The sequence below is a fragment of the Pseudomonas sp. LSJ-87 genome, from assembly GCF_032971465.1.
GTDB lineage: Bacteria > Pseudomonadota > Gammaproteobacteria > Pseudomonadales > Pseudomonadaceae > Aquipseudomonas > Aquipseudomonas putida_Z.
On sequence record NZ_JAWJYQ010000015.1, the window covers coordinates 1 to 115,343 of the forward strand.

The window sequence follows — 115,343 nt, forward strand, 5'->3', positions numbered from 1 at the left end:
GGCGCCTGAACTATCGCGCGCTTAGAAGCAAAAACCGAAGCAAGAGCAAGAGCAAGAGCAAGAGCAAAGCGGTTCGCTGTGCTAGCGCGGCTTCAAGTCCAACCGGCGCAGATGGCAGGTCACTTCCTCGCGGTCGTGATACAGCTGCTTGCAAGCAATCGACACCTTGATCTTGCGCGCCTTGAAGGTCGCCTCCATGCGGTCGAGCAGCCGGCGTACTTCGGCATAGCGCTGTTTCATCGGCAGCTTCAGGTTGACCACAGCTTCACGGCACAACCCCTCGCCCAGCCAGGTCTCGATCAGCGAGGTAGTACGCGCCGGTTTCTCGACGATGTCGCACACCATCCAGTCCACCGGCTGCTTCGGTTGCCAGGTGAAACCATCAGCCATCAGGTGCTGGACCAACCCGGTGTCCATCAGGCTTTCGGCCATCGGCCCGTTGTCGATGGCGGTCACCAGCATGCCCCGGCGCACCAGCTGGTAGGTCCAGCCACCCGGCGAGGCCCCCAGGTCGACCCCGGTCATGTCATCGCCCAGGCGCTGCTCCCACTGCTCGCGCGGGATGAACTGGTGCCAGGCCTCTTCCAGCTTGAGCGTCGAGCGGCTGGGTGCCTCGCGGGGGAATTTCAGGCGCGGGATGCCCATGGGCCAAAGCGCACTGTTGTTGGCCGGGGCAACACCGGCAAATACCCGGCGGCCGCTGATGAAGGTGAGCAGCAGGCGTGGGCGGCTGGGGTCGTCGACCAGGCGCCCGGCCTTTTCCAAAGCCTTGCGCAGCGGCACCTCGAACTTGCGGCAGAAGGTAGACAGTTCCTTGCCTTCGTTGCTGTCCAGCACCTCCAGCCACAGGCTGCCAAACACCGGGAACCCGGCCAGGTGCGCCAGCAGCACACTGATGCGGTCGCTTTCCGGCAGTTCGACATAACCGCCACGGGCCCACTGCCGCGGGAAGATCAGCTGGTTGAAGCGCAGTTCCCCCATCAAGCGCTCGGCACCGCCCTCCTCGCTACAGACAAACTCGGCACTGGCGCTTTGCGGCTTGCCTTTGGCATAGCCGGCAACACCCAGGCGGGCAGCATGTTCGCTGATTTCGGCGCACACCTCACCCTCGAAACCGGGCCGGCAATGCATGAACAGGGTATTCATCTCTCACTCCACTACGGCTGGCGCGCCACAGGCGCCGGCAGGGCGGCGATGATAAAGGAAGATCGGAACCTGCGACACGCCCCGCCGGTCCAGAAAAGGGTCAGGTGGCGCAAAGCGGTCTAACCTGACCTTTCAGCCAGGTCCGTGCCGTGCGGATCGATACAGAGCGGTGCCACCGGCAGATCTTGCCAGGCACCGGCGCAGAAGGAGTTGGCAATGCCCTCGCTCGATAGCCTGAATACCCTCAAACCCCTAAAGGTCGGTGACCAGACCTACCACTACTTCAGCCTCACCGAAGCCGCCCGCCAACTGGGCGACCTGCAGCGCCTGCCCATGTCGCTGAAGGTGCTGCTGGAAAACCTGCTGCGCTGGGAAGACGGCAAGACCGTCACCGGCGACGACCTGCGCGCCCTCGCCCAATGGCTGGGCGAGCGACGCTCCGACCGCGAGATCCAGTACCGCCCGGCGCGGGTGCTGATGCAGGACTTCACCGGTGTGCCGGCCGTGGTCGACCTGGCCGCCATGCGCGCAGCCATGGCCAAGGCCGGCGGCGACCCGCAGCGGATCAACCCGCTGTCACCCGTGGACCTGGTGATCGACCATTCGGTGATGGTAGACCGCTACGGCACGCCGCAGGCCTTCAGCGAGAACGTCGACATCGAAATGCAGCGCAACGGCGAGCGCTATGCCTTCCTGCGCTGGGGCCAGAGCGCCTTCGACAACTTCCGCGTGGTACCGCCGGGCACCGGCATCTGCCACCAGGTCAACCTCGAATACCTCGGCCGCACCGTCTGGACCCGTGAAGCCGATGGACGCACCTACGCCTTCCCCGACACCCTGGTCGGTACCGATTCGCATACCACCATGATCAATGGCCTGGGCGTGCTCGGCTGGGGCGTGGGCGGCATCGAAGCGGAGGCAGCCATGCTCGGCCAACCAGTGTCGATGCTGATCCCCGAAGTGATCGGCTTCAAGCTGACCGGCAAGCTGGGCGAAGGCATCACCGCCACCGACCTGGTGCTGACGGTGACCCAGATGCTGCGCAAGAAGGGCGTGGTGGGCAAGTTCGTCGAGTTCTATGGTGATGGCCTCGCCGAGCTGCCCTTGGCCGACCGTGCGACCATCGCCAACATGGCCCCGGAATACGGCGCCACCTGCGGCTTCTTCCCGGTTGACCAGGTGACCCTGGACTACCTGCGCCTGTCCGGCCGCCCCGAGGCGACCGTGCAACTGGTCGAGCAGTACTGCAAAGCCCAGGGCCTGTGGCGGAAGCCCGGCCAGGAGCCACTGTTCAGCGACAGCCTGGCGCTGGACATGCATGAGGTCGAGGCCAGCCTGGCAGGGCCCAAGCGGCCGCAGGACCGGGTAGCCCTGGGCCAGGTCAGCCAGGCCTTCGACCACTTCATCGAACTGCAACCCAAGCCGCTGGCCAAAGAGGTCAGCCGCCTGGAAAGCGAAGGTGGCGGCGGCGTGGCGGTGGGCAACGCCGACCAGGCCGGGGAGATCGACTACAGCCATCAAGGCCAGACCCACACCCTGCGCGATGGCGCCGTGGTGATTGCCGCGATCACCTCGTGTACCAACACCTCCAACCCCAGCGTGATGATGGCCGCCGGGCTGGTGGCGAAAAAGGCCCTGGAAAAAGGCCTGCAACGCAAACCCTGGGTCAAGAGCTCGCTGGCGCCGGGCTCCAAGGTGGTCACCGACTACTTCAAGGCCGCCGGGCTCAGCCCTTACCTGGACCAATTGGGGTTCGACCTGGTCGGCTATGGCTGCACCACCTGCATCGGCAACTCCGGCCCGCTGGATGAAGCGATCGAAAAAGCCATCGGCAGCGCCGACCTCACGGTGGCTTCGGTGTTGTCGGGCAACCGCAACTTCGAAGGCCGCGTGCACCCGCTGGTCAAGACCAACTGGCTGGCCTCGCCGCCGCTGGTGGTGGCCTATGCCCTGGCCGGCAGCGTGCGCCTGGACCTGACCTGCGACCCGTTGGGCACCGGCAAGGATGGCCAGCCGGTGTACCTGCGCGATATCTGGCCCAGCCAGCAGGAAATCGCCGCTGCCGTGGCCAAGGTCGACACGGCGATGTTCCACAAGGAATATGCCGAGGTGTTCGCCGGCGATGCACAGTGGCAGGCCATCGAGGTACCGCAGGCGGCCACCTACGTGTGGCAGGCCGACTCCACCTATATCCAGCATCCGCCGTTCTTCGACGACATCGGCGGGCCACCCCCGCAGATCACCGACATCCAGGGTGCGCGAATTCTGGCGCTGCTGGGTGACTCGGTGACCACCGACCACATTTCCCCGGCCGGCAACATCAAGGCCGACAGCCCGGCCGGGCGCTACCTGCGTGAGCAGGGCGTGGAGCCCCACGACTTCAACTCCTACGGCTCGCGGCGTGGCAACCATGAAGTGATGATGCGCGGCACCTTCGCCAACATCCGCATCCGCAACGAAATGCTGGCGGGCGAAGAAGGTGGCAACACCCTGCACGTGCCCAGTGGCGAGAAGCTGTCGATCTACGACGCGGCCATGCGCTACCAGCAGGAAGGCACTCCGCTGGTGGTGATCGCCGGCCAGGAATACGGCACCGGCTCGAGCCGCGACTGGGCCGCCAAGGGCACCAACCTGCTGGGGGTCAAGGCGGTACTGGCGGAAAGCTTCGAGCGCATTCACCGCTCCAACCTGGTAGGCATGGGCGTACTGCCGCTGCAGTTCAAGGCCGGGCACAACCGCAAGCAACTGGGGCTGACCGGCAGGGAGAAGATCGATGTGCTGGGTTTGAACGGCGCACAGATCCGCCCAGGCATGAGCCTGCCCTTGCGCATCACCCGCGAGGATGGGCAGCAGGAGCAGATCGAGGTGCTGTGCCGGATCGATACCGTGAATGAGGTGGAGTACTTCAAGGCAGGGGGGATATTGCATTATGTGTTGCGTCAGCTGATAGCTGGTTGAGGCGCGTATGCTTGGGGCTGCCGTGCAGCCCATCGCCGGCAAGCCAGCTCCCACAGGTAAGTACAGCCCTCAGCCTTGATGCTATCCCTGTGGGAGCTGGCTTGCCGGCGATGGGCCGCGCAGCGGCCCCAATATTGTTCAACGAGAAGGACTACTCGTGCCTCGCTTCCACCTGATCGCACTTTCACTCCTGGCACTCGGCTACACCCTCGCCCTGAGCCAGGGCAACCTCGGCATCACCACCCTGCCCACCTTTCTCGCCCTGCTTGCCAGCGCCTTGCTCGCTCGCCGCCCCCAGCGCTGGCAACAAGCCCTCGGCCACACGTTGTTCATCCTCCTGGCCATCGCCCTGGCATTGCACTGGCTGCCCGGCTTCAACGCTGCCAAGGTCATCGACGGCGTTGTCCTCAGCCCCGGCGCCCTGCCCTTCACGATGTACCTGAACCTGGACAAACCGCTGATCGGCGCCTGGCTGCTGCTGGCCTGCCCTTGGCTGTTCCTGTGGCGCAGCCAGGGCCTGGCGACCAGCCTGCTGTACGCCCTGCCCCTCACCCTGCTCGCCTGCCTGGGCGGCGCCTGGGCACTGGGCATGCTGGCCTGGGCCCCGAAATGGCCCGACCAGGCCTGGCTCTGGCTGCTGAACAACCTGCTGCTGGTAAGCCTGACCGAAGAACTGTTGTTCCGCGGTTACATCCAGGCCGGCCTGCAACGGCTGCTGCGCCACCAAGGGTTGGCGTTATTCGCCGCCGCCTTGCTGTTCGGCCTGGCCCACCTGGGGGCCGGCTGGCAATGGGTGTACCTGGCCACCCTTGCCGGTATCGGCTACGGCCTGGCGTACCGCTGGGGCGGCGTAGCGGCGGCGGTGCTCTGCCATTTCGGCCTGAACCTGGTGCACTTCACCCTGTTCAGCTATCCGATGCTGGCTCTTGGCTAGCTAATCGGTCATCATTCGACTTATACGTCATGAAACAGCAGTAAAAACGCAATAATGACGCCAACTTGCTTGAACGTGCTCGCTGGCTAACCCAGATCAAGCGATGGCTTATTGCCACAGATCAAGCACATTAATTATTCATTCAATAAAACCAGCGGCTTGCCGATACCTGTCGAAAGCCCTGCGGACTATCAACCCATGCGTAACAACCAGCCGATTACCCAGAGAGAACGGACTTTCCCTGCCCAGCAGCGGTTGATCTCCACCACCAATGCCAAAGGTGTGATCACTTACTGCAACGATGCCTTCATCGAGATCAGTGGTTTCACCCGCGAAGAGCTGACCGGTGCGCCGCACAACCTGGTGCGCCACCCCGATGTGCCGCCAGCGGTGTTTGCCCACATGTGGCAAACCCTCAAGCAGGGCCAGCCGTGGATGGGTATCGTCAAGAACCGCTGCAAGTCCGGTGACCACTACTGGGTCAACGCCTATGTCACGCCGATCTTCGACAACAACCAGGTGGTCGGCTTCGAGTCGGTGCGGGTCAAGCCTACCGCCGAGCAGGTCCGCCGCGCCGAGGCGCTGTACCAGCGCATCAACCAGGGCAAGCCGCCGGTACCACGCCGGGACAAGTGGCTGCCGGTGCTGCAGGACTGGTTGCCGTTCATCCTGATCAGCCAGGTGGGCTTCCTGATCGGCAACTGGCTGGGCCATTCCTGGGGCTTCGCCCTGGCTGCCGGGCTTTCCGTACCGCTGGGCCTGCTGGGCCTGAGCTGGCAGCAGCGCGGCCTCAAGCGCCTGCTGCGCCTGGCCGAACAGACCACTTCCGACCCGCTGATCGCGCAAATGTACACCGACAGCCGTGGCGTGCAGGCGCGCCTGGAAATGGCCATGCTCAGCCAGGACGCGCGCATGAAAACCTGCCTGACCCGCCTGCAGGACAGCGCCGAACACCTCAGCGAACAGGCGCGCCAGTCCGACGAGTTGGCGCACAAGAGCTCTTCCGGCCTGGAACGCCAGCGGGTGGAGACCGAGCAGGTTGCCGCTGCGGTCAACCAGATGGCCGCCACCACCCAGGAAGTGGCCAACCACGTGCAGCGCACCGCCGATGCCACCCAGGAAGCCAACCGCCTGACCAGCCAGGGCCGGCAGATTGCCGGTGAAACCCGCGAGGCCATCGAGCGCCTGTCGGCGGCGGTGGGCGAGACCGGCCAGACAGTGACGCAACTGGCCAAGGACAGCGACGAGATTGGTGGCGTGGTCGATGTGATCAAGGGCATCGCCGACCAGACCAACCTGCTGGCGCTGAACGCGGCCATCGAAGCGGCACGTGCCGGTGAAATGGGCCGAGGCTTTGCCGTGGTGGCCGACGAAGTACGCCAGCTGGCCCAGCGCACTGCCGAATCCACCGGGCAGATCCACGGTCTGATCGCCAAGCTGCAACAAACCGCCAGCAATGCCGTGCTGACCATGGAAACCGGCCATCGCCAGGCGCAGGAAGGCGTCGACCGTGTGATGCAGGCCGACGAGGCGCTGGTGGGCATCAGTGAAGCGGTGGCCAACATCACCGACATGGCCACCCAGATTGCTGCAGCGACCGAGGAGCAGACTGCAGTGGCTGACGAGATCAGCCGCAACATCAGCACCATCGCCGACCTGGCCGACCAGACTGCCGAACAGGCCCAGCACTCGGCGCTGCTCAGCGAAGAGCTGACCAGCACGGCGGGTACCCAGTACTCGCTGGTGGAGCGGTTCAACCGCTAAGGCGGCTTCCGAAGGTACGGCATGCACTTTATACCTGCGCCGTACCTGTGGGAGTAACTGTCTTGCTCAAAATCCAAAAGATTGCGCGAACACTGTGGGAGCGGGTTCACCCGCGAACACCGGCGAAGCCGGTGGCATCCAGCGCGCTGGCTTCTTCGCGGGTGAACCCGCTCCCACAGGGGGCCGCGCAAGCCTTCAGAGTGCATTCACGGCAGTTGCTCATGCAACGAGCGTGTGAGCATTACCAATCCAACTGCAAGCAGCTCTCGAAGTAGCGCTCTTCCCCGCTCAGCGGGTCTGCAAAGCGCAGGCTCTGCGCCAGCAACTTCAGCGGCCGCTGGTAGTCGTCCTCTTCGTTGACCAACTGCGGATAGAAGGGGTCATTGCAGATCCCCGCCCCCAATGCCGCCATGTGCACACGCAACTGATGGGTCTTGCCAGTCACCGGCGACAGCCCGTAACGCCACAACTCGCCATTCTTCTCCAGCACTTCGGCCAGGGTTTCGCTGTTGGCCTCCCCCTCTACCTCATGCATGCGGAAAAAAGGCTCGCCATGTACCAGGCGGCTTTTGTGCACCAGCGGGAAATCGTGCTGCGGCATGGCCGCGGCAATGGCCTGGTAGCGCTTGTCGATACGTCGTTCGGGGAACAATCGCTGGTAGGCACTGCGGCTCTGCGGGTTGGCGGAAAATAGTACAAGCCCGGCGGTATGCCGGTCGATACGGTGCAACGGCACCAGATGCGGGTTGCCCAGGCGGCGGATCAGGCGGCGCAGCAAGGTCTGCTCGACGTATTCACCAGTCGGCGTCACGGGCAGGAAATGCGGCTTGTCGGCTACCACCAGGTGCTCATCCACATGCAATACGGTCTCCTGCACCGGGATCGGCCGCTCGTTCGGCACCTCACGGAAGTAGTGCAAACGCATACCGCGCTTGTAAGGCAGTGCGGCAGAAACCGCCCGCCCCTCGGCATCCAGCACCCGGCCCCGGGCAAAGCGGTCGAGCCACTGGGCGCGGTCGATGGCCTTGAAATGGTCACACAGGCAGTCGAGCACCGTCGCCCAGTTACCGGGGGGCAGGCACACCGTGCTGGCTTGCTGGCGGGCGGGGTCGAAAGGCGTGGTCATGGCAGGGCTCGAAACGTTCACGGCCGCGCATTATCCCCCAAGCCCGCGCCCTCAACCAGCCTGGGCAATGGCCTCGCAGCGCTCCTTCAGCCAGCGCAACACCTGCACCGGCTCCCAGCGCCCAGGGTCGTAGAGGGCATACAGCAACCCCTGGTACCCAACCACGTCCAGCCCACGGTGGTAGCCGGCACGCTGGAACAGGGCCTCGATCTCGGCGAAGCAGGTATTGAAGTGGACCTTGCCGAACGGCGTACGGTCTTCGGTCACCAGGCCTTCGAGGCGCAGTTCCAGAACAGCGTCGGCCACCCGCTCGACGGGCATGCGGTTGACGCTGTACTTGAGTTGCTCGACATTGAGCATGGCTTCACCTCGATACTGTATTTATATACAGCATACGAATATCCCCTTGGCGCCGTCAATGCGCTTCATTGCAGCCCCGGCAGATAGCCGGTGCCTTTGCGGATGGTCAACACCTGGCGCCGGGGGGCGCTACGCGACACGGCCAGGTGCACCCAGTCATCGAATTCGAGGATCAACTGGTCGAAGGGGATGGCGCTTTCGCTGATCCGGCGCACCACCTCGCGCGGGCTCACTTCAATCACCGTGAAGTCAGCCGCCAGCCCCAGCAGATGCTTGCTCGTCAGCGCCCCGCCAATGCGCTGGTTCACTGCGGGGCTGCGATAGCCGCTGCTGACGATGACTGGTGCACCGAACAGCGCACGCACCTGCTCCAGTGCATTGCACAGCAACTGCAGGTTGGCACGCGCTTCGGCTGGAGGATTGTTGTCGAGCCCTTCCCTGGCGGCGAGCTGCGAAATGGTCATTTCATCGAGGGTGAAATGGGGGGAAATACGCATGGCTGGGTTCCTGATGACCGGTGAAGGATGCCGGCCTCAACGTGCCGGCAGCGGATCATCACAACGCAGCACACCGCATGGAGCAGGGACAGACCTCCCCTGGCGCGATTACTGCGCGAGAAACGCCACCACCTGTTCGGCATCGAACGGCCAGTGCAGCTCGGCGCCATTGTCACAGCGGCGCAGCACCGGAATGATCAGGCCATAGCGTTCGAACAGGGCTTCGTTCTCGGCAATGTCGACCAGTTCCACCAGCAGGCCATGGTCGACGAAGGGCATCAGCACGGCCTCGGCCACTTCACACAGGTGGCAGCCGAGGGTGCCGAACAGTTGGCATTCAGGCAGCATGGGGGCAAGTCCGCTTTGGCAGGGAGAAACCTATTCTAGGTCCGTCCTGCCGTCCGTGCACCTGACCTGGCTCAATCCTGGCTGGTGGCGCCGATACGGTGCAGCGACAGGTCCGCGCCCTGGAACTCCTGCTCATGGCTCAAGCGCAGCCCATGCAGCGCGCGGATTGCACCATACACGGCAAAACCGCCGGCCAATGCCACCACCACGCCCATCAGGCTGCCCAGCAACTGGCTGACCAGGCTGACACCGCCCATGCCACCCAGCACCTCCTGGCCGAAGATGCCGCAGGCCATGCCACCCCAGACACCGCACAGGCCATGCAACGGCCACACACCCAGCACATCGTCGATCTTCCAGCGGTTCTGCGCCGCAGTGAAGGTCCAGACGAACAGCGCGCCCGCCACCAGGCCGGTGGCCAGCGCACCAATGGGGTGCATCAGGTCGGAACCGGCACAAACCGCTACCAGCCCGGCCAGCGGCCCGTTATGCAGAAAGCCCGGGTCGTTACGCCCGGCCAGCAAGGCCGACAGGGTGCCACCGACCATGGCCATCAGCGAGTTGATCGCCACCAGGCCGCTGACACCCTGCAAGGTCTGGGCACTCATGACGTTGAAGCCGAACCAGCCGATGATCAGGATCCACGACCCCAATGCCAGGAAAGGAATGCTCGACGGCGCAAACGCCACCAGCCGGCCATCGCGGTAGCGCCCGCGGCGCGCGCCCAGCAGCAGCACCGCCGCCAGCGCCAGCCAGCCACCCATGGCATGCACCACCACCGAGCCGGCAAAGTCATGGAACGGCGCGCCGAAGCGTGCCTGCAACCAGGCCTGAACGCCCAGGTTGCCGTTCCACACCACGCCCTCGAAGAACGGGTAGATGAACGCCACGATCAACGCCGTGGCACACAGTTGCGGCACGAAGCGCGCCCGCTCGGCGATGCCCCCGGAGATGATCGCAGGGATCGCCGCTGCAAAGGTCAGCAGGAAGAAGCACTTGACCAGCGCATAGCCATGGTCGGCCGCCAGCGCCGCCGCTGGCTGGAAGAAGTTGACCCCGTAGGCGATCCAGTAGCCGATGAAGAAGTACACCAATGCCGAGATAGCGAAGTCGCTGAGAATTTTCGACAAGGCGTTGACCTGGTTCTTGTGGCGCACCGTGCCCACTTCGAGAAACGCGAAGCCGGCGTGCATGGCCAGCACCAGAATGGCGCCCATGAGAATGAACAGGGTGTTGGAACCGTGGACCAGGGAGTCCATCGCGCTGTGCATGTTTTCCATGAAATAGGCAGACCTGCTGAAAAAGGCACCAGGACAGTTCAAGAACCTGCATCCCTGCACCGAATCGGTGCCAGCCCCCTGCCCGGTTTCGGTGATCCGGGCGGAGCCTGCGTGGTTTTTTCTTGGGTTTGTCGTGGATTGGGTTAAGGTTTATCGGTATCCGCTGCGCTGGCGCCCCTAATCGGCGCAATACCTGCCTGGGGCGCCCCGCAACGTGGCAAAGCCTTAGCAAGGCCCATACCAGCGCCCGCACTTGAACCTTCCGCGCGTGCTATCACTCGAACTACCAACACTCATCGACAGGGAGACACCCATGGCCAGCAAATCGGCAAAGACTGCACAAGAGATATTGATGGCTGACTTCCAGGCACTGGTCCGCGACACCGAGAAGCTGCTGGCCGACACCGCCAACCTGGCCGGCGACCAGGCTGACGAGTTGCGTGAACAGATCCACGAACGCCTGGCCCAGGCCCGCGAAAGCCTGCAGCTGACCCAGGACTCGGTGCGCGAGCGCGGCCAGGCAGCACTGGGCAGTGCCGAACAGTACGTGCAGGAAAAACCATGGCAGGCGATCGGCATTGCCGCTGGCGTCGGCTTGTTGATCGGCCTGCTGGCCAACCGGCGCTAAGGGGTTCCCATGGAGAACGACGCCAACGGCGCCAGCGCCTCGGGCAGGCGCCTGGGCGCGGCTGCCCTGGGGCTGCTGCACAGCCATATCGAACTGTTCGGCATCGAGTTGCAGGAGCAGAAGGGCCGCACCTTGAGCCTGCTGCTGTTCGCCGGCCTGGCCCTGGTATTCGCCCTGCTGCTGCTGACGGCGCTGTCCGGGCTGTTGCTGGTATTGCTGTGGGACAGCTATCGCCTGGCCGGCATCATCGGCCTGTGCGTGTTCTACGGCATCGCCGCGCTGTATTGCGGCCTGCGCCTGAAGGCAGCGGTGTTCGACGAGTCGTCGCCCTTCGGCGCCACCCTCGAGGAACTTGCCAAGGACCGGGAGCGCCTGTTGCCATGAGCCTGCCAGAACTGCCAAACACCCGAAACCCGCGCGAACTGCGCAAGGCGCTGCTGCGCCTGCGCATGGAAATGCACCGCCAGGAAATCCGCCACGAGTCCGCGCAGTTGCTTGAGCCACTGCGCCGCGTGCGCGGCATGGGCAGCTCGTTGCACGACGGGCTGGGCATCAAGCATGCGCCGCTGTGGGGGATTGGCGCCGTGGTGGCGCTGGGTTTCCTCACGGGCAAGGGTGTGCGCAGCGGCAACCTGGCGCGGCTGTTGCGCCTGGGCACCAGCCTGCTGCCGCTGCTGCGCCTGTACCTGCAAGGCAGCCGCCGCCCCTGAGCGTTTTCCGTCGACTGCACCGGCCCTATCGCCGGCAAGCCGGCTCCCACCTCGACCGCATCGGCCTCCAGCCATGTGCAATCTCTGTGGGAGCCGGCTTGCCGGCGATAGGGCCATTACAGGCTTACCCCTTGCGCTGCCCTTCCAGACACCGGAAGCTATACCCCTCGATCCACAGGAGACCGCGCCTTGGACTGGCACACCCTGCTCACCCGCGAACGCCTGGGCAAAGCCCTGTACAGCGCCGATGAACTCGGGCGCAGCCCCTTCCACAAGGACCACGACCGCATCATCTTCTCCGGTGCCTTCCGCCGCCTCGGGCGCAAGACCCAGGTGCACCCGGTTTCCAGCAACGACCATATCCACACACGCTTGACCCACTCGCTGGAAGTCAGCTGCGTCGGCCGCTCGCTGGGCATGCGCGTCGGCGAAACCCTGCGCGACAGCCTGCCGGACTGGTGCGCCCCCAGCGACCTGGGGATGATCGTGCAGTCGGCCTGCCTGGCCCATGACATCGGCAACCCACCGTTCGGCCACTCTGGCGAAGACGCCATCCGCCACTGGTTCCAGCAGGCCGCCGGGCGTGGCTGGCTGGACGACATGAGCGACGACGAGCGCGCCGACTTCCTCAACTTCGAAGGCAACGCCCAAGGCTTTCGCGTACTCACCCAGCTGGAGTACCACCAGTTCGACGGCGGTACCCGGCTGACCTATGCCACCCTCGGCACTTACCTGAAGTACCCGTGGAGCGCACGCCACGCCGACGCCCTGGGCTACAAGAAGCACAAGTTCGGCAGTTACCAGAGCGAACTGCCGCTGCTAGAGCAGATCGCCCGCAAGCTCGGCTTGCCGCAACTGGAACACCAGCGCTGGGCGCGCCACCCGCTGGTCTACCTGATGGAGGCTGCAGATGACATCTGCTACGCGCTGATCGACCTGGAAGACGGCCTGGAAATGGAGTTGCTGCAGTACGCCGAAGTCGAAGCGCTGCTGCTCGACCTGGTCGGCGATGACCTGCCGGAAACCTACCGTCAGCTCGGCCCAGGCGACTCCCGGCGGCGCAAGCTGGCGATCCTGCGCGGCAAGGCCATCGAGCACCTGACCAACGCTGCCGCCCGCGCCTTCGTCGAGCAGCAGCAAGCCTTGCTGGCCGGCCAGCTGGCGGGCGACCTGGTCGAACACATGCACGGCCCGGCCAAGCGCTGCGTGCTGCAGGCCAAGGACATGGCACGCAACAAGATCTTCCAGGACAAGCGCAAGACCCTGCACGAGATCGGCGCCTACACCACGCTGGAGATTCTGCTGAACACCTTCTGCGGTGCCGCCCTGGAACAGCACGGTGGACGCACGCCATCGTTCAAGAGCCGCCGGGTACTGGACCTTATCGGCAACAATGCCCCCGACCCACACGGCTCGCTACACAGCGCCTTCCTGCGCATGATCGACTTCATCGCCGGGATGACCGACAGCTATGCCAGCGAAATGGCCCGGGAAATGACCGGGCGCTCCAGCCCGACCTGAGCCCTGCCGGTGCAGCCCGGGCATCGCCCGGAGCTGTACCGTGTATTGTGGGAAACTTCCTACATATATTGGCGGCAAGTTAAACAGCACGAATAAGAATAAATGAAAAGTTACCAATCACGCTTTGACATCGAGTTAAACGCGCCTGCCTCGTAGCCCGTTTTGTTTTATCTTGTAAGCCATTTCCCATATAGGGCTAATAGCCCTTCCTCGCATGCCCGATGACTTCCAACTGCGATATGGTGCCGCCTGTCACCCTCAATAGCCCGCAGGGAAGTTGAACATGCATTCCATATTTATCGTCGACGATCATCCCGTCATCCGCCTGGCCGTCCGTATGTTGCTGGAAAACCAGAATTACAAGGTTGTCGGCGAGTCGGACAACGGCGTGGACGCCATGCAGATGATTCGCGAAACCGCGCCCGACCTGGTCATCCTCGACATCAGCATCCCCAAGCTGGATGGGCTGGAGGTGCTTGCCCGGTTCCAGGCCATGGCCCTGCCCATGAAGGTGCTGGTGCTGACCGCGCAGTCTCCCGCATTGTTTGCCGTACGCTGCATGCACTCGGGTGCTGCAGGCTACGTGTGCAAGCAGGAAGACCTGAGCGAACTGCTCAGTGCAATCAAGGCCGTGCTGGCCGGTTACAACTACTTCCCCAGCCAGGCAATCAAGCATGACCAGGCGGTAGATGCCGACTTGCAACTTTTCCGCCAGGTAAATGACCGCGAACTGATGGTACTGCAACTATTCGCCCAAGGCCGCAGCAACAAGGAAATTGCCAAAGGCATGTTCCTCAGCAGCAAGACTGTCAGTACCTACAAGAAGCGCCTCATGCACAAACTTCAGGTCAATACGCTGGTCGACCTGATTGAAATGGCCAAACGCAACGCGCTGGTCTGAGGGTAGTCATGGCGCACCTTATCGTTCGCCTGCTGCTCACCCTGCTCCTGTTCAGCGGCGCGGCACAGGCTACCCATCACGAAGCTTCGTCCTATACCTTGCTGGCACGCTCATCGGCCAGGCCGGCACTGCCTGCCCTCACCAGCGAACAACGGCAATGGCTCGAAGGCCGTCAGGAACTGGTGCTGGGTACCTCGGCACCAGACTACCCGCCGTTCGACATCACCAGTGGGGGCCGCGACTACCAAGGCCTTACCGCCGAGTATGCGAGCCTGATCGGCAAGGCCCTGCAGTTGCCCGTGCGAGTGCTGCGTTTTTCCAGCCGGCAAGCGGCGGTGGAGGCGCTCCGGCAGGGTGACATCGACCTGCTTGGCAGCTCCAATGGCTACGAAGCGGCCAGCGATGGCCTGGCCCTGTCGCACCCCTATGCCATCGACCAACCGGTGCTGGTAACGCGCGAGGACGAAAGCCGGGCGCTGGACATGGGCCTGGCTGGCATGCGCCTGGGCATGCTCTACCACTACCTGCCCCGGCAGGAGGTGAAAAGCGCCTACCCCAAGGCCGAGCTGCTGGCCTTCGGCTCGTCCAGCCAGGCCCTGAGTGCCGTGGCGTTCGGCCAGGCCGACGTGTTCATCGGCGATACCATTTCCACCCACTACCAGCTCAATCGCGGCCACCTGCCGCGCCTGCGCATGGCCAGTTTCGGCAAGCACGAAGCCATCGGCTTCGGTTTTGCCCTGCGCCACGAGGACAGGGTGCTGATGGAGATGGTGAACGCCACCCTGGACAGACAGACCTCGGCCATACGCGCCAGTATCTTCAAGCGCTGGAGCGCCGGTAGCGACCTGCTGCTGACCGACCGCAAGCTGCAACTGACCGACACCGAAGAACAATGGCTGAAAGACCACCCGGTGATGCGCGTGGCAATCGATGACACCGCTGCACCGGTCTCCTACTTCGATGGTTCGGGGCATTTTCGCGGCATCACCGCCGACCTGCTCGAGCTCCTTCGCCTGCGCACCGGCTTGCGTTTCGAAGTGCAGCGCGCCAGCGGCCTTGCCGACATGATTGCCCGCCTCAAGGATGGCCGCGCCGATGTCATCGCCGCACTGGCCACCGGCGGGGTGAACGAAGACGACCTGCAAATCAGCCAGCCCTACCTGGAAAGCGCCTATGTGCTGGTCAGCCGCAAGGACAAACAACCCTTCACCTCGCTGGAACAGCTGCAAGGGCATCGCATCGCCATTACCCGCTACAGCGCCATGGACGCCATGCTGTCGCGGCACTATCCGCAAATCGGCTGGGTCGAGACCGAAAGCTCGTTCTATTCCATGGCGTTGCTCAACAGCGGTGCCGTCGATGCGGTGATCACCACCTTGATCGACGCCAACCACGCGCTGGCCGGCAACCCCGAACTGGTCATCCGGGCTACCGTCGGCAGCGAACCCGCCAACTTCGCCATGGCCACCAGTGCCCCGTCACAGGCGCTGGTGTCGATCCTCGACAAGGCGCTGCTGAGCATCTCGCCGGAAGAACTGGGGGTCATCAACAACCGCTGGCGCGGCTTCAGCCTGCACGAGGATGGCAACGACCAGGGCTACCGTCGGCTGGCGATTCAGGTGGTACTGGGCACCGCCGTGCTGTTGCTGCTGGCCTTGCTGTGGAACGCCCGCCTGCGCCTGCAGATTCGCCAGCGGCAACGCGCCGAACGGGCGCTGAACGACCAGTTGGCGTTCATGCGCGCCCTGCTCAACGGCACGCCCCACCCCATGTACGTGCGTGACCGCGAGGGCCGCCTGCAAAGCTGCAACTACAGCTACCTGGAAGCCGTGCAGGCCCGCTCCGAAGAGGTCATCGGCAAGAACCTGGAGGGGAGCCTGTTCGCCGATTTCGAGCAGACCCGGCAGATCCACGCCGACTACCTGAAGGTGATGGCCGAAGGCTCGCCACTGATCATGGACCGGCCACTACGGATCCAGGGCCGGGAGATGACCATCTACCACTGGATCCTGCCGTACCGCGACTCACTGGGTGAGGTGCAAGGCATCATCGGTGGCTGGATCGACATCAGCGAGCGCCGCCATCTGGTCATGGAGCTGCGCCAGGCCAAGCAGCAGGCCGACGATGCGAACCGCGCCAAAAGCACCTTCCTGGCCACCATCAGCCACGAAATCCGCACCCCGATGAATGCGGTCATCGGCATGCTCGAACTGGCAGTCAAGCGTGCCGACCAAGGCCGGGTAGACCGTTGCGCGCTGGAGCTGGCCCACCACTCGGCCAAGGACCTGCTGGGCCTGATCGGCGATATCCTCGACATCGTGCGCATCGAGTCGGGGCACTTGTCCCTCGCCCCGGAGGCCGTCGACCTGGCGGCCCTGGTCGAATCGGTGGGGCGCATTTTCGAAGGCCAGGCGCGGCAGAAAGGCCTGGCCCTGGAGGTGATGATCGCACCGGCCGCACGCTGCCATGCCCTGCTCGACCCCTTGCGTTTCAAGCAGGTCCTGTCCAACCTGGTGAGCAACGCCATCAAGTTCACCGAGCATGGCCAGGTGCGCATCTGCGTCGGCCTGGTGGACGACGGCAGCACTACCCCCGCCGTGCTGGAGCTGGAAGTGCGCGACAGTGGCATCGGTATCCACGCCGACGACCTGCAACGCCTGTTCAACCCGTTCATCCAGGCCAACCCGCATAGCCAGAGCGCCCGCGCGGGTACCGGGCTGGGCCTGGCCATCTGTCGCAACCTGTGCGAAATGATGGGCGGCAGCCTGACCATCAAGAGCCTGGAGGATGTCGGCACCCAGGTACGCCTGAAAATGCCGCTGCAGCGGGTTGACGCTGCGGCGCAGCCGGCCCCGCTGATAGAGAACCTCGATGTGCCCGACCCACGGCTGAACGTGCTGGTGATCGACGACCACCCGGCCAACCTGCAACTGATGGCACAGCAGCTTGGCTACCTGGGGCTGGAGCACACCAGCGCCCGCGACGGTCGCGAAGGCCTGGCCACCTGGCGGGCGGGCGACTTCGATGTGCTGGTGCTCGACTGCAACATGCCGCACATGAACGGCTACCAGCTGGCTACCGCCGTACGTACCGAGGAACGCCATGGCAAGCGGCCGCGCTGCACCATTCTCGGCTACACCGCCAACGCACAGCCGGAGGTACGCCGAAAGTGCCTGAGCGCGGGCATGGACGACTGCCTGCTCAAGCCCATCAGCCTGGGCACGCTCAGCCAGCGCCTGGCCGGCATCCGCCCGCGCCGCCAGCACAAACCGCGGCGCAAGCTGTACCACCTGGACGGCCTGGCCACAGTGGTCGGGCATGACCCGAACGACCGCCAGCGCTTCCTGCAGGCATTGCAGCAGAGCCTGCAGGCCGACCTGGCCACCTTGATGGCATTGCATCCGCAGCGCGACAGCGATGCCATTGCCGAACAGGCGCACAAGGTGCTCAGCGCCGCGCGGATGCTGGAAGCCCCCGCGCTGATGAAGGCCTGCGAAGCCCTGGAGGCAAGCGGCTTGCCTCCCGACCAGTTACGCCTGCGGCGCCAGGCACTGGCGCGGCATATGTGCCGGGTAGAACGTGCCCTGGCCAAGGAACTGGCCACAGGCACCTGCACACAGGCAGGCAGCCAAGCGTGTTAACTGGTAGACTGCGCGGCGTTATTACCTAAGAGGATTGTTTCATGGCCACAAACCGCTCCCGTCGTCTGCGCAAGAAGCTGTGTGTCGACGAGTTTCAGGAATTGGGCTTCGAGCTGAACCTGGAATTCAAGGAAGATCTGGATGACCAGGCAATCGATGCTTTCCTCGACGCGTTCCTGGCAGAAGCCATGGACGCCAACGGCCTGGACTATGTAGGCGGTGACGATTTCGGCCTGGTGTGCTCGGTCAAACGTGGCTCGGTCAGCGAAGAACAGCGTGCAGCCGTTGAAGCCTGGCTCAAAGGCCGTAGCGAACTGACCAAGATCGAAGTCAGCCCGCTGCTGGACGCCTGGTACCCGGAAAAGCCGATCAACAAGGCCGAGTAATACCGGCCCGGCTCGATCGCTGAAAAGGCCACCCCAAGGGTAATGCCTGTCAGATAGCGTTAATGGGGCTGCTATGCAGCCCATCGCCGGCAAGCCAGCTCCCACAGGTATGCGCAGAACTCAGGAATTGCGCAATCCCTGTGGGAGCTGGCTTGCCGGCGATGGGCCGCAAAGCGGCCCCAATTACTTGACTGACAGGCATTACCCTCAGGGGTGGCCTTTTTTATTGGGGGTGCTTTTCCGTCGAACGTGGCGCATCGTCGCTGCGCTTGGGGCATAATGCGTATTCTTTCACCCTGGGGCCATCATCCCTTACAGCCCCAATGCCCTTTTCCCTCGCCGTAGGGTATTTATCGATCATGATCAAAACGCTTCGTCCCCTCGTTCTTGCCGGCCTGCTGTTGCCACTCGCCCTGCCCAGCCAGGCCGCCGCCGTCAACACCACGCTGCCTGCCAAGGTGCAGCAGGCCCTCAAGGCCAACAAGCTGCAGGATTCTGCCCTGTCGCTGGTGATGCTGCCGCTGGACGGCCCCGGCACACCGACCGTGTTCAATGCCGATGTCTCGGTCAACCCGGCCTCGACCATGAAACTGGTCACCACCTACGCCGCCCTCGAACTGCTCGGCCCGACCTTCCAGTGGAAAACCGAGTTCTACACCGATGGCACCCTGAGCAACGGTGTACTCAACGGCAACCTGTACCTCAAGGGTGGCGGCGACCCCAAACTGAACATGGAGAAGCTGTGGCTGCTGATGCGTGACCTGCGCGCCAATGGCGTGCGCACCATCACCGGCGACCTGGTGCTGGACCGCAGCCACTTCGTGCAGCCCAACCTGCCGCAGTTCAACGACGACGGCGGCGATGAGAACAAGCCGTTCCTGGTCAAGCCCGACTCGCTGCTGGTCAACCTCAAGGCCCTGCGCTTCGTGGCCCGCAACGATGGCGGCAAGGTCACCATCGCGGTCGAACCGCCGATTGCCAGCATCCGTATCGACAACCAGGTCAAGGCGGTGGCCTCCAAACAGTGCTCGGGTGATGTGCGTTACAACCCGGTGCAGCAGGCCGATGGCATCAGCGTAACGGTCAGCGGCCAGCTGGGTGACGGCTGCAACTCGCAGACCTACCTGTCGCTGCTCGACCACCAAACCTACGCCGCCGGTGCCGTGCGCGCGATCTGGAACGAACTGGGTGGCAGCATCCAGGGTGGCGACCGCTTCGAGAACGTGCCCAAGGGCGCTCGCCTGCTGGCCCGTGCCTTCTCGCCAGACCTGGTGGAAGTGATCCGCGACATCAACAAGTACAGCAACAACACCATGGCCCAGCAGCTGTTCCTGAGCCTTGGCGCGCAGTTCCGCACCGATGCCGACGGTGACGACGCCCGCGCCGCCCAGCGCGTGGTGCGCCAGTGGCTGGCGAAGAAGGGCATTACCGCGCCGCACCTGGTGATGGAAAACGGTTCCGGCCTGTCGCGCGCCGAACGGGTCAGCACCCGGGAGATGGCCGCGATGCTGCAGGCCGCCTGGAAGAGCCCCTATGCTGCCGAGTTCATGAGCTCGATGCCGCTGGTGGGTATGGACGGCACCATGCGCAAGCGCCTGAAGCGTACCGCCATGACCGGCGAAGGGCACATCAAGACCGGCACGCTGAACACCGTGCGGGCAATTGCCGGCTTCAGCCGTGACAGCAACGGCCATACCTGGGCGGTGGCGGCGATCCTCAACGATCCGAAACCGTGGGGCGCCTCGCAGGTGCTCGACCAGGTGCTGCTGGACCTTTATCGCCAGCCGAAACTGGCCGGCAGCACAGCGGCCAACTGATCGTTAGCCGGTACCGGCCTCTTCGCGGCTAAAGCCGCTCCTACATGTACAGTGCAGGGTTCAAGACCTGTGATGTCCCTGTGGGAGCGGCTTTAGCCGCGAAAGGGCCGGCATTGGCAACTGAAAGCTGTCAGGCCAACTCCCCCTCCACCCGGTCCCGCCCGGCCTGCTTGGCCGCATAAACGCCTGCATCAGCCCGCAACAGCAAGGCATCGGCCCCTTCCCCCGGTCGCCAGCCCGCCACACCAAAACTCGCGGTCACCCTGCCCACGCCTTCCACCGGCACATTGCGCACCCCTTGCCACAGCTCCAGCGCCAGCAGCCGCGCCTGCTCGGCATCGCTGCCCGGGCACAGCACCATGAATTCCTCGCCGCCCAGCCGGCAGAACACATCGGTACGTCGCAAACGCTGGCCGATACGCAGGCACAGGCTGCGCAGCACGCGGTCGCCGACGGCATGCCCGAAATGGTCGTTGATGCGCTTGAAGTGATCGATATCGAGCATGATCACCGCCAGTGCCTGGCCATCGCGCTGGGCCCGTTCCAGTTCGAGCTTGAGCCGCTCCTGGAAGTAACGGCGGTTATGGATGCCGGTCAACGAGTCGGTCACCGACAGCGCACGCAACTCTTCCTCCACGCCCTTGAGGTCGGAAATGTCGGTCAGGTAGCCATGCCACAAGGTGCAGCCCTGCTCGCCCACCTCCGGTGTCGCCTCGCCACGCACCCAGCGCAGCCCGGCACGCGGCAGGCAGACCCGGTATTCCTCGCGCCAGGGCGACAGGTGTTCGGCCGAGTAACGCACCGAGCGGCGCACGCGCTCAAGGTCATCCGGGTGGATGCGCTCGAACACCGCCGTGGCATCCTCGCGCAACTGCTGCAGGTCGACTTCGTAGATGTCGTACAGGCCCATGCTGGCGTACGGAAAACAGGAATGGCCGTTGCCATCCAGGCGGTACTGGTAGATGCCGCCCGGCACCTCGGCACTGAGCTTTTCCAGAAGGCGGTCACGCGCCGCCAGCGCCTCATGCACCCGCCGCCGTTCAGTGACATCGATGCAGATCGCCAGGTAACCGACCCACAACCCCTGTTCATCGAGCATGGCGGTGACCAGCATGTTGGCCACCAGTTGGCTGCCATCGGCGCGCAACAAGGTCCATTCCCCCGGCTCGGCGCCATGCTCCTGCACCGTTTCGGCGAACATGGCCTGGCCACCTTCAATCGGCCGGCCGTAACGCAGGCTCAAGGCATGGGCACGCAGGCTCAACTCCTCGGGCAGCACCAGGTCTTCCAGGCGCAGCTGGCCGATCGCCTCACTGGCGGGGTAACCGAGCATGCGCTCGGCGCCGGCGTTGAAGGTGCTGACCACACCCTTGAGGTTGGTGGCGATGATCGCCACCTGGGTTGCGGCATCCAGCACGCTGCGCAGCTGGTTGTGGGTGCCACGCAGGGATTGCTCGCTGACCCGCAGCTCGGCGGTGCGCTGCTCGACCAGGGCCAAGGCGCGCTGGCGCTGGCTGAACAAGCTGTAGAGCAAGACACTGAGCAGCAGGCTCAACAAGCCGCCCAGCAGGCTCACCGCCAGCACTGCGGAGGAACGGTTGGCGCGCACGAAGGCCAGGCTCGGCCGGATACTCAGCTGGAAGTGGTGATCAGCCAGGTGCAACAGCTGGTTGGTAGCCAGCGGCAGGGGTGCGACCGGGTTCTGCGAATCGAACATCACCTCGGGGCCATGTAGCCCGGTGGGGTCGACGATACGCACCACCAGGTTATCGTCTGTCGAAACCGGGCGCCCGTCACTGACCAGTTCACGCATGCTCAGCAAGGCCATCACATAGCCCACTGCCGCGCCGCGGGGGTTGGCATCGGAAAACACCGGCGCCACCATCAGCAGGCCACGCGCATCCGAGCTGGTATCGAACATGGGCAGTGGCTCGGACACCGCCATGCTGCCCGGCCCCAGCGCCCGCGCCAGTGCCGCCAGGGGCACTTCCTGGCCGGCGAGGTCCAGCCCATAGGGCAGCCCGGGCAATTCACCCGACTGGGTATAGAGCACCGGGAAGTAATGGTCGCGCTGGGGGGATGGCCGCCACTGGCCTTGCTCATCCTGGTCGCGGATCACATAGCCCGGGCCGGAATGCGCACTGGCCTGGCGCTCGAACTCGGCGCGTTGCGCGGCTTCGATACGCGGCGCCCAGGCGTAGGCCAGGGTCCGCTGCAGCAATGGCCTGGCGTAGCCGTCGAACTCGTGTGGGGTGATTTCGTTGGAAAAGCTGAAAAACCGCCGCAGCCCGTCAAGGCGCTGCTGCTGTTCGTCAAACCGCTCGGCGATACGGCTGAAACGCTCGCTGGCCAGCAGCTCGAAGCGCTGGCGCAGCTGCTGCTTGTAGAAGGTTTGCGTGGCTAACGCCAGGACGGCCGTCAACAGGCCGCCCACGACCAGGGCGACCAGGGCCACCGCCCAGGCGGACACCGCCTCTGTGCACAGGCCAAGCAACCGCGCACGCACGCCACCCTTTGACATACACCCATCTCGTCACGTCAGCGTCCTGCGGATTATCTTGCCCTGCCCTCAGTTATAGCTATTGGCCATTAGCCGCGCAATGTACCTCGTCGCCTCAACGAAGCTGCAGACGCCAGGCGCGATGGATACGGTTATTGCGGGCGAAGTCCGGGTCCAGGGTCTGGGCCGTGATTTCCTCCACCGCGTAACGCGCCATCAGGTGCTCGTCCAGCTGGAACTTGCGGAAGTTGTTGGAGAAATACAGCACGCCACCCGGCGCCAGGCGGGCCATGGCCAGGTCCAGCAGCTGCACGTGGTCACGCTGCACGTCGAACACGCCTTCCATGCGCTTGGAGTTGGAGAAAGTCGGCGGGTCGATGAAGATCAGGTCGTAGCTGTCGCGGTTGCCCTCCAGCCAGGCCATCACATCGCCCTGCTCCAGGCGGTTGCGCTCGGAGAAGCCATTGAGCGCCAGGTTGCGCCGCGCCCAGTCCAGGTAGGTTTTCGACAGGTCGACGCTGGTGGTGCTGCGCGCGCCGCCCTTGGCCGCATGCGCGGTGGCCGTGGCGGTGTAGCAGAACAGGTTGAGGAAGCGCTTGCCGGCTGCTTCGCGCTGGATGCGCATGCGCATCGGGCGATGGTCGAGGAACAGGCCGGTGTCGAGGTAGTCGGTGAGGTTGACCAGCAGCTTGACGCCGCCCTCGTTCACTTCCTGGAAGCGGCCTTCGGTTGCCTGGCGCTCGTACTGGCGCGTGCCGCTCTGCCGCTCGCGACGCTTGAGCACCACACGCTGCGGCGAAATGCCCAGGGCCTGCGGGATGGCTGCCAGCGCGTCGAGCAGGCGTGCCTGGGCCTTGTCCGGGTCGACCGAACGTGGCGCGGCGTATTCCTGCACGTGCACCCAATCCTGGTACAGGTCGACCGCCAAGGCGTACTCGGGCATGTCGGCATCGTACAAGCGGTAGCAATCGACCTGCTCGCGGCGGGCCCACTTGCCCAGTTGCTTGAGGTTTTTCTGCAGGCGGTTGGCGAACATCTGCGCCCCTTCCGACAGGCGCGCCGGCTCGCTGGCCGGTGCTGCCTGCTGGCGGCTTTCCGCGCCTTCAGGCTGCGCCTCGCGGCGCTCGCCGGTAACGAACTGGTCGGGCTGCACCTTGAACAGCAGCAGCTTGCACGGCAAGGCGCCGTTCCAGAACGCGTACTGCTTGTGGCTGCGAATGCCCATGCGCTTGCCCAGCTGCGGCGCGCCAGTGAATACCGCCGCCTCCCAGCCCATGCAGGCCTGGCGCAGGCGCTCGCCGAGGTTCTGGTAGAGGTACAGCAGGCTGGCTTCGTCACCCAGGCGCTCGCCATAGGGCGGGTTGCTGATGACCAGGCCTTTCTGGTTCTGGTCCGGGCGCGGCTCGAAGGTGCTGACTTCGCCCTGGTAGATCTTCACCCAGTCGCCCAGGCCGGCACGCTCGACGTTGTTGCGGCCTGGCTGGATCAGCCGCGGGTCGGCCTCGTAGCCACGGATCCACAGTGGTGGCCTGGCCAGGCCGGCCTGTGCCCGCGCCTGCGCCTCGTCATGCACCTTGCGCCACAACGCCGGTACATGGCCGAGCCAGGCACTGAAGCCCCAGCGTTCACGCTTGAGGTTGGGCGCGATATCGGCGGCGATCATCGCCGCTTCGACCAGGAAGGTACCCACACCGCACATTGGGTCAGCCAGCGCGCCACCTTCGGCGGCAATGCGCGGCCAGCCGGCGCGGATCAGCACCGCCGCCGCCAGGTTTTCCTTCAGCGGCGCGGCACCTTGCTGCAGGCGGTAGCCACGCTGGTGCAGGCTGTGCCCGGAAAGGTCGAGGGAGAGAATGGCTTCGCCACGGTCCAGGCGCAGGTGCACGCGCACATCAGGGTCGATCTTTTCCACCGACGGGCGCAGGCCTTCGCGGTTGCGCAGCTTGTCGACGATCGCGTCCTTGACCTTCAGCGCACCGAAGTGAGTGTTGTCGATGCCCGAGCCATGGCCGCTGAACTCCACCGCCAGGGTGCCGTCGGCTGCCAGGTGATCGGCCCAGTCGACCGCGTGCACGCCGTCGTAGAGGTCGTCGGCGTTCTTCATGGAGAAGCGCTTGAGTACCAGCAGCACCCGGTTGGCCAGGCGTGACCACAGGCACAGGCGGTAGGCGGTTTCCATGTCGGCGGCGCCGCGAATGGCCGAGGTGTGCTCGCGCACGTCATCCAGGCCGAGGCCCCGTGCCTCTTCGGCAAGCAGGCCTTCCAGGCCTTTGGGGCAGGTGAGGTAAAGTTCGAAACGGTCCGACATGAGTAATCCAGCGCCTTGGGCTATTTGACTGACGGGGCGACGCATCGCCCCGCGATGTTTGCCCGCACACCTTTCCAGCAGGCGTGCGGGTGGCCTTTCCCGGCACGCGCGCGTGCGGTGAAAGGCCGGGCCGCCTGACCGATCTGTGCTTGGCCCAGTGGCAAAGACAGCTTAGATCATCAGGCAGTACGAAAAATTCTGGCGATACCGGGGCCGATGTGACCCTTCGTCGCATTTCAAATTATTTCTGTCATCCGCGAGCAACGCTGGCGAAATGGCGTCAATCATCGGCAAACCCTGAACATAGCGGGCTCAACGCTAAACAAGGTTGAGTCGCATTTATTTACTTATCCCCTCACCCTTGGAAAGGTTACGTGCTTATGACAAATCGATCATTCACACGGTGACTCGCATTCGATAGAACTGGTCTCAGGCCACTTCGCAACGAGGTGGCACTTTCAGCTCGCCACGCCGGCAGCGAGCGCACACCGGCAGAAAGACTCTGCCCGGCCTCGGAGAGGCCGACGGGACATTACAGTCAACAAGTGAGGGCAACACCCTATGAGAAGACTTAAGCGTGATCCGTTGGAAAGAGCATATTCACGTGGCTACCAATACGGGGTCACCGGCAAATCCCGCGAACTTTGCCCCTTCAATCTTCCTTCTGTTCGCCAAGCCTGGATCAACGGCTGGCGTGAAGGTCGCGGTGATAACTGGGACGGAATGACTGGCACCGCTGGCATCCATAGACTCAACGAAAATCACGCCGTTGGCTGAACGAGGACACTGAATTCGATTTACCATGCACGCCCTATCCGGGCGGCGGGCGAAGGCCCAGGGGCCCCTTGATGGGGCCCTTTTTTATGACTTCGAATCCATATCCGCGCTGGCTTCTTCGCGGGCATGCCCGCGAATGGGCCGGCCAGGTCACCGCGGCATCGCAGCGATAGCGTCCACCGCCTCGCGAATCAACGCTGGCCCTCTGTAAATGAAGCCCGAATAAATCTGCACCAGGCTCGCCCCGGCAGCGATCTTCTCGGCGGCATGGCGGCCTTCGGTAATGCCGCCAGCGGCAATGATCGGCAGCTTGCCGCCCAGCTCGCCCGCCAGCACCTTGACGATATGGGTGCTCTTCTCCAGCACCGGCGCGCCCGACAGGCCACCCGCCTCGCCACCGTACGGCAACCCTTCTACACCTTCACGGCCCAGTGTGGTGTTGGTGGCGATCACCGCATCCATGCCCGACTCCATCAGCGCGGCGGCCACCAGGGCGGTTTCTTCGTCGCTCATGTCCGGGGCAATCTTGATTGCCAAAGGTACGCGCTTGCCATGCGTGCCGGCCAATTGCTCGCGGCGCTCGGCCAGGGCATCAAGCAGCTGCTTGAGCGAATCGCCGAACTGCAGGCTGCGCAGGCCCGGGGTGTTTGGCGAACTGACGTTGACCGTGATGTAACTGGCGTCGGTGTACACCTTGTCCAGGCAGATCAGGTAGTCATCGACGGCACGCTCCACCGGGGTGTCGAAATTCTTGCCGATGTTGATGCCCAGCACGCCGTTGTAACGCGCAGCCCGCACCCGGCCGAGCAGGTGATCAACGCCCAGGTTGTTGAAACCCATGCGGTTGATGATGGCAGTTGCCTCCGGCAGGCGGAACAGCCGCGGCTTGGGGTTGCCCGGCTGCGGGCGCGGGGTGACGGTACCGATTTCGACGAAGCCGAAGCCCAGCTGGGCGAAACCGTCGATGGCCGCGCCGTTCTTGTCCAGGCCGGCCGCCAGGCCCACCGGGTTGGCGAAGTTCAAGCCCATGACCGTAACCGGCAAAGCCGCCGGCTGCTTGCACAGCATGCCGTTGAGGCCAAGACGGCCACCGGCGCCGATCAGGTCCAGGGACAGGTCGTGGGAGGTTTCCGGGGAAAGCTTGAACAGCAGCTGGCGGGCCAGGGTATACATGGGCGGGCAAGGCTCGGGGTGAATGAGGGGGCGATTATAGCCAGCGCGAGGCCGGCATGACAGCAAATCGTGGGGCTGCTGCGCAGCCCATCGCCGGCAAGCCAGCTCCCACAGGTACAACACAAGGGCTGAAACCTGTGCTGTACCTGTGGGAGCTGGCTTGCCGGCGATGAGGCCAATGCAGGCGGCACAAGGCAGTTGCTCCACAGGGATGCTCCCACAGGTACAACACAAGGGCTGAAACCTGTGCTGTATCTGTGGGAGCTGGCTTGCCGGCGATGAGGCCAATGCAGGCGGCACAAGGCAGTTGCTCCACAGGGATGCTCCCACAGGTACAACACAAGGGCTGAAACCTGTGCTGTATCTGTGGGAGCTGGCTTGCCGGCGATGAGGCCAATGCAGGCGGCACAAGGCAGTTGCTCCACAGGGATGCTCCCACAGGTACAACACAAGGGCTGAAACCTGTGCTGTATCTGTGGGAGCTGGCTTGCCGGCGATGAGGCCAATGCAGGCGGCACAAGGCAGTTGCTCCACAGGGATGCTCCCACAGGTACAACACAAGGGCTGAAACCTGTGCTGTATCTGTGGGAGCTGGCTTGCCGGCGATGAGGCCAATGCAGGCGGCACAAGGCAGTTGCTCCACAGAGATGCTCCCACAGGGGCAACACAAGGGCTGAAAACTGTGCTGTATCTGTGGGGGCTGGCTTGCCGGCGATGAGGCCAATGCAGGCGGCACAAGGCAGTTGCTCCACAGGGATGCTGCCAGATGGCACATCGGTTGCACCGGAAAAGCCCACAGCCTTATCAGTACGGGCGAGGAACCTTGTGAACACTGTACCCCGAGCAACGCCCCTGGCCTGGGTCAACGGCAGCGACGCGCCGGAAAAGCCCAGCCTGAACATCGGCTACATGGCCCTGACCGACTGCGCCCCGGTGGTAGTCGCCGCCACCCAGGGCTTTGCCCAGCAGCACGGCCTTACCCTCAACCTCAAGCGCCAGGGCTCCTGGGCCGGGCTGCGCGACAAACTGGTCAGCGGCGAGCTGGATGCCGCGCATTGCCTGTATGGCCTGGTGTACGCCGTGCACCTGGGCATCGGCGGTGTACCGGCCAGCGCCATGGCCGTGCTCATGGGGCTGAACCAGAACGCCCAGGCCATAAACCTGTCTCCGGCCCTGCAGCGCAAAGGCGTGACCAACCCTGAAGCATTGGCGCGCCTGGTGCACCTGCATGGCGCACGCCTCACCTTCGCCCAGACCTTCCCCACCGGCACCCACGCCATGTGGCTGTATTACTGGCTGGCCAGCCAGGGCATCCACCCATTGCGCGACGTCGACAGCGTGGTTGTGCCACCAGCGCAGATGGCCGCGCATATCCAGGCCGGGCGCATCGACGGCTTCTGCGTGGGCGAACCCTGGGCTGCCGATGCCGTAGCCACGGGCCAGGGCTTCACCCTGGCCACCAGCCAGTCGATCTGGCCGGACCACCCGGAAAAGGTCCTGGCCTGCGCCCGCGCCTTTGCCGAGCAATACCCCAACAGCGCCCGCGCGCTGATCAAGGCGGTCCTCGCCGCCAGCCGCTTCATCGAGCAAAGCCCGGAGAACCGCCGCAGCACTGCGCAACTGCTCAGCGGCAGCGCCTACCTGGCCACCCCGCTGGCAAGTATCGAACCACGCCTGCTCGGCAGCTACCACGATGGCCTGGGCAACCACTGGCAAGACCCGCACGCCCTGCGCCTGCACGATCATGGCCGGGCCAACCTGCCGTACCTGTCCGACGGCATGTGGTTCATGACCCAGTTCCGCCGCTGGGGCCTGCTGCGCGACGACCCCGACTACCTCGGCGTGGCCCGCCAGGTCCAGCAGCTGGCACTGTATGGCGAGGCGGCACAAAGCCTCGGCGTGGCCTGCCCCGAGCAGCCGATGCGCAGCAGCCTGCTGATCGATGGCAGCCGCTGGGACGGTAGTGACCCCTACGGTTATGCCCGCAGTTTCAGCCTGCATGCACTGGGCGACCTGCCCGATGCCCGTGTCGGCGCGTGAGGGGGACCATTCATGTTGCGCATCCTGCTGATCGACGACACCCAGAGCAAACTCGGCCGCCTCAAGGCAGCCTTGAGCGAGGCCGGCTTCGAGGTCATCGAAGCCCCAGACCTGACCATCGACCTGCCCGCCTGCGTCGAAACGGTGCGCCCGGACGTGGTGCTGATCGACACCGACTCACCGGACCGCGATGTGATGGAACAGGTGGTCCTGGTCAGCCGTGACCAGCCGCGGCCGATCGTGCTGTTCACCGACGAGCACGACCCCGGGGTGATGCGCCAGGCGATCCAGGCAGGGGTCAGCGCCTACATCGTCGAAGGCATCCATGCCGCGCGGCTGCAACCGATCCTGGACGTGGCCATGGCCCGCTTCGAAAGCGACCAGGCGCTGAAGGCGCAGCTGCTTGCGCGCGACCAGCAACTGGCCGAGCGCAAGCGCATCGAGCAGGCCAAGGGTTTGCTGATGAAGATGAAGGACTGCAACGAAGAACAGGCCTACACCCTGATGCGCCGCCAGGCCATGAGCCGGCAGCAGAAGCTGATTCAGGTGGCCGAGCAGATCATTGCCATGCACGAGATGCTGGGCTGACGCTTCGTTCAAAACCTCACGCGATCCATGTGGGAGCGGCCTTGTGTCGCGAAAGGGGCGCGTAGCGGCCCCCGAATTTCCAGCTTCGCCGCAGATATTGCCGGGGCTGCTGCGCAGCCCTTTCGCGACACAAGGCCGCTCCCACATAACCCGAGTCAACCCACGGTCCGAGTTGGCCCATCTCTTGCTGAACAAATATCACCGGTAGCCAACGGCGGTTGCCCACTTGATCCCGACAAAGACGTCGCTCTCCCCTCCACCCACGTGGAGCGGGTAGCGGCGTCTTTTTCGTTCCGTTGCATTGCCGAGTGAGGTGTTCGATGAGTACCAGCTTCTGGAAATCCGGGCATGTGCCCACGCTGTTCGCCGCGTTCCTGTACTTCGACCTCAGCTTCATGGTCTGGTACCTGCTTGGCCCACTGGCGGTGCAGATTGCCGCCGATCTGCAGCTGAGTGCACAACAACGGGGCCTGATGGTGGCCACGCCGATCCTGGCCGGGGCGATCCTGCGCTTTGCCATGGGCGTGCTGGTAGACCGCCTGTCGCCAAAGACCGCAGGGCTGATCGGCCAGGTGGTGGTCATCGTCGCCCTCGCCGCTGCCTGGCACCTGGGCGTGCACAGCTATGAACAAGCACTGCTGCTGGGCGTGTTCCTCGGCTTTGCCGGTGCCTCGTTCGCCGTGTCACTGCCGCTGGCCTCGCAATGGTACCCGCCACAGCACCAAGGCAAAGCCATGGGCATTGCCGGTGCCGGCAACTCCGGCACAGTGTTCGCCGCCCTGCTGGCCCCGGCGCTGGCTGCGGGCTTTGGCTGGAACAATGTGTTCGGCTTCGCGCTGGTCCCGCTGTCGCTGGCGCTGTTGGTGTTCGCCCTGCTGGCACGCAATGCTCCGCAGCGGCCCAAGCCAAAAGCCATGGCCGACTACCTCAAGGCCCTGGGCGACCGTGACAGCTGGTGGTTCATGTTCTTCTACAGCGTCACCTTCGGCGGCTTCATTGGCCTGGCCAGCGCCCTGCCCGGCTACTTCAGCGACCAGTATGGCCTGAGCCCGGTCACCGCCGGCTACTACACCGCTGCCTGCGTGTTCGCCGGCAGCCTGATGCGCCCGCTCGGCGGCGCCCTGGCCGACCGCTTCGGCGGCATCCGCACCCTGCTGGGCATGTACAGCGTGGCGGCCATCTGCATCGCTGCAGTCGGCTTCAACCTGCCTAGCGCCGCCGCCGCACTGGCCCTGTTCGTCAGCGCCATGCTCGGCCTGGGGGCCGGCAATGGCGCGGTGTTCCAGCTGGTACCGCAACGCTTCCGTCAGGAGATCGGCGTGATGACCGGGCTGATCGGCATGGCCGGCGGCATCGGAGGCTTCCTGCTGGCCGCAGGGCTTGGCACCATCAAGCAGCACACCGGTGACTACCAGCTGGGGCTGTGGCTGTTCGCCAGCCTGGGCTTGCTGGCCTGGTTCGGCCTGCACGGCGTGAAACAGCGCTGGCGCACCACCTGGGGCTCGGCTGCGGTTACCGCGGCGCGGGTCTGAGGCACAGCCATGAGCCTGCAACTGAACTTTGCCCAGGCCAGCGCCACCGGGCCGCGCGAGGAAAACCAGGACGCCCTGCGCCTGGTTACCCCGGCGCCGGAGCTGGCCGCCAGCAAAGGCTACCTGTTCGCCCTCGCCGACGGCGTCAGCCAATGTGCCGATGGCGGCCTGGCAGCCCGTGCCAGCCTGCAGGCGCTGGCCCTGGACTACTACGCCACCCCCGCGACCTGGAGCGTGGCCCAGGCCCTCGACCGCCTGCTGCTGGCACAGAACCGCTGGCTGCGTGCCCAAGGCAGTGGCCAGCCACTGCTGACCACCCTCAGCGCGCTGGTGCTGCGTGGCCGGCGCTTTACCCTGGCCCACGTGGGTGACTGCCGCGTGTACCGCTGGCACGCTGGGCGCCTGCAATGCCTGAGCGAAGACCATGTATGGGACCAGCCAGGCATGCAGCATGTGCTGAAACGCGCGCTGGGCCTGGACCAGCACCTGCTGGTGGATTATCTGGAAGGTGAGCTGCAGCCGGGCGAGAGCTTCCTGCTGTTGAGCGATGGCGTATGGGCCAGCCTGGGCGACCAGCACATCCAGGCGGTGCTGCGCGAGCAACCCGACCTGCAACTGGCCGTCGACACCCTGGTCGCCAGCGCGCACCTGAACGGCAGCCAGGACAACGCCAGTGCCTTGCTGGTGCAGGTCGAGCAACTGGGCACGGCCAACCTGGGCGACACCTTGGCGCAACTGCAGCAATGGCCAGTGCCCGGCCCGCTGCGTGAAGGCCAGGTAATCGATGGCTGGCAAGCCGAAAAGCTGCTTTCGCAAAGCCGCCAGTCGCTGCTGTACCGGGTGCGCGATGCCCAGGGCCAAGCCTGGCTGCTGAAGACCCTGCCCGCCGCACGCGAGCAGGAGCCCGGCGCGGCGCAAGGGCTGTTGCTGGAAGAATGGTTCCTGCGCCGGGTCGCTGGCCGGCACTTCCCCGAACTGCACACCGCCAGCCAGCGCCAGCACCTGTACTACGTGATGCGCGAATACCCCGGCCAGAGCCTGGCAGCGCTGCTGGCCGAGCACGGCCCGCTACCCATGCCGCAGTGGCTGGAGCTGGCCCGGCAGCTGCTGCAAGCGGTCGGCGTACTGCACCGGCGCAACCTGCTGCACCGCGACATCAAGCCAGAGAACCTGCACCTGGGCAGCGATGGCCAGCTGCGCCTGCTGGACTTCGGCCTGGCCTACTGCCCGGGGCTGTCCGAAGACCCGCTGCACGAGTTGCCGGGCACGCCGTCATACATTGCCCCGGAAGCGTTCGACGGCCAGCCGCCCAGCCCACGCCAGGACCTGTATGCCGTGGGCGTGACGCTGTATCACCTGCTGACCGGGCATTACCCCTACGGCGAAGTGGAGGCTTTCCAGCGCCCGCGCTTCGGCCAACCGGTCAACGCCGCGCGCTACCGCCCCGACCTGCCGGAATGGCTGCAGCACAACCTGCAGCAGGCACTGGCAGCGGACCCGGCGCAGCGCTTCGAAACCGCCGAACACTGGTTGCTGCTGCTCGAACGTGGCGACCGCCAGGAACTGCCCAGCCGGCCACGGCCGTTGCTGGAGCGCGAACCGTTGAAGGTCTGGCGCACCCTGGCCCTGCTGTCCTTGCTGTTCAACCTGATATTGCTGCTCACCCTGCTCAAGGGCTGAACGCACCTTGCCGATGAGGAAACCCTGATGAATGCGAAAGTCTGGCTGGTTGGTGCTGGCCCTGGTGACCCCGAACTGCTCACCCTCAAGGCTGTACGCGCATTGCAGCAAGCCGCTGTGGTGATGATCGACGACCTGGTCAACCCGGCGGTGCTGGAGCATTGCCCACAGGCCCGGGTGATTGCCGTGGGCAAGCGCGGCGGCTGCCGCTCCACGCCGCAGGCATTCATCCAGCGCCTGATGCTGCGCCATGCGCGCCAAGGGCGCTGCGTGGTCCGGCTCAAGGGCGGCGACCCGTGCATCTTCGGCCGTGGTGGTGAAGAGGCGCTGTGGCTGCAGGGGCATGGCATCGAGGTGGAAGTGGTCAACGGCATCACCGCCGGCCTGGCTGGCGCCACGCAATGCGGGATTTCCCTGACCTCACGGGGTGTGAGCCGGGGCGTGACGCTGGTCACGGCACATACCCAGGACGACAGCGAACTGAACTGGGCGGCCTTGGCCCAGGGCGGGACGACGCTGGTGGTGTACATGGGCGTGGCCAGGCTGGAGCAGGTGCGCCAAGGGTTGCTGGACGGGGGCATGGCACCGGCGACGCCGGTGGCGATGATCGAGAATGCCTCGTTGCCGCAGCAGCGGGAGTGCAGGAGCGATGTGCGGGGGATGGCCGAGGATGCGCGGGGGTTTGGCTTGCGTAGCCCGGCGATTTTGGTGATTGGGGAGGTGGTTGGGAAACAGGTGGTTCAGGAATTGGTGGCAATTGCTGGATGATGCGCTGCCTGCGCCGGCCCTTTCGCGGGTAAACCCGCTCCCACAGGGATTGTGCATGACCTGAAGGGTGCGGCGAACCTGTGGGAGCGGGTTTACCCGCGAAAGGGCCAGCACACACCACACAAATCCCAGGCAAAGAAAAACCCGGCCGAGGCCGGGTTTTTCATGAAGCTTCAAACCAATTACTTGGCCTGGGCTTCTACCTGAGCTTCAACGCGACGGTTGACAGCACGGCCTTCTTCGGTGGCGTTGTCGGCAACCGGACGGGTTTCGCCGTAGCCAACCGAGTCAACACGGCTGGATTCCACGCCGTACTGCTGGGTCAGGACCTGCTTGACAGCGTTGGCACGACGCTCGGACAGCTTCTGGTTGTAAGCGTCTGGGCCGACGGAGTCAGTGTGACCTTCCACGGTGGTGGTGGTCTGTGGGTACTGCTTCATGAAGTCAGCCAGGTTCTTGATGTCGCCGTAGCTGTTTGGCTTGACGACCGACTTGTCGAAGTCGAACTTGACGTCCAGCTCAACGCGAACGACTTCGGCAACAGCCGGGCAGCCATCAGCGTCAACGGTAACGTTGGCTGGGGTGTCTGGGCACTTGTCGACGTTGTCGCAAACGCCGTCGTTGTCGGAGTCGGAGCACACTTCGGCAACTGGAGCCGGAGCGACTTCAGCTTGCTTCGGGCTACCGCCGAAGTTCAGACCAACACCAACGGTCGGGCCCCACTCGGTGTTGCCGTTGTCGATGTTGTACATGGCTTCTACGCCAGCACGGGCGAAGAACATGTCGGTGATGTACCACTTGGCGCCAGCGCCAACGTTGGCGAAGGTGGAGTGGTCGCGGCCGCTACGAGTGGCCTGGCCCAGGCTCTCGTGAGCGAAACCGGCGGAAACGTACGGACGCAGAGCGTCGCCCACGGTACCGAAGTGGTAGGTAGCGTCGAGCTTGGCCTTGGAACCTTTGATGTCTTTATTGAAGACTTCACCACGAGCGTTGTGGGTCTCGTTGTAGCCGAGGTCCAGGGAAACGTCGTCGGTCAGGAAGTAGCCCAGGCGAACACCAGGATTGGTGCCGTCGTTCTTGAAGTTACGTTCGCTGTCGTAGTACTGCTTGGTAACGTTGCCTTCGATTTCCACAGCGCCTTGGCCTTGAGCCAGAACGCCGAACGAAGTAGCAGCGACGAGCGAGCCAATGGCCAAGCCCAAGGTGTTTTTCAATTTCATCCGTTAAATCCCCATCTGGTGATAGTTAAGCAGTCCCACCACAAACAAGGGGGACAACTCGACGGCAAGTCTAGCAGAACTCGCCGGTTCGTTAGAGATATTTGCACGCCACTAAGTTTCATCGAGGCCGGCAAATTTCTCCCGAAGCTTGTCTAGCGCGCGCTTGTAGCGCATTTTTGTCGCGCTCAGGCCCATGTGCATGATGTCGGCAATTTCCTGAAATTCCAGCTCTGCGACAAAACGCAGCACCAGGATTTCCCGGTCAATCGGGTTCACATGCACCAGCCACTTGTCCAGCCCGCCTTTTTCTTCCGGCTTCGGAGCCTTGTCTTCGGACGCCTCTTCAACAGGGTCCAGACTCAAGGCATCCATCAACCGACGTTTACGGCGCTCCTTGCGGTACTGGGTAATGCATTCGTTGTAGGTGATGCTGTAGAGCCAGGTCTTGAACTTGGACTTACCCTCGAAGTTCTTCAGCCCGTACAGCACTTTCAACATGACTTCCTGACAGACATCGTCCGCGTCACGGTCGTTCCCCAGATAACGCGCACAGACGTTGAACAGGGTCCGTTGGTAGCGCCGCATGAGCTCTTCATAGGCGCGGGTAACGTGGTACAGCTCCTCATGCGAACGCGCCACCAACTCTTCGTCGGTGAGCTCGCGGGGGTCATAACGCATGGGCGGCGAATGAACTTTATTCAAAACGGATCTGGCCGACAGTCAGGTCAATGTCGCCGCGCGACCCCGTGGGTCGATTTTCGCGGCGGCATACATTAACAGCTTTGTGCGGTTAGCGGCTATTGACTCGCTGTTCAAGCAGCTCACGATTGGACAGCGACACCAGTTCGCCATCATCGGTCAGCAGCGTCGTCTTGACCGTACCGATTTCCTCGATGTGCCCTTCGACCTCTCCAATTCGCACCTGCTGGCCCACCTGGTACAGCTCGCGCACGTAGATGCCGGCAAGGATTTGCCCGGCGATTTCGCGGCTACCGAGGCCCATTGCCAATGCAACGGCCAGACCAACGGTAATCAGCCCGATCACGATCACATGGTTCAGCAGGTCGGTTTTCACCTCCAGCTGGCTGATGGCCACCGAGATGCTGATGATGATCACCAGGCCTTGGGTGATACGGCCCAGGCCTGCCGAGTATTCCAGGCCGATGCCTTCGGCAGCGCCGCGTACCAGGCCGTTGGCCACCTGGGCCAGCAGCACGCCAGCCAGCAGCACCAGGGCTGCGCCGAACACCTTCGGCAGGTACAGGGCAAGCATGTCGAGGGTTGCCGACACCCGCTCCAGGCCCAGCGACTCGGCGGCCGAGACCAGGAAGATGAGCAGCACGAACCAGTAGACGATCTTGCCGATCAGGGTGGAGATGGGTACCTGGATGCCGACCCGGCCGAGCATCTTGGTCAGGCCGGTGCCGGCCATCAGGCGGTCCAGGCCGAACTTGGCCAGCAGTTTGGACAGCAGCGTGTCGAGCAGCTTGGCCACCACGAAACCGAGCAGCACCACGACCAGCGCGCCGAACAGGTTGGGGATGAAGTTCGCTACCTTGGTCCAAAGGGCAGTCATGGCGGTGACCAGGCTCTGGGTCCAGAGATCGAGTTCCATATTCAATCGGCCTTATCTGCTTTGCTGCCGTTGGCAGCGTTGCGGGAAGAGTGTCGACGCACCGGCGCAACATGCGCCGCGCCATTGTTCACGGCGATCAGCAGCGCCTGGCTCCAGCGGCCAAGCAGGCTGAACAGATCGCCCGCGCCAACCTGGCGGTTGGCGGTTTTCAGCACGCGACCCAGGCAAGCGGCGTCGTCCCGGTCGTCCCGGTCATTGCCGGAGGGTGACGCCTTGAGCAGGTCGCGCAGGGATTCTTCAAACGGATCGTGCATGGGCACCTCGCGCAGTGTCAGTCAGAGACGAGATGGCCGGTCGATGGGTCACACATCGCATTAGGACGAGTGTTTCAAAATGAATGGCGCTTGCCTGCACTGGCCCTATCGCCGGCAAGCCAGCTCCCACAGGGGTACCACAAGCCTTGAAACCTGTGGTGCACCTGTGGGAGCTGGCTTGCCGGCGATAGGGCCGGTGCAGGTCAATGAGCATCTATACCCACCGCAACCGCCGGAACAGCCACCACTGCCCCACCGCCAGCCCCAGCACGACGATGCAGGCAAACAGGAAGCCATAGGGGTTTTCCGCCCCCGGGATGCCGCCGACATTGATGCCCAGCAGCCCGGTGATGAAGCTCATGGGCAGGAAGATGCAGGTGATGATGCCGAAGCGGTACATGGTGCGGTTCATGCGCTCGCTGCGCCGACGATCCTGGCTTTCCAGCACCAGGGCGGCCCGCTCGCGGGTCAGTTCCAGCTCTTCGAGGTAGCGGATCAGGCTGTTGTTCAACTCGTTCCAGTAATCGGCGTCGGCATCAGCGAACCAGCTCCATTTGCTGCGCGACAGCTGGGCGTAGATCTCCCGCTGCGGCGCCAGGAAACGCCGCAGACCGGCGGCACGCCGGCGGATCTGCTGCAGGCAGCCATTCTCTGGGGTGTACCGCTCGTCGGATTCGACCTTTTCTTCTTCCAGGTCGACCAGTTCGGACAGGTCGCTGACCAGGCCCTGGACCTTTTCGGTCAGCAGTTCGCCCATCAGCAGCAACAGCTCGGAAGCCGATTTCGGGCCCCTGCCCTCTTCGAGCTGCTGAAGAATCTCGTCACTGGCGCGCAACGGCCGCAGGCGCAGCGAGATGACCCGCTGCGCCTCGGCGAAGATGCGCACCGAGACCATGTCTTCAGGCTCTGCACCCGGGTTGAGGTTGACCCCACGCAGGAACAGCAACAACTGTTCATCGGCCAGGGGCAGCAGGCGCGGCCGGGTGTTTTCTTCCAGCAGCAGCTCGCAGGCGAACGCGCTCAGGCCGCTGTCGTGCAGCAGCCAGGTGCGGGTTTGCGGATGGCTGCGGTCCCAGTGCAGCCAAAGGCTCTGCTCGGGTTGCAGCTGCAGGTCGTCCAGCTCGGTACGGGCAATCGAGCGCGCGCCGCCTTTGCCATCGAGCACCAGGGCGTGTACCAGCCCCCACTGCGCGTTGTCTTCCTCGAACATCAAAGCTCCATCAGCGCGGGCGGCGCATCACTCCGGCATTTTCAGCGGGCTTGGCGAGACCAGCACGCCATTGTTGTCGGCATACACGTACTCGCCCGGGCGGAAGGTCACCCCGGCGAAGGTCACTGCCACGTTGAGGTCGCCGATGCCGCGCTTGTCGGTCTTCATCGGGTGGCTGGCCAGGGCCTGCACGCCGACGTCGGTCTGGATCAGCACGTCGACGTCACGCACGCAGCCGTAGATCACCAGGCCTTCCCAGCCGTTCTTGGCAGCCTTCTCGGCGAGCATGTCGCCGAGCAGTGCACGGCGCAGCGAGCCACCACCATCGACGACCAGGACCTTGCCCTTGCCATCGAGCTCGACCTGCTCCTTGACCAGCGAGTTGTCTTCGAAGCACTTGATGGTGACGATCTGGCCGCCGAACGAATCGCGGCCGCCGAAATTGCTGAACATCGGTTCCAGCACCTGCACCAGGTCCGGGTAGGCATCACACAGGTCGGGCGTAACGTAATGCTGCATGGGAAGCTCCTGTCAGTCACAACGAAAGCGGGTATCGGCCAAGGCTACACCGTAGAGCCCATTGCAGTCATCCGGGACCAAGCAGTCAGTTGTGTTTTGCCTGTACCGGCCCTATCGCCGACAAGCCAGCTCCCACAGGACCCCGCTGGCTTCAGGCTAGTGATACTCCTGTGGGAGCTGGCTTGCCGGCGATAGGGACAGTCCAGACACAGCAGAATCAACTGGCGGGCACAGGCTCCGCCACCACCGTGGACTCATGCACCGGCACCAGCGGATCCCGCAGCCAACGCTCCACCAGCGGCCACACCTGCACCTGCGCGGCCTTGCTCACCAGCATGTCGACATGCCCGAAAGCCTCGAAGCCTTCCTCGAGCCCCAGCCGCAAAAACTGCTTGCGCTCACCGCCCAATTGCTCGAACAGCTTGCGGCAGGCCCACACCGGGTCCTGGAAGTCCCCCGCACCAGCCACCGCCAGCAGCGGCACATCCACCTCGGCCAGCCCCGCCCACCAGTCGCTCTGCCTGTCGCCAAAGCGCCCGAACAGGCCATGCCAGCGCATGCTCTCCAGGGCCAGGCCGATCGGCTCATCCTCCGGCCCACGCTTGAAACGCGGCCCGGAAATCTGCCCCCAGCGCTTGAGCAGCAGCTTCGCCCCCCAGGCCAGCGGCGGCACCTTCAACGGCCAGTACACGCGGCTGATCTGGGTACCGAACAGCGCCACGCTGGCCACCTGCTCGGCTGGCAGAAAGCCACCGCCCAGCGCTGCCGCCAGGGTCGTACCACCCAGGGAATGGCCGACCCAGTGCGGCGCCTGGCCCGATTGCTCGCGCACGAACGCGGCAATCAGCGGCAGGTCATCGCGGGCATAGGCGGCAACGCTGTTGTGCTTCCAGTCATGGTTACGCGGCGACAGGCCGTGGCCGCGCATTTCCGGGATCCACACATCGAAGCCGGCGCGGGCGAGATAGGCCCCCAGGCCAACCCCTTTGGGCGAGTACCAGAAGCGGCGGTTGGAGAAGCTGCCGTGCAGGAGAATGACCGGCACGCCCTGGGCCTGGCCCTGATCGGCCAGCCCCAGGCGGGTGACAGCCAGCTCGACGCTGGGGTCAGGGCCGTTGCCGGCCTTGATCCGGTACACGTCTTCGCTGAGGTCGCCGCGGCGTTCGGCACTGAGCAGGGCCACGGGGAATAGAGTGCTGCTGCTTTGCATAAGGTTGCTTGGTGCACAAAAAAGGGCGGGATCCATTGCTGGAGCTCGCCCTGGAAAAAACCAGGCGGGGGTACGCCAGACGTACCCCCGCGTTTTACTGCATCAGACCGCGCCCTGCCCTTCGGCCAGGTAGAACCAGGTTTCGAGTACCGAGTCCGGGTTCAGCGACACGCTGTCGATGCCCTGTTCCATCAGCCACTTGGCCAGGTCCGGGTGGTCCGACGGGCCCTGGCCGCAGATGCCGATGTACTTGCCAGCCTTGTTGCACGCGGCAATGGCGTTGGCCAGCAGCTTCTTCACCGCAGGGTTACGCTCGTCGAACAGGTGGGCGATGATGCCGGAGTCACGGTCCAGGCCCAGGGTCAGCTGGGTCAGGTCGTTGGAGCCGATCGAGAAGCCGTCGAAGTATTCCAGGAACTCTTCGGCGAGGATGGCGTTGGACGGCAGTTCGCACATCATGATCACGCGCAGGCCGTTTTCGCCGCGGGCCAGGCCGTTTTCGGCAAGCAGGTCGACGACCTGGCTGGCTTCACCCAGGGTGCGTACGAACGGCACCATGATCTCGACGTTGGTCAGGCCCATCTCGTTGCGCACGCGCTTGAGCGCACGGCACTCGAGCTCGAAGCAGTCACGGAACGATTCGCTGATGTAGCGCGAAGCGCCACGGAAGCCCAGCATCGGGTTTTCTTCTTCCGGCTCGTACAGCTTGCCGCCGATCAGGTTGGCGTACTCGTTGGACTTGAAGTCCGACAGGCGCACGATGACCTTTTTCGGGTAGAAGGCCGCAGCCAGGGTGCTGATGCCCTCGACCAGCTTCTCGACGTAGAAGCCGACCGGGTCGTTGTAGCCGGCGATGCGCTTGTCGACGCTGTCCTTCAGGTCGGCTGGCAGGCCTGCGTAGTTCAGCAGTGCCTTGGGGTGCACGCCGATCATGCGGTTGATGATGAACTCCAGGCGCGCCAGGCCGACACCGGCGTTGGGCAACTGGGCGAAATCGAACGCACGGTCCGGGTTGCCGACGTTCATCATGATCTTGAACGGCAGGTCAGGCATGGCGTCGACCGAGTTCTGCTTGACGTCGAACCCCAGCTCGCCCTCGAAGATGAAGCCGGTATCGCCTTCGGCGCAGGATACGGTCACGCCCTGGCCATCTTTCAGCACCTGGGTGGCGTTGCCGCAGCCGACCACGGCAGGAATGCCCAGCTCACGGGCGATGATCGCCGCGTGGCAGGTACGCCCGCCACGGTTGGTGACGATGGCGCTGGCGCGCTTCATCACCGGTTCCCAGTCCGGGTCGGTCATGTCGGAGACCAGCACGTCGCCCGGCTGGACCTTGTCCATTTCCGATACGTCGTTGATCACGCGGACCTTGCCGGCGCCGATGCGCTGGCCAATGGCGCGGCCTTCGACCAGTACGGTGCCCTTCTCTTTGAGCAGGTAGCGTTCCATGACGTTGGCGCTGGAGCGGCTCTTCACCGTTTCGGGGCGCGCCTGGACGATGTACAGCTTGCCGTCGTCACCGTCCTTGGCCCATTCGATGTCCATCGGGCGCTGGTAGTGCTGCTCGATGATCATGGCCTGCTTGGCCAGCTCGCTGACCTCGGCATCGGTCAGGCAGAAGCGCGCGCGCTCGGCGCGGTCCACTTCGACGGTCTTGACCGAGCGGCCGGCCTTGGCTTCTTCGCCATAGACCATCTTGATTGCCTTGCTGCCCAGGTTGCGGCGCAGGATGGCCGGGCGGCCTGCCTGCAGGGTGTTCTTGTGCACGTAGAATTCGTCAGGGTTGACCGCACCCTGCACCACGGTTTCGCCCAGGCCGTAGGCGCCGGTGATGAACACCACGTCGCGGAAGCCCGACTCGGTGTCGAGGGTGAACATGACGCCGGCGGTGCCGGTTTCGGAGCGGACCATGCGCTGCACGCCGGCGGACAGGGCTACCAGCTTGTGGTCGAAGCCCTGGTGCACGCGGTAGGCGATGGCACGGTCGTTGAACAGCGAGGCGAACACTTCCTTGGCCGCGCGGATCACGTTGTCGACGCCGCGGATGTTGAGGAAGGTTTCCTGCTGGCCGGCGAACGAGGCGTCCGGCAGGTCTTCGGCGGTGGCCGAGGAACGCACGGCAACTGCCATGTTGTCGTTGCCGGCAGCCATTTCGGCGAAGGCCGTACGGATTTCCGAATCCAGGCGGGCCGGGAAGTCGGCTTCCATGACCCACTGGCGAATCTGCGCGCCGGTCTTGGTCAGGGCGTTGATGTCATCCACGTCGAGTGCGTCGAGCGCGGCGTGGATACGGTCGTTGAGACCACTCTGTTCGAGAAAATCGCGGTACGCCTGCGCCGTAGTGGCAAAGCCGCCCGGCACCGATACACCAGCACCTGCGAGGTTGCTGATCATCTCGCCCAGGGATGCGTTCTTGCCCCCCACATGCTCCACATCATGGACGCCGAGCTTATCGAGGGAAACTACGTACTCTACCAAGGTGATCTCTCCACTAACTGTATTGGAAAAGCTCAAGGGCGCCCGCCTGCCTTCGTTGACTTGGCCGGACGCTTGTGGCCTGTACCTGGAAAATAAGTGAGAATGCCGACAGCCGCATTCGGCAAACCGAACTTATCATATCCAAGAAACGTCATCAGCTTAAGGCCCAGATCGCAAATGAAACGAACCGCGTTCTTCATCTCCGACGGCACCGGCATTACCGCCGAAACCCTGGGCCAGAGTCTGCTCGCTCAATTCGAGAGCATTCCGTTCAATAAATTCACCCGTCCCTACATCGATTCGCCGGAAAAGGCGCGGACCATGGTCCAGCAGATCAACGCCGCGGCCGAGCGTGATGGTGTACGCCCGATCATCTTCGACACCATCGTCAATCAGGACATCCGTGAGATCCTGGCTACCTCGAATGGCTTCATGATCGACATCTTTTCTTCGTTTTTGTCCCCGCTTGAACAAGAATTGACTGCCCATTCGTCGTATTCCGTCGGCAAGTCGCACTCGATCGGCGGCAATTCCAACTACATGGAACGCATCGAGGCGGTGAATTTCGCCCTGGACAACGACGATGGCGCACGCACCCACTACTACGACAAGGCCGACCTGATCCTGGTAGGCGTATCGCGCTGCGGCAAGACCCCCACCTGCCTGTACATGGCCATGCAATTCGGCATCCGCGCCGCCAACTACCCGCTGACCGAGGACGACATGGAGCGCCTGCAGCTGCCGGCGGTGCTGAAAAAGCACCACAACAAGCTGTTCGGCCTGACCATCGACCCCGACCGCCTCACCGCCATCCGCCACGAGCGCAAGCCCAACAGCCGCTATTCCAGCTTTGCCCAGTGCGAGTTCGAAGTGCGCGAGGTGGAAAACCTGTTCCGCCGGGAGAACATTCCCAACATCAATTCCACGCATTTTTCGGTGGAGGAGATTTCGGCGAAGATTCTCGTGGAGAAAGGGGTGGAGCGCAGGTACAAGTAAGCCTGTACCGGCCTCTTCGCGGGTAAACCCGCTCCCACAGGGACCTCACTACACTCAAGTCTTGTGACATCCCTGTGGGAGGAGATTTCGGCGAAGATTCTGGTGGAGAAAGGGGTGGAGCGCAGGTTCAAGTAAGCTTGTACCGGCCTCTTCGCGGGCACGCCCGCTCCCACAGGGACCTCACTGCACTCAAGTCTTGTGATATCCCTGTGGGAGCGGGTTCACCCGCGAAAGGGCCAGCACAGGAATAAAAAAGCCCCGGCATCACTGCCGGGGCTTTTCATTTCAGCTCATGGCTCAGGACGGCACCACCGCCGCCTGCCCGCTCATGGCCAGGTCGACCAGCTCGCGGTTGGCCACCGCGTACATCGCATAGTCGGTACCGGTGGCATTGCGCAGGTCATCCAGCATGGCGCGCCAGCGCTCCACCATCACCCGGTGCTGCTCGGCCCACAGCGCCACGCGGGCGTCCATGTCTTCCGGTGCATCGGCCATCTGCAGTACCGAGATGGTGATCGCCCGCTGCTGCAGGTCGATGTCGTCGCGGAACGCCTCACGGGCCAGCGCCTGCCAGTTGTTCTCCACCGGCAGGTTGCTGATTTCCTGCAGGTACCAGGTCAGGTCCAGTGCGCTGCCCACGGCGAAGAACGCCTTGGCCACCTGCGCCGGGTCATGGCCGGTAACATCCGAGGCCTCGATGATCGGCAACAGGGTGTACAGGTGGGTAGTGCCAGCCACCATGCGCGCCAGCAACTCCGGCACACCAGCCTCGACGAAGCCCTGGTAGCGCACCATCCAGCGCTCGCGGGTCGGGCCTTCGAGCAACTCGTCGAGCTTGAGCCCCAGTTGCGCGATCTTCGGCCCGAAGTGCGCGGTGTCGCGCCCGGCGTCCTGCTCGTTGCGGCGGCTGCGCAGGAACCAGCGGGTGGCACGGCGGCCCAGGCGCATCAGCTCGTCCATCAGGGTCAGCTGAATCTCCGCCGGCACCTGGTAGTCCAGTGCCTCGATCTGGCGGAACCAGTGCGGCAGATGGAAGATGTCGCGCACGATCACATAGGCCCCGGCCACGTTGGCCGGGCTCATGCCGGTCGACTCCTTCAGGCGCTGGACGAAGGTGATGCCCATGTTGTTGACCAGGTCGTTGGCGATCTGGGTGCTGACGATTTCGCGCTTCAGGCGGTGGCGGCGCATGGATTCGGCGAATTTGCTGACCAGCGACGGCGGGAAGGCGGTTTCCATGTCGCGGGTCAGGTAGTCGTCGTCCGGCACCAGCGACTTGAGCAGCTGTTCCTTGAGGTCGATCTTGCTGTACGAGATCAGCACCGAAAGCTCGGCGCGGGTCAGGCCCTGGCCGGCGGCCAGGCGCTCGGCCAACTGCTCTTCGGACGGCAGGAACTCGATGGCGCGATCCAGCTTGCCTCGGGCCTCCAGGTCGGCCATCAGGCGTTTGTACTCGGCAATCCGCTCGCGGGCGCGGCGGGCCGCCAGCGACAACGCCTGGGTCTGCTTGTAGTTGTTGCCCAGCACCAGGCCGGCCACTTCGTCGGTCATGCTGCCCAGCAACTGGTTGCGCTGCTTCTCGGTCATGTCGCCACCCTGCACCACTTCGTTGAGCAGGATCTTGATGTTGACCTCGTGGTCGGAGCAGTCCACGCCGCCGGCGTTGTCGATGAAGTCGGTGTTGGTGGCGCCGCCATGCAGGCCGAACTCGACCCGGCCAAGCTGGGTCATGCCCAGGTTGCCGCCCTCGCCCACCACCTTGCAGCGCAGTTCGTTGCCATTGACCCGCAGCGCGTCGTTGGCCTTGTCACCGACGTCGGCGTGGCTCTCGGTGCTGGCCTTGACGTAGGTACCGATGCCACCGTTCCACAGCAGGTCTACCGGTGCCTTGAGCAGCGCATTGAGCAGCTCGGTCGGGGTCAGGCGGTCGGCTTCGATGGCGAAGCGCTCTTTCATCTGCGGGCTGATGGCGATGCTCTTGGCACTGCGCGGGAAGATCCCGCCGCCTTCGGACATGATGCTGGTGTCGTAGTCGCTCCAGGCCGAGCGCGGCAGGTCGAACAGGCGCTTGCGTTCGGCAAAGCTTGCGGCTGGCTCCGGGTTCGGGTCGATGAAGATGTGCAGGTGGTTGAACGCCGCCACCAGTTGCAGCTTGTCGGACATCAGCAGGCCGTTGCCGAACACGTCGCCGGCCATGTCGCCGACGCCAATGACGGTGATCGGGTCTTCCTGCACATTGATGCCGCGCTCGCGGAAGTGGCGCTGCACGCCCACCCAGGCGCCGCGCGCGGTAATACCCATCTTCTTGTGGTCGTAACCGGCCGAGCCGCCCGAGGCGAAGGCGTCGCCCAGCCAGAAGCCGTAGTCGATGGCGATGCCGTTGGCGATGTCCGAGAAGGTCGCGGTGCCCTTGTCGGCCGCCACCACCAGGTACGGGTCGTCATCGTCATGGCGCACCACGTTGGCCGGCGGTACCACGCCACCGTCCTTGAGGTTGTCGGTGATGTCGAGCAGGCCGGAAATGAAGATGCGGTAGCACGCCACGCCTTCGGCGGCGATCTCGTCACGGCTGCCGCCCAGCGGCAGGCGGCGCGGCAGGAAGCCGCCCTTGGCACCGACCGGCACGATGACCGAGTTCTTCACCTGCTGGGCTTTCACCAGGCCCAGCACCTCGGTGCGGAAGTCTTCCTCGCGGTCGGACCAGCGCAGGCCGCCGCGGGCGACGTTGCCAAAGCGCAGGTGCACGCCTTCGACCCGTGGCGAGTAGACGAAGATCTCGAACTTGGGCACTGGTTTAGGCAGTTCGGGGATCAGCTTGGGGTTGAACTTGAAGCTGAAGTACGACTTGTTGTGGCCGTTGGCGTCCGGCTGGTAGAAGTTGGTGCGCAGGGTGGCCTTGATCAGGTCCAGGTAGCGACGCAGGATGCGGTCTTCGTTGAGCACCTGCACGTCGTCCAGCGCGGTCAGGATGGCTTGCTCCAGGCGCAGTTGCTTGTCATCCAGGTCTTCCTGGGTGAGCTTGCGCGCCAGGTAGAAGCGGGTCTTGAACAACCGGGTCAGCTCGCGGGCGATGTCGGTGTGGTTGTTCAGGGTGCTGGCGATGTAGCCCAGGTCGAAGCCCAGGCGAATCTGCTTCAGGTAACGGGCGTAGGCGCGCAGCAGCGCCACGTCGCGCCATGGCAGGCCGGCGGTCAGCACCAGGCGGTTGAAGGCGTCGTTCTCGGCATCGCCGCGGACGATGTGGATGAAGGCATCCTGCAGGGTGTCGTTGAGCTGTTGGATGTCCAGGCTCAGGCCTTCGCTGTAGGTGAAGGCGAAGTCGTGGATCCAGTAGCCGCGGCCACTGGCATGGCGCAGGCGGTACGGGAACTCGCCGAGCACGCGCAGGCCAAGGTTCTCCAGGATCGGCAGCACGTCGGACAGCGCCAGTGGCGTGTCGGCGTGGTACAGCTTGCAGTGCAGGGTGCGCTCGCCGACCTGGGTCAGCGGCTGGTAGAAGCTCATCGCCAGCGGCTTGCTTTCCGACAGGTTCAGCACATGCTGCAGGTCGACCACCGCCGAGTGCGCGGCGAAGCGCTCGCGGTAGCCAGCCGGGAAACCTTTGGGGAAGTCAGCGAGGATGTTGGTGCCCTGGGCTTCGCCGAAGTTCTCGATCACCAGCGCTGAGTAGTCGTCATGCCACGAGCGGCAGGCCTGGATCACTTCGCGTTCCAGCTGCTGCGGGTCGATGTCGATGCGGTTTTTCGGGTCTACCCGCAAAATCAGCTGCACACGGGCCAGCACCGATTCGGAGAAGAAGGTCCAGAACTCGCAGTCGCTGGCCTTCAGGCGCTCCATCAGCACCTGCTGGATCTTCTGCCGCACTTCGGTGGAGTAGATTTCCCGCGGTACATAGGCCAGGCAGTAGCAGAAGCGGCCGTACGGGTCCTTGCGCAGGAACACGCGGATCTTGTTGCGTTCCTGGATCTGCACGATCGACATGACGGTGCTGAACAGCTCGTCGACCGGGGTCTGGAACAGGTCGTCGCGCGGCAGCACTTCCAGCACCTGGGCCAGTTCCTTGCCCAGGTGGGCCTTGGGATCGAAGCCCGAGCGGCGCTCGACTTCGGTGACCTTCTGGCGGATATAAGGGATGGCATGCACGCTTTCGCCGTATACCGACGAGGTGTACAGGCCCATGAAGCGGTGTTCCTTGATCACCTTGCCATCGGCGTCCAGCTGGCGGATCGACACGTAGTCCGGGTAGGCCGGGCGGTGTACGCGGCTTGGCAGCGCGGCCTTGGCGAACGACAGCAGCAACGGTTCGTTGAGGTAGGCCACGGCATAGTCTTCGATGCGCAGCTCGTCGCTCGTCAGGCCCACGCGCAGGCGGCGCGGCAGGCCGAGGAACGACTGCTCGTCGTAGACCATCTGGCCGCCATCGGCGTCGCCCTTGACGGTGAATTCTTCATAGCCCAGGAAGGTGAAGTGGTTGTCCAGCAGCCACTCGAGAAAAGCCTTCACCTCGCCCTTTTCGTGCTGCGCCGGGCCAAAGGCGGTCTGCTCCACCTCCGCCACCACTTCACGCAGCTTGGCCTTCATCGGTTCGAAGTCGGCCACCACCACCCGCACCTCGGCCAGCACCTGCTCGATCTCGCGGGCCAGCACCGTCAACTCGGCGGCGTTGGCGCAACGGTCGATCTCCAGGTACATCAGCGACTCATGGCGTACGCCCTCGCCCTGGGTGCCCTTGGGCAGCAGTTCAAGCAGCTCGCCCTTGGCGCCGCGGCGCACGCTGAGCACGGTGGTCTGCAAGGTGTGGATGCTGTAGCCGCGGCGGTTGAGCTCGGTGCGTACCGAGTCGACCAGGAACGGCAGGTCGTGGTGCAGCACTTCGACCACGCTGTGGGTCGATTGCCAGCCATTGCGTTCGTAGTCGGGGTTGTACACCCGTACTTGCGGGTATTCGGGGTCGAAACGCTCGATGATGCGCCAGGCTGACAGGGTGCAGCCGGCCAGGTCGGAAAGCCTGCGTTGGGTGAGTTCGTCCAGAGAGATGATGCCGAAGAACTGCTCGGCGAACAGCGCGACTTGTGGCAGGGACTGTTCGCTGATGTGCTGCGCCAGGGCCGCTTGCAGTTGATGCTGGAAGTCGGCTTTGCTGGCTGCGGTGAAGAACGCCATCTGTGGTACTCCGCTTGGGCTTTGTAATAATTGAAGCGTCGCTGCGTGCGCCGTGTACGGATCAACGATAGCCAACCCGTGGCAAGGCGGACGGTAAAACCAGGCGTTGAACGTGCGCAGGCACGCCCAGGGCTCGCCGAAGCTTAACGACTGATCGGTCATCAAGGCTTGCAGCGCTGCGACAATTTCGGTCAAGGGGGGGTAACTTTACGTTTATGCCTGTCGGCAAGACTGTCAGAATTCCCTTCCGTTTCCTTTGATCCGAGCCTTGTCCATGCAAATCAATACTGCCCTGCTGTTCGCCACCCCTTGCGATGACGAGGAAGACAACATGGCGACCCTGTGCTGCCACAGCGACAAGGGTCAGATGTTCCTGCTGACCCGCTACCCGGACGAAGACACCGTCGACCTGACCCTGGATGACGAGCCGTCGACGCTGGATGGCCTGAAAGTGACCCTGAGCGCCAAGCGCCTGCTGATCGAAGTGGCGGCCGGCGACCGGGATGCGCTGAAGGGGGATGAAGTGCTGGAGATCAACCTGACCAGCGAGTTGAGTGACATGGATGAAGTGAAGGAAACCCTGGAGAACATCCTGGCCGGGACCGGCACCTTCGTCTGCGAACTCTGAGCCGCAGCCTTCACAGACGCCCTGTCTTCTGCTGGTTGTACCGGCCTCATCGCCGGCAAGCCAGCTCCCACCCCGACCGCACCGGCCTCGAGCCATGTACCGTACCTGTGGGAGCTGGCTTGCCGGCGATGAGGCCGGTACAACCAGCACAAGGGTGCGAATTTTGAGCGTCCCCTTGGAGCGCGCCAGGCTTCAGATCAGTGCCGCTTGCATCTCTTGGGCCTGTTGCCGCAACGCCTGGCAAAACGGCTCCACCGCCGCCGACGCTGGCCGGTGGTCCGGCCTGATCAGCATCACCTGGTACGGCACCGACACCCGCAACCGCCGGATCGGCAACCCGCCCTGCGCCGCCTCCAGCCCGCTCAGCGGGTTGATGATCGCCACCCCCAGGCCCTGCCTGACCATGGCGCACACCGAGGCAGCACTGGTGGTCTCGATAACCGTGCGGCGGTTCACCCCTGCCGCGCGAAAGTGCTGGTCCAGGCGCTGCCGGTAGGTGTCCAGGCTGGCCAGGTTGATGAAGTCGACCTCGTGGAAGTCGCTCAGCTCCAGCTCGGCCCTGGCCTGCAACGGGTGCCCGTCGGGCAGCACGCACACCATGTTGGCGCTGAACAGTAATTCGCCGTAGGCGCCACGCGGTATCTGTTCTACCTCGGTCAGGCCCAGGTCATGCTGCTGGGCAACCAGCGACTCCTCCAGCAACGGCGACTCCTGCGCCAGGATACTCACGCTCACGCCCCGGTGCTGCTGGTGAAAACGCTGGCAAGCCTTGGGCAGCAAGGTCTGGGAAAACAGCGGCAGGCAGGTAATGGCCAGCCGGCCCTGCTCGAAATTGCGGATGGCCTGGGCAAAGCGGTCGATGCGCTCCAGCCCTACGTAGGCCCGTTCAACCTCCTCGATCAACAGCAGCGCCTGGGCCGTCGCCACCAGGCGGCCACCTTCGCGCTCGAACAGGTTCAGCCCGGTTACCTGCTCCAGCCGCGCCAGCTCACGGCTGACGGTGGGCTGCGAGGTAAGCAGCAGGCGCGCCGCACCGGTGACGCTGCCCGCGGCCATGATGGCGCGGAACACTTCGATATGGCGGACGGACAGTTTCACGGGCAACACCTGGCAAGTCGGCAATGGTCATATCAGATATGAATGGCTGACAGAAAAATAGCTATTTTTCTGAATTCCTGCTTTGGCTCATCCTCGTGGCCTTCCTTATATGAGTAGCGCCGCCATGACTGCACCCTTCACTCTTCTGGCCGAGGCTGTCCGCCAGCACGGCTCGCCGCTGTGGGCCTATGACGCCGGCACCATAGCCGAGCGTGTCGAACAGCTGAAGGTGTTCGACACCGTGCGCTTCGCCCAGAAGGCCAACCCCAACCTGCATGTGCTGCGCCTGATGCGCGCCCACGGCCTGGTGCTGGACGCAGTGTCGCTGGGCGAAATGGAACGGGCCTTTGCCGCGGGCGCCAGCGTGGATGGCGACCCTGCCGGCGTGGTGCTGACCTGCGACGCGCTGGACCGGCCGACCCTGGAGCGGGTGGTGGCCTCCAAGATCGAAGTCAACGCCGGTTCCATCGACATGCTGCGCCAACTGGGTGAACGCTCGCCCGGCCACCGCGTGTGGATCCGCATCAACCCCGGCTTCGGCCATGGCCACAGCCGCAAGACCAACACCGGCGGCGAGAACAGCAAGCACGGTATCTGGCACGAAGAGCTGGGTGAAGCGCTGGCCTGCGTGAAAACCCATGGCCTGCACCTGGTAGGGGTGCACATGCACATCGGCTCGGGGGTGGACTACCAGCATCTGGAGCAAGTGGCGCGCTCGATGATCGAGCTGATCGGCCGCCTGGGCGTGGACATCGAGGCATTCTCGATTGGCGGCGGCCTTTCCACCCCGTACCGCAGCAGCGACACACCGGTCGACCTGCAACGCTACGCCCGGACCTGGGCCGTGGCCCGCAAGGAGATCGAAGCGATGTTGGGCCACCCCGTGCGCATGGAGATCGAGCCGGGGCGCTTCCTGGTGGCGGAATCGGGCTACCTGGTGGCCGAGGTACGCGCCGTGAAGCAGGTGGGCCGCAACACCTTCGTCATGATCGACGCCGGTTTCAACGACCTGATGCGCCCGGCGATGTACGGGGCCTACCACCGCATGACCCTGCTCGACGCCGACGGCCAGCCGGTTGACCGCCCACGGCAGCCGACCGTGGTGGCCGGGCCGCTGTGCGAGTCGGGTGATGTGTTTACCCAGGATGACCAGGAACTGACCCCGCACGACCTGCCCCAGGCGCAGGTGGGTGACCTGCTGGTGATCCACGACGCCGGGGCCTATGGCGCGTCGATGTCGTCGAACTACAACAGCCGGCCGTTGCTGCCGGAGTTCCTGATCGAGGATGGAGCGCTACGGATGATTCGCCGCAGGCAGACGGTGCAGGACCTGCTGGGCCTGGAGGCGGGTTTCTAAATACCGTTTTTCAGGCAGCACGTTGGGCTGCGCTGCCGCGTAGAGAACTGAATTCGCAAGCGGTACGCGTACCCTGTGGGAGCGGCTTTAGCCGCGAAGAATCCAACGCGGTGCATGGCACCGGCTGCGCCGGTGTTCGCGGCTAAAGCCGCTCCCACAGGTACGGCGCCGGGCTCGAGGGCAGTGCCGTACTTGTGGGAGCGGGTTTACCCGCGAAAGGGCCGGCCCGGGCAACACATCAGCTGATGCCCTGCCCCACCGTCCATTGCCCCGCCCCACACAATCCGGGTACCCTTTTTTCCTCCCGGTCTCCCCAGGCATGACTCCATGATCATTCGCCAAAGCATCGCTGCAGACCACCCGCAACTGCTCGATATCTGGCTGCGCGCCGTGCGCGCCACGCACCACTTTCTGCAAGCGTCCGACATCGACGCGCTGCTGCCGCAATTGCGTGACGTCTACCTCCTGGCCGTCGAGCTCTGGGTCGGGGTTGACACCGAAGACCGCCCGCTGGGCTTCATCGGTTTCAATGGCAACCACGTGGAAATGCTCTTCGTCGCCCCCGAGCGCCATGGCCAGGGCATAGGCCGCGCGCTGCTGGACTTCGGCCGCCAGAAGCACAGCGTGATGAGCGTCGATGTCAACGAGCAGAACCCGCAGGCGGTGGGGTTCTACCGGCACTACGGTTTTATCCAGACCGGCCGTTCACCGCTGGATGGCGAAGGCCGGCCATTCCCCTTGCTGCATATGAGCCTGCCCGCACAGGCTTGATTTCCGGGGCCGCATTGCGCCCCGCCGCTGTTACAAATTCGCGAGACAGACCAAAGGTATGAACCCGACGCGCTATAGCACCGTGGCAAAGGACTTGATGGAAGGCATCGCCAGCGGCCGCTACCCGGTGGGCAGCCTGCTGCCGACCGAGTTCGAGCTGTGCGACCTGTACGATGTGAGCCGACACACTGTGCGCGCGGCGATCAACCAGTTGCTCAACCAAGGGCTGGTATCGCGGCGCAAGCGCGTGGGTACCCGGGTGGAGGCCAGCAGCCCGCGCGGTGGCTACTCGCAGTCACTGGCCAGCGTGGCGGACCTGGCGCACCTGGCGGAAACCCAGCAACGGGAAATCCAGGACGTGCGCCACTTCGTCGCCGACCTGAGCGAGGCGGCGCGGCTGGGGCTGGTACCGGGCGAGCACTACTTCTGCGTGTCGAGCATCCGTGTCGACCGCGTGCACAACGCGGCGCCGCTGTGCTGGACCGATGTGTATGCGCAGCGCGACTATGCCGAGGTCATCGAGTTGGCCCGCGAGCACCCCGACCAACTGATTGCGGGGCTGATCGAGCAGCACTATGGCCGGGCGATCGCGGTGGTCGACCAGCAGGTGCGGGCAGTGTTGCTGACCGCGGAAATGGCCCGGGTGCTGAAGGCCGAGGCAGGCGCGCCGGGGCTGAAGATCATTCGCCATTACCGCGAGGAAAACGGCGACCTGATGGCGGTGTCCGAGACGGTGCACCCGGATGATCGCTTTACCCTGGTTACCCAGATGCGCCGGGATCGGTCGCCGTCCTGATCGGGCCATCGGGGCCGCTATGCGGCCCATCGCCGGCAAGCCAGCTCCCACAGAGATAGCGCATGGCTTGAGGACAATGCGATCGAGGTGGGAGCTGGCTTGCCGGCGATGGGCTGCGCAGCAGCCCCGATGGCCCTGTTTCCCCCTCACACGCCCAACACCCGCTCAGCCTCCGCCAACTGCTGCCCCCGCACCGTGGTCACCCGATGATCGCGCGCCAGCAAGGCATAGATCGTCGGCAGCACAAACAGGGTAAACAAGGTCCCCACCAGCATCCCGCACACGATCACCACCCCCAGGCCAAAGCGGCTGTTGGCCCCTGCGCCGCTGGCGAACAGCAGCGGCAGCACGCCGAAGGTCATCGCAGCCGTGGTCATCAGCACCGGCCGCAGGCGTATCTGCGCGGCGCGGACGATGGCGGCGGCACGGTCGAGGTTGTCACGCACCTGGATCTCGTTGGCGAACTCCACCATCAAGATGCCGTGCTTGCTGATCAGGCCGATCAGGGTCACCAGGCCGATCTGCGTGTAGATGTTCAGCGTGGCCCAGCCCAGCGCCAGCGGCAGCAGCGCACCGCAGATCGACAGCGGCACGGTCACCAGGATAATCAGCGGGTCCACCAGGCTTTCGTACTGCGCGGCCAGCACCAGGTAGATCACCACCAGGGCGGCGAGAAACGCCCACATCAGGGCAAAGCCCTCCTGCACGTACTGGCGCGATTCCGATTGCCAGTCATGGCTGAAGCCAGGTGGCAGTTCGGCGGCAAGCTGTTCGAGAAATGCCACGGCATTACCCATCGACACACCGGGCGCCGGGATCGCCTGCAGGGTACTGGCGTTCTGCTGGTCGAACTGCAGCAAGCGGTTGGGCGCCACTTCGATGTCCAGGTGCACCACCGTGGCCAGCGGCACCAGGCTGCCGTTTTCGGCGCGCACGTACTGGCGGTTCAGCGCCGCCGGCGTCAGCCGCTGGTCCTGGATGCTTTGCGGGATCACGTCGTAGGAGCGCCCGAACAGGGCGAAGCGGTTGAGGTACTGTTCGCCCACCAGCACGCCCAGCGACTCGCCGATGGCCTGCATGCTGATGCCCAGGCTGGCCGCCTTGGCGCGGTCGATGCGCACCTTGACCACCGGGTTGTTGTAGTCGAGGTCGCTGTCCACGACACTGAACAGGCCGCTGTCGCGGGCACGCTGCTTGATCACCTCCATGGTCTGGTACAGCTCGGGGTAGTCCTGTGCGCTGCGCAACACCATCTGCACCGGCAAACCACCGCTGGAGCCCGGCAGCGAGGCCACCTGAAAGGCGAAGATGCTGCTGCCTTCAATGTCCGCCACGGCCTGCTGCAACTGCGCCTGCACCTGCGCGGCGGAACGCTCGCGGGCCTGCCAGGCGCTGAGGTTGATGCCGCCGAAACTGGCGGCCGGGCCGTCGGTGCCGTTGATGATCCAGGTGTCGGTGGTTTCGGCGAGGGACTTCATCACCTGGTCCAGCTTCAGGGCAAAGCGCTCCACATAATCCAGGCTGGCATGCTGCGGCGACTTGATGGCCGTCAGCACCGCCGCCTGGTCCTCTGGCGGGGCCAGTTCGCGCTGCGGCAGCAGGTACAGCCAAGGCAGGCTCAGGCACACCAGAAGCGCCACATCACCACTGATCCAGCGATGCGACAGGGTGTAGGCAAGTACTCGCCCATAGGCCCCGGTCAGCATGCCGAACAGGCGGTCGGCCATGTTGGCCATGGCGCCATGCTGCTGGCCGGGTTGCAACAACAGCGAGCTCATCACCGGCGACAGGGTGAGCGCGACGATGCCGGAAACGATCACCGCCCCCGCCAGGGTCAGGGCAAACTCACGGAACAGCGTGCCGGTCAGCCCGCCCATCAAGCCGATCGGCGCGTATACGGCGGCCAGGGTCAGGGTCATGGCAATCACCGGCCCGGCGATTTCCCGCGCCCCGGCCAGTGCCGCGGCAACCGGCGACTTGCCCTCTTCGATATGGCGGTGCACGTTCTCCACCACCACGATGGCATCGTCCACCACCAGGCCGATGGCCAGCACCATCGCCAGCAAGGTCAGCAGGTTCAGGCTGAAGCCGAACAGCAGCATCAGGCCTGCCGCACCGAGCATCGACAGCGGGATGGCCACCACCGCGATCACCACGCTGCGTAGCGAACCCAGGCACAGCCAGATGACCAGTACCACGATCAGCATGGCTTCCACCAGGGTACGCAGCACCTCGTCGATCGAGGCATCGATGAAGCGTGCGGTCTCATAGGCCAGCGCCACCTCCACCCCGGGTGGCAGGGTCTGACGGATCTGCGGCAGCAGCTGGCGAATACCCTCGACGATCACCAGCGGGTTGCCGGTCGGGGTGGGGAACAGCCCCAGGTGCACGGCGGGCTTGCCGTTCATGGTGGCGCTGGTCTGGGTGGCCGCCGCGCTCAGCTCGACGGTGCCGACATCACGCAGGCGCACCAGGTCGGTGCCATCGTTGCGGATGATCAGCTCGCGGAAGTCCTCGACCCGGGTCAGGTCGGTGTCCACCTGGATATCGGCCAGCACGTACTGCCCACGCACCTGCCCCGGCGTCGCCTGGTAGTTGTTGGCACGTACCGCCTGTGCCACGTCGGCGGCCGTCACCCCGCGCCCGGCCATCTGCTCGCTGTCCAGCCACAGGCGCATGGCCAGGCGCTGCCCGCCGAACGACTGCACCTTGGCCACACCGTCGATGCCGGAGAACTGCGGTTCCACCACCCGCGACAGGTAATCGCTCAGTTCGGGTATCGACAAGGTTTCGCTGGCAAAGCCCACGTAGGCCACCGCCGTGGAGTCACCTGCCGACAGCTCCACCACCGGGTCGTAGGCCTTTTCCGGCAGGCGATAGCGCACCTGGTTGACCTTGGCCATGGTTTCGGCAAGCGCCTGGGTCGAATCGCGGTTGAGCACCATGCGCAAGGTGATCAGGCTGCGCCCCTGCTGCGACGACGAGGACAGGTAGTCGATGCCCTCGACCGACGACACCGCCTGGGTGATCGGCTGGGTCACGAAGCCTTGCATCAGCTCGGCAGAGGCGCCCGGGTACTCGGTGCTGATGGTGATGGTGGAGGTTTCCAGCAGCGGGTACTGGCGGATCGGCAGCTTGCCCATGGCAAACAGCCCCAGCAGGATGATCAGGCTGCTGACCACCAGCGCCAGCACCGGGCGGCGGACAAAGAGGTCGGTGAACTTCACGATTGCCGCCCTCCCTGGCTGGCTTGCAGGCTGTCCTGCGCCACAGGCTCGACCGGCATGCCGTCGCTCAGTTTCAACTGGCCGGAAACCACCACCTGGTCACCGGGCGCCAGGCCTGAGGTGATCTCCACCCGCCCCTGCCAGCGCTCACCGGTAGTCACCTGCACCCGGCTGACCCGGGTGCCCTGTTCCGGGTCCCGGGTAGCGACGAACACCGTCTGCCCGTAGGCGGTGTAGGTGATCGCGGTTTCCGGCACGGCCAGCACGCTTGACGGCTGCGCGGCATCCAGGCGCACGCCGGCGTACATGCCCGGCTGCAACTGCCCGCCCGGGTTCGGCAAGGCCGCCTGCACCTGCACCAGGCGCGCCTTGCTCACCACCGGGTCCACCGCGACCACCCGGGCCTGGAAGTCCTGCCCGCGCACCGCATCCACCGTCAGCGCCAGCAGTTGCCCCACGTGCACTTCGGGGGCGGCTTGTTCGCCCAGGGAAAAATTGACGTGCAGCTGGCTGATGTCGGCCAGGCTGGCGATTGTCTCACCGGCGCTCAGGTACTGGCCCTGATGCACCCGGCGAATGCCGAGCTTGCCGGCAAACGGCGCGCGTATCGCCTTCTGCGCGATCAGCGCCTCGACATGCTGCAGCTCACCGCTGGCCACGTCCACGGCGGTGGCCGCATTGTCGAGCAGCTCCTGTGACACGGCGTTCACCGCGCGCAGCTTGCGGCTGCGCTGCAGCACCACTTCGGCATTGCGCAGCCTGGCGCGCAACTGCACGCGCTGGGCCTGCTCCGGGGCATCGTTCAGCTGTACCAGCAATTGCCCTGCACTCACCCATTGCCCCGACTCGAAGGCGATGCGGGTGATGCGCCCCGCCGTCTCGGCCGCCACCTGTACCTGGTTGACCGCCTCCAGCTCCCCCGAGGCAAAGTTCTGTCGTGCCAGCTGCACCTGCTCGGCCGTGGCCAGCGCCACCTTGGTCGCCGGCCATGCCGCCGCAGCCGGCGGCGCCGAGCCACTGCCGACCAATGCATAGGCAGCGGCCAGCACACCTGCAACAGCGCCAGCCCAGGCCAGTAACGTCCTTTTGTTCATGCAGTGCTCCGATCATCAGGGAAAGCGGTTGCGGGGAAGATCGGGCAGGACTATAAGAGCTCGACTTAACTTGAGGTCAACAGGCATGGCAGCGGACAACACACGGATGCTAACGGTAGGGGAAGTGGCCAAACGCAGCGGCGTGGCGGTTTCTGCGCTGCACTTCTACGAGACCAAGGGGCTGATCGCCAGCGTCCGTACGGCGGGTAACCAGCGCCGCTATCCTTCACTGGTGTTGCGTACGCTGGCCATCATCAAGGTGGCGCAGCGCACCGGTATTCCGCTTGAGGAGATCAAGCAGGCCTTCAGCCGCTATGCGCCCAACAGCAAGCTCACGGCAGCGCAATGGGGCGAGATGTCGACCGCCTGGCGCGAGGACCTGAACGCCCGCATCCGCACCCTGGAAGCGTTGCGCGACAGCCTGGACAACTGCATTGGCTGCGGCTGCCTGTCGCTGGAGGATTGCCCGCTGCGCAACCCCGAGGATGTGCTGGGCAAGGAAGGTACCGGGGCGCGGATTCTGGAGAAAAAGACCCGATAAGGCTGCGCTGGCGGGTAGAGGACTGAACTCGCAAGCGGTCCGCGTACCCTGTGGGAGCGGGTTTACCCGCGAAGAATCCAACGCGGTGCATGGCACCGGCTGCGCCGGTGTTCGCGGCTAAAGCCGCTCCCACAGGGTCCCTGCTAACTCAATGAGCCTTGTGCAGTTCCATGAGTTCGCGCCCCCATGGTTCAGTCGCCTTTGCCCAGCACATACCGGTCAAAATGCTCGATGTGCTCGTCCAGGTTGTCCTCGAGCATCATCCGGTACTGCTCGCAGAAATACTTCAACAGCTCCTCCCGCGCGGCAGCCAGTTCGGCACTGGTCTTGAAACTGCGGGCACTCATCCAGGCATTGAAGCGCGAGGCGCCGAAGGTCAGTGAGGCACTGACCTTGCCCAGGTCTTCGATTTTCTCGATCTGCTGGTTCGCCAGTTCGATATGCGCATCCGCGCGGTCGTAAAAAGCCTGATCGGTAGCTTGTGTCATTGCGGTTTACCTTGTTGCAGCATTCAAGTTGAGTAACCGCGAAAAATTGTACCCCGTACACGTGAACCTGTATTGAGGCGCACAGTCTTAGGCGAGCCCTCAAATCGGCCTTGCCGCCGTCATTCACCTGAGCCATTCACCCCATGCGCCAAGCAGTCCGTCGCTCCCCCTTTGTCTCGCTCTGCTTCATTCCTTTTCTTCCCCTGTTCGCCAACCCCGCCCATGCCAGCGGGGAAAGGCAACTGGTGGCAGCCATCAACGACTATCGCACCCAGCCACAACGCTGCGAGCGGCGCATTGTCCGGGGCTCGACGCCACTTGTGCTGAAACCGAAACTGGCATTGCCGGTCGGCTACGGCGGGGGTTTGCGGGAAGGATTGAAGGCCGCGGGTTATCAGGCGGTGAAGGTGCGGGCCATCCGCCTGGTCGGCGCGCGAGATGCCGAGGAGGCCTTTGACATGCTCCGCAGCGACTACTGCACGGCCCTGCTCGATAGCCAATATGCCGATATCGGCGTCAGTCGCTCACGCAACGAGTGGCGGGTGCTGCTGGCTCGGCCCCTGCTCGATGCCCAGCTTGGCGATAGGCGATCGGCAAGCAACGCGTTGCTGGCACAGGTAAACGCTGCACGGGCGAAGCCGCGCCTGTGTGGTCGCAAGCGCTTTGCCGCTGCACGCCCGTTGACCTGGAGCACCGCCCTGGGAACGGCGGCGCAGCGCCACAGCCGGGCGATGGCCAACGACAATTTCTTCGCGCACCGCGACCTCGACGGTGATCTGCCCGCGGATCGGGCATGGGATGCCGGCTACCGTGGGCGGCAGATCGGCGAGAACATTGCCGCAGGCCAGGGGTCACCGAGCAAGGCGATGGCCGGCTGGCTGGCCAGCCCCGGGCATTGCGCCAACCTGATGAACCCGATGTTTACCCAGGTGGGTGCGGCCTTTGCCGAAAACTCGCGTAGCGATAACGGCGTTTACTGGACGATGCTGTTCGGCGCGCCTTGAAGGGCACGTGCCAGCCCTGTGACCAGGGCTGGCCTGCCGATCGTTGCCTGCACCACCTCTGACAACCCCGCCATACCTCCCTCCTCGCAGTCTCAGATGACTGGCGCTGGCGATGACACATCGCTTGCATATGACACTTTGTGTCATTAATATCGCGATTGTGTCCTGACGGCGTCCTCGCCGATCAGCAATTCATCGCCCTTCCCGATGCAGGTACCGCCCATGACGACCACCATGCAGACCCCCAAGGACCAACTCGTCAAACTCGCCCAGCAGCAGATGCTGACGGCGCTGGCCGACAACACCTATACCTCTCGACAAAAACTCGCCCTCACCTGCCGCATCCTGTTCGACGGCGGCCACGATTCCGGCCTGGCCGGGCAGATCACCGCCCGCGCCGAGCAGCCTGGCACCTACTACACGCAACAACTCGGCCTGGGCTTCGACGAGATCGCCGCTTCCAACCTGCTGGTGGTCGACGAAGATCTCACCGTGCTGCAAGGCCGCGGCATGGCCAACCCGGCCAACCGCTTCCATAGCTGGCTGTACCGCGCACGCCCCGACGTCAACTGCATCATCCACACTCACCCGCTGCACAGCGCCGCCCTGTCGATGCTGGAAGTGCCACTGGCCATCTCGCACATGGACCTGTGCCCGCTGTTCGACGACTGCGCGTTCCTCAAGGAATGGCCCGGCGTACCGGTGGGCAACGAAGAAGGTGAAATCATTTCCAGGGCGATCGGTGACAAGCGCGCGATCCTGCTTTCCCACCATGGCCTGCTGATTGCCGGCCGCTCGATCGAGGAAGCCTGCGTGCTCGCCCTGCTGTTCGAGCGCGCGGCAAAGATGCAGCTGCTGGCAATGGGTGCCGGTGACATCCGCCCCATCCCGGATGCCCTGGGCAAGGAAGCCCACGACTGGATCTCCACCCCCAAACGTCATGGCGCCGCCTTCAGCTATTACGCGCGCCGTGCCTTGCGTGCCCATGGCGACTGCCTGGGCTGACTGAAGTTGTACTCTTTCCCCAACAACGGCAGAGGTGCCTGGCTATGTCTACACCTGTAATTCGCGGCGTTATCGGTTACACCATCACTCCCTTCACGGCAGACGGCACGCTCGACCTGGATGCCCTGGGCCTGTCCATCGACCGCCTGATAGAAGACGGCGTGCACGCCATCGCACCGCTGGGCAGCACCGGCGAAGGCGCCTACCTGTCCGACAGCGAATGGGAAACAGTGGTGCGCTTCAGCCTGGCACGCATTGCCGGCCGCGTGCCCAGCGTGGTCAGCGTCTCCGACCTGACCACCGCACGCACCGTGCAGCGCGCCCGCCTGGCACAGGCCTGCGGCGCCACGGCGGTGATGGTGCTGCCCATCTCCTACTGGAAGCTCAACGAAGCCGAAGTGGTCGCCCACTACAAGGCGGTGGGCGCGGCCATCGACATTCCGATCATGCTCTACAACAACCCGGGCACCAGCGGCACCGACCTGTCTGTGGAGCTGATCCTGCGCATCCTCGGCGAAGTGCCCAATGTGACGATGGTCAAGGAAAGCACCGGAGACATCCAGCGCATGCACCGCCTGTTCAAGGCCACCGATGGCCAGGTGGCCTTCTACAACGGTTGCAACCCGCTCACCCTGGAAGCCCTGGTGGCCGGCGCCACCGGCTGGTGCACTGCCGCGCCCAACCTGATCCCGGCGCTGAACCTGGCGCTGTGGGACGCGGTGCAGCAAGGCGACCTGGCTGAAGCTCGCGCGTTGTTCTACCGCCAGTACGAACTGCTGGAATACATCACCCGCCGTGGCCTGCCCACCACCATCAAGGCCGGCTTGAAGATGCTCGGCCAGGATGTCGGCGCTCCACGCCTGCCCCTGCAGCCGCTGGATGCGCAAGGCAGCGCCTACCTGAAGGGCCTGCTGGACGCCCTGGGCGCGGCTGACTGACCCATCGCAGCCGCAAGACCGCTCCCGCAGGTATCGCGCCGCTCTCAGGTTGACGCAGGACCTGTGGGAGCGGGTTCACCCGCGAACACCGGCGCAGCCGGTGCCATGCAAACCCACGCCCACAGACGACTCAAGCGACCGGGTTGGCATGCATCACCCGCCCTGCTGCCCCTGGCCGATCGACGAACAGCACATCCAGCACACTGTTACGCAACCCCTTCAATGCATTCCAGTTCGCCGACGCATGCACATACCTGTCGCGCAACAAACGCAGCTCATCCTCGGTCAACCCAGGCTGCTCACTCTCACCCAAGGCAAACCCGTGCAACTTGCGGCTGATGCCCAGCAACTCCTCCGGCAACCGATGCTCAGCCTGCCCGCCCAACGGCGCAAACGGCACACCCGCCCGCACCGCCAACTCACGCATGATGCTCAGGTACACCCGGGAAAGCTGCCCCGCCACTTCCCGCTCGCGGTACACCGCCGCATACACCTGCTTTTGCGCCTCGCTAGGCAGGCCACCGGCAATCGGCTCCTCCCAGGCCAGCACACGCGGCCTGGGCGCGCCCATTTCACCAAACGACGACGCCAGCAACGCACTGACTGTTGCATGCACACGCGTGTGCTCGACGCGCATTCTCAGCGGCACCCGCTGAGAATGCGGTTTGCACAGCAGCACCTGCTCTTGCGTGGTATCCGGGTAACCACCGCCAATGTTCGAGTGCACGCCCGGCAACACGATGTCATGGCCGCTGCGCACCAGCGGGAAGTTGTGCCGCTGCTCGTCCCCCGCCACCAGTTGCACCATTTGCCGGGCAATGCCCGCACCCAGGCCCAGGCGCAAGCCACCATGGCGGTCGTCGGCGGGGTCGAAGTCGCCCTGCAGCGGCGCGATGATCGCCGCCACCGTGTCGAACAGGCCGATGAAATTGATGACGATGCCGCAGGGCACAGCCAACAGGCTGCCGCCGCCATCATGCAGCAGGTTGGCCAGATGCCTCACAGCCGCCGCGCCCCGGCTGAAACCGAACAGGTCGAACTCGACCCGCTCAAGGCTTGCCTGTGGGTGCGCCTGGCCCCAGTCCCGCAACTGCCCGGCAATCCCCGCCAAGGCCTCGGCGACCCGCGCCTCGGCCCCCCAGCGCCCACACCCGGTGGCCGAGGCATAGGCATGATCCGCCTCCCCGGCCAGGGTGCCCACGCCCTCGACATAGCGCTTCAGAAACGCCATGGTCCCGTCAGCATTGGCCCCCTGCACCGGATACAGCGCATGCAACAGGGCCACGTTGCTCAAGGCATTGGCATAACTGCCCCCTTTACCCACCGGTGCATCCACCGGCATCACATTGTTCAGGTTGTTACCGGTGCCATCGAAGAACACGCCAAAACGCAGAGTGACCGGCGTGATGCGTGCAGTGCTACAGCTGTTCAGGCCCATTGTCCTGCCTCCTGCTTGTACAAAAAGCACAAGCAGGCGCCAGCACACCGCCGCGGAACATCAGCCAATGGCCAGCCATATGCAGGACATTTCCGCACCTGCATGACCCCCGGCGAGGATAAATTTCCCTGCCGCCATTGGTCGCCACCCCCCCGGATGGATTAAAGTATCACCCCTTGCCAGGGCAGCTGCTTCCAGCCGCCTGCGGCCCCATACCAGGAACCGTCACCGATGGAACACCGTGAAGCGCTGATCGCGCTGCGCACCTTTCTTTCTTCCCAGATCCTAGGCCAGGAGAAACTGGTCGAGCGGCTGTTGATCGTGCTCCTGGCCGACGGCCACATGCTGGTCGAAGGCGCGCCGGGCCTGGCCAAGACCAAGGCCATCAAAGAGCTCGCCGAAGGCATCGAGGCGCAGTTCCATCGCATTCAGTTCACCCCCGACCTGCTCCCGGCCGACATCACCGGCACCGAAATCTACCGCCCGGAAACCGGCAGCTTCGTGTTCCAGCAGGGGCCGATCTTCCACAACCTGGTGCTGGCCGACGAAATCAACCGCGCCCCGGCCAAGGTGCAGTCCGCACTGCTCGAAGCCATGGCCGAACGCCAGGTCAGCGTGGGCCGCAGCACCTACGACCTGTCGCCGCTGTTCCTGGTGATGGCAACGCAGAACCCCATCGAGCAGGAAGGCACCTACCCGCTGCCCGAAGCCCAGCTCGACCGCTTCCTGATGCACGTGAAAATCGGCTTCCCCGACGCTGCGGTAGAGCGGCGCATCCTGTTGCAGGCCCGTGGTGAAGCCCTGGGCGGCGAGACCAAGCCAGAGCGCCGGGTCAGCCAGCAGGCGATCTTCGCCGCCCGCAAGGAAATCCTCGGCCTGTACATGGCCGACGCGGTGGAGGAATACCTGGTGCAACTGGTGATGGCCACCCGCACCCCAGCCAAGTTCGACGCCGAACTGGCCGACTGGATCGCCTACGGCGCCAGCCCGCGTGGTTCCATTTCGCTGGACCGCTGCGCGCGCGCCCACGCCTGGCTGGCCGGGCGCGATTTCGTCAGCCCCGAAGACATCCAGGCGGTGCTGTTCGACGTGCTGCGCCACCGCATCATCCTCTCGTTCGAGGCCGAGGCGGCAGGGATCGACCAGGACCGCGTGGTCCAGCGCATCCTCGACGTCGTCGCCGTTGCCTGAGCCCATGCCCACCGCGTCGCTGGCCGAACCCGGCATCCGCATCGGCCTTGCCGAGCTGATCGACATGCGCCACCGCGTGCGCGAAATCCAGCTGTTTTCCCGGCCCGGCCAGCGCAGCCCGCTGGTGGGCCTGCACCACTCCAAGCTGCGCGGGCGCGGCGTGGACTTCGACCAGGTGCGCGTTTACCAAGCCGGCGACGATGTGCGCAACATCGACTGGCGGGTCACCGCGCGTACCCAGGAACCGCACACCAAGCTGTTCCACGAAGAGCGCGAACGGCCCATCTTCATCCTCGTCGAGCAGAGCCAACGGCTGTTCTTCGGCTCGGGGCTGATGTTCAAGTCGGTGCTGGCCGCCCAGGCCGCCGCGCTGTTCGGCTGGGCCGCGCTGGGCCACAACGACCGCATCGGCGGGTTGGTGTTCGGCGACAACGAACACCACGAAATCAAGCCCCGGCGCAGCAAGCAGAGCCTGCTGCAACTGCTCAACCGCCTGGCCAAGGTCAACCAGGCGCTGCACACCGAGGCCACGCCCGGGGCCGACAGCCTGGGCCTGGCCCTGCGCCGCGCCCGCGAAGTGCTGCGCCCCGGCAGCCTGGCCATCGTGATCTGCGATGAGCGCTCGCTCACTGCCCAGGTGGAGCAGCACCTGGCCATGCTCTCGCGCCATTGCGACCTGCTGCTGATGCCGGTGTCCGACCCGCTCGACCACGCCCTGCCCGCCGCCGGCCTGCTGCGCTTCGCCCAGCGCAGCGCGCAGCTGGAGCTCGACACCCTGGACGCCAACCTGCGCCAGGCCTACCGCCAGCAGGCCGAAGCGCGCATCGAGCGCTGGGAGCTGATGGCGCAAAAGCTGCGCGTGCTGCTGATGCCACTGAGCACCCAAAGCGAGATGATCGAGCAACTGCGCGAGTACCTGAACGCCCAGCGGCCACGGAGCGCGTCATGAAGAGCAGCGGCCAATGAACCCGCTTGACCAACTGCAGCCGCTGATCGCCCCCGCGCCGATCGGCCTGTGGCCACCGGCACCCGGCTGGTGGCTGCTGCTGGCCGTGCTGCCGCTACTGGCCTGGGGCCTGTGGCGGGTGCGCCACTGGCGCCCGGGCAAACGCCGCATCGTGCGTGCCGAACAACCCTTGGACCCGGTGCGCGTGGAAGCGCTGGCCGAACTGGCGCGCCTGCCGCGCCCCTACGACGGCGCCCCGGCCGGGGCCTGGCTGCAACAGATCAACGCCCTGCTCAAGCGCCTGTGCCGCAGCCACTACCCGGGCGCCAACAGCCACACCCTCAACGGCCGCCAGTGGCTGGCGTTTCTCGACAACCGCTGCCCGGCCGCCGGCCTGACCCGCTGGATGGTACTGGTCGAAGGCGCCTACAAACCCGAGTGCAAGCTCGACGACAAGGCCATCGCCGGGCTCAGCCAAGCCGTCGAAACCTGGATTCGCAAGCATGTTTGAACTGGCCTGGCCGTGGGTCTTCGCCCTGTTGCCGCTGCCGTGGCTGGCGCGCCTGGTGCTGCCGGCCGCCGACAGCGGCGAACCGGTGCTCAAGGTGGGCTTCCTCGACGAACTGGAAGGCCTGGCCGGGCGCCGCGCGCGGCTCAACCTGCCGACCTGGCGCCAGCAGGCGCCCTTTGTCGTCATCTGGCTGTTGCTGCTGTGCGCCGCCGCCCGCCCGCAATGGTTGGGCGAGCCGGTGCCAGTGGCTGCCAGCGGCCGCGACCTGCTGGTGGCGGTGGATGTGTCCGGGTCGATGGACTTCCCCGACATGCAGTGGCAGAACGAAGAAATCAGCCGCCTCGACCTGGTCAAGGCGCTGCTCGGCGACTTCCTGCAGGACCGCGAGGGCGACCGCGTGGGCCTGATCCTGTTCGGCAGCCAGGCCTACCTGCAGGCGCCGCTCACTTTCGACCGGCGCACCGTGCGCACCTTCCTCGACGAGGCGCAGATCGGCATCGCTGGCAAGAACACCGCCATTGGCGACGCCATTGGCCTGGCGGTCAAGCGTCTGCGTCAACGCCCGGCACAAAGCCGGGTGCTGGTGCTGATCACCGACGGCGCCAACAACGGCGGGCAGATCCACCCGCTGACCGCCGCCCGCCTGGCCGCCCAGGAAGGCGTGCGTATCTACACCATCGGCATCGGCGCCAACCCCGAGGCCAGTGGCACCCCCGGCCTGCTCGGCCTGAACCCGAGCCTGGACCTGGACGAAGCCTCGCTCAAGGAAATTGCCGACATCACCCACGGTACCTACTTCCGCGCCCATGACGGCGCCGAACTGGACGCCATCGGCGACACCCTCGACCAGCTCGAACCGGTGGCCCAGCAACCGACCCAGGCGCGCACGGCCAAGGCCCTGTATGCCTGGCCCCTGGCCCTGGCCTTGTTGCTGAGCGTGCTGCTGGTGCTGGCCGTGCAATGGCCCGACAACTTGCTGCACCGCCTGCTGCGCAAGCCGCGCTTCCTGCAACCGCACCCGGAATGGCGCCAGCGCCTGAAGCGCCTGCGCCTGAGGAGGCGGCGATGATCGAACTGTGGCCCGAATGGTTGCGCCCGCTCTGGCTGCTGGCCGTGCCCCTGCTCGCCTGGCTGCTGTACAAACTGTGGCACCGGCGCAAGCGCGCCGGGCGCTGGCAGATGATTCTGCCGCCGGCGTTCCATGGCGTCCTGCTCGGCGGTGGCAGCGGCAGCACCAGCAAGCTGCCGTGGGTGGCGCTGGGCCTGGCCTGGGTGCTGGTGATCCTGGCGCTGCTCGGGCCCAGTTGGCAGCGCGTGGAAGAAAGCCGCCAGCGCCCGGCCGACCCGCTGGTGATCCTGCTCGAACTGACCCCGCAGATGCTCGCCGAGGACAGCCCGCCCAACCGCCTGGAGCAGGCGCGGCGCAAGATCCTCGACCTGCTGGAGCACCGCCGCGACAGCCAGACTGCACTGGTGGTCTACGCTGGCTCCGCGCACACCCTGGTGCCGCTGTCCGATGACCTGGCCACCAGCCGCAATCTGCTCGAGGCGATCGACCCGTCGATCATGCCCAAACCCGGCCAGCGCGCCGACCTGGCCGTGCAAAAAGGCCTGGCCCTGCTGGCCCAGAGCGGCCTGGGCCAGGGCCGCCTGCTGCTGGTCGGCTCGTCGCTCAGCGCCCCGGAGCGCCAAGGCATCGCCCAGGCCCTCGGCCGCCAGGGCCCGAGCCTGCTGATGCTGGGCATCGGCAGCCGCGAAGGCGCACCGGTGCGCCAGGCCAATGGCGAATACCTCAAGGACGACCAGGGCGGCATCCTGTTGCCACGCCTGGACAGCGCCAGCCTCAAGGGCTTCATCAGCGGCACCGGCGGGCGCTACCGGCATGCCCGCATCGACGACCTCGACCTGCGTGGCCTGGGCCTGTTCGACAACCCGCGCGCCGGGCGCAATGACGGCCAGACCCTGCAACTGGACAGCTGGGCCGACCAGGGTTACTGGCTGCTGCTGCCGCTATTGCTGCTGGCCGCCTGTGCCGGCCGACGCGGCTGGCTGTTCTGCCTGCCGCTGCTGCTGGCCCTGCCCCAGCCCAGCCAGGCCTTCGAGTTCAACGACCTGTGGCTGCGCCCCGACCAACAAGGCCAGCGCCTGCTGGAGCAGAACCGCCCGGCCAGTGCCGCGCGCCAGTTCCAGGACCCGCAATGGCGCGGCATGGCCCTGTACCAGGCGGGCGACTATGCTGGCGCCGCCGAAGCCTTTTCCCAAGGCGACACCGCCGCCGCCCACTACAATCGAGGCAATGCCCTGGCCCATAGCGGTGAACTGGAAGCAGCCCTGGACGCCTACGAACAAGCCCTGGAACGCCAGCCCGACCTGCAAGCGGCGCTGGACAACCAGGCACTGGTGCAGCAACTGCTGCAACAGCGGGAAGCCAAGGCCGAGGAACAACCAGCCAGCAGCGATGCCCAAGGCACGCCCGGCAGCGAAACCGAAGGCAACAGCAGCTCGGCCAGCAGCCCGGCCCAGGGCACGCCCGGCAACGACGAACAAGCCAGCGCCGAACAGCCCGGCGAAGGCAGCAGCAACAGCCAGGTAGCGCCCGGCAACCAGGCGGGCGCGGATGACAGCGTCATCCAGCCGCCGCAGCGCCCGGTATCGACCAGCCTCGATGCCGAACAGCGCCAGGCCCTGGAACAATGGCTGCGGGAGATCCCCGACAACCCGGCGGAGCTGCTGCGGCGCAAATTCTGGTATGAACAGCAATTGCATCAGGAAACCCCACGATGAGTCGCTTCGGCGTCTTTCTCCTCAGTCTGCTGTGGGCCGTGCTGGCCCAGGCCGAACCGTTGCTGCGCGCCAGCGTCGACCGTACCCGCCTGGAAGCCGGCGAAAGCCTGGAGCTGACCCTGGAAAGCCAGGACGTCACCCAGTTCGGCAAGCCCGACCTGCGCGCGCTGGAGGGTGACTTCGAAGTGCGCGGCACGCGCCAGCTGAACAGCCTGCACAGCCTCGACGGCGAAACCCGCGCCAGCACCCGCTGGATCATCACCCTGCTGCCGCGGCGCAGCGGCAGCCTGCGCATCCCCGAACTGCAACTGGGCCAATCGCACAGCCAGGCCATCGAACTGCAAGTGCTGCAGGCCGATGCCAGCCGCCAGGACAGTGCCTCGCAGGTGTTCATCGAAGCCACGCTCGACAGCAGCGAGGTCTACGTCCAGGCCCAGGCCGTGCTCACCCTGCGCATCTACCATTCGGTGGCACTGTACGACGACAGCAGCCTCAGCCCGCTGCAACTGGAAAACGCCAAAGTCGAACCGCTGGGTGAATCGCGCACCTATGAAAAGGAAATCAACGGCGTCCGCCACGGCGTGATCGAAACCCGCTATGCCGTGTATGCCCAGCAAAGCGGCACCCTCGACATCCCGCCACTGACCTTCACCGCCACCGCCGCCGCCAGCCCGGACCAAGCCCCACAAGCCAACGGCACGGCCCGGGCCGGCCACCAGGTGCAGGTCAGCTCGCTGCCATTGCGCCTGGCCGTACGGCCGATTCCGGCGGCCTGGCCTGCTGGCGTGCCATGGCTACCGGCCCGCAGCCTGACCCTGGAAGAGCACTGGAACCCCGACCCTGGCAACCAGCAGGTGCAGATTGGCGACTCGTTGACCCGCAACATCACCTTGCGTGCCGAAGGCTTGTCCAGCACCCAGCTGCCGCCGCTGCCAGCCACCGAAATCACCGGCCTGCGCCGTTACCCCGACCAGCCGTTGCTGCGCAATGAAATCAGCGAGCGCGGCATGACCGCCAACCGCGAAGAGCGCGAAGCCCTGGTGCCGACCCACAGCGGTACGCTGGCCCTGCCGGCGCTGGAAGTGGCCTGGTGGAACACCCGCGAAGATCACCTGGAGCACAGCAGCCTGCCGGCGCGCACGCTGAACGTGCAGGACAACCCGGCGCTGAGCGCCGACACCCCGGTTGGCGACAACAGCAGTGCCAGCAGCTTGCTTTGGCCGTGGCAGCTGGCCACCCTGGTGTTCGCCCTCACCACCTTGCTGGGCTTTGCCCTGTGGTGGCGCGCCCGCTCGCAGCCAGCGGTGCTGCGCGCCGCGCAGGCCGGGCCGAGCCCGCGTACCTTGCTGGATGATCTCAAGCGCGCGTGCCAGGCCAACGACCCACAGGCAACCCGCCAGGCGCTGGACGCCTGGGCTCGCCAGCAGCCGGAGACCCTGGCCGAGATGGCGGCGCGGTTCGTACCGTTGTCGGATGCACTGGATGGGTTGAACGGGGCGCTGTATAGCGAGAGCGGGCAGTACTGGCAGGGTGAAGATTTGTGGCGGGCGATCGGTACGATTCCGCCGGCTGAGCAGGTATTGCTGCCGACCGGCGAGAACGGCAGCCTGCCGCCGCTCTATCCCAAGTGATGTGCTGCCTGTGCAGGCCTCTTCGCGGGTAAACCCGCTCCCACAAACCTTGCGCAGTACCTGTGGGAGCGGGTTCACCCGCGAACACCGGCGTAGCCGGTGCCACCGTAAGATATTTCTGAACCTGCAACCCAATGCTTCAGAATCAACCCGCTTAGGAATTATCCTACGCGCGCTGCCGAACTATCGCTGTTGTCGGGGAAACACCTCACGGATAACGTTTCCGGGTCGCTTCGGTGACCGGGTGTGAGAACCCGACAGAGATTTTACGCAGCACCTCTATGGTGGCCGTACGTGGGCGGGCCTTGGCCTGGCCGAGTCTTTGCGTATTTCTCCTCGGTTTCTCACCCCGCGTACGGCTGCCACCCTCAATCCGTGAGAAAGATTCAGGTGGCAGTTCCCTTCTCCTTCAGAGGAATACGCCATGAAGAAACTCGTCCCCGATCCACCCGTAAAACTAACGGCCCGCCCCTTCTACACCATCAACCAGGACACACCCTCGGTTGACGCCCTGATCCACACCCTCCAGCTGATGGCCGGCATCGAAGACTCGCTGGACGAATACATCTGCGCCAATGCCGGCGAGCCCGGCATCAACATGCTGGTCAACGCGGTGCATCACGTACAGATGACCAAGGCCCTGGCCGAGTTGCTGTTGCACCGGCAAACCGGGGATATCACCCTGCACTGACTACACAGCCCCAAGACAAGCGCGGCCCCTGTAGGAGCGGCCTTGTGTCGCGAAAGGGGCGCAAAGCGCCCCCAGGATCTTCGCATCACCGCAAAATCGCCGGGGCCGCCTTGCGGCCCTTTCGCGACACAAGGCCGCTCCTACAGAAAGCGTGATCGCATCAAGGCTGCCAGGTGTTCGCCGACACACTTTCAGGCGAGCACCTGTTAGCCCCATGCTTGGGTTACCATACCGCCCTTTCCCCGCTTGCTCGACTCGACACCAACAGGTCATCCATGCGTCTGTTTCATACCTCCGACTGGCACCTGGGCCAAAGCCTGCACGGCCAGGAACGCGACTTCGAACACGCCTGCTTCCTCGACTGGCTGCTCGGCCAGCTGCGCCTGCGCCAGCCGGATGCGCTGCTGATCGCCGGCGATATCTTCGACACGGTCAACCCGCCGGTCAAAGCCCAGGAACGTCTCTACGACTTCATCGTCCAGGCCCACGAACAACAGCCGAAGCTGGACATCGTGATGATCGCCGGCAACCACGACTCCGGCTCGCGCATCGAGCTGCCCGCGGCACTGATGCGCCGCCTGCGCACTCATGCCCTGGGCCGTGTGCACTGGCTGGACGAGGGCCAGCTGGACGCCGAGCGCCTGCTGATTCCGCTGACCAACGGCCGTGGCAAGGTCGCTGCCTGGTGCCTGGCCCTGCCCTTCCTGCGCCCGGCCGAGGTGACCGGCCCGCAATTGGGCGACGACTACCTGCAAGGCATCACCCAGGTGCACCAGCAGCTGATCGCCGCCGCGCAAAAAAAGCGCAAGAAGGACCAGGCGCTGATCGCCATCAGCCACGCGCACATGGCCGGTGGCGCGGTGTCGGAAGACTCCGAGCGCAGCCTGATCATCGGCAACGCCGAGGCGCTGCCTGCCAAGCTGTTCGACAAGGCCATCAGCTACGTCGCCCTGGGCCACCTGCACAAGCCGCAGAAGGTCAACCGCGAAGAACGCATCCGCTACAGCGGCTCGCCGATCCCGCTGTCGTTCGCCGAAATCAACTACCCGCACCAGGTGCTGGAAGTGGAGCTGGACGGCACTGGCCTGGTCAGCGTCGAACCACGCCCGGTACCGCGCGCCGTGGCCCTGCAACGGGTCGGCCCGGCACCACTGGGCGAATTGCTGGAGCAGTTGGCCGACCTGCCAGTGATCGACCTGCTCGAAGACCCCAACCGCCAGCCCTGGCTGGAGGTGCGGGTGATACTGGACGAGCCGCAACCCGACCTGCGCCAGCAGATCGAAACCGCACTGGAAGGCAAGGCCGTGCGCTTGATCCGCATCAGCGCCGAATACGCCGGCCGCAACAATGCCGAAGACGATGACCTGGCCTTTGTAGAGCTGTCCCAGATGACCCCGCAGGACCTGTTCAGCCGCGCCTGGGAGCAAGCCTATGGCAACCCCGCCGACGAACAGGCGCTGGCCGACTTCGCCCTGCTGTTGCAGGACGTGCAGCAGGAAGAGGAACAGCCATGAAGATTCTTGCCATCCGCCTGAAGAACCTGGCATCCCTGGCCGGCCCGGTCGATATCGATTTCACCGCCGAACCGCTGGCCAGCGCCGGCCTGTTCGCCATCACCGGGCCTACCGGGGCGGGCAAAAGTACCCTGCTCGACGCCCTGTGCCTGGCGTTGTTCGGCACCGTGCCACGGCTGAACGACATTGGCCGCGAGGCCAAGGTGCCGGATGCAGACGGCGAGATCCCTACCTCCGACCCGCGCAACCTGCTGCGCCGCGGCACCGGCAGCGGCTTTGCCGAAGTCGATTTCGTCGGCATCGATGGCCGCCGCTACCGCGCCCGCTGGGAAGCCAACCGTGCTCGCGACAAGGCCAACGGCAAGCTGCAGCACAGCCGCCAGAGCTTCTATGACCTGGACAGCGAGCAGGTACTGGGCAGCGGCAAGAACGAATACAAACAACTGGTCGAAGCCCGCCTGGGCCTGAACTTCGAACAGTTCACCCGCGCGGTGATGCTGGCCCAGAGCGAATTCGGCGCCTTCCTCAAGGCCGACGACAAAGAACGCAGCGAGCTGCTGGAAAAGCTCACCAACACCGCCATCTACACCCGCCTGGGCCAGCGGGCCTTCAGCAAGGCACGCGAAGCCGGCGAGGCCCACAATGCCCTGAAGGACCGTGCCAGCCACCTGCTGCCGATGGCCGCCGAAGCCCGCGCCGAGCTCGACCAGCGCCTGGAACAGGCGCAGCAGCAGTTCAAGGCCGACCAGGCCGGCGAGCGCCAGCTGGAGCAGCAACGCAACTGGCTGAACGAGCAGCGCCAGCTGCAGGCCCAGCACGCCGAAGCCGGCACCGCGCTGCAGGCCGCCGAGCAGGGCTGGCAACAACTGGCTGACCAGCGCCTGGACCTTGTGCGCCTGGAGCGCCTGGCCCCGCAGCGCCACCAGTTCCACCGCCAGCAGACACTGACCGCGCAACTGGCACCGCTGGCAGCGAAGATCGCCGAACAACAGCAGCAGCAAGCCGAGCTGCAAGTGCGCACCAGCGAGCTCGAACAGGCGCTGGACGCCGCGCGTCAGGCGCTTGCCGATAGCCAGGCCCAACACAGCGAGAACGCCCCTCGCCTGCGCCAGGCCTTTGCCGCCCAGGACAACCTGGCCCGCCTGGAGCAGGAGCTGGCAGCACAGCGCAGCGCCGGCCAGCAGGCCGAGCAGCAGGTCGCCGAAGGCCAGCAGCACCTGCAGCAGCTGGAAGACAACCAGCAGCGCAGCCTGCAGCAACTGGCGCAGATCGACACCGCGCTCGCCGACAGCCAGCACCTGGCGGGCCTGGCCAATGCCTGGCACGCCTACCTGCCGCAACTGAAGCAAGTGATGCTGATCGGGGGCCGCCTGGCCAAGGGCCGTGAAGAGCTGCCCGGCCTGCAGGCCCAGGCCAGCCAGGCCAATGCGCACTTGCAGGCCGAGCGCGATGCCTTCGAGCTGCTGTTCCGCGAAGCCAAGGCCGAACCCCAGGCCCTGGCAGAACAGATCGACCTGCTGGGTGGCATGCTGCAGGACAACCGCAAGCAGCAGCGCGCCGTGGAAGAGCTGTCACGCCTGCATGGCCGTGAACTGGAACTGCGCCAGCAGCTGGAGGCCGTGCGCGTGCGTCAGCAGCAGGCCATGCAGCAGCGCCAGCAACTGATTACCGAAGGCACCGCCGCCAAGGCCGAGCTGGAAGCCGCCGAGCAAGCGCTCAACCTCACCCGCCAGTTGCTGGAACGCCAGCGCCTGGCACGCAACACCAGCGTCGAAGAGTTGCGCGGCCAGTTGCGCGACGGCGAACCCTGCCCGGTGTGCGGCAGCGCCGAGCACCCGTTCCACCAGCCTGAAGCGCTGCTGCAAAGCCTGGGTCGCCATGACCAGGCCGAAGAAGATGCCGCGCAGAAGCAGGTCGAAACCCTCAACAGCAAGCTGGTGGAGCTGCGCACCCAGCTGGGCGTGGTCAACGCCCAGCTCAAGGACTTCCAGCAGCAACAGCAGCACCTGGACGAACAGCTGCAACCGCTGGTGGCCCAGGTGCAGGCGCACAGCCTGTGGCCGGCCCTGGCCCCGCAGGACGACAAGGCCCGCAGTGCCTGGCTCGACAGCCAGCTGCGGCGCCTGGACGAAGAAATCGGCCAGGACGAGAAACGCCAGAGCGCCCTGCTCGCCCTGCAAAAAGATGCAGCCCGTCTCAACCAGCAACTGCAGGCCGCCCAGCAGGCGCAACAGCAAGCCCAGCGCCACCTGGAGCAACAGCACCAGGCCCTGGCCAGCGACGAGCAGCAGTTGCAGCAAGGCCTCGCGGACCTTGCCGGCGTATTGCCCGAAGAGGCCCTCAAGGCCTTGAACGACGACCCGGCCAATGCCTTCCTCGCCCTGGACCAGCAGATCGCCCAACGCCTGCAGCAACTGGAGCAGCGCAAGGACGAACAGGAAGAACAGCAAGCCCGCCAGGCCCAGCTGGACAAGCTGCGCGACCAGCAGCAGGCACGCGTGCAGACCCAGCAGCAGCTGCAGCAGAAACTTGCCGCCCTCGACGAGCAGCGCCAACAGGCCCAGGCTTCGCTTGGCGAACTGCTTGGCGGTCACGCAAGCGCCGAGGCCTGGCAACAGCACATGGACGCCGCGCTGGAGCAGGCCCGCGCCCTCGACACCGACACTGCCCAGCGCCTGCAGGAGCTGCGTACCCAAGGCGTGCAACTGGCCAGCGAACTCAAGGCCAACACCCAGCAGCAGCAGGCGCTGGACGCCGAGTGCCAGCAGTTGCAGGGCCAGATCGCCCAGTGGCGCGCAGAACACCCGGAACTGGACGACGCCGGCCTGGATCGCCTGCTGGGCATGGAGGACGCGCAGGTCAATGAGCTGCGCCAGCGCCTGCAAGGCGCCGAAAAGGCCATCGAACAGGGCCGCGTGCTGCTGCAGGAACGTGAACAACGCCTGCAGCAACATGCCGCGCAAATGACCGTGGACACCTCGGCCGACGCTTTGGAACAGGCCCTGACCGAACTGCGCGAACGCTTGGCCGGCCATGAGCAGCAATGCGCCGAACTGCGTGCACAGCAGGCCGATGACCAGCGTCGCCAACAGGCGCACCAGGCGCTGGCGGCGGAAATCGAACAGGCCCACCAGCAGTGGCAACGCTGGGCTCGCCTGAACGCCCTGATCGGTTCGGCCTCGGGCGATGTGTTCCGCAAGATCGCCCAGGGCTACAACCTCGACCTGCTGCTGCACCACGCCAACGCCCAGCTGCGCCAGCTGGCCCGCCGCTACCGCCTCAAACGCGGCGGCAGCGCCCTCGGCCTGCTGGTGCTGGACACCGAGATGGGTGACGAACTGCGTTCGGTGCACTCGCTGTCTGGTGGAGAAACCTTCCTGGTGTCGCTGGCCCTGGCCCTGGGCCTGGCCTCGATGGCCTCCAGCACGCTGCGCATCGAATCGCTGTTCATCGATGAAGGCTTCGGCAGCCTCGACCCCGAGTCGCTGCAACTGGCAATGGATGCACTCGACGGCTTGCAGGCCCAGGGCCGCAAGGTGGCGGTTATTTCCCACGTGCAGGAAATGCACGAACGCATCCCGGTGCAGATCCAGGTGCGCCGCCAAGGCAATGGCCTGAGTGACGTGGAGGTGTGCGGGTGATCCTCTACTCGTTCCGCCGCTGCCCCTGGGCCATGCGCGCGCGCCTGGCCCTGCGCTATGCGGGGTGCGAGGTGGAGATTCGCGAGGTAGCGATGAAGAACAAGCCGGCAGAACTGCTGGCCTTGTCACCCAAGGGCACGGTGCCGGTACTGGATACCGGTGCCGGGGTGCTCGAAGAAAGCCTGGACATCATGCGCTGGGCGCTGGCGCAAAACGACCCGCAGGACTGGCGGCTGCAGGCCGACCCAGTGGCGGCGCAGCAGGCTGAAACCCTGATTGCGCGCAACGACAGCACGTTCAAGGCGCAGGTGAACTTGTACAAGTATGCCGAGCGCTACCCCGAGCATACCCGCGAGCATTACCGCCAGCAGGCCGAGGCCTGGCTGGCGGAACTCGAAGGCCTGCTGGCAAGCAGGCCCTACTTGCTGGCCACGCACCCGAGCATTGCCGATGCCGCGTTGCTGCCCCTGATGCGCCAGTTTGCCGGGGTCGAACCGCAGTGGTTCGCCGAGGCGGCTTATCCGCGGGTGCGGAGCTGGCTGGAGGGGTGGTTGGCTTCGGAGCTGTTCAAGGCCGTAATGGCCAAATGAACCCTGTTTCCTGTACTGGCCCTATCGCCGGCAAGCCAGCTCCCACAGGTACGGCGCTGGACCTGAGGCCTGCTCAACCCCTGTGGGAGCTGGCTTGCCGGCGATAGGGCCAGCACAGGATTCAGTGGTTGTGCTTGCCACTCAATGCCGCATGGAAGTTGGCGCTCTGGCGCAGGTACTGTTCGGTGTAGCTATGGGTAGCAGACGCCTTGCCGCTGCTGTCGGCATGGGCATGCGTCGGCAATACGACCGAAGCGGAAATGGCGGATGCGGCAATGACCGGGAAGAGATTGAAGTTCATCTGGGCTGACCTCGACGGCGGTGGTTTGACGTTGGCCCGTTTGGGCCTTGGGTCAAACTTACGCCGCCGAAGCCGCAGGCAAAAATTCATTGCGGCAGTATCGATTATCACGCCGATCGATATCACTCGATGAATTTCAGGTCCGACGGCGCATCCTGCTTCAGCGTCTGCACCGTCTCCAACAGCTTGCCGCTGCGCGGATCGCGGCGTATCACCACGATCTGGTTGCTCTTCTGGTTGGCCACCAGCAGGAAGTTGTCACTCGGATCGAGGGCGAACTCGCGGGGATGATCCCCCTCCACCGAACGGCGCTGCAGGAATGTCAGCTGGCCATCCTGCTTGCCCACGCTGAACACCACGATCTCGTTGGCCGTGCCTCGGTTGCTCACATACAGGAAGCGCCCGTCTGCCGACAGGTGCAAGCCACCTGCCGCTTTCGCCGCAGCTTCCTTGCTCTCGGTCAGGGGCAGGCGCTGGCGTTCGACCAGGTTGCCCTCCTGCACATCGAACATGACCACGTCGGCACTCATTTCCAGGGTCAGGTAGGCGTGCCGCCCCTTGGCGTCGAACAACAGGTGGCGCGGCCCGCTGCCCGGCGGCAGGTCCACCGACGCGGGGATCGCCGGCGTCAACGGGTGGTCTGCGCTGGCACCGTCGTAGCGGTAGATGAACACCTTGTCGGCACCCAGGTCGCTGGCATACAGGTGGCGGCCGTCGGGTGACAGCACCAGCGAATGCACATGGGCGCCGGCCTGGCGCTCGGGGTTGACCCCGCTCGCCTTGTGCCGGGCCTGTTGCACCACCGGCTTGAGCTTGCCGTCCTTGGCCACCGGGATTACCACCAGGCTGCCGCCAGGGTCGGGCTTGACTGCGTAGTTGGCCACGAACAGATAACGCTGGTCCTGGCTGAGGCTGGCGTGAGTCGGCTCGTCACCTTGGCTGGCCACCTGGTTGATGGGCTTGATCTCGCCTTTTGCACTGACGCTGAAGCTGCTGGCATGGCCGTTCGGGGTTTCATTGACCGCGAACAGCTGGCGTTGATCGGCCGACAATACCAGCCACGAAGGGCTGACACTCTTCACCACCTGCTGCGGCGCAGGTTCGATATGGCCGGTCTTTTCGTCAAACTGATAGCGGTAGATGCCCTGGCTGGCGCCATCGGTGTAGCTGCCCACCAGCAAGGTGGCGGCGTGGGCGTGGAGGGTCATGCTCATCAGGCTAACGGTCAGCAGGCTCGTCCAGATCCGATTCATCTTCGTCATCATCCGGGGCACGAAAGGCACTCATACAGACTAGCCGATGCTCGCCGTTGGCATCGTCGAGTTGCCACTCGTCACCCACGGCGATGGCAGCAGTGATCTGCTCGGGGGTGAAGGACCAGCGGCGGAGCTGGCGGCCGTCCATGCATTCGATGGTGAGGCCGGATTCATCGGAGGTGAAGTCGAAGGCGTGCAGGCCGTCGATCAGGAGCATGTCGCAGGACTGCAGGGCGGTGGCGAGGGGGGACATGGGGGTACCAATCTGAAATGAGTTGGCATTATAGCCCTGGGGCTGCTTTGCAGCCCATCGCCGGCAAGCCAGCTCCCACAGGGATCGCACAAATCTGGAGGCTTGCGCTGTACCTGTGGGAGCTGGCTTGCCGGCGATGGGCCGCAAAGCGGCCCCCTGCAATTCAATGGGCAAAAATCGACCCGCCCTCCTTGCCCACCATCTTCTCCGGCTTGATCAGGAACCGCGCCAACGCCGGCAACAGCCACAGCGCACCGAACATGTTCCACAGCAGCATGAAGGTCAACATCAGCCCCATGTCCGCCTGGAACTTGATCGCCGAGAAAATCCAGGTGCACACGCCGATGGCCAGGCACAACCCGGTGAACAGCACCGCCTTGCCAGTCGAGCGCAGGGTCTCGTAATAAGCCTCCTGCAACGGCAACCCGGCACGCAGGAAGCTTTCCAGCCGGCTGTAGATGTAGATGCCATAGTCCACGCCAATGCCCACACCCAGCGCCACCACCGGCAAGGTCGCCACCTTGACCCCGATGCCCATGTAGGCCATCAGCGCGTTGCCCAGCACCGAGGTCAGCACCAGCGGCAGGACGATGCACAGGGTGGCGGCGAACGAGCGGAAGGTAATCAGGCACATCACCGCCACACAGATGTACACCAGGATCAGGATGGTCAGCTCGGCCGACTTGATCACCTCGTTGGTCGCCGCTTCGATCCCGGCATTGCCCGCCGCCAGCAGGAACTGCAGGCCTTCCTTGTTGTGGCTGTCGGCAAACGCCTTGGCCACGGCAGTGACCCGTTCCAGGGTTTCGGCCTTGTGGTCGTTGAGGAACACCAGCACCGGCGCCAGCGAGCAGTCGCCGTTGTACAGGCCATCGGCGCGGGCGATGGAGTTGTTGAGGATGTCCGGGTTGCGCGACAGGGTTTCCCATTTCAGGCTGCCCTCGTTCATGCCCTTGATCACCTGCTTGGACACGGTCACGAGGGAAATTGCCGACTGCACGCCCGGGGTGTTCTGCATGGTCCACATCAGCTCGTCGATCGGCGCCATGGTCGAGTGGATCGAGCAGCTTTCCGGCGGGGTCTTGACCATGATCACCAGCACGTCGGAACTGGTCGAGTAGTTGCTGATGATGAAGTTGTTGTCCTGGTTGTAGCGCGAATCGGGGCGCAGCTCCGGCGCGCCCTGGTCGAGGTCGCCGATCTTCAGGTTCTGGCTGTACCAAAGGCCACCGGCGAAGGCGACCAGCGCCAGGGCCACCGACACCGGCGCCACCTTGGCACTGGCAAAGTTCGACAGCAGGCGCCAGAACGGGTGCTCGCGGGTGGCGTCCTGCTTGCTGCGCTCGACGGCCTTCTTGCTGATGCCGACGTAGGAGATGGCTACCGGCAGCAGGATGAGGTTGGTGAACACGATCACCGCCACACCGATGGAAGCACCGATGGCCAGTTCACGAATCACGCCGATGTCGATGATCAGCAAGGTGATGAAGCCCACGGCGTCGGCGAGGATGGCGATCATCCCCGGCAGGAACAGCTGGCGGAACGTGCGCCGGGCGGCGGTCAGGGCGTTGTCGGCGTCACTCGACTGCAGGGCGATACCGTTGATCTTCTGCACCCCGTGGGAAATGCCGATGGCGAAGATCAGGAACGGCACCAGCATCGAATACGGGTCCAGGCCAAAGCCCACCGCATGCATCAGGCCCAGCTGCCAGACCACCGCCACCAGGGTGGTGATGAGCACGGCGATGGTGCTGCGGATGCACCAGGTGAACCAGTACAGCAGCACCCAGGTGATGGCCAGGGCGACGCCAAAGAACATCGCCACCATCACCAGGCCGTCGATCAGGTCGCCGACCTTCTTGGCGAAGCCGACGATGTGCACCTTCACGTTGGGGTTCTGCGCCTGGAACTTGTCACGGATCTTTTCTTCCAGCTGGTGCGAGAACTGCTGGTAGTCCAGCTTCACCTGCTTGCCCGGGTCCTGCGGGTCTGGGTAGCTCTCCAGCAGCGGCACGTCGACGATGCTGGATTTGAAGTTGTTGCCCACCAGGCGCCCCACCTGGCCCGACTTGAGCACGTTGTCGCGCAGGGTGTCGAGGCTGTCCTGCGAACCGTTGTAGGTGTTGGGGATCACCTCGCCACCGGAAAAGCCTTCCTCGGTGACCTCGCTCCAGCGCACGCTGGGGCTCCACAGCGACTTCAGCCCGGCACGGTCGACGCCAGGGATGTAGAACACTTCGTCATGGATCTGCCGCAGGGTCTCCATGTAGTCCTTGTCGAAGATGTCGCCATTCACGGCCTCCACCGAAATGCGCACGGTGTTGCCGAGGTTGGCCAGGTCGTTGCGGTGCTCCATCATCTGCTCGATGAACGGGTGCTGCAGCGGGATCATCTTCTCGAAGCTGGTGGACGGGCGAATCTGCGTGGCCTGCCAGAACAGGAAGATGCTGACCAGTACGCACAGGGCGATGACCACGGGGCGATTGTTGAAGATCAGGCGTTCGAGCAGCGTGGCCTTGTCCTGGTGATGCGGGTGCATGGTGATGCTCTCCCTGCTGGTCATGGACGCACCTCCTGGTCAGCACCCTGCGGGTCAGCCAGGTGCACGCCACCCTGCCCTACCAGCAGCAGGCCGCCATCGGCCAGGCCGCTGACGCCGGCCAGGGCAATGCGGTCGGCGCGGTTGTAGACACTGAAGGTCTGGCCATCATCGGTACTGCGCAGCACGCTGCCGCCATTGCCGACCAGCACCAGGCTACCGTCCTCGACAAGCGTAGCGCCTGCCAGGCCGAATTCGAGGGTTCCACGTGCGGCCTTGAGCTCGATCGGCTGCCAGCTGTCACCAAAATCGGTGGAACGGAACAGGTTGCCGCGCAGGCCGTAGGCCAGCAGGGTGTGCGGCTGGGCAGTGCCGATCACGCCGAACAGCGAGCCCTCGTAAGGGCCCTCGACCTTGGCCCAGGTCTGGCCGTTGTCGGCGGAGCGGAACATGCCACCCTGCTCGCCGACGATGAACAGGCCCGCGTCACGCACCTGGGCGATACCGTTCAGGTGCAGCTGGTCGGGGTTGTCCAGGCGCTCGGCGACATCCTGCCAGTGCTGGCCGCCGTCGGTGGTTTCCAGCAAGGCGCCATAGGCACCTACGGCAAAGCCGTGCTGGGCGTCGAGGAAGGCGACATCGAGCAAGGGTGCTTCGCGGGACAGGTCTTCGAACTGCTTGCTCCAGGTGGCACCACCATCGCTGCTGGCGAGCACCAGCGCATCGTGGCCGACGGCCCAGCCGCGCTTGTCGTCGAGGAAGAACACCGCGGTCAGCAGTTGCCGGGTGGGCACTCGCGCCTGGGTCCAGGTGCTGCCCTGATCGTCGGAGAACAGGATATGACCGCGATCGCCCACCACCACCAGGCGCTTGCCGGCATGGGTGGCGTCGATCAGCAGGCTTTGGCTGGCCTTGGCCGATTCGGTGGAATACTCGTCGGCGGCAGCGGCTTGCACGCTGTCAGCCCACATGCCAAGCCCCAGCGCCAGTACCGCGCCGGCTGCCAATGGCCAGGCAAAGCGCCTGTTCTGTTCCCTCATGACTGTCCCCCTGTTGTGTTCTTGTGTGGTGGGTCAATGCACTGCAGGTACTGCGAAAAGCCTGATCTAGAGGCCTGCAATAGCTTGAGGGGATCGTAGCGGGGATATTTGCGGGAACACAACGGGCGGGGTGTTATGTTTTGTTGTCGGCTCCAAAAGCTTCGCGGGTAAACCCGCTCCCACAGGTCCTGCACAGCCCATGAAAGCGGTGCAGTACCTGTGGGAGCGGGTTTACCCGCGAAGAGGTCGGCTCAGGCTACGGAAAACTCAAGCCAGGCTCTTGCTCACAACCTCATACACATCACTGGACAGCTCACCAGAAGCCAGAATCCGCTCCAGCTCGCCCTTCATCAGGGCCTGACGCGCATCGTCATACTTGCGCCAGCGGGTCAGCGGTGCCAGTTGCCGCGAGGCGATCTGCGGGTTCAGCGCATTCAGCTCGATCACCAGGTCCGCCAGGAAGCGGTAGCCAGAGCCATCCGCCGCATGGAAGTTGACCAGGTTCTGCCCGGCAAAGGCGCCGACCAGCGCACGTACCTTGTTCGGGTTCTTCAGGGTGAACGCCGGGTGCTGCATCAGCGCCTTGACCCGCGCCAGCCCGCCCGGCAGCGTACTGGCCGCCTGCACGCTGAACCACTGGTCCATGACCAGCGGGTTGTCCTTGAAGTGCTCGGCAAAGGCTTCCAGCGCCTTGGCCCGCTCGGCCTCGAACGGCGAGTTGACCAGCACGGCCAGGGCGGTCAGGCGCTCGGTCATGTTGTCGCAGTGCTCGAACTGCTCCAGGGTCGCCTGCAGCACCTGCGGCTTGCCGCTCTGCATCAGGTACGACAGCGCGATGTTCTGCAGGCTGCGGCGGGCGAAGTGCTCGGCCGAGGCCACGTAGGCGGTGCTGCGCGACACTTCGCGGTTGGCCTGGTAGCGCGCCCACAGAGCGTCGAACAGCTGCTCGGCGATCTGCTGGCGGGCGAACTCGCGGGCGGCGTGGATGGCGTCCACGTCGGCCACCTGGCTGATTTCGGTGAGGTAGGCCTCACCCGGCAGCGAGAGCATTTCGGCAACCATGGCCGGGTCCAGCGAGTCGTTGCCGAGCACGGTGCCCAGGGCGCTGATCAGGCGCTGGTCGAGCTTGAGTGCTTCGCCGCGCTGATGCTGGCCGATCAGCTCCTGCAGCACCTGCACCGACAACTGCTGCCCCGCCTCCCAGCGGTTGAAGCCGTCGCTGTCGTGCTGCATCAGGAACATCAGCTGGTCGCGGTCGTAGGGGAAGCTGAGCTTGACCGGTGCACTGAAGCCACGCAGCAGCGAAGGCAGCGGCTTGGCCTGGATGCCCTGGAAGGTGAAGGTCTGCTCGGCCTCGGTCACCGACAGCACGCGGCTGGTGCCGTGCACCGTCGCTTCACCGGCCAGTTGCAGCGGCAGGTCGTTGCCTGCGGCATCCAGCAGGCCAAGCTCCACCGGGATCACGAACGGCAGTTTTTCGGCCTTGTCCGGGGTCTGCGGGCAGCTCTGGCGGAAGGTCAGGCTGTAGGTCTGCGCGGCCGCGTCATAGGCATCGCTGACTTCCAGGCGCGGGGTGCCGGCCTGGTTGTACCAGCGCTTGAACTGGGTGAAGTCGACGCCGTTGGCGTCTTCCATGGCCTTGATGAAGTCGTCGGTGGTCACCGCCTGGCCATCGTGGCGTTCGAAATACAGGTCGCTGCCCTTGCGGAAGCCGTCTGCGCCCAGCAGGGTACGAACCATGCGCACCACTTCGGCGCCCTTCTCGTACACGGTCAGGGTGTAGAAGTTGGAGATCTCGATGAAGCTGTCCGGGCGCACCGGGTGGGCCATGGGGCCAGCGTCTTCGGCGAACTGGTGAGTGCGCAGGTAGGCCACGTCTTCGATGCGTTTGACCGTGCGCGAGTTCATGTCGGCGCTGAACTCGGCATCGCGGAACACCGTGAAGCCTTCCTTCAGCGACAGCTGGAACCAGTCACGGCAGGTGACCCGGTTGCCCGACCAGTTGTGGAAATACTCGTGGGCAACCACGCCTTCGACGCGCTGGTGTGCGGCATCGGTGGCCGTTTCGGCACGGGCCAGCACACAGCTGGAGTTGAAGATGTTCAGGCCCTTGTTTTCCATGGCGCCCATGTTGAAGTCGTTGACCGCGACGATCATGAAGATGTCCAGGTCGTACTCGCGGCCATAGACTTCTTCGTCCCAGCGCATGGACTTCTTCAGGCTGACCATGGCGTGGTCGCACTTGTCGATGTTCTCGGGCTCGACGTAGATGCGCAGGGTCACGTCACGGCCGGACTGGCGGGTGAAGCTGTCCTCGACGCACCACAAATCACCGGCCACCAGGGCGAACAGGTAGGCCGGCTTCCTGAACGGGTCTTCCCAGGTCGCCCAGTGGCGACCATCGTCTGCCGGCCCGCTGCCGATCGGGTTGCCGTTCGACAGCAATACCGGGTAGCGATGCTGCTCGGCGATGACCGTGGTGGTGAAGGTGCTCATCACGTCCGGGCGGTCGAGGTAGTAGGTGATCTTGCGGAAGCCTTCGGCCTCGCACTGGGTGCAGAACATCTTGCCCGACTTGTACAGGCCTTCCAGTGCGGTGTTGCTCTCGGGGTGGATCTTCACGCTGGTGTCGAGGGTGAAGCGCTCGGCCTTGGGCTGCACGGTCAGGCTGTCGGCATCGAGCTGGTAGTCGCCCGGCTGCAGCTCCTGGTCATCCAGCGAGGCGCGCAGCAGCTCCAGCTGCTGGCCATCGAGTTCCAGTGGCGGCAGGCCGGCACCGCGTGCCGGGTTGCGGCGCATGACCAGTTGCGCGTGAACCAGGGTGTGGTCCTCGAACAGCTCGAAGGTCAGGTGCGTCTCGTCGATCAGGTACTCGGGCGCCTGGTAATCCTCGAGGTAGATCACTTGCGGTTGTTCGGTACGCATGTGCAGGTCCTTTTTACTGGAGCACGGCCAACTGGTAGGCCGTGTACTTGCGAATATTGATCACACCGGTGTCGAAGATCAGGTACTGGCCCTTGATGCCCAGCAGCGTGCCTTCCACTACCGGGTCCTTGTCGAGGTTGAAGCTGACGATCTTCGATGGGTAGGCCTCGACCGGGTACTTCATCTGCACCACTTCGGCGTCGGCCAGCGGCTGGATCGCCTGCAGGCCGAAGCGCCCCTGCAGCTCGCGCAGGCCATCGGCACAGGCGTCGAACACCTGTTCACGAATGGCGACCAGGTCGAGCTCCTCGGCATCGCCCTTGAGCAGGGCGCGCCAGTTGGTGCGGTCCGGCACCTGGCTGCGCAGCAAGTCTTCGACCAGGCCGGACTGCTGGCGGGTGGCCACGCGCACGATCGGCAGGGCCTGGCTGGCGCCCTGGTCGAGCCAGCGGGTGGGCAGCTGGGTGGCGCGGGTGATACCGACCTTGATCCCCGACGAGTTGGCCAGGTAGACCACATGGTCGGTCATGCAGAACTGTTCGCCCCACGACGGTTCGCGGCAGGTGCCAGCGTCGTAGTGGCACTTTTCCGGGGCCATGATGCACACGTCGCACTGGGCCAGTTTGGTCATGCACGGGTAGCAGTAACCCTGGCTGAAGCTGGTCTTGGTGCGCTTGCCACAATGGCTGCAGTGAATGGCGCCGAGGTATTCAAGGCGCAGGCGCTGGCCAATCAGCGGGTTGACCGGCACCTGCGTGTCATCCAGGCGGAAGCTGTACTGCACCACTGGCGCCTGCAGGCTTACCGCCATCTTGCTCAACGAGCCACGAGCGAGTTCGATCAATGTACCGAGTCCGACTTGAACAGAATGTTGGCGATCGGCGCGGACTTCGAGGCGCATTCCTGCGGGCCCATGTAGCCGGTACGCTGGTCTTCGGGCAGGTTTTTCATCTCCCAGGCGATTACCGCCTGCAGCGACAGCTCTTTCTGCTCGGCAGTGAGCTTGCGGCCATCCGACCATTTGCCGATTTCCACGGCCAGTTTCAGGCTCTCGTAGATTTCCGGGGTGATGTTTTCAATCATTTGCGCGAAAGTGGACATAGTGTCTCCTGATTCAAGCCGACAGTTTACGCCGGGCCAGCGCCCCACCCAAGAGCCCGGTCAGGCATCCGATGAGCAGCCCGCCGACGTGGGCGGCGTTGGCGATCTGGCCAAGGCCCAGGGTGTCGATCACGCCGCTCAGGCACACCACCAGCCAGATCAGCATCATCACCAGCACGCCCTTGGGCAGGTTGAAGTAACGGTCGGGTGCCAGCCACTGGTACAGCCAGATGTGCCCGAGCAGGCCGTACAGCACGCCGGAAAGGCCGCCGAACAGGCTCGGCCCGCTGCTGTAGTGCTGGGCCAGGTTGGACACCAGGCTGAACAGCAGGGTCAGGCCCAGTAGCGCCCACGGGCCCTGGCGCAATTCGATGCGTTTGCCCAGTTCCCAGTACCACAGGCTGTTCATGGCCAGGTGCAGCACGCCGAAATGCAGCAGCATGGGCGATACCAGGCGCCACCACTGGCCTTCGTCCAGGCTTTGCGCCAGCGGGCTGAAGTACAGGTAGTCGCCCTGGACGCGGAAATCGAGGAAGGTGAACCAGCTGATGGTGGTGAAGTTGTCGCCCAGGCCGGTGAGGCCGGCAACGATGAAGCACAGCAGCAGGGTCAGGGTGGTGATCTTGCAGGCGCGGGCCTGTTCCGCCAGGGAGGGCCCTTTCGCGGGCTCGCCCGCTCCCACAGGATCGGTGGTGGCTGGCAGGTCGGCGTTGCCGTCGGGGTAGCGCTGGTAGAGTTCGCGGACGTCTGCGGCCAGGGTGTCGGGGGCCCAGAGCACCTGGGCATCGCCCTCCTCGCTGACCCGGTGCGGCACCTGCAGGCGCTGCAGCAGGTGAACGAAGCCGCTGAGGTCGACCGACAGCGGCAGGCGCATCACTTCGATAATGTTCATTGGTTGGCCTGTGGGCGGTCGACATCGACCCAGACGAACTTGTGCGGGTCGATGCGGGTTTCATCATCCAGCCGGTAGGCGGCCAGCTTGCCGTAGAGCACGGCGCTGTAGTCCAGGCAGGCCAGGTTGGCGCGGATCGGCGCCGGGCGGCCGCTACGCCAGTAATGGCCGACGAACAGCATGGGCTCGTCTTCGGCATAGCGCAGCAAGGCGTTCTTCTGGCTGTGACTGAGCGGGGTGCTGGCCACTTCCGCGGGCAGGGCGTCTGGCTGGAACACGATGTCGCCGTAGGTTTGCGGATCTTCTTCCCAGAACTTGGTACGGAAGAAGGCACGGGTCAGGCCGTCGCCACCGGTGAGGGTCAGGCCGTCCGGCAGGCGCATGTCGGTGCCGCGCAGCAGGCGGTTGCACACGGTGGCGGCAAAGCTGCCGCTCACCGCCGAGGCCTGGATGAAGTGCTCGTCGACGCGCCCGTCGGGGTACTGCTGGCGCAGCGGCTCGATCAGCCGCGGGTCCCAGCAGGCATGCACCAGGCGGAAGCGCCCGGCGTCGACGAACAGCGGCAATTCGTAGAACCAGTTGACGAAGTCGTGCCAGTCAGCGGGGTGATGGGCAAACTGAGTCAGGGTTTCGTCGATCAACCGGGCGTGGCGCGGCGTATGCTCGCGCACGAAGGCCTTGCCGCTGCCAGGCAGTGCCGGGGTAACCCAGCCCAGCGCGTTGTACTCGTGGTTGCCCATGATGCAGAACGCCTGGCCGGCCTCGACCATGTCGTGGACGATGTGCAGCGCCTCGCGAATGCGTGGCCCGCGGTCGACGATGTCGCCAAGGAACAGCGCCTGGCGCCGCGGGTGGCGCCACACGCCTGCCACTCGCTTGTAACCAAGGGCGTCGAGCAGGCGTTCAAGGGTCAGCGCACAACCGTGCACGTCACCGATGATGTCGAAACTACGCGCCGGATCGAGCATCAGTCGTCCCTGCTTCCCAAGCGGCTGCCCCAGCCTAGCTTGGTGCGGCAGACCTCGTAGTAGTTGTGGTCCAGCGGGTGGATCAGGCGCAGCTTCTGCGGTTTCTTGCTCACCGTGATGGTGTCGCCAGGGGCGCAGGTGAAGTGGTTCTGGCCGTCACAGGATACCTGCGGGTAGATCTGCAGGTCCTTGGACACCACGATCTTCAGCTCGCTGTTGCCGTCGACCACGATCGGCCGGCCCGACAGAGTGTGCGGGTACATCGGCACGATGACGATGGCGTCGAGCTTGGGGTGCATGATCGGGCCGCCGGCCGACAGCGCGTAGGCGGTGGAGCCGGTGGGGGTGGCGACGATCAGGCCGTCGGCCTTCTGGCTGCAGACGAACTGGCCATCGATGTAGATCTCGAACTCGATCATGCGCGTCGACTTGCCCGGGTGCAGCACCACATCGTTCAGCGCATCACCCTGGCCGATGGCTTCGTTGTGGCGGCGTACCTCGGCCTGCAGCAGGAAGCGGTTTTCCACCAGGTAGTGGCCGTCGAGCACTTCAGCGACCTTCTCTTCCAGCTCGTCGGGGCGGATGTCGGTAAGGAAGCCCAGGTTGCCACGGTTGATGCCCAGCACCGGAATGTTGTGCCGGGCCAGGGCGCGGGCGGCGCCCAGCAGGCTGCCGTCGCCGCCGACCACGATGACCAGGTCACAGACCTCGCCCAGCAGCTTGCGGGTGGAGGTTTGCAGGCCATGGCCGGGCAGCACTTCGGCGATGGTGTCCTCGAGGATCACGTGCAGGTGGCGCTCGAGGAGGAATTTTTTCAGTCGGCGAATGGTGTCGAGCACCTGCGAGCTGCCAAGGCGGCCGATGATACCGATATTGCGAAATTGCTCCATGGGGCTCCTGCGAGGCTCTGCGGCGGGTGACTATGCCGCGATTATGGGCGAAACCACCGGGTAGCGGCAAACCGGCTATGCTCGCAGGATGATGCCATTCGCCCTGCTCCACGACCTGCCCCGGCAGCTACGCCGCCCCAACGTGCGCGACCTGGCCTGGGCCCTGCTGTCGCCCCCGTTGCTCAGCGCCCCGCCCTGCCCCCAGCGCCATCCGCTGGCGGGTAGCCTGTGGGCGGACCAGCCACAGCGCCTGGCAGACTGGCTGCGGGCGCTGGATGACGATGACCGCCCATTGCGCGACTGGCTGGCGCAGCTGGGCAGCCGGCGCCTGGGGCACTACTACGAACGGCTGTGGCAATTCGCCCTGGGCCAGGCCCCGGGCATTGAACTACTGGCGGCCAACCTGGCGATTCGCGAAGGCGGGCGCACCCTGGGCGAGCTGGATGTGGTGCTGCGCGACCGCGACGGTGTGCACCACCTGGAACTGGCCATCAAGCTGTACCTGGGCCCGGAGCATCCCGGGCACGACCCCGTTGCCTGGCTGGGGCCGGGCTGCCATGACCGACTGGGAAGCAAACTGGCGCACCTGGCGCGGCACCAGCTGCCCATGTCAGCGGGGGCGCACAGCCGCGAGGTGCTGGCCCGGCTGGGGGTGGAGCAGGTGCAGGCGCATGTGTGGCTGGGTGGCTATCTGTTCTACCCGTGGCCTGGGCATGCGCAGCCACCACAGGGCGCCAACCCGCAGCACTTGCGCGGGCGCTGGCTGCGGCGGAGGGACTGGGTCATGGGCGAAGGTGAGCGATGGCAGCCGCTGCAACGGCATGCCTGGCTGGCGCCGGCGCGGGTCGAGGCGCAGGAGTGCTGGGCGGTGGAGCAGTTTGCGGCGTGGCTGCACGTGCTGGAGCGGCAGGGTCCGGCGCAGTTGCTGGTGAGGTTGGAGCAAGAGGCTGATGGCGCCTGGCAGGAGGCTGAACGGGTGTTTCTGGTGGCTGATGATTGGCCGCATCTGCCCGATGTCTGATGTTGTCTGGGCTGGCCCCTTCGCGGGTAAACCCGCTCCCACAAGTACTGCACAGGTCTCTGGCTCTGCGCTGTGCCTGTGGGAGCGGGTTCACCCGCGAAAGGGCCGGTGCAGACAACACAATTTTCACAGACCTGGCGCAAAGATTTGTTCCCCCGTAGCCATTACAGTACTTCCTGAGCGCCGGCAAGAGCGCCATTCCGACCTGATGACGAGGACCAATCATGGTTTCATCCACCCCCGCGACCCATTACGCGCGCCTGTCCATCGCCCTGCACTGGCTGATGCTGGTGCTGCTGGCCGCTGTCTATGCCCTTATCGAACTGCGTGGCCTGTTCCCCAAGGACAGCGTCGAACGCAACCTGATGAAGGACCTGCACTTCATGCTCGGGCTCAGTGTGTTCGTGCTGGTCTGGTTGCGCCTGGCCATCCGCCTGAGCCGCCCGACTCCACCCATCGTGCCCAAACCTGCGGCCTGGCAGACCGGCCTCGCGCACCTGATGCACCTGGCGTTGTACCTGCTGATGATCATCCTGCCACTGGCCGGCTGGCTGATCCTCAGCGCCGCCGACAAACCAGTGCCGTTCTTCGGCCTGGAGCTGCCGCACCTGATCGGCCCGAACCCGGACCAGGCCAAGTTCATCAAAGGCTGGCATGAACGCATCGGCAGCTGGGGCTACTGGCTGATCGGCCTGCACGCTCTGGCCGGGCTGTATCACCACTATGTGCAGCGCGACAACACGCTGCTGCGCATGCTGCCCTACAAGTAACCGCGCCGGCCCTGCAGGCCGCCGGTGTGCACCACGATCAAGCGGGTGCCGGGCGAGAACAGCCCGGCCTCGACCTGCTCACGCAGGGCCAGCAGGGCCTTGCCGGTGTAGAGGGCTTCGAGCGGCACGCCGGTGTGCCGCTCGCAATCGGCGATGAACGCCAGCAGCTCAGCGTCGAATTTGCCGAAACCGCCACGGCAGGCGTCGTGCAGCTGGTAGCCATGCGCGCCGGCCAGTGTCGCTACCGCCTCCGGCACACCATGGTCCCTGGGTACCGCCAATGCGCCATGCACCACATGTGCGCCCGCCTCGGCCATTACCAGGCCGGCCAGGGTAGTCCCCGTTCCGGCAGCCAGCCACCAGACGTCGTAGCCCGACCAGCCCAGTGCCGCGATCTGCGCGCGCGCCTGCTGCATGATCAGCACGCAGCCCTGTGCACCAGCCAGCCCGCCGCCCCCTTCGGGGATGCAGTGCCAACCCGGGTAGCGCGCTTGCCAAGGCTGCCAGAAACCCGCTTGGTTTCGTGCGCGATAGCCGCCATAGCCCAGCCAGTGCAGTTCCATGCCCAGCGCCTGCAGGTCACGCACGGTTGGCGTGTCCTGGGCGTGGCCACGCAGCAGGCCGGCGGTGGCGAAGCCGAAGCGCTTGCCGGCAGCGGCCAGGGCGTGCAGGTGGTTGGAATGGTTGCCGCCGAGGCTGATCAGGCCCGGGGCGTTGCTGGCGCTGGCCTGTTGCAGGTGGTGGCGTAGTTTGAACCATTTGTTGCCGCTGATCAGCGGGTCGATCAGGTCCAGGCGCAGGATGGCGGCTTCTACCTGGGCTTGTTGGAGCCAGGGCAGGATCAGGGGCTGCAGGGGGGGTTGGGGGAGGTCAAATTGCATCGCGCGAGTTTACCAGTGAAAGCCTGGGGGCTGCTTTGCAGCCCATCGCCGGCAAGCCGGGCTCCCACAGGTACAGCGCCAACCTCAAGCATCACGCTGTACCTGTGGGAGCCCGGCTTGCCGGCGATGGGCCGCAAAGCGGCCCCGGCGATCTCAGAGCTCAGCCGCCAATCTCGAACCCTGGTTGATCGCCCGCTTGGCATCCAGCTCGGCCGCCACATCGGCCCCACCGATCAGGTGCACCGACTGCCCCGCCGCCACCAGCCCGTCCTGCAGCTCGCGCAGCGGCTCCTGCCCGGCACAGATCACCACGTTGTCCACCGCCAGCACCTGCGGCTCGCCATCGGCCACGCGAATGTGCAGGCCGGCATCGTCAATACCCAGGTACTCGACGCTGTTGAGCATCTGCACCCGCTTGTTCTTCAACCCGGTACGGTGAATCCAGCCGGTGGTCTTGCCCAGGCCGTCACCCACCTTGGATTTCTTGCGCTGCAACAGGTACACCTGCCGCGCCGGGGCATGCGGCTCGGCCTTGATCCCGGCCACGCCACCACGTGCCTGCAGATGGGTGTCGATGCCCCACTCCCTCCAGAACGCCTCACGGTCCTGGCTGGTAGCCACGCCCTGGTGCACCAGGTACTCGGAAACGTCGAAACCGATGCCGCCCGCACCAATCACCGCGACAGCCTTGCCCACCGGCTTGCGCTCGAGCAGCACGTCCAGGTAGCTGAGCACCTTGGCATGCTCGACACCGGGAATGGCCGGCGTGCGCGGGGCGATGCCGGTGGCCAGGATGATCTCGTCGTAGCCACCGTCCACCAGGGCCTGCACATCGACCCGGGTGTTCAGGCGCAGGTCCACGCCCGTGCTTTTGACCTTGTTGCGGAAGTAACGCAGGGTTTCATGGAACTCTTCCTTTCCCGGTACCCGCTTGGCCACATTGAACTGCCCGCCGATCTCGCTGGCGGCATCGAACAGGGTTACCGCGTGGCCGCGCTCGGCCGCCACCGTGGCTGCCGCCAGGCCGGCCGGGCCAGCGCCGACCACGGCAATGCGCTTCACGGTGCGCACGGGCAGGTAGTTGAGCTCGGTCTCGTGGCAGGCACGCGGGTTGACCAGGCAACTGGTCAGCTTGCCGCCGAAGGTATGGTCCAGGCAGGCCTGGTTGCAGCCGATGCAGGTATTGATCTCGTCGCCGCGGCCGGCAGCGGCCTTGTTGACGAAGTCCGGGTCGGCCAGGAACGGCCGTGCCATCGAGACCATGTCGGCATCGCCCTCGGCCAGCACCGCCTCGGCCACCTCCGGAGTATTGATGCGGTTGGTGGTGATCAGCGGAATGTTCACCACGCCACGCAGCTTGGCGGTAACCTTGCTGAAGGCCGCACGCGGCACCTTGGTGGCAATGGTCGGGATACGCGCTTCGTGCCAGCCGATGCCGGTATTGATCAAGGTCGCGCCGGCCTGCTCGATGGCCTTGGCCAGCAGCTCGATTTCGTCCCAGGTGCTGCCGCCCTCGATGAGGTCGAGCATCGACAGGCGGAAGATGATGATGAAGTTCGGCCCGACCGCGCCGCGCACCCGGCTGACGATTTCCACCGCCAGGCGCATGCGATTTTCATAGCTGCCACCCCAGCGGTCGGTGCGGTGGTTGGTGTGGGCGGCGAGGAACTGGTTGATGAAGTAGCCTTCCGAACCCATGATCTCGACGCCGTCGTAACCGGCGCGCTGGGCCAGCACCGCGCAATTGACGAAGTCGGCGATCTGCTTCTCGATACCCGCCTCGTCCAGTTCCTTGGGCTTGAACGGGTTGATTGGCGCCTGGATCGCGCTGGGCGCCACCTGGCGCGGGCTGTAGGCGTAGCGCCCGGCATGCAGGATCTGCAGGCAGATCTTGCCGCCGGCAGCGTGTACCGCCTCGGTGACGATGCGGTGCTTGTCGGCCTCTTCCTCGGTGCTGAGCTTGGCCGCCCCGGAATACACCCCACCCTCATCGTTGGGCGCGATGCCGCCGGTGACCATCAGGCCGACGCCACCGCGGGCGCGCTCGGCAAAGTACGCCGCCATGCGCTCGAAGCCGCCCGGGCGCTCTTCGAGGCCGGTGTGCATCGAGCCCATCAGGGTGCGGTTGCGCAAGGTGGTGAAGCCCAGATCCAGCGGGGCGAGCAGGTGCGGGTAGCGGTCGGCGGCCATGGAAAGGTCCCCAGGTGGCGTGATCACGGAATGCGGATGCCGCACCGGTTGGCGGGCCCCGTCGTTTGTCTGCCTGCGACATTAAACAGCCGTTTGAACGGGCTCAATGATCGAAACTGACAAGTTATTGATCCTCGCGCACAGCACGACTACCCTAGGAAACTCTCGTTTCCAAGGCGCTGTCCTGCTTCATGAGAAAACTCCTGGCAAGCGCCCTGGCGCTGGTGATGATCGCCGCCCTCTGCGGCTACGGTTTCTGGACCCAGCAGCGCCCGGAAGGCCACTACCTGTCCGACCTGCGCATCGAACTGGCATTGAACCACGGCGTGCCGGGCGAGCACGGCAACCTGCTCGGCGTCGAACCGCTGCTCTACCCGGGCGACTACCAGAACCTGCAACGCCTGCACCGCAAACTCGCGGCCTACCTGGAGCAGGCACGTAGCCAAGGGCTTGTCGGCCCGCGTACGGTGGTGGTGCTGCCAGAGCACATCGGTACCTGGCTGTGGGCACGCGGAGAAAAGAACGAGCTGTACCAGGTCACGCAAAGCCGCGAAGCCCTGCAATGGCTGGAACTGAGCAACCCGCTGCGCTATGGCCTGGCCATGCTCCGTGCCGACGGGGACGACTGGCGCGCCGACGCGCACCTGCGCATGAAAGCCGAGCAGATGGCTGCGGACTACCAGCAACTGTTCGGTGGCCTGGCCAAGGAATTCAACGTCACCCTGGTGGCCGGCTCCATCGTGCTGCCCGCCCCCTACGTGAAACAGGGTGTGCTGCATGCCGGCAGCGGCCCGCTGTTCAACAGCAGCGTGGTGTTCGCCGGTGACGGCTCGCTGCTGGGCCAACCGCAACGCCAGCAGTTCCCCGACAGCGAAATGCGCCGCTATGTGCACGATGGCCGCCAGCACCCGCTGCAGGTACTGCAAACCCCTGCCGGGCGCCTGGGCGTGCTGGTAGGCAGTGACAGCTGGTACCCGGAAAACCACCAGCAATTGGCACGACAGGCGGTACAACTGATCGCCAACCCGGTGTTCCTCAGCGGCAAGGGCAGCTGGCAAGCGCCCTGGCGCGGCAATCGCCACCAGGATGCCAGCGCCGGGCTGGCCTTGCAGCGCGGCGAAGTCAGCGAACAGGCGGCCTGGCAGCGCCTGACCGAAGCGGCCGGGGCCGGCGTCAGCAGCATGAGCGTGTTCATGCGTGGGCAGTTCTGGGAACAGGGCAGCGACGGCCAGGGCTTTGCCCACCAGGCGGGTGAATTGCTGGCGGGCACCCCCAGCCCTGGCGCCCGCTTGCTGAACCTGTGGTTATAAGCCCATGGCCCGCCCCCGCGTGCGCCTGGGCGACCTGTCGGTTGGTTTTGTCCAGCCGCTGACCGAGGCCCTGCGCGAACTGGGCCACGACCCCGAGCCGCTGCTGCGCCGCTATGGCCTGGATGCGGCGCGCTTGGGCGAAGCCGGTGCGCGCTTGTCGATCCCGCGCTACATGCACCTGGGGCACGCCGCCATCGAACTGTGCGGTGAGCCCGCGCTGGGCCTGCACATGGGGCGCCTGAGCCGCCTGGCGCATGCCGGCCTGGCCGGGGTCACCGCGGCCCAGGCACCGAACCTGAGCGAGGCGGCACGCACCCTGTTGCGCTTCGAGCCGCTGTACGCCGCCAACTACCGCGGCCACTCCAGTTTTCAGGAAGATGCCCAGGGCGCCTGGCTACGCTTCTACTCCATCAGCCCCTACAACGCCTATAACCGTTTCGTGGTCGATTCGCTACTCGCCGGCTGGCTCGCGCAGCTTGCCGACCTGGCCGGTACGGCGGTGCAGGCCGAACATATGGACATCGAGTTTGCCGCACCCGCCTATGCCGCGCGCTACCAGCCGCTGTGCAACGCGCCCGTGCAGTTCGCGGCCGACGGCAACCAGCTGCGCCTGAGCCGCGCCACGCTGCAGCTGGCCAACCCCAGGCATTGCCCGAGCACCTGGCAGCACCTGCTGCAGCTGTGCGAGGCGGAAATGCTGCAGCGTACGCGGGTGCGCAGCCTGGGTGAGCGCATTACCCACCTGCTAGGCCCGTTGCTCAATGGTGGCCGTGAACCGGACCTGGAAGAAGTGGCGCTGCACCTGCAACTGCCGACCTGGACCTTGCGCCGCAAACTGGCCGAGGAAGGCACGCGCTTTCGCGACCTGCTCAGCGAAACACGGCGCGACCTGGCCGAAACCTACATCCGCGATACGGAGCTGGCCTTTGGCGAGATTGCCTATCTGCTGGGGTTTGCGTCGGCCGAGGCCTTCCAGCGCGCCTTCAAGCGCTGGACGGGCCTTACACCGGGGGAGTTTCGCCGCAGCCAGCGGCGGGCGGGCTAGAGCTCGGTAGCGTCGTCAGCCGGTTCCGGGGTGTCCAGTTCATAAGCCTGGAATTCGAGAAGTTCTTCCTGGTATTCGTCCATAGCCCTGCGTCCTCTCATCTCATGATCTTTATCGGTGTCGCCTTCAACCTAAGCAGGTGGAGTGAAGGAATGATGACAAGCTTATGAGTGGTAAACGTAGCAGGTGTTCAGGAAGTTATCGCGGTGCGTCTGTAACAGGGGATGGACTGCCTGCACCGGCCTCTTCGCGGGTAAACCCGCTCCCACAGGTACTGCGCAGATGTTGAGAACTGCGCAGTACCTGTGGGAGCGGGTTTACCCGCGAAGAGGCCGGTACAGGCAAGCTATCAAAGGGCGGGGGAAGCGGTCTCGGCGGCCTCGGCAGGCTGGGCTTCCTGCTGCACCTCGATCGGTGCCGCCTCCGCCGGTGGGGCCACCGGTTGCGAGCCCTGGCTGTCATCCACCACCGGCGCGGCTACCGCCTCGCTGGCCGGGACAACAGGGGCCGGGGCTGGCGCCGCTTCAACCAAAGGCGCCGCCACCGGGGCCGGTGCCACCGGCGCTGCCGCGGCCTGCTCCGGCAGCCCCAAGGCAGCCGCCGGCGCTTCGACCTTCGGCGCGGGCTCCTCGACCTTGGCCTTGCTCTCCTGCTTAGGCTTGGGCTTTGGCAGGTAGCTCTCCACCAGGGCGAAATAGCGGTCATAGAACTGCGCCGCCGTCACCGTCTCGCTGGCCACCTTGACCATCGAGTCGTCGCTGGAGCCGATCGGCATCGACACAGACCCCAGTACACCAACGCCCAGGCTGGCGGAGGTGTTGGACTTTTTCAGGGCGTAGCGGTCCTGCAGGGCGTTGGCGAACATGGTCGAACGCTGCTCGTCGCTCACATCCGGCGCACAGGTGACGTTGAAGCTGATCTGCAGGTGGTTCTCGCTGTTCTGCTGGAAGCTCTTGTTGCCCACCACCTGGTTGGCGCCGCTGCTGGTGATGATGTAACCCTGGCTGAGCAAGGCGCGCCGGGCGGCCTCGCAGGAGCCGGCATCGCTCACCGGGAAGCTGCGCGAGAAGGTGCCCGAGTCATCGAAGTTCTCGTGCTCGTAGACGGCGGCTTTTTTCGAGGAACAACCGGTCACGCCCGCCAGCACCAGGGCCAGCCCGAGCGCACCAAAGACGGAAGATCTGGTCATTGCGAATTCCGGGTAAGTCAAGAAGGTGCCTATTGTGCAACACAGCAGGCAGGCACAGGAACCGCTGATCGGTGAAGAGTCTGTCAGGTTCGTGTAAATCTGGGTCAAGGGCGGCAATTGCCAGGCGTAAAACGAAAAAAGCGACCCGAAGGTCGCTTTCTCGTGGCTTCGAGGCGTTCAAGGGGCCTCGAGGCGAAGATGGCGCAGCGGACGGGACTCGAACCCGCGACCCCCGGCGTGACAGGCCGGTATTCTAACCGACTGAACTACCGCTGCGTATCATTCAGGCTTGCGCCCGATTGAAACCTGGGTCTACCCTTCCGGCGCGATGGCCTCAGGACAGGCACAAAAAAAGCGATAACGTGATCGCTTCTCTTGTGTTTGCTTCAAGGTGTTCAAGGGACCTTGAAACGAAGATGGCGCAGCGGACGGGACTCGAACCCGCGACCCCCGGCGTGACAGGCCGGTATTCTAACCGACTGAACTACCGCTGCGTATCGTTCAGGCTTTCGCCCGATTGAAACTGGGATCAGCCCAAGGCGTTTGCCTTGTGGCTTCAGACCGGTGCCAGGCACCCATCTGTTACTTAAAAATGGCGCAGCGGACGGGACTCGAACCCGCGACCCCCGGCGTGACAGGCCGGTATTCTAACCGACTGAACTACCGCTGCGCAGCATTCAGGCTTGCGCCCGATTGAAACCTGGGTCTACCCTTCCGGCGCGATGGCCTCAGGACAGGCACAAAAAAAGCGATAACGTGATCGCTTCTCTTGTGTTTGCTTCAAGGTGTTCAAGGGACCTTGAAACGAAGATGGCGCAGCGGACGGGACTCGAACCCGCGACCCCCGGCGTGACAGGCCGGTATTCTAACCGACTGAACTACCGCTGCGCAGTGCGTTCCTCTCTGGCTATCGGCTTCTTGCGAAACCCGAAGCACCAGGAACATCTCAGGAAGTGGTGGGTGATGACGGGATCGAACCGCCGACCCTCTGCTTGTAAGGCAGATGCTCTCCCGGCTGAGCTAATCACCCTCGCGATGTTGCTTGTTGCGTTTGCTTCGCTGAGGCCGCGAAATTTACGCAGGTGGCGAAGCTAAGTCAATAGCCCCATTGAATTTTTTTCAGAAAAGAGCAAAAGCGGTGCGGTTGCCTGTGGCGGCCTCTTCGCGGGTAAACCCGCTCCCACAGGTAGTGCACAGGCCTTGAGAACTGCGCAGTACCTGTGGGAGCGGGTTTACCCGCGAAGAGGCCAGTACGGGATATGCAAAAGGCTCAGGTGTAGATCATCTTGCGGGTCATGCCACCATCGACCACGAACTCCTGGCCGGTGACGAACGCCGCTTGCCGAGACAACAGCCAGGCGACCATGGCCGCCACGTCTTCCACCGTCCCTACCCTGCCCGTCGGGTGCTGGGCATGGTCCGCCTCGGTCAACGGCTCGGCACGGCGCTGTGACGGGTCACGGGCATCGATCCAGCCCGGGCTCACCGCATTGACGCGGATCTCCGGGCCCAGGCTCATGGCCAGGGCATGGGTCAAGGCCACCAGGCCGCCCTTGCTCGCCGCGTAGGCCTCGGTATCGGGCTCGGACTGTCGCGCTCGGGTGGAGGTGAGATTGACGATCGCCCCGTTGTGCGCACGCAGGTACGGCGCACAATGCTTGGCCAGCAACATCGGGCCGTTGAGGTTGACCGCCAGCACCCGGTTCCACTGCGCCAGGCTCAGGCTTTCGAGGGTCTGGTTGTGCGGATTGGCGATGGCCGCATTGCACACCAGCGCGTCCAGGCGGCCAAACTGCCCCAGCACCTCGGACACCCCGGCGCTGACCTGGGCCTCGTCGGCAACGTCCATGGTAATGAACCAGGCATTGTCACCCAGGGCCTTGGCCACCTTGGCGCCGCGCTGGCGGTCAAGGTCGCTGAGCACCACCTGCCAGCCTTCGCAGATCAACCAGGCGGCAATGCCCAGGCCGATGCCGCGCGCGGCACCGGTCACCAGGGCTACCCGGCCGTTATGGCCGGGCGTACCGCCGCGGATTTCGATCACAGTGCCGCCAACCCACGCGCCAGGTCGGCCTGCAGGTCGGCCACATCCTCCAGGCCCACGGCAACGCGGATCAGGCTGTCGCGGATGCCGGCGGCTTCACGTTCCTGCGGCGTCAGACGACCGTGGGAGGTGGTGGCCGGGTGGGCGATGGTGGTCTTGCTGTCACCCAGGTTGGTGGTGATGGAAATCACCCGGGTAGCGTCGATGAAGCGCCAGGCGCCCTCTTTGCCACCCTTGACCTCGAAGCTGACCACCGCACCGAAGCCACTCATCTGGCGCTTGGCCAGTTCGTGCTGCGGGTGGCTCGGCAGGCCGGCGTAATGCACCTTCTCCACGCCCTCCTGCTGCTCCAGCCACTCGGCCAGTACCTGGGCGCTTTCGCAGTGCGCACGCATGCGCAGGCGCAGGGTTTCCAGGCCCTTGGTGAAGATCCAGGCGTTGAACGGGCTGAGGGTGGGGCCTGCGGTACGCAGGAAGCCCACCACTTCTTTCATCTGCTCGGCACGGCCGGCAACCACGCCACCCATGCAGCGGCCCTGGCCGTCGATGAACTTGGTGGCCGAGTGGAACACGATGTCGGCACCCAGCTTCAGCGGCTGCTGCAGCGCCGGAGTGCTGAAGCAGTTGTCCACCACCAGCATGGCACCGTGGGCATGGGCGATTTCGCTGAGGGCGGTGATATCGACCAGCTCGGCCAGCGGGTTGGACGGCGACTCGACGATCAGCAGCTTGGTATTGGCCTTGATGGCCTTTTCCCAGCCGGCGAGGTCGACCAGTGGCACGTAGTCCACCTGCACGCCAAAGCGCTTGAAGTACTTCTCGAACAGGCTGATGGTCGAGCCGAACACGCTCTGCGACACCAGCACATGGTCACCGGCACTGCACAGCGACATCACCACGGCGAGGATCGCCGCCATGCCGGTGGAGGTGCCCACGGCCTGCTCGGCGCCTTCCATGGCCGCCAGGCGCTCCTCGAAAGCACGCACAGACGGGTTGGTGTAGCGCGAATAGACGTTGCCCGGCGTTTCGCCGGCAAAGCGCGCGGCGGCATCGGCAGCCGTGCGGAACACATAGCTGGAGGTCAGGAACAGCGCTTCGCTGTGCTCGGCCTCCGGTGTACGGTTTTGACCGGCGCGCACCGCCAGGGTGTCGAAACCGACACCCTCGAGGTCACTGTCCAGTCGTCCGGCATCCCATTGATCCGTCATGCCGTCACTCCCGAAATCAGTTGTTGTAGAGGTCGATGATCGCGCTGACCGCCTGGTTCTTGACCTTGGCCAGGTCGTTACGAGCCTGCTCGATACGGTCGAGGTAGGCTTCGTCGATATCGCCGGTGACGTACTCACCGTTGAATACCGCGCAATCGAAGTGGTCGATCTTGATCTTGCCGCCACCGACCGAGTCGATCAGGTCCGGCAGGTCCTGGTAGACCAGCCAGTCGGCGCCAATCAACTCGGCCACTTGTTCGGTGGTACGGTTGTGGGCGATCAGTTCGTGGACACTCGGCATGTCGATGCCGTAGACGTTGGGGTAGCGCACCGCAGGGGCTGCGGAGCAGAAGTAAACGTTCTTGGCACCGGCTTCGCGAGCCATCTGGATGATCTGCTTGCAGGTGGTGCCGCGCACGATCGAGTCGTCCACCAGCATCACGTTCTTGCCGCGGAACTCCAGCTCGATGGCATTGAGCTTCTGGCGTACCGATTTCTTGCGCGCGGCCTGGCCGGGCATGATGAAGGTACGGCCGATGTAGCGGTTCTTGACGAAACCTTCGCGGAACTTGACGCCCAGGCGGTTGGCCAGTTCCAGGGCCGCGGTGCGGCTGGTGTCCGGGATCGGGATGACCACGTCGATGTCGTGCTCGGGGCGCTCGCGCATGATCTTGTCGGCCAGTTTTTCACCCATGCGCAGACGGGCCTTGTACACCGACACGCCATCCATGATCGAGTCCGGGCGGGCCAGGTAGACATGCTCGAAGATGCACGGTTGCAGCTTCGGTGCTTCGGCGCACTGCTTGGTGTACAGCTGGCCTTCTTCAGTGATGTATACCGCTTCGCCCGGCGCCAGGTCGCGGATCAGGGTGAAGCCGAGCACGTCCAGGGCCACGCTTTCCGAGGCGATCATGTATTCCACGCCTTCGTCGGTGTGACGCTGGCCGAACACCACCGGGCGGATGCCGTTGGGGTCACGGAAGCCGACGATGCCGTAGCCAGTGATCATCGCCACCACGGCGTAACCGCCGACGCAGCGGCTGTGCACGTGGGAAACCGCGGCGAACACGTCTTCTTCGGTCGGCTGCAGCTTGCCACGCACCGCCAGCTCATGGGCGAACACGTTCAGCAGTACTTCCGAGTCGGAGTTGGTGTTGACGTGGCGCAGGTCGGACTCGTAGATCTCCTTGGCCAGCTGCTCGACGTTGGTCAGGTTGCCGTTGTGTGCCAGGGTGATGCCGTATGGCGAGTTGACGTAGAACGGCTGGGCCTCGGCCGAGGTCGAGCTGCCCGCAGTCGGGTAGCGCACGTGGCCGATGCCGATGTTGCCGACCAGGCGCTGCATGTGGCGCTGCTGGAACACGTCGCGCACCAGGCCATTATCCTTGCGCAGGAACAACCGGCCGTCATGGCTGGTCACGATACCGGCAGCGTCCTGGCCGCGGTGCTGGAGGACCGTAAGCGCGTCATACAGCGCCTGATTGACGTTCGACTTACCGACGATACCGACGATGCCACACATGCGACGCAACCCCTACTTTGACGAAACTTGAGTGAATAGCGCTCAGGGCTTTGCCGGCCCGAGCAACTGTTCCTTGAACGGAAGATCAGCTGGAGTGCCGATCAGCCCACTGGGTGTCCACTGGCCGGTAAAACCCAGGATCAGGTTTTTCGACCAGTCGGCGACCAAGAGAAATTGTGGTATCAGGCGTGATTCCTGCCACCAGGTGTCCTGTTGAACCGGCCCCAGGCTGATCAGCCCGATGGCCACCACCACCAGCAAGGCCCCGCGCGCGGCGCCGAAGGCCATGCCCAGGAAACGATCGGTACCGGACAGCCCGGTCACGCGGATCAGCTCGCCGATGAGGAAGTTGATCATGGCCCCCACCAGCAAGGTGGCGACGAAAAGAATGGCGCAGCCGGCGATGACGCGCATCGACGGCGTCTGAATGTAGCTTTCAAGATACACCGAGAGCGAACCACCGAACATCCAGGCAACCGCACCGGCAATGATCCAGATGAGCAAGGACAAGGCTTCCTTGACGAAGCCGCGCTTGAGACTGATCAGTGTGGAGACGGCGATGATCGCGATGATCGCCCAATCAACCAAGGTAAATGCCACGGTGCTGCCTGCAGACGTTTGAGGCGGCGCATTTTAACAGAGCGGCGGGCTGGGAGTAAGCGGAATGTCAGGTGATTAGCGCTACCCGGGCTTACGCGATCATTGTGGGAGCGGCCTTGTGTCGCGAAAGGGCCGCAAAGCGGCCCCGGCGATTCTGGCTGTGTCGTTGAGATCCTGGGGCCGCTTCGCGGCCCTTTCGCGACACAAGGCCGCTCCCACATGGACCGCGCCGCTGCAAGACCTATACAGAACCCGCGAATGAGCGGCAAAGCCGCCCCGGGTTATCAGCTGCGCTCAGGCTGGAAGCGCACCACGAAGCCCTTGAGGCTGTTCTGGCGGTTGATGGCGTCGCGCACGCGCTCGGCCTCGGCCCGCTCGATCAGCGGCCCCACGTACACCCGGTTCATGCCACCCGCCGAGCGGATATAGGCGTTGTAACCCTGGCTACGCAAGGTTTGCTGCAGCTTTTCGGCCCCGGCACGGTTGGACAGGCTGGCCAACTGGATCGACCAGCTGACCGGCAGGCCGTTGACGTCGATCTTCGATGGCGCCGCCGGCGCGGCCGGCTTGGCTGCCGGCTGAGGCTCGACCTTGGCCACGGGCGCCTGCGGCTTGACGGGCTGAGGCTGAGGCTGGGGCTGCACCTGCACCTGAGGCTGGGTCTGCGGTGACGGTGTAATCGGCTGGCTGGGCGCGCTCGCCGGCGCGGTGGACTCGTCCACCACCACCGGTGGCTGTTGCGGCTCCTGCGCAATGGCCTGCGGCTCCGGCACGGCGACCGGCTCCACCTTCACTTCCGGCAGGCTTGGCATGGCCGGCGCCTGCGGGGCCTCGACGCGCACCTGACGCATCTCGTCCTCGCGGGTGAACAGCATCGGCAGGAAAATCACCGCCAGCGCCACCAGCACCAACGCACCCACCATGCGCTGTTTCATCCCTTTATCCAGCACTGCCATCTACTCCACCCTCCTGGGCGTGCCGCTCCAGCCATTCCAGTGCCTGGGCAACACAGAAAAACGAACCGAACAGCAAAATCTGGTCATCCGCCGTTGCCTGCGCGCATTGCCCTTCAAGGGCAGCATCGACGCTGGCATAAGACTTCACCGCGGCGCCGACGTTCGTCAAGGCCGTGGCCAGCTCCGCAGCCGGGCGGCTGCGCGGGGTATCCAGTGGCGCCACTGCCCAGTCGTCGACCAGCCCCTGCAGCGGCGCGACAACACCGTCCAGGTCCTTGTCGGCGAGCAGGCCGAACACCGCCAGGCGGCGCCCCTTCAGCGGCCGGGCCGCCAGGCGCCGGGCCAGGTACTCCGCGGCGTGCGGGTTGTGCCCGACGTCCAGCAACAGTTCCACCGACTTGCCCTGCCAGTTCAGCAGGCGACGGTCGAGGCGACCCGTGATGCGGGTATCCAGCAGCGCCTGGCGAATCTGCCCGGGGTCCCAGGGCAGGCCCATCAGCAGGTAGGCCTGCAGGGCCAGCGTGGCGTTTTCCATGGGCAGGTCGAGCAAAGGCAGGCCACGCAGCTCTACCTGCGCACCATCAGCCGCAGTACCCCGCCAGTTCCAGCTGCCATCGACACTGGCCAGGTCGAAGTCACGACCACGCAGAAACAGCGGCGCAGCCAGTTCGGCGGCCTTGTCCAGCAGCGGCTGGGGCGGATCCAGGTCACCGCACAGTGCCGGCTTGCCCTGACGGAAGATGCCGGCCTTCTCGAAGGCCACCAGCTCGCGGGTATCACCCAGGTAATCGACATGGTCGACGCCGATGCTGGTCACCAGGGCCAGGTCGGCATCCACCACGTTCACGGTGTCCAGGCGACCACCAAGGCCCACTTCCAGTACCACGGCATCCAGCTGCGACTGGTAGAACAACCAGAACGCGGCCAGGGTGCCCATCTCGAAGTAGGTCAGGGAAATATCGCCCCGCGCCGCCTCGACGGCGGCGAAGGCTTCGCACAGGGCCTCATCGCTGGCCTCTTGGCCATCGATCAGCACCCGCTCGTTGTAACGCAACAGGTGCGGCGAGCTGTACACGCCGACCTTGAGCCCCTGGGCGCGCAGCAGCGAGGCCACGAAGGCGCAGGTCGAGCCCTTGCCGTTGGTGCCGGTCACCGTCACCACGCGTGGCGCCAGCTTGCCCAGCGCCAGCCGGGCAAGCACCTTCTGCGAACGCTCCAGGCCCATGTCGATGGCCGAGGGGTGCAACTGCTCGAGGTAGGCGAGCCATTCGCCCAGGGATCGTTGTTTCATCACGCGACGGCAGCCGCCTCACGCGCTTGCTCCGGGGTTTCCTGGCCGGTCATCTGCGCCAGCAGGCGGGCCAGACGCGGGCGCAGCTCGCCACGGGAGATGATCAGGTCGATGGCGCCGTGCTCCAGCAGGAACTCGCTGCGCTGGAAGCCTTCCGGCAGCTTCTCGCGCACGGTCTGCTCGATCACGCGCGGGCCGGCGAAGCCGATCAGTGCCTTCGGCTCGCCGACGATCACGTCACCGAGCATGGCCAGGCTGGCGGAAACACCACCGTACACAGGGTCGGTCAGTACCGAGATGAACGGGATGCCTTCTTCGCGCAGGCGCGCCAGCACGGCCGAGGTCTTGGCCATCTGCATCAGCGAGATCAGCGCTTCCTGCATGCGTGCACCGCCCGAAGCGGAGAAGCAGACCATCGGGCAGCGGTGCTCCAGGGCATAGTTGGCCGCGCGCACGAAGCGCTCGCCGACGATGGCACCCATGGAACCGCCCATGAACGAGAACTCGAAGGCGCTGACCACGATCGGCATGCCCATCAGGGTGCCGCTCATGGAGATCAGGGCGTCCTTCTCGCCGGTCTGCTTCTGCGCGCCGGTCAGGCGGTCCTTGTACTTCTTGCCATCACGGAACTTCAGGCGGTCGACCGGCTCCAGGTCGGCGCCCAGTTCGGCACGGCCATCGGCGTCGAGGAAGATGTCGATGCGCGCACGTGCGCCGATGCGCATGTGGTGGTTGCACTTGGGGCAGACATCCAGGGTCTTTTCCAGCTCCGGACGATACAGCACGGCCTCGCAGGCCGGGCACTTGTGCCACAGGCCTTCAGGCACCGAGCTCTTCTTCACCTCGGAACGCATGATCGAAGGGATCAGTTTGTCGACTAACCAGTTGCTCATGCTTTCTTTCTCCAGTATTGGCAGGCGTGGGCCGGTGTCGCCGGCCCTGCCCTGCCCTTGAGCTCAAAATCTTTTATGAAACGATGATGGACCGGCCGCCGGGACTTCCCGCGCGCCACCCCACCGCTAATGTGTTGTCTTGCCGCCACAGGCGCAGGCGGCTGCCCCGCAGGGCTGCGAAAGCTATGGACGATGGCGCGCAGCCAGCCGTCACATCTGCCATCACGCCTGTTTCACCGCATGCATGAATGCCTCGATCTTCGCCGCGTCCTTGATGCCCTTGGCTTGTTCCACGCCGCCACTGACATCCACCGCGTACGGCCGCACCTGGGCGATGGCCTGGCCGACATTGTCGGCAGACAACCCGCCCGCCAGGATGATCGGCTTGCTCAGGCGCGCCGGCACCAGCGACCAGTCGAACGCTTCACCGGTGCCTCCGGGTACGCCTGGCACATAGGTGTCCAGCAGAATGCCGCGGGCACCGGCGTAAAGCTGGCAGGCCGCCTCCAGGTTGTCGCCCGGGCGCACGCGCAGGGCCTTGATCCAGGGGCGGTGGTAGCCTTCGCAGTCCTGCGGGGTTTCATCGCCGTGGAACTGTAGCAGGTCCAGCGGAACCACTTCGAGGATCTCGTTCAGCTCGCAGCGCGAAGCGTTGACGAACAGCCCGACCGTGGTCACGAACGGTGGCAGCTCGGCGATGATCGCCCGCGCCTGGCGCACGTCCACGGCGCGCGGGCTCTTGGCATAGAAGACGAGGCCGATGGCATCGGCGCCCGCTTCGGCAGCGGCCAGTGCGTCTTCGATGCGGGTAATCCCGCAGATCTTGCTGCGAACATTGCTCATGGACAGCGAACCCTGCTTGTTACGGTGAAAGGCCGGATGTTAGCAAATGACTTTTCGCCCGTCAGTCTGCCAATGCCTCGTAGCCGGTCAAAAAGTGTGGGCCGATGTAACGCTTGGGCAGCGCGTATTCCTCGGGGTACTCCACCTGCACCAGGTAGAGCCCGTACGGGTGCGCCGTTACCCCGCCTTCGCGGCGGTTGCGCCCCTCCAGCACCTCACGCGCCCAGGTGACCGGGCGTTCTCCGGCACCAATGGTCATCAGTACACCGGCAATGTTACGCACCATGTGGTGCAGGAAGGCCGTGGCGCGCACATCCAGCACGATCATCTGGCCATGGCGGGTGACGCGCAGGTGGTAGATGTGCTTGATCGGCGACTTGGCCTGGCACTGGCTGGCGCGGAAGGCACTGAAGTCATGGGTACCGAGCAGGTACTGCGCGGCTTCGGCCATGCGTTCGACATCCAGCGGGCGGTGGTTCCAGGTGACTTCTTCGGCCAGGTGTGCCGGGCGGATCGGGTCGTTGTAGATGACGTAGCGGTAACGCCGGGCGCAGGCCTTGAAGCGGGCATGGAAGTCGGCCGGCATCGGCCGCGACCAGACCACGCTGATGTCATGGGGCAGGTTGAAGTTGGTGCCCATGGTCCAGGCGCGTTCGTCGCGCACGGCGCGGGTGTCGAAGTGCACGATCTGCCCGCAGCCATGCACGCCGGCGTCGGTGCGCCCGGCGCAGATTACCGAGATCGGCTCGTTGGCCACCTTGGACAGGGCCTGCTCCAGGGCCTGCTGGACACTGGGCACGCCACTGGCCTGGCGCTGCCAGCCACGATAGCGCGCGCCTTTGTATTCCACGCCCAGGGCGATGCGGGAGTAGCCTTCGGCCGCGGACTCGGCGGCGGCGGTGTCGATGATGTCCAAGAGCATGAAACCTGTGGGGTGTACGGAATGGCGGGGATTATAACGACAACGGCAGCCGTGTAGGGCTGCCGTTGAATATGCACTGCCTTTCAGGGCCTCTTCGCGGGTAAACCCGCTCCCACAGGGCCCGCACAGAATTCGGACCTGTGATGAACCTGTGGGAGCGGGTTTACCCGCGAAGAGGCCGGCCCTGCTTGCATCAGACCAGCCGGGAGAGCATGTCCTCGGCTTCCTGACGCTGGCTGTCGTCGCCATCCTTGACCACTTCATCAAGGATGTCGCGCGCGCCCTGGTTGTCGCCCATGTCGATATAGGCGCGGGCCAGGTCAAGCTTGGTGGCCACTTCGTCGCTACCGGAGAAGAAGTCGAAGTCCAGGTCGTCCAGTGGCTCGAGCTCTGGCTGGGCAGCCGCGTCCTCGCTGGTGAAGTGCGGCTCCAGCGACGGCGATTCGAGGCTCTGCGACAGCTTGTCCAGTTCGGCGTTGACGTCGTTCAGCTCCGAGGCAAAGCTCTTGGCTGCCGGCGAATCGTCTTCCAGCGACAGCGAAAGATCGAAGTCGGACGGCAGGTCGAACTCGGAAAGCGGGTCGAACGCTGGCTCGCTGTCGAAGGCAGCCAGCTCGGCGGCGACATCCACCGGGGTTTCGTCGTCCGCAGCCGTGGCGGCCGGGACAACCGGTTCGCTGACGTCGAGGTCGAAGTCGGACAGGTCCACAGCGGGCTGTGGCTCGGCCTGGGCCAGCATGGCCTCGAACTCGGCGTCGGCGTCGGCCTGCAGCTCGGCGTCCACGGCAAACGGCTCGTCTTCCGGCTGAGCCGTTTCCAGCATCGGTTCATCCAGTACCGGCTCGTCGACGACAGGTTGCTGGGCCACCGATTCGTCCAGCAGCGGCGCCGCCAGCGGGTCTTGCTCGGGCAGGTCGTCACCCAGGCTCAGGTCGAAGGCACTGTCCAGGTCCTGCTCGTCCAGGCCCGGCGCATCGAGGGTCGGCACGTCATCGAAGGCATCCAGCTCAGCATCCAGATCAACTTCGGGCTCGAGCACTGCCTCAGGTTCCGCCTGGGCAACGGCCTCTGGTTCAACCGCCACCTCTGGCTCGAATGCCAGCTCTTCCTCGGGTGCCACGTCGGCAACCACTGGCGTTTCAGGCTGATCCTGCATCAGCTCCTGCACGTACTGCTCGTCCATTTCGGCAGCCAGGGCCGCCGCGCCCAGGCCGGCAGCGGCCAGGCCGAGCATGGCCGGGTAGCGCTCTTTCAGCCCGGCAACCGCTGCACTGTTCGGCTCGCTGGCCGGCAGCTTGCGTTCCTGCTCGACGAACGCGCTCTGGTCACCCTGGCGGGCGTACACATCCATCAGTTTCAGGCGCAGGTCGTCACGCTGCGGCGCGGCGGCCACGGCAGGCTCCAGCAGGTCGGTAGCGCGGTTCAGGCGGCCTTCGGCCACGCATTGCTCGACCTCCGCCAGCAGCGCGGCGTGGGGGTCGGCTTGCGGTTCAGGTTGCGCTTCGACGGCGGGCGCCGATGTTTTTTCCGCGGCGGTGGCGGCGGCAGCCGAAGCGGCGACCACGGCCGGCGACAGGGTCACGCTCGGGGCCGAGACCTCGACGCCATCGAAGCTTGCGCTATCGCTGTCGAAGCCTGCGCCCTGCTCTTCTTCCAGCGCCCGCGCCATGCGCAGGTGCTTTTCAGCCTCCTGCTGGGCCTTGCGCTTGCGCGCCAGCAGCAACAGCAGAAGCAGCAGTACGAGGAAGGCACTACCGGCAATCAGCCCAAGCAGCAGCGGGTTGCCCATGATTTCGTCGACCATGCTGCCAGGCTGGCCGGCAGGTGCGGCCTCGGCGGCGGGCGCCGGCTTGGGTGCGGTATCGACGGCGGCAGGCGCAGGCTTGGCGACCGGTTGGGCCGGCGCCGCCGCACCCTGGGCTTCAAGGCGGGCCAACTGGTTGTTCTTCAGCTCGATCAGACGCTGCAGCTTGTCCAGCTGGCTCTGCAGGTCGGCCATGCGGCTCTTGAGTTCTTCGTTGTCGCGACGGCTGGTGTCCAGGCTTTCCTGGGCCACCGCCAGCTTGTCGTTGAGGGCCTTGGCCTGGTCGGCACCGGCCTGGTTGCCCGGGCTGACCAGGCGCAGGTTGTCGCCCTGGGCGATACGCGCCGGTGCTGCCTCGGCGGCACCGCGACGGGTGGCGTCCAGCTGGCGGGCACGCGGGCCCAGGCGGCGGCCTTCACGCCAGGCGGCATACTGCTCGGCCACCTCAGCGGTCGCCTCGCCCTGCGCGATATTCTGGATCTGCTGCTGGTCGGGCAGGCGCAGCACCTGGCCAACCTTCAGCTGGTTGATGTTGTTGCCGATGAAGGCGTCCGGGTTCAGCGCCTGGATCGCGATCATGGTCTGCTGGATCGAACCACCCTGGGTGTTGCGCGCGGCAATCTGCCACAAGGTGTCGCGGCGTTGGGTGGTGTAGCTGCCGGCAGCGGTCACCGCTGGCGCGACATTGCCTGCCGCCGGCTTGTCGCCCTGGGCCTTGGCCTGGTCGAGCAGCACGCTGTAGTCACGCAGCAGGCGGCCTTGCGGCCACATCACCTGGACCAGGAACTTTACCACCGGTTCAGGCAGCGGCTGGCTGGAGGTAACCCGCAGCACGCTCTTGCCGTTGGGGTTGATCACCGGCGTGAAGGTGAGGTCTTCGAGGTACGTCGGCAGCGCCACCCCGGCCTTGCTGAACTCTTCCGGCGGCGCCAGGCTCGGCGCCACTTCGGCGGCGGTGAGGTCGCGCACGTCGAGCAGCTCGATCTCGGCATCCAGGGGCTGGTTCTGTGCCGACTTGAGGGTCAGCTCCCCCAGGCCCAGGGCATTCGCCATGCCCGACGACAGCGCCGATGCTGCAGCCATGGCCAGAACCAGTTTGCGAATTCGAAGCATGACCTCTTCCCTTGTATAAAGCGTCCTGAAACCTGCATGCGGAGCAGGACAATAGTGCTCGCCAGTATCTTTTACGGCATGTGTTTAATCAACAATTGCGCCACTTGCACGGCATTGAGCGCGGCGCCTTTGCGCACGTTGTCGGTGGTCAGCCAGAGGTTGAGTTGCTGGTCTTCATCAACACCGTGCCGTACACGACCAACATAGACCACGTCCTGGCCTACTGCGTCGCCTACCGGGGTCGGATAATCATCGCGCTCCACCAGTTCCACGCTGTCGGCCGCCTCGAGGGCCTGGTTGACAGCGTTCAGGTCAACCGGGCGACGGCTCTGCACCGCCACACTGAAGCTATCGCCGAAAAACACCGGGACTTGAACGCAGCTCACGGAAATCTTCAGTTCCGGCAGGCCCAGCAGCACACGCAGCTCGCTGACCAGGCGGTGCTCCAGGGCCGTGTGGCCTTGCTCATCGGCGGCTCCGACCTGGGCCAGCATGTTGAACGCCACCTGGCGATCGAAGAAGCGTGGCTCCAGGGGGCGGGCATTGAGCAGCTCGGCGGTTTGCCGGGCGAGTTCGTTGACCGCTTCACGGCCTTGTGCGGACACTGCCAGCGCGGCCATTACCTGCACCCGCTCGATATCCAGCAGGCCTTTGAGCGGTGCCAGTGCAACGGCCAGGGCAACTGCGGCCGAGCACGGGCTGACGATGCGGGCGGGCAATGCCAGGCTGGCCAGGCGTTCGGCGTTGGCTTCTGGCACCAGGGCGAGGGCGTCGTCCAGGCCAGCGGACAGGTCGATGACCGTGCAGCCTGCCTGCAGCGCCTTGCTGGCAAAGCTGCGGCTGACGGCGGCGCCTGCGGCGAAGAAGGCCAGCTTGACCTGGGCGAAGTCGAAGCTGTCCACTTCACGCACCTTCAGCTTCTTGCCAGCGAACATCACGCTGCTGCCCGCCGATTCCATGCTGGCCAGCAGGTGCAGGGTGGCGACCGGGAAATCCAGCTCTTCGAGGATCTGCACCAGGGCTTCACCGACGCTGCCGGTGGCGCCGACGACGGCGATGTCCAAAGGGTGTGTCATGGAAGGGATCCTTTTGCTGAAAACGGCGGGGGGCGGCACTTTACTCGGATTGTAGAGTTTTGTCTGTGCTGGCCCAAACCTAGAGCTGCGCTGCGCAGCTCTTGCTCTTGCTCTTGCTCTTGCTCTTGCTCTTGATCTTGATCTTGATCTTGATCTTGATCTTGATCTTGATCTTGATCTTGATCTTGATCTTGATCTTGATCTTGATCTTGATCTTGATCTTGATCTTGATCTTGATCTTGATCTTGATCTTGATCTTGATCTTGATCTTGATCTTGATCTTGATCTTGATCTTGATCTTGATCTTGATCTTGATCTTGATCTTGATCTTGATCTTGATCTTGATCTTGATCTTGATCTTGATCTTGATCTTGATCTTGATCTTGATCTTGATCTTGATCTTGATCTTGATCTTGATCTTGATCTTGATCTTGATCTTGATCTTGATCTTGATCTTGATCTTGATCTTGATCTTGATCTTGATCTTGATCTTGATCTTGATCTTGATCTTGATCTTGATCTTGATCTTGATCTTGATCTTGATCTTGATCTTGATCTTGATCTTGATCTTGATCTTGATCTTGATCTTGATCTTGATCTTGATCTTGATCTTGATCTTGATCTTGATCTTGATCTTGATCTTGATCTTGATCTTGATCTTGATCTTGATCTTGATCTTGATCTTGATCTTGATCTTGATCTTGATCTTGATCTTGATCTTGATCTTGATCTTGATCTTGATCTTGATCTTGATCTTGATCTTGATCTTGATCTTGATCTTGATCTTGATCTTGATCTTGATCTTGATCTTGATCTTGATCTTGATCTTGATCTTGATCTTGATCTTCGCGACTTCAGGAGGCCGAGCAGAGGGCTTGCGGAGGGAGGTGACGGGCATGGATGCCCGTCAAGCGCTGAGGCCCCATGGATGGGGCCTGCAGCGCGTACTCCCGGGAGCAAGACCGGCGCGAGGGAACCCCGTAGCGCAGCGGAGGGGCCGGATGATGGGAGCGCAGCGTTTTTTGGTTACTTTTTGCCGCGTTTGGCAAAAAGTGACTCGCCGTAAGGGCGAAAAGGTGAGTCAGCGTCGCCATCGCAAACGGACTGTTCGCCATATCAAAACCGTCGCTTAAAGCTTTTGGGCTTTTGGGCTTTTGGGCTTTTGGGATGTAGGCATTCACATCGAGTAGGCATTCATTCGCGATGGTGGCGCAAAGTCACCTTTCCGCCCTTACGGCGGGTCCCTTTTTGTCGTGGCAAAAAGGAACCAAAAACCGTCGGCTCCCATCATCCGGCCCCTACGCTGCGCTCCGGGGTCCCCTCGCTACGGGCCTGCTCCCGGGAGTACGCGCTGCAGGCCCCATCCATGGGGCCTCAGCGCTTGACGGGCATCCATGCCCGTCACCTCCCTCCGCAGTCCCTTCGCTCGGCCTCCTGAAGTCGCAATCGGCGGCGCCTGAACTATCGCGCGCCTAGAAGCAAAAGCAAAAGCAAAAGCAAAAGCAGAGAAGAGCCGGGCCGGCTGGGATGGATCGGAAATAAAAAACCCGCGCTGTCACCAGCGCGGGTTTTCGGTCAGACCGAAACGATCAACGCTCCAGCAGAATCCGCAGCATGCGACGCAGCGGCTCGGCCGCGCCCCACAGCAGCTGGTCACCTACGGTGAACGCGCCCAGGTACTGGGAGCCCATGTTCAGCTTGCGCAGGCGGCCAACCGGGATGTTCAGGGTGCCGGTAACCTTGGTCGGGCTCAGCTCCTGCATGCTGATTTCACGCTGGTTAGGCACCAGCTTCACCCAAGGGTTGTGCTGGCTGATCATGCCTTCGATGTCGGCCAGCGGCACGTCCTTGTTCAGCTTGATGGTCAGCGCCTGGCTGTGGCAACGCATGGCGCCGATGCGCACGCAGATGCCGTCGACCGGGATCGGGCTCTTGAAGCGGCCGAGGATCTTGTTGGTCTCGGCCTGGGCCTTCCACTCTTCACGGCTCTGGCCGTTCGGCAGTTCCTTGTCGATCCACGGGATCAGGCTGCCAGCCAGCGGCACGCCGAAGTTCTCGGTCGGGAACGCTTCGCTGCGCATGGTCTCGGCAACCTTGCGGTCGATGTCGAGGATGGCGCTGGCCGGGTTGGCCAGGTCATCGGCAACGGCAGCATGGGTAGCCCCCATCTGCTTGATCAGCTCGCGCATGTTCTGCGCGCCGGCACCCGAGGCCGCCTGGTAGGTCATGGCGCTCATCCACTCGACCAGGCCGGCTTCGAACAGGCCACCCAGGCCCATCAGCATCAGGCTGACGGTGCAGTTGCCGCCGATGTAGTTCTTGGTGCCCGCGTCCAGCTGCTGGTCGATGACCTTGCGGTTGACCGGGTCGAGGATGATCACCGCGTCATCCTGCATGCGCAGGGACGAGGCGGCGTCGATCCAGTACCCCTGCCAGCCGGCTTCACGCAGCTTGGGGAAGACCTCGTTGGTGTAGTCGCCGCCCTGGCAGGTCAGGATCACGTCGAGGGTCTTGAGTTCTTCAATCGAATAAGCGTCCTTGAGCGGAGCTGTATCCTTGCCCACGTTCGGGCCCTGGCCGCCAACATTGGAGGTGGTGAAGAACACCGGCTCGATGAGGTCGAAATCCTGCTCCTCCAGCATCCGCTGCATGAGCACGGAACCGACCATACCGCGCCAACCGATCAGACCTACACGTTTCATCGCAACTACACCTTTGCTAAAAGTGGGCCGCCACCGGGAATTTTGGGTGGCGGGCCAGAGAGATTACAGATTCCGCAGCGCTGCGACTACTGCGTCGCCCATTTCCTGCGTACCAACTTTGCGGCAGCCTTCCGAGAAGATGTCGCCGGTGCGCAGGCCCTGGTCCAGGACCAGGCTCACGGCCTTCTCGATCGCCTCGGCGGCAGCCGACTGATTGAAGCTGTAACGCAGCATCATCGACACCGACAGGATGGTCGCCAGCGGGTTGGCGATGCCAAGGCCTGCGATGTCCGGCGCCGAGCCGTGGCACGGTTCGTACATGCCCTTGTTGTCGGCATCCAGCGACGCCGAAGGCAGCATGCCGATGGAACCGGTCAGCATGGAAGCCTCATCCGACAGAATGTCACCGAACATGTTGTCGGTCACCATCACATCGAACTGCTTGGGCGCGCGCACCAACTGCATGGCGGCGTTGTCGACGTACATGTGGCTCAGTTCCACATCCGGGTAGTCCTTGGCCACGTCCTCGACCACTTCACGCCACAGCTGGCTGGAAGCCAGGACGTTGGCCTTGTCCACCGAGCACAGCTTCTTGCCACGCACGCGGGCCATGTCGAAGCCGACACGGGCGATGCGGCGCACTTCGCTTTCGCTGTACGGCAGGGTGTCGTAGGCCTGGCGCTCGCCGTTTTCCAGCTCGCGCTGGCCACGCGGGGCACCGAAGTAGATACCGCCGGTCAGCTCACGGACGATGAGGATGTCCAGGCCGGAAACGATCTCTGGCTTGAGCGACGAGGCATCGGCCAGTTGCGGGTAGAGGATGGCCGGGCGCAGGTTGGCGAACAGGCCCAGTTGCGAACGGATTTTCAGCAGGCCGCGCTCGGGGCGGATGTCACGCTCGATCTTGTCCCACTTCGGCCCGCCCACTGCGCCCAGCAGCACGGCATCGGCCTTGCGCGCACGCTCCAGGGTCTCGTCGGCCAGCGGTACGCCGTGCTTGTCGATGGCGGCACCACCGATCACATCGTGCTCCAGGCTGAAGCCGAGCTGGAACTTGTCGTTGGCCAGCTCCAGCACCTTGACCGCCTCGGCCATGATTTCCGGGCCGATACCGTCACCTGGGAGAATCAGAATCTGCTTGCTCATGCTTTCCTCTATCCAATCACGCGGTGCGGCCAAGCGGGCCCCACCGAAAAGTTCTTAACGCTCGGCCCACAACACCAGCACATCGGTGCTGAACGAACCATCGGCCTCGATCTGGTAATACTGCCGCACTTCTTCACCCATGGCTTGCTGCAATTGGCGAATTGCCACGCGCATTGGCTCGGGGGTGCGCATGCGCTCGACCCAGCTGGAAAACTCCAGGCGCAGCGGCTGGCGGGTGTGGCTGCGTACATGCAGGCCAGCCTCGCTGACCTGGCGCTGCCATTCGGCGGCGGAATAATCGCGCACGTGGCTGGTGTCGCGCAGTACTTCGACCGTTTGCAGGTAGGTGTCGAGCAGCGGGCTGCCCGGCGACATCACATCGATGAACGCCGCCACGCCACCCGGCTTGAGCACCCGGCGCACTTCGCGCAGGGCCAGGCCCAGGTCGCTCCAGTGGTGGGCCGAGTAGCGGCTGAAGACGAAGTCGAACGAAGCGTCGGCGAACGGCAGGCGTTCGGCCGCACCGCGCTCGGTGGTGATATTGGCCAGGCCGCGCTCGGCGGCGGCACTGGCGACCACGTCGAGCATGGCCTGCGAGAGGTCGTAGGCAACCACTTCGGCGACCAGCGGGGCGACGTGGAAGCTGACATGACCGGCGCCGCAGCCCAGGTCCAGCACGCGGGCATGGCCCTGCCCCGC

At 64.7% G+C, this 115,343-nt stretch carries 92 protein-coding genes and 5 tRNA genes (1 of these 97 running past the window's edge); 40 read left to right on the forward strand and 57 right to left on the reverse strand.

Annotation, left to right across the window (positions count from 1 at the left end):
- Nucleotides 1-81: 81 nt before the first annotated feature.
- Nucleotides 82-1,146, reverse strand: coding sequence for a 23S rRNA (cytidine(2498)-2'-O)-methyltransferase RlmM (gene rlmM / locus RYH74_RS10120; RefSeq protein WP_085589413.1), 1,065 nt, complete (start codon nt 1,144-1,146; stop codon nt 82-84).
- A 216-nt stretch (nt 1,147-1,362) separates the two neighbouring features.
- Between rlmM and acnA the strand changes: the two genes are divergently transcribed.
- The 3 genes from acnA (at nt 1,363) to RYH74_RS10135 (ending at nt 6,802) form a co-directional block, all read left to right on the forward strand.
- The gene (gene acnA, locus RYH74_RS10125) at nt 1,363-4,104 is read left to right on the forward strand and encodes an aconitate hydratase AcnA (RefSeq protein WP_317409340.1); all 2,742 of its coding nucleotides are present in this window, start codon (nt 1,363-1,365) and stop codon (nt 4,102-4,104) included.
- A gap of 157 nt (nt 4,105-4,261) precedes the next feature.
- Nucleotides 4,262-5,038 carry a CPBP family intramembrane glutamic endopeptidase gene (locus tag RYH74_RS10130; protein ID WP_025338304.1) on the forward strand — a complete coding sequence of 259 codons (777 nt, stop codon included), beginning with the start codon at nt 4,262-4,264 and terminating at the stop codon, nt 5,036-5,038.
- Between the two features lie 198 nt (nt 5,039-5,236).
- Nucleotides 5,237-6,802 (forward strand): methyl-accepting chemotaxis protein, encoded by a 1,566-nt coding sequence (locus RYH74_RS10135; RefSeq protein WP_025338303.1) that lies wholly within the window; start codon nt 5,237-5,239, stop codon nt 6,800-6,802.
- Between the two features lie 241 nt (nt 6,803-7,043).
- On the opposite strand, the gene RYH74_RS10140 is transcribed toward RYH74_RS10135, so the two are convergent.
- The 5 genes from RYH74_RS10140 to RYH74_RS10160 form a co-directional block, all read right to left on the reverse strand.
- Nucleotides 7,044-7,928 (reverse strand): pseudouridine synthase, encoded by an 885-nt coding sequence (locus RYH74_RS10140; RefSeq protein ID WP_085664996.1) that lies wholly within the window; start codon nt 7,926-7,928, stop codon nt 7,044-7,046.
- 51 nt (nt 7,929-7,979) lie between these two features.
- Nucleotides 7,980-8,288 (reverse strand): transcriptional regulator, encoded by a 309-nt coding sequence (locus RYH74_RS10145; RefSeq protein ID WP_075044202.1) that lies wholly within the window; start codon nt 8,286-8,288, stop codon nt 7,980-7,982.
- 65 nt (nt 8,289-8,353) lie between these two features.
- Nucleotides 8,354-8,785, reverse strand: a complete 432-nt coding sequence (locus tag RYH74_RS10150; protein ID WP_075044201.1) for a D-Ala-D-Ala carboxypeptidase family metallohydrolase — start codon at nt 8,783-8,785, stop codon at nt 8,354-8,356.
- Between the two features lie 108 nt (nt 8,786-8,893).
- The gene (locus tag RYH74_RS10155; protein WP_063913871.1) at nt 8,894-9,133 is read right to left on the reverse strand and encodes a glutaredoxin family protein; all 240 of its coding nucleotides are present in this window, start codon (nt 9,131-9,133) and stop codon (nt 8,894-8,896) included.
- A 71-nt stretch (nt 9,134-9,204) separates the two neighbouring features.
- Complete coding sequence (locus tag RYH74_RS10160; protein ID WP_025338299.1) at nt 9,205-10,413, reverse strand: ammonium transporter; 1,209 nt, start codon at nt 10,411-10,413, stop codon at nt 9,205-9,207.
- 313 nt (nt 10,414-10,726) lie between these two features.
- Between RYH74_RS10160 and RYH74_RS10165 the strand changes: the two genes are divergently transcribed.
- The 8 genes from RYH74_RS10165 (at nt 10,727) to dacB (ending at nt 20,017) form a co-directional block, all read left to right on the forward strand.
- Nucleotides 10,727-11,041 (forward strand): YqjD family protein, encoded by a 315-nt coding sequence (locus RYH74_RS10165; RefSeq protein ID WP_075044200.1) that lies wholly within the window; start codon nt 10,727-10,729, stop codon nt 11,039-11,041.
- 9 nt (nt 11,042-11,050) lie between these two features.
- Entirely contained in the window at nt 11,051-11,425 is a 375-nt protein-coding gene (locus RYH74_RS10170; protein WP_025338297.1) for a phage holin family protein, read from the forward strand.
- Entirely contained in the window at nt 11,422-11,751 is a 330-nt protein-coding gene (locus tag RYH74_RS10175) for a hypothetical protein (protein ID WP_013971682.1), read from the forward strand. The genes RYH74_RS10170 and RYH74_RS10175 overlap by 4 nt, the downstream gene beginning before the upstream one ends.
- A gap of 189 nt (nt 11,752-11,940) precedes the next feature.
- On the forward strand, nt 11,941-13,272 hold the full coding sequence (locus RYH74_RS10180) for a deoxyguanosinetriphosphate triphosphohydrolase (RefSeq protein ID WP_013971681.1): 1,332 nt from the start codon (nt 11,941-11,943) through the stop codon (nt 13,270-13,272).
- 283 nt (nt 13,273-13,555) lie between these two features.
- Nucleotides 13,556-14,173: a response regulator transcription factor gene (locus tag RYH74_RS10185; RefSeq protein WP_075044199.1), complete on the forward strand. Its 618-nt coding sequence runs from the start codon at nt 13,556-13,558 to the stop codon at nt 14,171-14,173.
- Between the two features lie 8 nt (nt 14,174-14,181).
- Entirely contained in the window at nt 14,182-17,814 is a 3,633-nt protein-coding gene (locus tag RYH74_RS10190) for an ATP-binding protein (protein WP_317409342.1), read from the forward strand.
- 41 nt (nt 17,815-17,855) lie between these two features.
- Nucleotides 17,856-18,200 (forward strand): YggL family protein, encoded by a 345-nt coding sequence (locus tag RYH74_RS10195; RefSeq protein WP_004376110.1) that lies wholly within the window; start codon nt 17,856-17,858, stop codon nt 18,198-18,200.
- Nucleotides 18,201-18,559: 359 nt separating this feature from the next.
- The gene (gene dacB / locus RYH74_RS10200) at nt 18,560-20,017 is read left to right on the forward strand and encodes a D-alanyl-D-alanine carboxypeptidase/D-alanyl-D-alanine-endopeptidase (RefSeq protein ID WP_025338294.1); all 1,458 of its coding nucleotides are present in this window, start codon (nt 18,560-18,562) and stop codon (nt 20,015-20,017) included.
- Nucleotides 20,018-20,147: 130 nt separating this feature from the next.
- Here dacB and RYH74_RS10205 read toward each other — a convergent pair whose 3' ends face one another.
- Together RYH74_RS10205 and rlmKL are read right to left on the reverse strand one after the other, a co-directional pair.
- Nucleotides 20,148-22,538 (reverse strand): diguanylate cyclase, encoded by a 2,391-nt coding sequence (locus RYH74_RS10205; RefSeq protein ID WP_286101344.1) that lies wholly within the window; start codon nt 22,536-22,538, stop codon nt 20,148-20,150.
- Between the two features lie 94 nt (nt 22,539-22,632).
- A complete protein-coding gene (gene rlmKL, locus RYH74_RS10210; protein WP_075044197.1) occupies nt 22,633-24,825 on the reverse strand; it encodes a bifunctional 23S rRNA (guanine(2069)-N(7))-methyltransferase RlmK/23S rRNA (guanine(2445)-N(2))-methyltransferase RlmL in 2,193 nt (730 codons plus the stop codon).
- Between the two features lie 561 nt (nt 24,826-25,386).
- Here rlmKL and rmf point away from each other — a divergent pair.
- On the forward strand, nt 25,387-25,602 hold the full coding sequence (gene rmf, locus RYH74_RS10215; protein WP_003248687.1) for a ribosome modulation factor: 216 nt from the start codon (nt 25,387-25,389) through the stop codon (nt 25,600-25,602).
- A gap of 150 nt (nt 25,603-25,752) precedes the next feature.
- Here the strand turns inward: rmf and RYH74_RS10220 are convergent, their stop codons facing one another.
- Nucleotides 25,753-26,775, reverse strand: coding sequence for a quinone-dependent dihydroorotate dehydrogenase (locus RYH74_RS10220; protein WP_025338291.1), 1,023 nt, complete (start codon nt 26,773-26,775; stop codon nt 25,753-25,755).
- A gap of 825 nt (nt 26,776-27,600) precedes the next feature.
- On the opposite strand from RYH74_RS10220, the gene RYH74_RS10225 reads away from it, so the two are divergent.
- From RYH74_RS10225 to cobA, 5 genes are all read left to right on the forward strand, one after another.
- Nucleotides 27,601-28,815, forward strand: coding sequence for a CmpA/NrtA family ABC transporter substrate-binding protein (locus RYH74_RS10225; RefSeq protein WP_317409343.1), 1,215 nt, complete (start codon nt 27,601-27,603; stop codon nt 28,813-28,815).
- A 12-nt stretch (nt 28,816-28,827) separates the two neighbouring features.
- Nucleotides 28,828-29,403, forward strand: coding sequence for an ANTAR domain-containing response regulator (locus tag RYH74_RS10230; protein ID WP_025338289.1), 576 nt, complete (start codon nt 28,828-28,830; stop codon nt 29,401-29,403).
- Between the two features lie 320 nt (nt 29,404-29,723).
- Nucleotides 29,724-30,935 carry a nitrate/nitrite transporter gene (locus RYH74_RS10235; protein ID WP_085664968.1) on the forward strand — a complete coding sequence of 404 codons (1,212 nt, stop codon included), beginning with the start codon at nt 29,724-29,726 and terminating at the stop codon, nt 30,933-30,935.
- A gap of 9 nt (nt 30,936-30,944) precedes the next feature.
- Nucleotides 30,945-32,615 carry a bifunctional protein-serine/threonine kinase/phosphatase gene (locus RYH74_RS10240; RefSeq protein ID WP_085617185.1) on the forward strand — a complete coding sequence of 557 codons (1,671 nt, stop codon included), beginning with the start codon at nt 30,945-30,947 and terminating at the stop codon, nt 32,613-32,615.
- A 27-nt stretch (nt 32,616-32,642) separates the two neighbouring features.
- Nucleotides 32,643-33,383 carry a uroporphyrinogen-III C-methyltransferase gene (cobA, locus tag RYH74_RS10245; protein WP_317409344.1) on the forward strand — a complete coding sequence of 247 codons (741 nt, stop codon included), beginning with the start codon at nt 32,643-32,645 and terminating at the stop codon, nt 33,381-33,383.
- A 182-nt stretch (nt 33,384-33,565) separates the two neighbouring features.
- Here the strand turns inward: cobA and RYH74_RS10250 are convergent, their stop codons facing one another.
- The 8 genes from RYH74_RS10250 to ppsA all read right to left on the reverse strand — a co-directional run bounded on the left by RYH74_RS10250 (nt 33,566) and on the right by ppsA (nt 41,910).
- Nucleotides 33,566-34,603 carry an OmpA family protein gene (locus RYH74_RS10250; protein WP_004376136.1) on the reverse strand — a complete coding sequence of 346 codons (1,038 nt, stop codon included), beginning with the start codon at nt 34,601-34,603 and terminating at the stop codon, nt 33,566-33,568.
- 111 nt (nt 34,604-34,714) lie between these two features.
- Nucleotides 34,715-35,281: an RNA polymerase sigma factor SigX gene (sigX, locus tag RYH74_RS10255; RefSeq protein ID WP_003248665.1), complete on the reverse strand. Its 567-nt coding sequence runs from the start codon at nt 35,279-35,281 to the stop codon at nt 34,715-34,717.
- A 112-nt stretch (nt 35,282-35,393) separates the two neighbouring features.
- On the reverse strand, nt 35,394-36,218 hold the full coding sequence (locus tag RYH74_RS10260) for a mechanosensitive ion channel family protein (RefSeq protein WP_004376138.1): 825 nt from the start codon (nt 36,216-36,218) through the stop codon (nt 35,394-35,396).
- A gap of 2 nt (nt 36,219-36,220) precedes the next feature.
- Nucleotides 36,221-36,493, reverse strand: a complete 273-nt coding sequence (locus tag RYH74_RS10265) for a hypothetical protein (RefSeq protein WP_004376140.1) — start codon at nt 36,491-36,493, stop codon at nt 36,221-36,223.
- A 214-nt stretch (nt 36,494-36,707) separates the two neighbouring features.
- Entirely contained in the window at nt 36,708-37,703 is a 996-nt protein-coding gene (locus RYH74_RS10270; protein ID WP_317409345.1) for a zinc transporter ZntB, read from the reverse strand.
- A gap of 27 nt (nt 37,704-37,730) precedes the next feature.
- A complete protein-coding gene (gene rraA, locus RYH74_RS10275) occupies nt 37,731-38,222 on the reverse strand; it encodes a ribonuclease E activity regulator RraA (protein WP_021785500.1) in 492 nt (163 codons plus the stop codon).
- A gap of 217 nt (nt 38,223-38,439) precedes the next feature.
- Nucleotides 38,440-39,432 carry an alpha/beta fold hydrolase gene (locus RYH74_RS10280; RefSeq protein WP_317409346.1) on the reverse strand — a complete coding sequence of 331 codons (993 nt, stop codon included), beginning with the start codon at nt 39,430-39,432 and terminating at the stop codon, nt 38,440-38,442.
- A gap of 102 nt (nt 39,433-39,534) precedes the next feature.
- Nucleotides 39,535-41,910, reverse strand: a complete 2,376-nt coding sequence (gene ppsA / locus RYH74_RS10285) for a phosphoenolpyruvate synthase (RefSeq protein ID WP_317409347.1) — start codon at nt 41,908-41,910, stop codon at nt 39,535-39,537.
- Between the two features lie 177 nt (nt 41,911-42,087).
- Here ppsA and RYH74_RS10290 point away from each other — a divergent pair, with 177 nt between their 5' ends.
- Nucleotides 42,088-42,906, forward strand: a complete 819-nt coding sequence (locus RYH74_RS10290; RefSeq protein WP_317409348.1) for a pyruvate, water dikinase regulatory protein — start codon at nt 42,088-42,090, stop codon at nt 42,904-42,906.
- 297 nt (nt 42,907-43,203) lie between these two features.
- Here the strand turns inward: RYH74_RS10290 and RYH74_RS10295 are convergent, their stop codons facing one another.
- Nucleotides 43,204-48,069 carry an NAD-glutamate dehydrogenase gene (locus RYH74_RS10295; protein ID WP_085589292.1) on the reverse strand — a complete coding sequence of 1,622 codons (4,866 nt, stop codon included), beginning with the start codon at nt 48,067-48,069 and terminating at the stop codon, nt 43,204-43,206.
- A 274-nt stretch (nt 48,070-48,343) separates the two neighbouring features.
- On the opposite strand from RYH74_RS10295, the gene RYH74_RS10300 reads away from it, so the two are divergent.
- On the forward strand, nt 48,344-48,697 hold the full coding sequence (locus RYH74_RS10300; RefSeq protein WP_013971664.1) for a hypothetical protein: 354 nt from the start codon (nt 48,344-48,346) through the stop codon (nt 48,695-48,697).
- A 192-nt stretch (nt 48,698-48,889) separates the two neighbouring features.
- On the opposite strand, the gene RYH74_RS10305 is transcribed toward RYH74_RS10300, so the two are convergent.
- Nucleotides 48,890-49,795 carry a LysR family transcriptional regulator gene (locus RYH74_RS10305; RefSeq protein WP_317409349.1) on the reverse strand — a complete coding sequence of 302 codons (906 nt, stop codon included), beginning with the start codon at nt 49,793-49,795 and terminating at the stop codon, nt 48,890-48,892.
- Between the two features lie 124 nt (nt 49,796-49,919).
- Between RYH74_RS10305 and lysA the strand changes: the two genes are divergently transcribed.
- The 3 genes from lysA to RYH74_RS10320 all read left to right on the forward strand — a co-directional run bounded on the left by lysA (nt 49,920) and on the right by RYH74_RS10320 (nt 52,719).
- Complete coding sequence (gene lysA, locus RYH74_RS10310) at nt 49,920-51,152, forward strand: diaminopimelate decarboxylase (RefSeq protein ID WP_274120139.1); 1,233 nt, start codon at nt 49,920-49,922, stop codon at nt 51,150-51,152.
- 327 nt (nt 51,153-51,479) lie between these two features.
- Nucleotides 51,480-51,923 (forward strand): acetyltransferase, encoded by a 444-nt coding sequence (locus RYH74_RS10315; protein ID WP_084785091.1) that lies wholly within the window; start codon nt 51,480-51,482, stop codon nt 51,921-51,923.
- 58 nt (nt 51,924-51,981) lie between these two features.
- Nucleotides 51,982-52,719 (forward strand): GntR family transcriptional regulator, encoded by a 738-nt coding sequence (locus RYH74_RS10320; RefSeq protein WP_286101338.1) that lies wholly within the window; start codon nt 51,982-51,984, stop codon nt 52,717-52,719.
- Nucleotides 52,720-52,865: 146 nt separating this feature from the next.
- Here the strand turns inward: RYH74_RS10320 and RYH74_RS10325 are convergent, their stop codons facing one another.
- The gene (locus tag RYH74_RS10325; RefSeq protein ID WP_317409350.1) at nt 52,866-55,946 is read right to left on the reverse strand and encodes a MexW/MexI family multidrug efflux RND transporter permease subunit; all 3,081 of its coding nucleotides are present in this window, start codon (nt 55,944-55,946) and stop codon (nt 52,866-52,868) included.
- Nucleotides 55,943-57,040 (reverse strand): efflux RND transporter periplasmic adaptor subunit, encoded by a 1,098-nt coding sequence (locus RYH74_RS10330; protein WP_317409351.1) that lies wholly within the window; start codon nt 57,038-57,040, stop codon nt 55,943-55,945. Before RYH74_RS10330 ends, RYH74_RS10325 begins: the two co-directional genes overlap by 4 nt.
- Nucleotides 57,041-57,125: 85 nt before the next feature.
- Here RYH74_RS10330 and soxR point away from each other — a divergent pair, with 85 nt between their 5' ends.
- Nucleotides 57,126-57,581, forward strand: coding sequence for a redox-sensitive transcriptional activator SoxR (soxR, locus tag RYH74_RS10335; RefSeq protein WP_085589276.1), 456 nt, complete (start codon nt 57,126-57,128; stop codon nt 57,579-57,581).
- A 191-nt stretch (nt 57,582-57,772) separates the two neighbouring features.
- Here soxR and RYH74_RS10340 read toward each other — a convergent pair whose 3' ends face one another.
- Nucleotides 57,773-58,069, reverse strand: coding sequence for a DUF3144 domain-containing protein (locus RYH74_RS10340; RefSeq protein WP_015269483.1), 297 nt, complete (start codon nt 58,067-58,069; stop codon nt 57,773-57,775).
- Between the two features lie 143 nt (nt 58,070-58,212).
- Between RYH74_RS10340 and RYH74_RS10345 the strand changes: the two genes are divergently transcribed.
- From RYH74_RS10345 to RYH74_RS10355, 3 genes are all read left to right on the forward strand, one after another.
- Nucleotides 58,213-59,073: a CAP domain-containing protein gene (locus RYH74_RS10345; protein ID WP_317409352.1), complete on the forward strand. Its 861-nt coding sequence runs from the start codon at nt 58,213-58,215 to the stop codon at nt 59,071-59,073.
- Between the two features lie 222 nt (nt 59,074-59,295).
- Entirely contained in the window at nt 59,296-60,078 is a 783-nt protein-coding gene (locus RYH74_RS10350) for an aldolase (RefSeq protein WP_085617164.1), read from the forward strand.
- Between the two features lie 44 nt (nt 60,079-60,122).
- Nucleotides 60,123-61,016, forward strand: coding sequence for a dihydrodipicolinate synthase family protein (locus tag RYH74_RS10355; protein ID WP_317409353.1), 894 nt, complete (start codon nt 60,123-60,125; stop codon nt 61,014-61,016).
- Between the two features lie 130 nt (nt 61,017-61,146).
- Here the strand turns inward: RYH74_RS10355 and RYH74_RS10360 are convergent, their stop codons facing one another.
- On the reverse strand, nt 61,147-62,454 hold the full coding sequence (locus RYH74_RS10360) for a DUF2235 domain-containing protein (protein WP_317409354.1): 1,308 nt from the start codon (nt 62,452-62,454) through the stop codon (nt 61,147-61,149).
- A gap of 231 nt (nt 62,455-62,685) precedes the next feature.
- On the opposite strand from RYH74_RS10360, the gene RYH74_RS10365 reads away from it, so the two are divergent.
- The 10 genes from RYH74_RS10365 (at nt 62,686) to RYH74_RS10410 (ending at nt 75,953) form a co-directional block, all read left to right on the forward strand.
- Nucleotides 62,686-63,645: an AAA family ATPase gene (locus RYH74_RS10365; protein WP_013971644.1), complete on the forward strand. Its 960-nt coding sequence runs from the start codon at nt 62,686-62,688 to the stop codon at nt 63,643-63,645.
- Nucleotides 63,646-63,649: 4 nt separating this feature from the next.
- Nucleotides 63,650-64,594 carry a DUF58 domain-containing protein gene (locus RYH74_RS10370; protein ID WP_041506176.1) on the forward strand — a complete coding sequence of 315 codons (945 nt, stop codon included), beginning with the start codon at nt 63,650-63,652 and terminating at the stop codon, nt 64,592-64,594.
- Between the two features lie 13 nt (nt 64,595-64,607).
- Complete coding sequence (locus RYH74_RS10375) at nt 64,608-65,102, forward strand: DUF4381 domain-containing protein (protein WP_015269461.1); 495 nt, start codon at nt 64,608-64,610, stop codon at nt 65,100-65,102.
- Nucleotides 65,095-66,171 carry a vWA domain-containing protein gene (locus RYH74_RS10380; RefSeq protein ID WP_015269460.1) on the forward strand — a complete coding sequence of 359 codons (1,077 nt, stop codon included), beginning with the start codon at nt 65,095-65,097 and terminating at the stop codon, nt 66,169-66,171. Before RYH74_RS10375 ends, RYH74_RS10380 begins: the two co-directional genes overlap by 8 nt.
- Nucleotides 66,168-67,886 carry a vWA domain-containing protein gene (locus RYH74_RS10385; RefSeq protein WP_286101335.1) on the forward strand — a complete coding sequence of 573 codons (1,719 nt, stop codon included), beginning with the start codon at nt 66,168-66,170 and terminating at the stop codon, nt 67,884-67,886. Before RYH74_RS10380 ends, RYH74_RS10385 begins: the two co-directional genes overlap by 4 nt.
- Nucleotides 67,883-69,517: a BatD family protein gene (locus tag RYH74_RS10390; protein WP_025338267.1), complete on the forward strand. Its 1,635-nt coding sequence runs from the start codon at nt 67,883-67,885 to the stop codon at nt 69,515-69,517. The genes RYH74_RS10385 and RYH74_RS10390 overlap by 4 nt, the downstream gene beginning before the upstream one ends.
- 424 nt (nt 69,518-69,941) lie before the next feature.
- Complete coding sequence (locus tag RYH74_RS10395; protein ID WP_286101333.1) at nt 69,942-70,208, forward strand: hypothetical protein; 267 nt, start codon at nt 69,942-69,944, stop codon at nt 70,206-70,208.
- 275 nt (nt 70,209-70,483) lie between these two features.
- Nucleotides 70,484-71,722 (forward strand): exonuclease SbcCD subunit D C-terminal domain-containing protein, encoded by a 1,239-nt coding sequence (locus tag RYH74_RS10400; protein ID WP_286101332.1) that lies wholly within the window; start codon nt 70,484-70,486, stop codon nt 71,720-71,722.
- Nucleotides 71,719-75,363 carry an AAA family ATPase gene (locus tag RYH74_RS10405; protein ID WP_317409355.1) on the forward strand — a complete coding sequence of 1,215 codons (3,645 nt, stop codon included), beginning with the start codon at nt 71,719-71,721 and terminating at the stop codon, nt 75,361-75,363. The genes RYH74_RS10400 and RYH74_RS10405 overlap by 4 nt, the downstream gene beginning before the upstream one ends.
- Nucleotides 75,360-75,953, forward strand: a complete 594-nt coding sequence (locus RYH74_RS10410) for a glutathione S-transferase (protein ID WP_317409356.1) — start codon at nt 75,360-75,362, stop codon at nt 75,951-75,953. The genes RYH74_RS10405 and RYH74_RS10410 overlap by 4 nt, the downstream gene beginning before the upstream one ends.
- Nucleotides 75,954-76,074: 121 nt before the next feature.
- Here the strand turns inward: RYH74_RS10410 and RYH74_RS10415 are convergent, their stop codons facing one another.
- The 11 genes from RYH74_RS10415 to RYH74_RS10465 all read right to left on the reverse strand — a co-directional run bounded on the left by RYH74_RS10415 (nt 76,075) and on the right by RYH74_RS10465 (nt 88,118).
- Nucleotides 76,075-76,254, reverse strand: coding sequence for a hypothetical protein (locus RYH74_RS10415; RefSeq protein ID WP_025338263.1), 180 nt, complete (start codon nt 76,252-76,254; stop codon nt 76,075-76,077).
- 122 nt (nt 76,255-76,376) lie between these two features.
- The gene (locus tag RYH74_RS10420) at nt 76,377-77,507 is read right to left on the reverse strand and encodes a lactonase family protein (protein WP_286101329.1); all 1,131 of its coding nucleotides are present in this window, start codon (nt 77,505-77,507) and stop codon (nt 76,377-76,379) included.
- The gene (locus tag RYH74_RS10425; protein WP_025338261.1) at nt 77,473-77,763 is read right to left on the reverse strand and encodes a DUF5629 family protein; all 291 of its coding nucleotides are present in this window, start codon (nt 77,761-77,763) and stop codon (nt 77,473-77,475) included. Before RYH74_RS10425 ends, RYH74_RS10420 begins: the two co-directional genes overlap by 35 nt.
- 163 nt (nt 77,764-77,926) lie before the next feature.
- The gene (locus RYH74_RS10430) at nt 77,927-80,302 is read right to left on the reverse strand and encodes an efflux RND transporter permease subunit (protein ID WP_024086538.1); all 2,376 of its coding nucleotides are present in this window, start codon (nt 80,300-80,302) and stop codon (nt 77,927-77,929) included.
- 20 nt (nt 80,303-80,322) lie between these two features.
- Complete coding sequence (locus tag RYH74_RS10435) at nt 80,323-81,342, reverse strand: WD40/YVTN/BNR-like repeat-containing protein (protein ID WP_286101328.1); 1,020 nt, start codon at nt 81,340-81,342, stop codon at nt 80,323-80,325.
- Between the two features lie 267 nt (nt 81,343-81,609).
- Nucleotides 81,610-84,267 carry an aminopeptidase N gene (gene pepN, locus RYH74_RS10440; protein ID WP_317409357.1) on the reverse strand — a complete coding sequence of 886 codons (2,658 nt, stop codon included), beginning with the start codon at nt 84,265-84,267 and terminating at the stop codon, nt 81,610-81,612.
- Between the two features lie 13 nt (nt 84,268-84,280).
- A complete protein-coding gene (locus RYH74_RS10445; RefSeq protein WP_075044170.1) occupies nt 84,281-85,111 on the reverse strand; it encodes a DUF2797 domain-containing protein in 831 nt (276 codons plus the stop codon).
- Nucleotides 85,108-85,368 (reverse strand): YeaC family protein, encoded by a 261-nt coding sequence (locus RYH74_RS10450; protein WP_003260154.1) that lies wholly within the window; start codon nt 85,366-85,368, stop codon nt 85,108-85,110. The genes RYH74_RS10445 and RYH74_RS10450 overlap by 4 nt, the downstream gene beginning before the upstream one ends.
- A gap of 13 nt (nt 85,369-85,381) precedes the next feature.
- Complete coding sequence (locus tag RYH74_RS10455; RefSeq protein ID WP_025338257.1) at nt 85,382-86,260, reverse strand: rhomboid family intramembrane serine protease; 879 nt, start codon at nt 86,258-86,260, stop codon at nt 85,382-85,384.
- On the reverse strand, nt 86,257-87,228 hold the full coding sequence (locus RYH74_RS10460) for a metallophosphoesterase (protein ID WP_317409359.1): 972 nt from the start codon (nt 87,226-87,228) through the stop codon (nt 86,257-86,259). The genes RYH74_RS10455 and RYH74_RS10460 overlap by 4 nt, the downstream gene beginning before the upstream one ends.
- Entirely contained in the window at nt 87,228-88,118 is an 891-nt protein-coding gene (locus RYH74_RS10465) for an NAD(+) kinase (RefSeq protein ID WP_025338255.1), read from the reverse strand. Before RYH74_RS10465 ends, RYH74_RS10460 begins: the two co-directional genes overlap by 1 nt.
- Before the next feature lie 88 nt (nt 88,119-88,206).
- On the opposite strand from RYH74_RS10465, the gene RYH74_RS10470 reads away from it, so the two are divergent.
- Together RYH74_RS10470 and RYH74_RS10475 are read left to right on the forward strand one after the other, a co-directional pair.
- The gene (locus RYH74_RS10470) at nt 88,207-89,139 is read left to right on the forward strand and encodes a DUF1853 family protein (protein ID WP_317409360.1); all 933 of its coding nucleotides are present in this window, start codon (nt 88,207-88,209) and stop codon (nt 89,137-89,139) included.
- A 224-nt stretch (nt 89,140-89,363) separates the two neighbouring features.
- Complete coding sequence (locus RYH74_RS10475; protein WP_003260150.1) at nt 89,364-89,909, forward strand: cytochrome b; 546 nt, start codon at nt 89,364-89,366, stop codon at nt 89,907-89,909.
- On the opposite strand, the gene RYH74_RS10480 is transcribed toward RYH74_RS10475, so the two are convergent.
- Both RYH74_RS10480 and RYH74_RS10485 read right to left on the reverse strand, forming a co-directional pair.
- On the reverse strand, nt 89,900-90,790 hold the full coding sequence (locus tag RYH74_RS10480; protein ID WP_317409361.1) for a 1-aminocyclopropane-1-carboxylate deaminase/D-cysteine desulfhydrase: 891 nt from the start codon (nt 90,788-90,790) through the stop codon (nt 89,900-89,902). The genes RYH74_RS10475 and RYH74_RS10480 overlap by 10 nt on opposite strands.
- A gap of 153 nt (nt 90,791-90,943) precedes the next feature.
- Nucleotides 90,944-92,980: an NADPH-dependent 2,4-dienoyl-CoA reductase gene (locus RYH74_RS10485; RefSeq protein ID WP_286101322.1), complete on the reverse strand. Its 2,037-nt coding sequence runs from the start codon at nt 92,978-92,980 to the stop codon at nt 90,944-90,946.
- 191 nt (nt 92,981-93,171) lie between these two features.
- Here RYH74_RS10485 and RYH74_RS10490 point away from each other — a divergent pair, with 191 nt between their 5' ends.
- Nucleotides 93,172-94,290, forward strand: a complete 1,119-nt coding sequence (locus RYH74_RS10490; protein ID WP_025338250.1) for a nitrilase-related carbon-nitrogen hydrolase — start codon at nt 93,172-93,174, stop codon at nt 94,288-94,290.
- 4 nt (nt 94,291-94,294) lie between these two features.
- The gene (locus tag RYH74_RS10495; RefSeq protein WP_317409362.1) at nt 94,295-95,335 is read left to right on the forward strand and encodes an AraC family transcriptional regulator; all 1,041 of its coding nucleotides are present in this window, start codon (nt 94,295-94,297) and stop codon (nt 95,333-95,335) included.
- Between the two features lie 349 nt (nt 95,336-95,684).
- Here the strand turns inward: RYH74_RS10495 and RYH74_RS10500 are convergent, their stop codons facing one another.
- From RYH74_RS10500 to RYH74_RS10600, 21 genes are all read right to left on the reverse strand, one after another.
- On the reverse strand, nt 95,685-96,524 hold the full coding sequence (locus tag RYH74_RS10500) for a DUF2242 domain-containing protein (RefSeq protein ID WP_317409363.1): 840 nt from the start codon (nt 96,522-96,524) through the stop codon (nt 95,685-95,687).
- A 199-nt stretch (nt 96,525-96,723) separates the two neighbouring features.
- A tRNA-Asp gene (locus RYH74_RS10505) sits at nt 96,724-96,800 on the reverse strand.
- A gap of 141 nt (nt 96,801-96,941) precedes the next feature.
- A tRNA-Asp gene (locus RYH74_RS10510) sits at nt 96,942-97,018 on the reverse strand.
- A gap of 99 nt (nt 97,019-97,117) precedes the next feature.
- Nucleotides 97,118-97,194 (reverse strand) — tRNA-Asp (locus tag RYH74_RS10515).
- Between the two features lie 141 nt (nt 97,195-97,335).
- Nucleotides 97,336-97,412: transfer RNA gene (locus RYH74_RS10520), tRNA-Asp, on the reverse strand.
- Nucleotides 97,413-97,478: 66 nt separating this feature from the next.
- Nucleotides 97,479-97,554: transfer RNA gene (locus tag RYH74_RS10525), tRNA-Val, on the reverse strand.
- 240 nt (nt 97,555-97,794) lie between these two features.
- Nucleotides 97,795-98,568, reverse strand: a complete 774-nt coding sequence (locus RYH74_RS10530) for an SDR family oxidoreductase (protein ID WP_075044161.1) — start codon at nt 98,566-98,568, stop codon at nt 97,795-97,797.
- Entirely contained in the window at nt 98,565-99,776 is a 1,212-nt protein-coding gene (locus tag RYH74_RS10535; protein ID WP_025338247.1) for an O-succinylhomoserine sulfhydrylase, read from the reverse strand. Before RYH74_RS10535 ends, RYH74_RS10530 begins: the two co-directional genes overlap by 4 nt.
- 16 nt (nt 99,777-99,792) lie before the next feature.
- The gene (gene purF / locus RYH74_RS10540; protein WP_025338246.1) at nt 99,793-101,298 is read right to left on the reverse strand and encodes an amidophosphoribosyltransferase; all 1,506 of its coding nucleotides are present in this window, start codon (nt 101,296-101,298) and stop codon (nt 99,793-99,795) included.
- 42 nt (nt 101,299-101,340) lie between these two features.
- Nucleotides 101,341-101,898, reverse strand: coding sequence for a CvpA family protein (locus RYH74_RS10545; RefSeq protein ID WP_013971612.1), 558 nt, complete (start codon nt 101,896-101,898; stop codon nt 101,341-101,343).
- Nucleotides 101,899-102,182: 284 nt separating this feature from the next.
- Nucleotides 102,183-102,854, reverse strand: a complete 672-nt coding sequence (locus RYH74_RS10550; RefSeq protein ID WP_085664942.1) for an SPOR domain-containing protein — start codon at nt 102,852-102,854, stop codon at nt 102,183-102,185.
- Entirely contained in the window at nt 102,838-104,145 is a 1,308-nt protein-coding gene (gene folC / locus RYH74_RS10555; RefSeq protein WP_317409364.1) for a bifunctional tetrahydrofolate synthase/dihydrofolate synthase, read from the reverse strand. The genes RYH74_RS10550 and folC overlap by 17 nt, the downstream gene beginning before the upstream one ends.
- The gene (accD, locus tag RYH74_RS10560) at nt 104,145-105,038 is read right to left on the reverse strand and encodes an acetyl-CoA carboxylase, carboxyltransferase subunit beta (RefSeq protein WP_025338243.1); all 894 of its coding nucleotides are present in this window, start codon (nt 105,036-105,038) and stop codon (nt 104,145-104,147) included. The genes folC and accD overlap by 1 nt, the downstream gene beginning before the upstream one ends.
- A gap of 222 nt (nt 105,039-105,260) precedes the next feature.
- Nucleotides 105,261-105,881, reverse strand: coding sequence for a phosphoribosylanthranilate isomerase (locus RYH74_RS10565; RefSeq protein WP_075044158.1), 621 nt, complete (start codon nt 105,879-105,881; stop codon nt 105,261-105,263).
- Between the two features lie 61 nt (nt 105,882-105,942).
- Nucleotides 105,943-106,803, reverse strand: coding sequence for a tRNA pseudouridine(38-40) synthase TruA (truA, locus tag RYH74_RS10570; protein ID WP_025338241.1), 861 nt, complete (start codon nt 106,801-106,803; stop codon nt 105,943-105,945).
- 193 nt (nt 106,804-106,996) lie between these two features.
- Nucleotides 106,997-109,720, reverse strand: a complete 2,724-nt coding sequence (locus RYH74_RS10575) for a FimV/HubP family polar landmark protein (protein ID WP_317409365.1) — start codon at nt 109,718-109,720, stop codon at nt 106,997-106,999.
- Nucleotides 109,721-109,791: 71 nt separating this feature from the next.
- Nucleotides 109,792-110,796, reverse strand: coding sequence for an aspartate-semialdehyde dehydrogenase (locus RYH74_RS10580; RefSeq protein ID WP_317409366.1), 1,005 nt, complete (start codon nt 110,794-110,796; stop codon nt 109,792-109,794).
- A gap of 79 nt (nt 110,797-110,875) precedes the next feature.
- Nucleotides 110,876-111,694 carry a hypothetical protein gene (locus tag RYH74_RS10585; protein ID WP_317409367.1) on the reverse strand — a complete coding sequence of 273 codons (819 nt, stop codon included), beginning with the start codon at nt 111,692-111,694 and terminating at the stop codon, nt 110,876-110,878.
- Nucleotides 111,695-112,385: 691 nt separating this feature from the next.
- Entirely contained in the window at nt 112,386-113,498 is a 1,113-nt protein-coding gene (asd, locus tag RYH74_RS10590) for an aspartate-semialdehyde dehydrogenase (RefSeq protein ID WP_003260268.1), read from the reverse strand.
- A gap of 63 nt (nt 113,499-113,561) precedes the next feature.
- Nucleotides 113,562-114,644: a 3-isopropylmalate dehydrogenase gene (gene leuB / locus RYH74_RS10595; RefSeq protein ID WP_025338238.1), complete on the reverse strand. Its 1,083-nt coding sequence runs from the start codon at nt 114,642-114,644 to the stop codon at nt 113,562-113,564.
- 54 nt (nt 114,645-114,698) lie between these two features.
- A protein-coding gene (locus RYH74_RS10600) for a class I SAM-dependent methyltransferase (protein WP_317409368.1) crosses the window boundary here: on the reverse strand, nt 114,699-115,343 show its 3' portion. 120 nt of this gene lie beyond the right edge of the window; the window shows 645 of its 765 coding nt (coding positions 121-765); its start codon lies beyond the right edge, outside the window; its stop codon occupies nt 114,699-114,701.

Coding starts and splice junctions, on each gene's coding strand:
- rlmM (WP_085589413.1), bottom strand. CDS start 1,146: ATGAATACCCTGTTCATGCATTGCCGGCCCGGTTTCGAGGGTGAGGTG.
- acnA (WP_317409340.1), top strand. CDS start 1,363: ATGCCCTCGCTCGATAGCCTGAATACCCTCAAACCCCTAAAGGTCGGT.
- RYH74_RS10135 (WP_025338303.1), top strand. CDS start 5,237: ATGCGTAACAACCAGCCGATTACCCAGAGAGAACGGACTTTCCCTGCC.
- RYH74_RS10140 (WP_085664996.1), bottom strand. CDS start 7,928: ATGACCACGCCTTTCGACCCCGCCCGCCAGCAAGCCAGCACGGTGTGC.
- RYH74_RS10145 (WP_075044202.1), bottom strand. CDS start 8,288: ATGCTCAATGTCGAGCAACTCAAGTACAGCGTCAACCGCATGCCCGTC.
- RYH74_RS10150 (WP_075044201.1), bottom strand. CDS start 8,785: ATGCGTATTTCCCCCCATTTCACCCTCGATGAAATGACCATTTCGCAG.
- RYH74_RS10155 (WP_063913871.1), bottom strand. CDS start 9,133: ATGCTGCCTGAATGCCAACTGTTCGGCACCCTCGGCTGCCACCTGTGT.
- RYH74_RS10160 (WP_025338299.1), bottom strand. CDS start 10,413: ATGGAAAACATGCACAGCGCGATGGACTCCCTGGTCCACGGTTCCAAC.
- RYH74_RS10165 (WP_075044200.1), top strand. CDS start 10,727: ATGGCCAGCAAATCGGCAAAGACTGCACAAGAGATATTGATGGCTGAC.
- RYH74_RS10170 (WP_025338297.1), top strand. CDS start 11,051: ATGGAGAACGACGCCAACGGCGCCAGCGCCTCGGGCAGGCGCCTGGGC.
- RYH74_RS10175 (WP_013971682.1), top strand. CDS start 11,422: ATGAGCCTGCCAGAACTGCCAAACACCCGAAACCCGCGCGAACTGCGC.
- RYH74_RS10185 (WP_075044199.1), top strand. CDS start 13,556: ATGCATTCCATATTTATCGTCGACGATCATCCCGTCATCCGCCTGGCC.
- RYH74_RS10190 (WP_317409342.1), top strand. CDS start 14,182: ATGGCGCACCTTATCGTTCGCCTGCTGCTCACCCTGCTCCTGTTCAGC.
- RYH74_RS10195 (WP_004376110.1), top strand. CDS start 17,856: ATGGCCACAAACCGCTCCCGTCGTCTGCGCAAGAAGCTGTGTGTCGAC.
- dacB (WP_025338294.1), top strand. CDS start 18,560: ATGATCAAAACGCTTCGTCCCCTCGTTCTTGCCGGCCTGCTGTTGCCA.
- RYH74_RS10205 (WP_286101344.1), bottom strand. CDS start 22,538: ATGTCAAAGGGTGGCGTGCGTGCGCGGTTGCTTGGCCTGTGCACAGAG.
- rlmKL (WP_075044197.1), bottom strand. CDS start 24,825: ATGTCGGACCGTTTCGAACTTTACCTCACCTGCCCCAAAGGCCTGGAA.
- rmf (WP_003248687.1), top strand. CDS start 25,387: ATGAGAAGACTTAAGCGTGATCCGTTGGAAAGAGCATATTCACGTGGC.
- RYH74_RS10220 (WP_025338291.1), bottom strand. CDS start 26,775: ATGTATACCCTGGCCCGCCAGCTGCTGTTCAAGCTTTCCCCGGAAACC.
- RYH74_RS10230 (WP_025338289.1), top strand. CDS start 28,828: ATGTTGCGCATCCTGCTGATCGACGACACCCAGAGCAAACTCGGCCGC.
- RYH74_RS10235 (WP_085664968.1), top strand. CDS start 29,724: ATGAGTACCAGCTTCTGGAAATCCGGGCATGTGCCCACGCTGTTCGCC.
- RYH74_RS10240 (WP_085617185.1), top strand. CDS start 30,945: ATGAGCCTGCAACTGAACTTTGCCCAGGCCAGCGCCACCGGGCCGCGC.
- cobA (WP_317409344.1), top strand. CDS start 32,643: ATGAATGCGAAAGTCTGGCTGGTTGGTGCTGGCCCTGGTGACCCCGAA.
- RYH74_RS10250 (WP_004376136.1), bottom strand. CDS start 34,603: ATGAAATTGAAAAACACCTTGGGCTTGGCCATTGGCTCGCTCGTCGCT.
- sigX (WP_003248665.1), bottom strand. CDS start 35,281: ATGCGTTATGACCCCCGCGAGCTCACCGACGAAGAGTTGGTGGCGCGT.
- RYH74_RS10260 (WP_004376138.1), bottom strand. CDS start 36,218: ATGGAACTCGATCTCTGGACCCAGAGCCTGGTCACCGCCATGACTGCC.
- RYH74_RS10265 (WP_004376140.1), bottom strand. CDS start 36,493: ATGCACGATCCGTTTGAAGAATCCCTGCGCGACCTGCTCAAGGCGTCA.
- RYH74_RS10270 (WP_317409345.1), bottom strand. CDS start 37,703: ATGTTCGAGGAAGACAACGCGCAGTGGGGGCTGGTACACGCCCTGGTG.
- rraA (WP_021785500.1), bottom strand. CDS start 38,222: ATGCAGCATTACGTTACGCCCGACCTGTGTGATGCCTACCCGGACCTG.
- RYH74_RS10280 (WP_317409346.1), bottom strand. CDS start 39,432: ATGCAAAGCAGCAGCACTCTATTCCCCGTGGCCCTGCTCAGTGCCGAA.
- RYH74_RS10290 (WP_317409348.1), top strand. CDS start 42,088: ATGAAACGAACCGCGTTCTTCATCTCCGACGGCACCGGCATTACCGCC.
- RYH74_RS10295 (WP_085589292.1), bottom strand. CDS start 48,069: ATGGCGTTCTTCACCGCAGCCAGCAAAGCCGACTTCCAGCATCAACTG.
- RYH74_RS10300 (WP_013971664.1), top strand. CDS start 48,344: ATGCAAATCAATACTGCCCTGCTGTTCGCCACCCCTTGCGATGACGAG.
- lysA (WP_274120139.1), top strand. CDS start 49,920: ATGACTGCACCCTTCACTCTTCTGGCCGAGGCTGTCCGCCAGCACGGC.
- RYH74_RS10315 (WP_084785091.1), top strand. CDS start 51,480: ATGATCATTCGCCAAAGCATCGCTGCAGACCACCCGCAACTGCTCGAT.
- RYH74_RS10320 (WP_286101338.1), top strand. CDS start 51,982: ATGAACCCGACGCGCTATAGCACCGTGGCAAAGGACTTGATGGAAGGC.
- RYH74_RS10330 (WP_317409351.1), bottom strand. CDS start 57,040: ATGAACAAAAGGACGTTACTGGCCTGGGCTGGCGCTGTTGCAGGTGTG.
- soxR (WP_085589276.1), top strand. CDS start 57,126: ATGGCAGCGGACAACACACGGATGCTAACGGTAGGGGAAGTGGCCAAA.
- RYH74_RS10340 (WP_015269483.1), bottom strand. CDS start 58,069: ATGACACAAGCTACCGATCAGGCTTTTTACGACCGCGCGGATGCGCAT.
- RYH74_RS10345 (WP_317409352.1), top strand. CDS start 58,213: ATGCGCCAAGCAGTCCGTCGCTCCCCCTTTGTCTCGCTCTGCTTCATT.
- RYH74_RS10350 (WP_085617164.1), top strand. CDS start 59,296: ATGACGACCACCATGCAGACCCCCAAGGACCAACTCGTCAAACTCGCC.
- RYH74_RS10355 (WP_317409353.1), top strand. CDS start 60,123: ATGTCTACACCTGTAATTCGCGGCGTTATCGGTTACACCATCACTCCC.
- RYH74_RS10360 (WP_317409354.1), bottom strand. CDS start 62,454: ATGGGCCTGAACAGCTGTAGCACTGCACGCATCACGCCGGTCACTCTG.
- RYH74_RS10365 (WP_013971644.1), top strand. CDS start 62,686: ATGGAACACCGTGAAGCGCTGATCGCGCTGCGCACCTTTCTTTCTTCC.
- RYH74_RS10370 (WP_041506176.1), top strand. CDS start 63,650: ATGCCCACCGCGTCGCTGGCCGAACCCGGCATCCGCATCGGCCTTGCC.
- RYH74_RS10375 (WP_015269461.1), top strand. CDS start 64,608: ATGAACCCGCTTGACCAACTGCAGCCGCTGATCGCCCCCGCGCCGATC.
- RYH74_RS10380 (WP_015269460.1), top strand. CDS start 65,095: ATGTTTGAACTGGCCTGGCCGTGGGTCTTCGCCCTGTTGCCGCTGCCG.
- RYH74_RS10385 (WP_286101335.1), top strand. CDS start 66,168: ATGATCGAACTGTGGCCCGAATGGTTGCGCCCGCTCTGGCTGCTGGCC.
- RYH74_RS10390 (WP_025338267.1), top strand. CDS start 67,883: ATGAGTCGCTTCGGCGTCTTTCTCCTCAGTCTGCTGTGGGCCGTGCTG.
- RYH74_RS10395 (WP_286101333.1), top strand. CDS start 69,942: ATGAAGAAACTCGTCCCCGATCCACCCGTAAAACTAACGGCCCGCCCC.
- RYH74_RS10400 (WP_286101332.1), top strand. CDS start 70,484: ATGCGTCTGTTTCATACCTCCGACTGGCACCTGGGCCAAAGCCTGCAC.
- RYH74_RS10405 (WP_317409355.1), top strand. CDS start 71,719: ATGAAGATTCTTGCCATCCGCCTGAAGAACCTGGCATCCCTGGCCGGC.
- RYH74_RS10415 (WP_025338263.1), bottom strand. CDS start 76,254: ATGAACTTCAATCTCTTCCCGGTCATTGCCGCATCCGCCATTTCCGCT.
- RYH74_RS10420 (WP_286101329.1), bottom strand. CDS start 77,507: ATGAATCGGATCTGGACGAGCCTGCTGACCGTTAGCCTGATGAGCATG.
- RYH74_RS10425 (WP_025338261.1), bottom strand. CDS start 77,763: ATGTCCCCCCTCGCCACCGCCCTGCAGTCCTGCGACATGCTCCTGATC.
- RYH74_RS10430 (WP_024086538.1), bottom strand. CDS start 80,302: ATGCACCCGCATCACCAGGACAAGGCCACGCTGCTCGAACGCCTGATC.
- RYH74_RS10435 (WP_286101328.1), bottom strand. CDS start 81,342: ATGAGGGAACAGAACAGGCGCTTTGCCTGGCCATTGGCAGCCGGCGCG.
- pepN (WP_317409357.1), bottom strand. CDS start 84,267: ATGCGTACCGAACAACCGCAAGTGATCTACCTCGAGGATTACCAGGCG.
- RYH74_RS10450 (WP_003260154.1), bottom strand. CDS start 85,368: ATGTCCACTTTCGCGCAAATGATTGAAAACATCACCCCGGAAATCTAC.
- RYH74_RS10455 (WP_025338257.1), bottom strand. CDS start 86,260: ATGAACATTATCGAAGTGATGCGCCTGCCGCTGTCGGTCGACCTCAGC.
- RYH74_RS10460 (WP_317409359.1), bottom strand. CDS start 87,228: ATGCTCGATCCGGCGCGTAGTTTCGACATCATCGGTGACGTGCACGGT.
- RYH74_RS10465 (WP_025338255.1), bottom strand. CDS start 88,118: ATGGAGCAATTTCGCAATATCGGTATCATCGGCCGCCTTGGCAGCTCG.
- RYH74_RS10470 (WP_317409360.1), top strand. CDS start 88,207: ATGATGCCATTCGCCCTGCTCCACGACCTGCCCCGGCAGCTACGCCGC.
- RYH74_RS10475 (WP_003260150.1), top strand. CDS start 89,364: ATGGTTTCATCCACCCCCGCGACCCATTACGCGCGCCTGTCCATCGCC.
- RYH74_RS10480 (WP_317409361.1), bottom strand. CDS start 90,790: ATGCAATTTGACCTCCCCCAACCCCCCCTGCAGCCCCTGATCCTGCCC.
- RYH74_RS10485 (WP_286101322.1), bottom strand. CDS start 92,980: ATGGCCGCCGACCGCTACCCGCACCTGCTCGCCCCGCTGGATCTGGGC.
- RYH74_RS10490 (WP_025338250.1), top strand. CDS start 93,172: ATGAGAAAACTCCTGGCAAGCGCCCTGGCGCTGGTGATGATCGCCGCC.
- RYH74_RS10495 (WP_317409362.1), top strand. CDS start 94,295: ATGGCCCGCCCCCGCGTGCGCCTGGGCGACCTGTCGGTTGGTTTTGTC.
- RYH74_RS10500 (WP_317409363.1), bottom strand. CDS start 96,524: ATGACCAGATCTTCCGTCTTTGGTGCGCTCGGGCTGGCCCTGGTGCTG.
- RYH74_RS10535 (WP_025338247.1), bottom strand. CDS start 99,776: ATGACGGATCAATGGGATGCCGGACGACTGGACAGTGACCTCGAGGGT.
- purF (WP_025338246.1), bottom strand. CDS start 101,298: ATGTGTGGCATCGTCGGTATCGTCGGTAAGTCGAACGTCAATCAGGCG.
- RYH74_RS10550 (WP_085664942.1), bottom strand. CDS start 102,854: ATGGCAGTGCTGGATAAAGGGATGAAACAGCGCATGGTGGGTGCGTTG.
- folC (WP_317409364.1), bottom strand. CDS start 104,145: ATGAAACAACGATCCCTGGGCGAATGGCTCGCCTACCTCGAGCAGTTG.
- accD (WP_025338243.1), bottom strand. CDS start 105,038: ATGAGCAACTGGTTAGTCGACAAACTGATCCCTTCGATCATGCGTTCC.
- RYH74_RS10565 (WP_075044158.1), bottom strand. CDS start 105,881: ATGAGCAATGTTCGCAGCAAGATCTGCGGGATTACCCGCATCGAAGAC.
- truA (WP_025338241.1), bottom strand. CDS start 106,803: ATGCTCTTGGACATCATCGACACCGCCGCCGCCGAGTCCGCGGCCGAA.
- RYH74_RS10575 (WP_317409365.1), bottom strand. CDS start 109,720: ATGCTTCGAATTCGCAAACTGGTTCTGGCCATGGCTGCAGCATCGGCG.
- RYH74_RS10580 (WP_317409366.1), bottom strand. CDS start 110,796: ATGACACACCCTTTGGACATCGCCGTCGTCGGCGCCACCGGCAGCGTC.
- RYH74_RS10585 (WP_317409367.1), bottom strand. CDS start 111,694: ATGCCCGTCACCTCCCTCCGCAAGCCCTCTGCTCGGCCTCCTGAAGTC.
- asd (WP_003260268.1), bottom strand. CDS start 113,498: ATGAAACGTGTAGGTCTGATCGGTTGGCGCGGTATGGTCGGTTCCGTG.
- leuB (WP_025338238.1), bottom strand. CDS start 114,644: ATGAGCAAGCAGATTCTGATTCTCCCAGGTGACGGTATCGGCCCGGAA.